Raw genomic sequence first — 109,612 nt, 5'->3', positions numbered from 1 at the left:
TTGGCGCGCTTGGGTTTTGGCTCGGTCATTGGATTTCCTTGGGGTAGGCAGTCTCCTGCCAAATGACCGTTTACACAAAATTAATTACACCCTCTTCAAACCAGCATAGTTCCCCCTGTGAGAGATCCTCTGTGGGAGCGAGCCTGCTCGCGATAGCGGTGGATCAGCTTGCATCAATGTTGAATGTTAAACCGCTATCGCGAGCAGGCTCGCTCCCACAGGGGGATTGCGGTGATTGGGACATAAAAAAAGCCCCGCCTGGGATGACCAGACGGGGCTTTTTAATGGCCTGGGGAATTAGACGAGGGGTTTAGGCTCGTGCTCTTTTTCCTGGGCTTGTTCGTGTTGCTCTACAGCTTCCTGAACGGAGCGCGGCGCTTCTTCGATGACCGATTCGGCAGGCGCCGCTTCGACCACTTCAGCTTCAACCGGAGCAGCAGCGGCAGCTTGTTCGGCTTCCTTCTGCAGACGCTCTTCTTCACGTTTGCGACGACGCACTTCACGTGGATCGTTCGGCGCACGGCCGCTTGGCGTCAGGGCGCTGACGGGGGCGGCTTCAACGGCCGGTTCCGCTACTTCGGCAACCACTGGAGCCGGCGCCTCAACGACTGGAGTTGGTTCGGCAGCCGCCACCACTGGTTCGGAAACCATGGCTTCAGTAACCGGTGCAGGTGCTTCAACAGCGACCGGCTCGGCAACCCAGTTGAACGCGGTTTGTTCTTCACGAACTTCGCGGACAGCTTCGGTCACGGTTTCAGTGACGGTTTCGGCAGCAGGTTCGGCAGCAACCACTGGCTCGGCGACAGGTTCAGCGACGGTCGCAGGCTCGGCGGCAGCTTCAACAACAGGTTGGGCTTCACGAACCGGAGCCACTTCGATTTCCGCAGCGGCAGTCGCTTCGACCGGAGTCGTTGCTTCAACCACTGGCGCTTCAACCGGAGCAGTTTCCTGAACGGCAGCAGTGGCGCGTTCGGCTTGCTCGTGAGCTTGTGCTTCAGCCGGTGCGCTGATCACGGTGCTGGCAACGGCTGCGGTCACAGCCAGGCCGGCGGCCAGATCGGAAGTGCTTGGCGCTTCGTTGCTTTCGCCAGCTTCGTTACCTTCGGATTCTTCCGAACCTTCGATCACGTTGCCGTTGGCATCACGCTGACGCTCGCGGCGGTTGCTGCGACGACGCTGTCCACGGGAGCGGCGGCGTGGACGATCGCCTTCGGCGCCTTCCTGACCGTCTTCCTGCAGTTGCTCTTCGTTGGCTGTCAGCTCTTCTTCAGCGACGGCGGCAGCGGCTTGTTCCGCACGTGGCTGACGTTCTTCACGCGGAGGGCGTGGAGCGCGTTCTTCACGTGGCTGGCGAGCTGGACGCTCTTCAGCAGTAGCGGCAATGGCGGCAGCAGCGGCCGGGGCGGCATCCAGGGGCTCGCGCAGCTCACGAACCGGACGCTCTTCACGCTCGCCACGGGGCTTGCGGTCTTCGCGTGGAGCACGCGGTGCACGTTCTTCACGAGGTGCGCGTGGTGCGCGTTCTTCACGTGGAGCACGTTCTTCGCGGGCAACGGCCGGGGTTTCTTCGCGGGCTTCACGTGGCTCACGTGGTGCGCGCTCTTCACGCGGTGCACGTTCCTCACGAGGCTTGCGTTCTTCATCGCGGCGACCATTACGGTTGCGGCTCTGCTGACGACCATTGCGACGCTCTTCGTTACGGGCCGGGCGCTCGGTGGTCGCTGGTTTTTCAACCACAACCGGAGCCGCTGGCTCTTCCTTGGTCGCGAACAGGCTGACCAGCGACTTCACCAGGCCTTTGAACAGGCTCGGTTCTGGCGCGGCAACCGGTGCAGCCACGGGGGCGGCAGCGACGACTTCGGTCGGAACCGGAGCGTTGGCGCGGGCCGGAGCGGTCTTGACCGCGGCTTCCTGGCGAACCAGGGTGCGGGTCGCGGCAGCTGGCTGGACTTCTTCGACTTCGGCAGCGGCAGCGGCGATTTCGTAGCTGGACTGATTGATGCTGGCTTCCGGGCTGTCATCGCGCAGACGCTGAACTTCGAAGTGCGGCGTTTCGAGGTGATCGTTCGGCAGAATGACGATGCGGGCACGGGTGCGCAGTTCGATCTTGGTGATCGAGTTGCGTTTTTCGTTGAGCAGGAACGCCGCCACCGGGATCGGCACTTGGGCGCGAACTTCGGCGGTGCGGTCTTTCAGGGCTTCTTCTTCGATCAGGCGCAGGATGGCCAGCGACAGCGATTCAACATCACGGATGATGCCGGTGCCGTTGCAACGCGGGCAAACGATGCCGCTGCTTTCGCCCAGGGATGGGCGCAGGCGCTGACGGGACATTTCCAGCAGGCCGAAGCGCGAGATGCGACCGACTTGCACGCGAGCGCGGTCGGCTTCCAGGCATTCGCGGACTTTCTCTTCCACGGCGCGCTGGTTCTTGGCAGGGGTCATGTCGATGAAGTCGATGACGATCAGGCCGCCGATGTCGCGCAAGCGCAACTGACGGGCGATTTCTTCGGCGGCTTCAAGGTTGGTCTGCAGAGCGGTTTCTTCGATGTCGCTGCCTTTGGTGGCGCGCGCCGAGTTGATGTCGATGGACACCAGGGCTTCGGTCGGATCGATAACGATGGAGCCGCCGGAAGGCAGTTCAACGACGCGCTGGAAAGCGGTCTCGATCTGGCTTTCGATCTGGAAACGGTTGAACAGCGGAACGCTGTCTTCGTACAGCTTGATCTTGCTGGCGTACTGCGGCATCACCTGGCGGATGAAGGTCAGGGCTTCGTCCTGGGCTTCAACGCTGTCGATCAGCACTTCGCCGATGTCCTGGCGCAGGTAATCGCGGATGGCGCGGATGATCACGTTGCTTTCCTGGTAGATCAGGAACGGCGCGGAACGATCCAGCGAAGCTTCTTTGATGGCGGTCCAGAGTTGCAGCAGGTAATCGAGGTCCCACTGCATTTCTTCGCTGCTGCGGCCAAGGCCGGCAGTGCGCACGATCAGACCCATGTCGGCCGGGGCAACCAGACCGTTGAGGGCTTCACGCAGTTCGTTGCGCTCTTCACCTTCGATGCGACGGGAAATACCGCCGGCACGCGGGTTGTTCGGCATCAGTACGAGGTAACGACCGGCCAGGCTGATGAAGGTGGTCAGGGCGGCGCCCTTGTTGCCACGTTCTTCTTTTTCGACCTGAACGATGACTTCCTGGCCTTCGCTCAGGACGTCTTTGATATTGACGCGGCCTTCGGGGGCTTTCTTGAAGTATTCGCGGGAGATTTCTTTGAGGGGCAGGAAGCCGTGGCGCTCGGAGCCGAAATCGACAAAGGCAGCCTCAAGGCTTGGTTCGATGCGAGTAATCCGGCCTTTATAGATGTTGGCCTTCTTCTGCTCGCGTGCACCGGATTCGATGTCCAGGTCGTAGAGGCGTTGGCCATCTACCAGTGCAACACGCAACTCTTCGGGTTGAGTTGCGTTAATCAGCATTCTTTTCATGTAGTACCGTCGGTTTCCGGGCTGCCGGAAACGGCGTTCGGCACACACGACTTCTCACGGTCGGTGTCAGGTGCGTCAGGAGTGGTTGGCCACTCCAGTGTCTAGCAAACCCCGACCAATTGGGCCGGTGTCGCGACGTACGCGTCCTGCTTGCTGTGGCTACTTAAGCACTCAGTCAGGAGGAGGAATCAACCAGCGGCTGTGGACGAGATGAAGCGTCTTGATAAAGCCTAGTGCTACACAGTCCAGCGGTTGTGCATCTCCACCCTACACGTATCCCTGATAATTCGGGTGCTGCCGCGCGCAGAATCCGCAGCGGGTTGGCATTTACCGTGAGCTCCGAAGGGGGAGGTCACGCATCATGGCTAATTTAGGCGTTGTTTCCGAAGCGTTCGCCCAGGGTCGTTCGTGGCTGACTGCACTTTGTGAACTGGCCGTGAATATTTGCTCGCAAGGCGAGTTAAAACTCTGCTTTGCGGCATGATTCAGGCCTCATGTCACCTGCGCTCGTTACAGCTGCAAACTCCACCGATACGTAGCGAAAGCCCCGTAGGACGGCCTCGCGTCCTGGTGAATTGCGTTGGTCAGGGCCGGTTTTTGACCGTTGGTCCGCTGTCCAGCCGCTTTTGGCGGCGTTCGCGACTATAGCAGCAATGATTAAGTGCTTCAATTCCATAAAAAATTGTTATCATCCGCGCCATGACGACTACAGCCCCTTCGACCCCAGCCGTACAACTGCTGGAGGTCTCGCCGGAATATGCCGGCCAACGTATTGATAACTTCCTTCTCGCTCGGCTCAAAGGCGTGCCCAAGACCCTGATTTACCGCATTTTGCGTAAAGGCGAAGTGCGAGTGAACAAAGGTCGGATCAAGCCCGAATACAAGCTGCAGGCGGGCGATATCGTGCGCGTGCCGCCGGTTCGTGTGCCTGAGCGTGATGAGCCGGTGCCGTTGGCCCAAGGCCTGCTGCAGTGCCTCGAAGCCTCGATTGTCTTCGAAGACAAGGCGCTGATCGTGATCAACAAGCCTTGCGGTATCGCGGTTCATGGCGGCAGCGGCCTGACTTACGGGGTGATCGAAGCCTTTCGCCAGTTGCGTCCCGATTGCAAGGAGCTCGAACTGGTTCACCGTCTCGACCGTGATACGTCGGGCCTGCTGATGATCGCCAAGAAGCGCAGCATGCTGCGTCACTTGCACACGGCATTGCGCGGCGATGGCGTTGATAAACGCTATATGGCGCTGGTCCGTGGTAACTGGGCGGCCTCGATCAAGCAGGTCCGTGCGTCGCTGGGCAAGAGTAATCTGCGCTCCGGCGAGCGCATGGTCGAGGTCGACGAGGAGGAGGGCAAGGAGTCTGTGACCGTGTTTAAGGTCCTGCGCCGTTTCGGCGACTTTGCCACCCTTATCGAAGCCAAGCCGATCACCGGCCGGACTCACCAGATCCGCGTCCATACCCTGCACGCCGGGCACTGCATCGCTGGCGACACCAAGTATGGCGATGAGGGGTTCAGCAAGGAAATCCGCGATCTCGGTGGCAAGCGCCTGTTTCTCCACGCTTACATGCTGACCGTGCCGCTGCCCGATGGCAGCGAGCTGAAGTTGCAGGCGCCAGTGGATGAAATGTGGGCCAAGACCGTGGAGCGATTGAGTGCGCCACTCTGATTACAAGCTGCTGATTTTCGATTGGGACGGCACGTTGGCCGACTCCATTGGTCGGATTGTCGAGGCGATGCATGTGGCGTCCGAGCGTTCTGGCTTTCCCTTGTGTGATGACTTTGCGGTCAAAGGCATTATCGGCCTGGGTTTGCCAGAGGCGATTCGCACGCTGTATCCCGAGATCGGCGATGCCGAATTGGTAGCGTTTCGTCAGCATTATGCCGATCACTATATCGCCTCAGAGGCTGTGCCTTCGCCGTTGTTTGAAGGTGTAGTCGAGTCGATGGAGGCGTTCCGTGCCGAGGGGTATCATTTGGCTGTGGCGACTGGCAAGGCGCGTCGCGGGCTGGATCGGGTACTGAAATCGCACGGTTGGGAAGATTATTTCGATATCACCCGCGCCGCTGACGAAACTGCGAGCAAGCCGCATCCGCTGATGCTTGAGCAGATTCTCGCCCATTGCGAGGTCCGTCCCGAGCAGGCGCTGATGGTCGGCGATTCTTCGTTCGACTTGCAGATGGCGCGCAACGCCGGCATGGATTCGGTGGCAGTCAGCTACGGCGCGCAATCGATCGAGGCGCTGAAGTTGTTCGAGTCGGCACTGGCCATTGATCGTTTTTCAGAATTGCATGCCTGGCTGAGTCAGCGGGCTTAATAGATTTTTGCTGGGGTAGATGTCATGACCGACGAATGGAAAGCGCCCGCCAAGGCGAGCGCAGAGAGCGGTGACGAAAAAAGCTGGAAGCTGCTGGAAAAGACCTTGCTGGCCAGTGTGACGGAGCAGCGCCGGTCGCGTCGCTGGGGGATTTTCTTCAAGTTGTTGACGTTCGTGTACCTGTTTGTGGCGCTGATCCTGTTCACGCCGCTGATGGACATTGAAAAGAGTGCGACCAGCAGCGCCAACTACACGGCATTGATCGACGTGACGGGCATGATCGCCGACAAAGAGCCGGCCAGTGCCGACAACATCGTCGGCAGTCTGCGTGCGGCCTTCGAGGATGAGAAAGTCAAAGGCGTCATTCTGCGCATCAACAGCCCGGGCGGCAGTCCGGTGCAGTCGGGTTACGTGTATGACGAAATCGTCCGCCTGCGCGGCCTGCACCCGGATACCAAGGTGTATGCGGTGATCTCGGATCTGGGCGCTTCCGGCGCTTACTACATTGCCAGTGCGGCGGATCAGATCTATGCCGACAAGGCGAGCCTGGTAGGTTCCATTGGTGTGACGGCGGCGGGCTACGGCTTTGTCGGCACCATGGAGAAGCTGGGTGTCGAGCGTCGCACCTACAATTCAGGTGAGCACAAATCGTTCCTCGATCCGTTCCAGCCGCAGAAACCTGAGGAAACTCAATTCTGGCAGGGCGTGCTGGATACCACGCACCAGCAGTTCATCAACAGCGTGAAAAAGGGACGTGGCGACCGCCTCAAGGACAAGGAGCATCCTGAGCTGTTCTCTGGTCTGGTCTGGAACGGTGAGCAAGCGCTGCCGCTCGGTCTGATTGATGGCCTGGGTAACGCCAGCTCGGTGGCCCGGGACGTGATTGGTGAGAAAGAGCTGGTGGACTTCACCGTTCAGGAATCGCCGTTCGATCGCTTCTCTAAAAAGCTCGGTGCCAGTGTGGCGGAACAGTTGGCGATGTGGATGGGTTTTCACGGTCCATCGATGCGCTGATCCTGTGGCTGCATAAAAACCGGCCTTCGTGGCCGGTTTTTTGTGCTCAGGGGATTTGCACGCCTTCGGCCAGCAGCATGTCGATCAGGCGAATTAGCGGCAGGCCGATCAGGCTGGTGGCGTCAGGGCCTTCGGTGCTTTGAAACAGGCTCACCCCCAAACCTTCGGCCTTGAAGCTGCCAGCGCAGTCGTAGGGCTGTTCGGCGCGCAGGTAGCGTTCGATGCGTGCCTGATCGAGTGTGCGCATGTGGACGGTGAACGGCACGCAATCAACCTGGAAGTCGCCGGTCTGGCTGTTGAGCAGTGCCAGGCCGGTCAGGAAGGTTACGCTGGCACCGCTGGCCGCCAGCAGTTGTTCGCGGGCCTTTTCGAAAGTGTGGGGTTTGCCGATAATCCGGTCGCCGAGTACCGCGACCTGGTCGGAGCCGATGATCAGATGGGCGGTATGGCTGCCCGCCAGTGCCTGGGCTTTTTCTTTGGCGAGGCGTTTGACCAGTTCGACGGCCGGCTCACCCGCTCTATGACTCTCGTCGATATCCGGCGAGCTGCAGGTGAACGGCAGCTGCAAGCGGGCCAGCAATTCCCGGCGATACACCGAGCTTGAAGCGAGTAATAAAGGCAGCATGCGCAACTCCAAAAGTCAGGCGCGAATTCTAGCGGAGGCCTGCAAGTGACGGACAGGGCTGAATTTCCTTTGACATGGCTGGGGGCATCCCTATAATGCTGCGCCTATGTTGAATGACCCGATTCCACCTCACGTTGACCCGCGCAAATTGGCTGACCGTGGCACCACCCTTCAAGGTGAACTGCTGCTGGCCGATTTGGAGAGACTCTGCGACCCGCTTTCCGATACTGTCGGTACGGTGCAGGCTAAATTCGTTTTTGAACGAGATGAACGTAAATCTGTGGTCATCCACAGCTTTATCGACACCGAAGTCAAAATGGTTTGCCAGCGTTGTCTTGAGCTGGTCACCCTGCCGATCCATAGCGAATGCAGTTATGCTGTGGTGAAGGAGGGTGCGAATACCCAGTCGTTGCCGAAAGGTTATGACGTGCTGGAACTGGGCGAAGATCCTTTGGATCTGCAGTCACTGATCGAGGAGGAGCTTCTGCTCGCCTTGCCCATTGTGCCTGCTCATCATCCGGAAGAATGCCAGCAGCCGGCGGGTCTCGATGAGCCCGAACCGAGCGAGGACGAGGTAACGCGGTCCAACCCGTTCAGTGTATTGGCGCAGTTAAAGCGTGACCCAAACGTTTAGGAGTTAATCAATTATGGCTGTTCAGCAGAACAAAAAATCCCGCTCCGCCCGTGACATGCGCCGTTCGCACGACGCTCTCGAGGCTAGCACCCTGTCTGTAGAAAAAACCACCGGTGAAGTTCACCTGCGTCACCACGTATCGCCAGAAGGCGTATACCGTGGCCGTAAAGTGATCGACAAGGGCGCTGACGAGTAATCACTTGTCCGCTCAAGTCATCGCGATTGACGCAATGGGCGGGGACTTCGGTCCCCGCAGCATTGTTCAGGCCAGCCTCGCTTGCCTGTCTGCTACACCCTCGCTGCACCTGACCCTCGTCGGTCAACCTTCCCTTATTGAAGAATTGCTCTGCGGCCAATCGGCTGTGGATCGCTCGCGCTTGTCGATTGCCCCCGCGTCTGAAGTCATCACCATGGACGAAAAGCCTGCGCAGGCCTTGCGCGGCAAGCCCGACTCGTCGATGCGCGTGGCGCTCGAGTTGTTGCGCGATGGCAAGGCCCAGGCCTGTGTCAGTGCCGGGAATACCGGGGCGCTGATGGCGTTGTCGCGGTTTGTGCTCAAGACTCTGCCAGGTATCGATCGTCCGGCAATGGTGGCGGCGATTCCGACGCAAAAGGGTTATTGCCAGTTACTCGATCTGGGCGCCAATGTCGATTGCAGTGCCGAGCATTTGTTGCAGTTCGCGATCATGGGCTCGGTGGCGGCGGAGGCGCTCGGTATTGTTCGCCCGCGCGTAGCGCTGCTGAATATCGGCACCGAAGACATCAAGGGCAATCAGCAGGTCAAGCTGGCGGCCACCTTGTTGCAGGCCGCTCGCGGTATCAATTACATAGGCTTTGTCGAAGGTGACGGGTTGTACCGTGGCGAGGCGGATGTGGTGGTGTGTGACGGCTTTGTCGGCAACATCCTGCTCAAGTCCAGCGAGGGCCTGGCGACCATGATTGCCGGGCGCATCGAAGCCTTGTTCAGGAAAAACCTCGCGTCGAAAATGGTCGGTGCCCTGGCGTTGCCGCTGATGAGGCGTCTTCAGGCCGAGCTCGCACCTGCGCGCCATAACGGTGCCAGCTTCCTCGGTTTGCAAGGAATTGTGGTGAAAAGTCATGGTTCGGCCGGGGTTCAGGGGTTTCAAAGTGCGATTTCCCGCGCGCTGATCGAGATTCAGGAAAACCTGCCGGAGCGGATACACGGTCGTCTGGAGGATTTGTTGCTTTAGGTGATTTCGTCGGACAATGCTTAAATGTGACCGCTTGGTTCGTTTGGCCATCCAACTGTCAGTTTCTTGCGTCCCCCACTTGGGACATCAATTCTCCGACGACAAGATCATTAGGGGCTTGTTACATGTCTGCTTCCCTCGCATTCGTCTTTCCAGGACAGGGTTCGCAGTCCCTCGGCATGCTGGCCGAGTTGGGCGCGCAACATCCGGTTGTCCTCGAAACATTCAAAGAAGCTTCCGATGCTCTGGGTTACGACCTGTGGGCACTGACCCAGCAAGGGCCGGAAGAGCAGCTCAATCAAACCGATAAAACCCAGCCGGCCATTCTGACCGCCTCGATCGCCTTGTGGCGTCTGTGGTTGGCCGAAGGCGGCGCGCGTCCGGCTTACGTTGCCGGTCACAGCCTGGGTGAGTACAGCGCGCTGGTTGCTGCGGGTAGCCTGACCCTGGGCGACGCGGTCAAACTGGTTGAGCGCCGTGGTCAGTTGATGCAGGAAGCCGTTCCGGCCGGGCAAGGTGGCATGGCCGCCATTCTCGGTCTGGACGATGCTGACGTGCTGGCAGCCTGTGCCGAAGCGGCGCAAGGTGACGTGGTCAGTGCGGTCAACTTCAACTCCCCGGGCCAGGTGGTGATCGCCGGTGCCAAGGCGGCAGTCGAGCGCGCCATCGAAGGCTGCAAGGCCCGTGGTGCCAAACGCGCCATGCCGTTGCCGGTCAGCGTGCCGTCGCATTGTGAACTGATGCGCCCGGCGGCCGAGCGTTTTGCCGAGTCCATCGCTGCAATCGACTGGCAGGCGCCGCAGATTCCTGTGGTACAGAACGTCAGCGCCAATGTGCCGGCCGATCTGGATACACTCAAGCGCGATCTGCTTGAACAGCTCTATAAGCCTGTGCGCTGGGTTGAGTCTGTCCAGGCGCTGGCCGCCAAGGGCGCGACCCAGCTGGTCGAATGCGGTCCTGGCAAAGTGCTTGCAGGCCTGAACAAACGCTGCGCCGAAGGCGTGTCGACATCCAACCTCAATACCCCAGACGCTTTCGCTGCCGCCCGTGCAGCGCTGGCCTGAATCAGGAGAAGCTTGCATGAGTCTGCAAGGTAAAGTTGCACTGGTCACCGGCGCGAGCCGCGGTATCGGCCAGGCCATCGCCCTGGAGCTGGGTCGTCAGGGTGCCATCGTGATTGGCACCGCGACCACCGCTTCCGGCGCCGAGCGCATCGCCGCGACCCTGAAGGAAAACGCTATTCAAGGCACCGGTCTTGAGCTCAATGTCACCAGCGACGAATCCGTAGCTGCAGTACTGGCGAGCATCACTGCACAGTTCGGTGCGCCGGCGATCCTGGTCAACAATGCCGGTATCACCCGCGATAACCTGATGATGCGCATGAAAGACGACGAATGGCATGACGTTGTCGATACCAACCTGAACAGTCTGTTCCGCCTGTCCAAGGGCGTTTTGCGCGGTATGACCAAAGCCCGCTGGGGACGAATTATCAGTATTGGCTCGGTTGTGGGTGCCATGGGCAACGCAGGCCAAGTAAACTACGCTGCCGCCAAGGCCGGTCTGGAAGGTTTCAGCCGCGCACTGGCGCGTGAAGTCGGTTCGCGTTCGATTACGGTAAACTCGGTGGCCCCTGGGTTCATCGACACCGATATGACCCGCGAGCTGCCCGAGGCACAGCGTGAAGCCTTGCAGACGCAGATTCCGCTGGGCCGTCTGGGGCAAGCTCAAGAGATCGCGTCTGTGGTCGCTTTTCTTGCATCCGACGGTGCGGCTTACGTTACTGGGGCTACAATCCCGGTGAACGGCGGGATGTACATGAGTTAAATGTGACGGATTGCTTCAAAAAAATGTCATACGAGCTGTCTAAAATCCGTTATAAAGCTGCAATCTATTTATAGGCAGTGGGCTATCGGGTTTGAGGAGTGAAGCTTTCAGTTGAAAAACTGAAAAGTCTTTCTATACACTTACCCACTGGCCAGCTGCCTGAATTTGTCCATTAGGAGTGAAAACAAGGTATGAGCACCATCGAAGAGCGCGTCAAGAAAATCGTTGCTGAGCAACTGGGCGTTAAAGAAGAAGAAGTGGTCAACACTGCTTCCTTCGTTGAAGACCTGGGTGCCGACTCCCTTGACACCGTTGAGCTGGTGATGGCTCTGGAAGAGGAATTCGAGACCGAAATCCCTGACGAAGAAGCTGAGAAGATCACTACTGTACAAGCCGCAATCGATTACGTTACTAACCACCAGGCTTAATAGCTTGTAATCGTTGCTTGCTGTCATGGAAAAACCGCACTGCCATCACGGCGTGCGGTTTTTTCTTTAGGCATGATGCAAAGTCGTCATCTGAAAAAAAGGAGAGTGCTGTGTCGCGTAGACGCGTCGTAGTCACCGGTATGGGTATGTTGTCGCCACTGGGCACGGATGTGCCGAGCAGTTGGCAGGGCATTCTGGCTGGCCGCAGTGGCATTGGTCTGATCGAACACACCGACCTTTCTGCCTATTCCACCCGTTTTGGCGGTTCGGTAAAGGGCTTCAATGTCGAGGAATACCTGTCGGTCAAGGAAGCTCGCAAGCTCGACCTGTTTATTCAATACGGTCTGGCCGCAGGTTTTCAGGCTGTACGCAACTCCGGTCTGGAAGTCACTGACGCCAACCGTGAGCGTATCGGTGTGGCGATGGGTTCGGGTATTGGCGGTCTGACCAATATCGAAGAAACCAGCCGCACGCTGCATGATACCGGCCCACGACGGATCTCTCCGTTTTTCGTGCCTGGCTCGATCATCAATATGATTTCCGGTTTCCTGTCGATCCACTTGGGTGCACAGGGACCTAACTACGCCATCGCCACTGCGTGTACCACCGGTACGCACTGCATTGGCATGGCAGCCCGCAACATCATGTACGACGAAGCCGACGTGATGATTGCCGGTGGCGCCGAAATGGCCGCGTGCGGGTTGGGCATGGGGGGCTTTGGTGCTTCCCGCGCACTGTCGACCCGCAACGATGAGCCGACCCGTGCCAGCCGTCCCTGGGACAAAGGCCGTGACGGCTTTGTATTGTCCGACGGTGCCGGCGCGCTGGTTCTCGAAGAGCTGGAACATGCCAAGGCGCGTGGCGCGACCATCTATGCCGAGCTGATCGGCTTCGGCACCAGTGGCGACGCTTACCACATGACTTCGCCACCGGCGGACGGTGCGGGAGCTGCACGCTGCATCACCAATGCCCTGCGCGATGCCAAGGTCAACGTTGATCAGGTTCAATACGTCAACGCCCACGGTACCTCGACCTCGGCTGGTGACCTTGCGGAAGCCTGTGCGATCAAGTCGGTGTTTGGCGACCACGCTTACAAGCTCGCGGTCAGTTCGACCAAGTCCATGACCGGTCACTTGCTGGGTGCAGCGGGCGCGGTCGAGGCAATTTTCAGCGTGCTGGCTATCAACAGTCAGGTAGCGCCGCCGACCATCAACCTCGATGAGCCGGACGAAGGCTGCGACCTCGATTTCGTGCCGCATACTGCGCGCAACATGGACATCGATGTGGTGCTGTCCAACTCCTTCGGTTTTGGCGGCACGAACGGCTCACTGGTGTTCCGCCGGTTCGCTGACTGATGGACAGCTGGGTCGACGGTCAGCCGGCTGACACTCTGTCGCTGAAGGATCGTGGCCTGGCTTACGGCGATGGTCTGTTCGAGACCATTGCCGTGCGTGGCGGGCAGCCGCTGTTGCTGGACCGGCATCTGTCGCGTCTGGCGCAAGGCTGTACGCGCCTGGCAATCGCTGTTGATCACGAGATGATCCGCAGCGAACTGTTGGCCTACGCCGCAGCGCTCGATGAGGGTGTGCTCAAGCTCATTCTCACCCGCGGCGACAGCTTGCGCGGTTATGCCCCCGATCCTTCGGCGCAAGCCCGACGCATTCTGCAAGGCAATCCTCCTGCTGCTTATCCGGCTGTTCATGCAGAGCAGGGCGTTCGCCTGTTTCCCTGCGCCACACGACTTTCCAGACAACCCTTGCTCGCCGGGCTCAAACACCTGAACCGTCTTGAACAAGTGATTGCCCGTGCCGAATGGCAGGACACCGAACATGCCGAAGGCTTGATGCTCGATCAGGCCGGTCGCGTGATCGAAGGCGTGTTCAGTAATTTGTTCCTGGTGCGCGATGGGGTGCTGATCACCGCCGATTTAAAACGCTGTGGCGTGGCCGGTGTGATGCGTGCCGAATTAATGTTTCAAGCCGAGTCATTGGGGATTCCCACACAAATCACCGACATCAGCCTCGATCAGCTGCAATGGGCCGATGAGGTCTTTGTCTGCAACAGCGTGTATGGCGTTTGGCCGGTGCGCGCCTATGCTGCTCTGGGCTGGCCGGTTGGGCCGCTCACCCGTAAACTCCAAACCATTGCCCGCGCGCTACTGGATGCTTGATACGTGAGACGTAAATTCTTGCTGCTGCTGGAAACCGGATTGGTTCTGGCGGGGCTGTGTCTGGGCGCTTCTGCCTGGAAAATTCATTCGGCGCTGGAACAACCGCTGAATATCACCCAGGAAGAACTTCTGGAAGTGCCCAAGGGCACGACACCAACCCGCACCTTCTATCGACTCGAAGCCAAAGGCGTCATCAAGGATGCGTTCTGGCTGCGCGTCTACTGGCGTTTCAATCTACCGAAGCAACCGTTGCACAGCGGCGAGTACCGCATGGTTCCGGGCATGACGGTTGAGGGGCTGATCGAGCTGTGGAAACGTGGCGAAATGGTTCAATACAGCCTGACCCTCGTCGAGGGCTGGAATTTCCGTCAGGTTCGCGCAGCCCTGGCCAAAGACGAAAAACTCGGGCAGACCCTCGACGGGTTGAGTGACAGTCAGGTGATGGAAAAGCTCGGGCACCGCGGGATCTTTCCCGAAGGTCGTTTCTTTCCCGACACCTATCGGTTTGTGCGTGGCATGACTGACGTCGATCTGCTGAAAAAAGCCTATGACCGCCTCGACGAAGTCCTCGCCAAAGAATGGGACGGGCGCGCCGCTGACGTGCCGTACACTGAACCCTATCAGGCGCTGATCATGGCCTCGCTGGTGGAAAAGGAAACCGGTGTGCCGCAGGAGCGCGGGAAGATTGCCGGGGTCTTCGTTCGACGCATGGCGATCGGCATGTTGCTGCAGACCGACCCGACGGTGATCTACGGTCTGGGTGATCGCTACAGCGGTAGACTGACCCGCGCCCATCTCCGGGAAGCGACCCCCTATAACACTTACATGATACCGGGCCTGCCGCCGACGCCGATCGCCATGGTCGGTCGCGAAGCCATCCATGCTGCGTTGAACCCGGTTGCCGGCAACAGCCTGTATTTCGTTGCGCGCGGCGATGGCAGCCATGTGTTCTCCGATGATCTGGATGCCCACAACAATGCGGTGCGCGAGTACCAGATCAGGCGTCGTGCCGATTATCGTTCCAGCCCGGCGCCGATCCCTGCATCAGAGATGATGAATGGCGAAACGCTGGATACAGAGGCGCCGATTCCTGCGGCTTCACCGGATTCCGATCCCGAGGCTTTGCCATCCGTGGCACCGCAAGAGCCGGCTCCTGCAGCGACGCCTGAATCGGCTCCTGCACCGACACCTGAAGCGGCGCCTGAACCGGTGCCTGCGCCGACACCTGAATCGGCTCCTGAACCGATGCCGGAACCGACGCTGACGCCTGAGCCTGCACCTGAGCCCGCGCCGGAGGCAGCCGCCCCGCAAGGCCCGCAATAATTCTGACTAAGGACTGCCTGTGACTGGCTTGTTTATTACCCTGGAAGGCCCTGAAGGTGCCGGAAAAAGTACCAATCGCGAGTACCTGGCCGAGCGCCTGCGCGCTGCCGGTATCGAAGTGGTGCTGACTCGCGAGCCGGGCGGTACGCCGTTGGCCGAGCGGATTCGTGAGGTGCTGCTGGCGCCGGCTGACGAAATCATGAACCCTGACACCGAACTGTTGCTGGTATTCGCTGCACGTGCCCAACACCTGGCCGAGGTGATTCGTCCGGCATTGGCCCGTGGCGCGGTGGTCTTGTGTGATCGCTTTACGGATTCGACCTTCGCCTATCAGGGCGGCGGGCGCGGGTTGTCGATGGATCGCATCGCGACCCTGGAGACTTTCGTTCAGGGCGATCTGCGTCCGGACCTGACGCTGATCTTCGACCTGCCGGTGGAAGTGGGCCTGGCCCGTGCCAGCGCTCGCGGTCGACTGGACCGTTTCGAACTCGAAGGCCGAACCTTTTTCAATGCGGTGCGCAGTGCATTTCTCAAGCGCGCTGAAGCGGACCCTGCGCGGTATGTGCTGGTTGATGCGGCCCAGCCGCTGGCGCAGGTTCAACAGTCGCTGGACGTTCTGCTGCCGCGTCTGCTGGAGTTGACACGTGGCTGAAGCCTATCCGTGGCAGGACAGTCTCTGGCAGCAGTTGGCCGGCCGTAAGCAACACGCTCACGCCTACCTGCTGCATGGCCCGGCCGGGATCGGCAAGCGTGCGTTGGCCGAACGGTTAATGGCCAGCCTGCTATGCCAGCGCCCGACCGCGCACGATGCGTGCGGTGAATGCAAATCCTGCCTGTTGCTCAAGGCGGGCAGTCATCCCGACAATTACATCCTGGAGCCGGAGGAAGCCGACAAGGCGATCAAAGTCGATCAGGTGCGCGATCTGGTCAGCTTCGTGGTGCAGACCTCGCAGATGGGCGGCCGCAAAGTGGTGTTGATCGAGCCGGTCGAGTCGATGAACGTCAACGCCGCCAACGCCTTGCTCAAGAGCCTTGAAGAGCCGTCGGGCGATACCGTTTTGCTGTTGGTCAGCCACCAGACCAGTCGTCTGTTGCCGACCATCAAAAGCCGCTGCGTCCAGCAAGCCTGCCCGTTGCCGAGCGAAGCGATGAGCCTTGCGTGGCTGGCCAAAGCCTTGCCGGACTGCGCGGAAGAAGAACGTATCGAACTGCTGACCCTGGCCGCCGGTTCGCCACTGGCAGCCGTCAACTTGCAAGCCCAGGGCGTGCGCGAACAGCGGGCGCAGGTGGTCGACGGGGTGAAGAAGTTGCTCAAGCAGCAACAGTCGCCGACGCAACTGGCCGAAGGCTGGAATGCGATCCCGCTGTTGCTGTTGTTCGACTGGTTTTGTGACTGGTCGAGCCTGATTCTGCGCTATCAATTGACTCAGGATGAAGAAGGCCTGGGACTGGCAGACATGCGCAAGGTGGTTCAGTACCTCGCGCAGAAAACCAGTCAGGACAAAGTCCTCGGTATTCAGGACTGGATCCTCGCCCAGCGCCAGAAAGTGATGAGCAAGGCGAACCTGAATCGGGTGTTGTTGCTCGAAGCGCTGCTGGTGCAATGGGCGTCCTTGCCTACCCAGAAGTGACCGTCTGCGCCTAGACTCTAAGCATCTGCCCCCCCCCATCTGGTCGGAGCCTTCAAGTCCGACCGTCCCACTCATACGATGTAAGTTGCAGCCCTTTTATGCTCGTAGATTCCCATTGTCACCTTGATCGCCTCGACCTCGCCGCCCACGACGGCTCTCTGGATGCTGCACTCGATGCGGCCCGTCAGCGCGGAGTAGGGCACTTTCTGTGCATTGGCGTCAGTGTTGACAACGCCGCCGACGTAAAAGCCCTGGCCGAGCGTTATGACGACGTGGACTGTTCGGTCGGCGTGCATCCGCTGGACGTGCAACCAGGCGCTGCGCCCGCGCTGGATTGGTTGTTGCGCGAGCTTAATCACCCGCGTGTGGTCGCGATTGGTGAAACCGGGCTGGATTATCACTACGAACCGGAAGCGGCCGAGTTGCAACAGGAGTCGTTTCGCCTGCACCTGCAAGCGGCCCGACAGACCGGCAAACCAGTCATCATCCACACCCGTGGTGCCCGCGCCGATACCCTGAGCTTGTTGCGAGAAGCGGCGCTGCCGCAGGCCGGCGTACTGCATTGCTTTACCGAAGACTGGGACATGGCCAAGGCCGCGCTGGACATGGGCTATTACATTTCCTTGTCCGGTATTGTCACTTTCCGCAATGCCGACGCATTGCGCGATGTCGCCAGCAAGGTGCCGGCCGACCGCTTGTTGGTGGAAACCGATTCGCCGTACCTCGCGCCGATCCCTTATCGCGGCAAGCCGAACCTGCCGCAGTACGTGCGTGAAGTAGCGGAGTTTCTGTCAATGTTGCGAGGTGAGTCCTACGAGCGATTTGCCGAGCAGACCACCGAGAACTTCAAGCGGCTTTTCCCGCTGGCGCATGTGAAAGGTTAAATCGCAGGCAAAAAAAACCCGGGTTCTGGGGGGTGAATCCGGGTTAAGACCATTAGGAGTAAAACAATGGCACGCGGTCCGTTGGTACCAATATCGGCGAAACACTTGGGGGAGATGTCTCGCCGACAGTTCAAGTATTGATCACTATTGCGCCTCGTCCAGTTTACCGGCGGCGATTTTTAAACAATTTTGGAATACGGCCGCTTCGGAAGAGTTCTCATCATTGGACCACCCTGCTGGAAATCATCAAGAAACACAGATATGGTCGGATGATCCGTGCATTTTTGCGTAAGTTAGGCATAATACGCGGCTTCGAATTTTGACCCCCAACAGACCTTTTCTTATGCATAAAGAACCTCGTAAGGTCCGTGAGTTTCGTCGCCGCGAGCAAGAAATTCTCGATACCGCGCTCAAGCTGTTCCTCGACCAAGGTGAAGACAGTGTCACCGTCGAGATGATTGCTGATGCCGTAGGTATCGGCAAAGGCACGATCTACAAGCACTTCAAATCCAAGGCGGAAATTTATCTGCGCCTGATGCTCGATTACGAGCGTGATTTGAACGAGCTGTTGCATTCGGCCGATGTCGACAAGGACAAGGAAGCGCTGTCCCGGGCTTACTTCGAATTCCGCATGCGCGATCCACAACGTTATCGTTTGTTCGACCGACTGGAAGAGAAGGTGGTCAAGGGCAATCAAGTGCCGGAGATGGTCGAGGAGCTGCACAAGATCCGCGCCTCCAACTTTGAACGCCTGACCCTGCTGATCAAAGGCCGGATCAGCGAAGGCAAGCTCGAAGACGTGCCGCCTTACTTCCATTACTGCGCATCCTGGGCGCTGGTGCATGGCGCCGTGGCGCTGTATCACTCGCCGTTCTGGAGCAATGTGCTGGAAGATCAGGAAGGCTTCTTCCAGTTCCTGATGGACATCGGCGTGCGCATGGGCAACAAGCGCAAACGCGATAGCGATACCCCGAGCAGCTGAATCATTCAGCTGCCTGATTGCGCCATGATTTAGCTACATGGCGCAGTACCGCAGGAATATACTCAGGCATAGGACTTGCTAAAACTTGAATTCTGGGTCAAGTTTTGCGCGTTCCAGTTTTCCACCGCCGGAGTGATCCATGATCGTTGACCGTCAAGGCAGGCGTTTTCGCAATTTGCGGATCAGTCTGACTTCAGCCTGCAATTATGCTTGTACCTACTGCGTGCCTAACGGCAAGCGGCTGGTGGCTGCGCAGGATGAATTGTCGGCCGAGGCCATGGCGCGCGGCGTGGCGTATTTGATCGAGGCGGCAGGCATCGAACGTTTGCGCATCACCGGTGGCGAGCCGCTGGTCAGCCCCAAACTCGAAGCCTTCATGACCGCCGTCGGCCAGATGGGGCTGCAAGACATCAGCCTGACCACCAATGGTCAATTGCTGGCGAAAAAGCTGCCGTTGCTGGTGGACGCCGGTATCCGTCGTATCAACGTTTCCCTCGACACCCTGGACGCCAGTGCCTTTCGCAGCATCGCGCGCGGCGGCGATCTGGCGACGGTACTCGACGGCATGGATCAGGCCAGCGCAGCGGGCATCAAGATCAAGGTCAACATGGTGCCATTGCGCGGACAGAACCTTGATCAGGTCATGCCGCTGCTCGATTACTGCCTGGAGCGCGACTATGAATTGCGCTTCATCGAGCTGATGCGCATGGGCCACCTGGCCACCGACTCCAATGCTTTCCTGCAACAGTTCGTCAGCCTCCAGCAGTTGCTGAGCCTGATCGGCGAGCGTTATGAATACCTGCAAGCCGATGCGCCAGTAGACGCAACAGCGGTGCGTTATGAAATTCCAGGGATGGGGCATTTCGGCGTGATCGCCAACGAAAGCGTTCCGTTCTGCCGTACATGTTCGCGCTTGCGTCTTTCCTCTACGGGGTGGCTGCATGGCTGCCTGTCGTCGAGCAATCGCCACTATGTCGGCGACTTGCTCGACAAGCCTCGCCATCAAGCGCTTCCAGCCTTGCAGCGCCTATTGGTGAAAGCCTTGGGCGACAAGCAGGAAGTGGCGTTTTCGGGTGGTGCGACGGTCATGAAGATTATTGGCGGCTGACACTCCCTCATCGCGAGCAGGCTCGCTCCCACAAAGATTTGCGCAAAACCTGTGGGAGCGAGCCTGCTCGCGATTGCTATCTATAAGGCAACAACATCCTTGAGCTGGCGCGGAAGCTGCATCCAATGGCCATTCGCCGGTTTTCCGTCACCGGCCTCTGGAGGATAGAATGCGTAGTCTGGTTTTGCTGCTGGCCGTTATGGCGCTGGGTGGCTGCATGAATGTCAGCGACATGGCTGAAGAGACTCGCTACCAGATGAGCGACGTGGGACTGCTGGATCACAGCAACAGCCGTCGTGTGAACAACCTGCGTATTCAGCCGGACTCGTTCATCTACATCGCCCAAGGACCTTTCTCGCCACCGGGCTATCCCTATCCTCGTCCAAACGTGGTGGCCGAAGAGGCCTTCAACGGCTTTATCGAATACTTCCCGATGATACGCCGCGCTAGCGCCCCCGAAGGTCTCGACCGAGCCATGGCTGAAGCCCGCGGCGCCGGTGCCCATTATCTGCTTTATACCCGATTCGCCAATGCTGACGACCGCATCGGCAACATGGATGAGTGGATCGATCAGGAATACGTCGATCGCCTCGGTATCGATAGCGGGGTGATTCAGATCATGTTGATCGAGACCAGCACCCAGTATTTGATTGATACTGCAACCATCAAGAGTCGTGGCGGTTTACTGACGTTCCACGACACCAGCCCAGAAGACCTGATTGGCCCGCCGCTGCAACAATATGCGCGCAGCCTGATCGGGATCAGCAACCAGTAAATTCAAGGAGAACGCCATGAGTGGCCCGCAAAAAGCCAACGACTTGTTGGGGCAAATCCCCAAAACCAAAGGCTTGCCGCCGGTCCACCTGTGGAACCCTGATTTCTGTGGCGACATCGATATGCGCATCGCGTGCGACGGCACCTGGTATTACCTGGGCACGCCGATCGGGCGCAAACCGATGGTCAAACTGTTCTCCACCATCATTCGCCGCGATGGCGATGAATATTTCCTGATCACGCCGGTCGAGAAAGTCGGGATCAAGGTCGACGATGCACCCTTTGTGGCGATCGCCGTGGAGGTGGAAGGCGAGGGCGACGCGCAGCTTCTGCGGTTCACCACTAACGTTGATGAAACTGCCGAGGCAGGCGCAGAACACCTGATCCGCGTGGTGATCGACCCTGTCACCCAAGAGCCGGCACCCTATGTCCATGTGCGCACCAACCTCGAAGCCCTGATCCATCGCAACGTGTTCTACCAATTGGTGGAGCTGGCCGTGACCCGTGAAATAGACGGGCAGCGCTGGCTTGGCGTATGGAGCGGTGGCGAGTTTTTTCCCATCGGTCTAGAACCCTAAACAGCTCAAAAATGTGGGAGCGAGCCTGCTCGCGATGGCGGTATCACAGTCAACACTGATGTTGAATGTTATGGTCTCATCGCGAGCAGGCTCGCTCCCACATTTTTTTATGCCAGTATCGAAAATCAAATTGACAGTCAATCATATGATGATTAGCGTAGGCCTCCATCGCGAACGGCTTTTTGCCGTCCCTGCTTCGAGGTTTTCATGTCCAGCAGTTTTCATGCGTCGACCGTTGACTGGCTGGGTTGCTGGATTGCCGCAGGCCAGGTGAAGCCCGGCGAATCGCTCAAGGTCGAAGCCGATCTGGGCGAGCAACTGGGTGTCAGTCGCACGGTCATCCGCGAAGCCATCAAAACCCTGGTCGCCAAAGGCATGCTCGAAGTCGGGCCGAAAGTCGGCACGCGGGTGCTGCCGGTGCGCCGCTGGAACCTCTTCGATCCCCAAGTCGTCGGCTGGCTGTCCCGCAGTGGGTTGCCGGAAAACTTCGTCGACGATTTGCTCGACCTGCGCCGCACCATCGAACCCATGGCCGTGCGCTGGGCGTGTGAGCGGGCTACGGTCGAGCAAGTGCAAGCCGTGCTTCTGGCCTACAACGCGCTGGAAAGGGCAGTGGAAAGCGGGGTCGATTACAACCGCGCGGACCAGATATTCCACGAATGCATCCTCGCCGCCAGCCACAATCAGTTCATTGAGCAAATGGTCCCGGCCCTTGGCGCGCTGCTAGCGGTGTCGTTCGAAGTCTCCGCCGCCGACCCCGACGAACTGCGACGCACATTGCCTATTCACAAAGACATGGCCGATGCCATCGCCGCGCGCGACGCCGCGCGCGGGGTGTGGGCCTGCATGACCCTGATCGATAACGCGGACCTGGCGATCAAGCGCTTCTACCCGCAAGTCATGGCCGATAAAAAAGCCGGCTAAAAAATGCTCCCACAAAAAAACAACAACAAGGCAGGAGGTTTCATGACGTTGAATGCGCTGACCCAGCACCGTGCGCGGCTTGGTGAAGGTCCATTCTGGGACGTGCCGACGCAGGCGCTGTACTGGGTTGATATCGCCGGCAAACAAGCACTTCGGCTGATCGGCGCCAACGTCCAGATCTGGGAAATGCCGGAACATATCTCCGCATTCATCCCCTGCGAAAGCGGTGATGCGCTGGTCGCTTTGAGCAGTGGCGTCTATTGGCTGGACCTCGAATCACCGGGCCTTGAGCCGCGCCTGACCTTGCTCTGCATTGCTGACCCGCAACCCGGCAATCGCCCTAATGAAGCCCGTTGCGATGCGCAGGGCCGGCTCTGGCTCGGCACCATGCAAAACAATATTGGCGAAAACGGCGAAGACCTGCCTGTCACGCGTCGTTCCGGCGGCCTGTTTCGCATCGACCGTGATGCCCGGGTGACGCCACTGCTTCGCGGGCTGGGGATTCCCAACACATTGCTGTGGAGCAATGACGCGACGACGCTGTTGTTCGCCGACAGCCTGGACGCCACGCTGTACCGGTATTTCATCCACGCCGATGGCAATCTGGACACCGCTTATGTCTGGTTCGGTCCGGATAAGCGTGGCGTTCCCGATGGTTCGGCCATGGACGTCGAAGGCTACGTGTGGAATGCCCGCTGGGACGGCAGCTGCTTGCTTCGGCTGACCCCGGACGGTCATGTTGATCGAATCATTGAGCTGCCCGTCAGCCGTCCCACCAGTTGCGTATTTGGCGGCGAAGACCTGAAAACCCTGTACATCACCAGCGCTGCGAGCCCGCTCAACCATCCACTGGACGGCGCGGTGTTGTCGATTCGAGTGGATGTGGCCGGAATGCCCTGTACTCGTTTTGCTGGTTAGATCCCGAAATATGGGATGCAAAATTATATATTGAGATTATTCGATGGGCGGGTTTATAGTCGGCCATCAGTTACACGCACTCACACTTAAAAAAACAAAACAGGTGAAGTGATGCAGCGATTTTCCAGACAGTCTTTTGACCGGAAATCGAGAGATGCCCGGTTTTTGTCGTGCCTGCAAAAAGGAGTGTTGATTCATGGCTGAATCTCTTTCCTTGCCCCCAGTGGCCGAACCGCCCAAGGGCGAGCGCCTGAAAAACAAAGTGGTGCTGCTGACCGGTGCCGCTCAAGGCATCGGTGAGGCCATTGTTGCGACGTTCGCGGCCCAGCAGGCCAAGCTGATCATCAGCGACATCCAGGCAGAAAGAGTCGAGAAAGTCGCGGCGTATTGGCGCGAGCAAGGCGCCGATGTGGTGGCGATCAAGGCTGACGTATCGCGCCAGCAAGACCTGCACGCCATGGCCAGACTGGCGGTCGACCTTCATGGCCGGATCGATGTATTGGTCAATTGCGCCGGGGTCAATGTGTTCCGCGACCCACTGGAAATGACCGAAGAAGACTGGCATCGCTGCTTCGCCATTGACCTCGACGGCGCCTGGTACGGTTGCAAGGCGGTATTGCCGCAAATGATCGAGCAGGGCATCGGCAGCATTATCAACATTGCTTCGACCCATTCCTCTCACATCATCCCAGGCTGCTTCCCGTACCCGGTGGCCAAGCACGGTTTGCTCGGCCTGACCCGTGCACTCGGCATCGAATACGCGCCGAAGGGCATTCGCGTCAACGCCATCGCGCCGGGCTACATCGAAACCCAATTGAACGTGGATTACTGGAACGGTTTCGCCGACCCGCAAGCCGAGCGTCAGCGCGCCTTTGACTTGCATCCACCGCGCCGTATCGGTCAACCGATTGAAGTGGCCATGACCGCCGTATTCCTGGCCAGCGATGAAGCGCCGTTCATCAATGCCTCGTGCATCACCATCGATGGTGGACGCTCGGTCATGTATCACGACTGAGTAAAACGGGTTTCAGGCGCGGAACTTCGTCTGAAATCCAATCATCATACGATATGACTATTAGACTCATCGTTTGTACCGGCTGCAAATAACGCTCAAAAAAAATAACAAGGAGTCAGCTTATGAATCGTCGTCGTGGGATCCGTTCCCTGTGCTGTGCCGCTTTGGCAGTCACCGCGGTTAGCCTGAGCAGTACGCTGCTGGCGGCCGAGGAAGTGAAAATCGGTTTCCTGGTCAAGCAAGCGGAAGAGCCCTGGTTCCAGACCGAATGGGCATTTGCCGAAAAGGCCGGGAAAGAGAAAGGTTTTACCCTCATCAAAATCGCCGTGCCGGATGGCGAGAAAACCCTCTCGGCCATCGACAGCCTGGCCGCCAACGGTGCCAAGGGTTTCGTGATCTGTCCGCCCGACGTGTCCCTGGGCCCGGCGATCATGGCCAAAGCCAAGTTGAATGGCTTGAAAGTGATCGCCGTCGATGACCGCTTTGTCGATGCCAACGGCAAGTTCATGGAAGACGTTCCGTACCTCGGCATGGCCGCGTTCGAAGTCGGCCAGAAACAAGGCAGCGCCATGGCCACCGAAGCGAAGAAACGTGGCTGGGACTGGAAGGACACCTACGCGGTGATCAACACCTTCAACGAACTCGACACTGGCAAGAAACGCACCGACGGTTCGGTCAAGGCGCTGGAAGACGCCGGCATGCCCAAAGACCACATCCTGTTCTCGGCACTGAAAACCCTCGACGTACCGGGCAGCATGGACGCCACCAACTCCGCGCTGGTGAAACTGCCGGGCTCGGCGAAAAACCTGATCATCGGCGGCATGAACGACAACACCGTGCTCGGCGGCGTGCGCGCCACCGAAAGCGCCGGTTTCGCGGCCGCCAATGTCATCGGGATCGGCATCAATGGCACCGACGCCATCGGCGAACTGAAAAAAGCCAACAGCGGCTTCTTCGGCTCGATGCTGCCTAGCCCTCACATTGAGGGCTATAACACCGCCAGCATGATGTACGAGTGGGTCACCACTGGCACGGAACCGGCGAAATACACCGCCATGGATGAAGTGACGCTGATCACGCGCGAAAACTTCAAGCAGGAACTGGAAAAAATCGGCCTGTGGAACTGAGGCGCGGTTGATTTCAACGGTGGCCGCGGCGACGGAGCCGCCTGACCTGTAAAGAGGTGGTTTTATGCACGCGCAAGTACAGACACACGAACACAGCGTAGGCGGCAGCTTGCGCTTCAACGGGATCGGCAAGACCTTTCCCGGGGTGAAGGCGCTGGACAACATCAGCTTCGTCGCCCATCCGGGGCAGGTTCATGCCTTGATGGGCGAGAACGGCGCCGGCAAATCCACCCTGCTGAAAATCCTCGGCGGCGCTTACACGCCCAGCAGTGGCAGCCTGCAGATCGGCGAGCAGACGATGGCATTCAAATCCACCGCCGACAGCATCGCCAGCCGCGTCGCGGTGATCCATCAGGAGTTGCATCTGGTGCCTGAAATGACCGTGGCGGAGAACCTGTTCCTCGGGCATCTGCCGGCCAGTTTCGGCCTGATCAATCGCGGCGCCTTGCGCCAACAGGCATTGGCTTGCCTCAAAGGCCTGGCCGATGAAATCGACCCGCAAGAGAAAGTCGGGCGCCTGTCTCTCGGTCAGCGGCAACTGGTGGAAATCGCCAAGGCGCTGTCCCGTGGTGCGCATGTGATTGCGTTCGACGAACCGACCAGCAGTCTGTCGGCGCGCGAGATCGACCGCTTGATGGCGATCATCGGACGCCTGCGCGACGAAGGCAAAGTGGTGCTCTACGTCTCCCATCGCATGGAAGAAGTGTTCCGCATCTGCAACGCAGTGACGGTGTTCAAGGATGGTCGTTACGTGCGCACGTTCGAGGACATGAGCGAACTGACCCACGACCAATTGGTGACGTGCATGGTCGGTCGCGACATTCAGGACATCTACGATTACCGCCCCCGCAAGCGTGGCGCGGTGGCGTTGAAAGTCGATGGCCTGCTTGGCCCGGGCTTGCGCGAGCCGGTGAGTTTCGAGGCGCACAAAGGCGAGATTCTGGGGTTGTTCGGACTCGTCGGTGCCGGGCGCACCGAGTTGTTTCGGCTGCTCAGCGGCCTGGAGCGCAACACCGCCGGGCACCTGGAATTGCGCGGCCATGAGCTGAAACTGCGTTCACCTCGCGATGCAATTGCGGCCGGGATTCTGCTGTGCCCCGAGGACCGCAAGAAGGAGGGCATCATTCCGCTCGCCAGTGTCGCCGAGAACATCAACATCAGCGCACGCGGTGCCCACTCCACCTTCGGCTGTCTGTTACGCGGTCTGTGGGAGAAGGGCAACGCCGACAAACATATCAAGTCGCTGAAGGTGAAGACGCCAAGCGCCGAGCAAAAAATCATGTACCTGTCCGGTGGCAATCAGCAGAAGGCCATTCTCGGGCGCTGGCTGTCGATGCCAATGAAAGTCCTGCTGCTGGACGAACCGACCCGCGGCATCGACATCGGGGCCAAGGCCGAGATCTACCAGATCATTCATAACCTGGCCGAAAGCGGCATCGCAGTGGTTGTGGTGTCCAGCGACCTGATGGAAGTGATGGGTATTTCCGACCGCATTCTGGTGCTCTGCGAAGGCGCGATGCGCGGCGAGTTGTCTCGCGCAGAGGCCAATGAATCTAACTTGCTGCAACTGGCTTTGCCGCGCCAACGCGCTGACGGCGTGGCGAACTGAGAGGTGACTATGATGACAACCCAAAACAACGTACTGCCGACCCAGCGCAAACCTCTGGACCTAAGGCGCTTTCTCGATGACTGGGTGATGCTGTTGGCGGCGGTCGGGATCTTCGTGCTGTGCACGTTGCTGATCGACAACTTCCTCTCGCCACTGAACATGCGCGGCCTCGGGTTGGCGATTTCGACGACGGGGATCGCGGCGTGCACCATGTTGTATTGCCTGGCGTCCGGGCACTTTGACCTGTCGGTGGGCTCGGTGATCGCCTGTGCCGGCGTGGTCGCGGCCGTGGTGATGCGCGACACCGACAGTGTGTTCCTCGGCGTGGGTGCTGCGCTGGTGATGGGGCTGATTGTCGGGCTGATCAACGGGATCGTGATTGCCAAGCTGCGGGTCAATGCGTTGATCACCACGCTGGCGACCATGCAGATTGTTCGCGGTCTGGCTTACATCTTCGCCAACGGCAAAGCGGTCGGCGTGTCGCAGGAGCAGTTCTTCGTCTTCGGTAACGGCCAGTTGTTTGGCGTGCCGGTGCCGATCCTGATCACCATCGTCTGCTTCCTGTTTTTCGGCTGGCTGCTGAATTACACCACCTACGGGCGCAACACCATGGCCATCGGTGGCAACCAGGAAGCGGCGTTGCTGGCCGGGGTCAACGTTGACCGGACCAAGATCATCATCTTTGCCGTACATGGCGTGATTGGTGCGCTGGCCGGGGTGATTCTGGCCTCGCGCATGACCTCCGGGCAGCCAATGATTGGCCAAGGGTTTGAGCTGACAGTGATTTCGGCTTGCGTACTGGGCGGGGTGTCGCTGAGTGGCGGGATCGGCATGATTCGGCATGTGATTGCCGGGGTGCTGATTCTGGCGATCATTGAAAATGCGATGAACCTGAAGAACATCGACACGTTTTATCAGTATGTGATTCGCGGTTCGATTCTGTTGCTGGCGGTTGTCATCGACCGCCTGAAACAGCGTTGATACACCGTTAACTGCCCGCGAAGGCTATCTATCTGACGCCTCTATGTTGGATATGCCGACGCCGTTGCCGGCAAGCCGGTCTCGCTCCCACAAGGGATCTGTTTGTGACGCAGAACCACGGTGGGAGCGAGCCTGCTCGCGATGGGGCCAGTAAACTCAAAAATGATCCTGAACTTTACCCCGCGTATTCAGCAATCCAGCTTGCGAGCCGCCTCAACCCCGGCACTGCTGAGTTTGATCGGCAGATTCACCGTGTGCTCGCCAGCCTCATTGCAACTCACATGGCCGTGTTGAATCAGCCCCCGGTCCTGCAGGGTGGCGAGGGTACTGGCCACGACTTTCTCCCCCCGATAATTGTCCAGAACCTCTTTGCCCAAGCCATTCGGGTGGGCGTGCAACAGGCGGATCAGGACTTCTTTTTCCAGGTTTTTATCGTCGTTCATGCTTACCTCTTGATGGTTGTGGAGAGGTCATTCGCGTGGGCGAGCTATTGATTGGCGCCGTCCTCGGGGCCCGAGCCACCGGTGGTGCCGGAGTTGTCAGGTGACTGGGTGTCTGGCATGTTCAGTCTGCCTTGACGGCCGGCGTCATTACCCTGAATCCGTGGGTCAATGCCTGTAGCGGGCGGCAGGCTGCTGTCGACAGCAGTGCCGTCGGTGTTCATGCCGGGTGCGCTCTGGATAGCGGGCGCTTTCGGGCCCTCGACCGGGTTGGTCGGGCCTGTCCCTTCAGCGAGTGTGACGGCGAACGCAGCGCAGGACAGCAGTGAGGTGAGAGCGAGGGCGGTCAGCCTGGACATGAACATGGCATCGTCTCCATTTAATAGAGTCTCTACCTATGTTGGTCCGCTTCCCGTTTGGATTGGTGCCTGATGAATGACGAACGGCTGTCGAACGACGTCAGCCGCCGCCGGTTTCTGGACATAACCTTGTAGCCGCAGGCTGCTACAGGTGATGGTCGATAAATCAGAAGTGATTTCCCATGTGACGGACGCAGCGTGGCAACTTAGTATGGCGTTTTCAACCTTTGACGAAGGCACGTCCCAATGACGATCGAGATCCGCCCGGCGACCCCCAGCGATGCACCGCAAATCCTCGGGTTCATCACTGAACTGGCCGACTACGAACGTGCCCGCCATGAGGTCATCGCCAGCGTCGCCGACATCGAGCGCAGCCTGTTCAGCGAAGGCGCCACCGCCCATGGCCTGATCTGCCTGCGTGACGGCCAGCCGATCGGCTTCGCGGTGTTCTTCTTCAGCTATTCCACCTGGCTCGGCAGCAACTGCCTGTACCTGGAAGACCTCTACATCACCCCCGAACAACGCGGCGGTGGCGCGGGCAAAACCTTGCTGCGCCACCTCGCGAAAATCGCCTGTGCCAATGATTGCGGGCGTTTTGAATGGAGCGTGCTGGACTGGAACAAACCGGCGATCGAGTTCTATAAATCGTTAGGCGCGCAGCCACAGGAAGAGTGGGTGCGGTACCGGATGGATGGGGCGGTGTTGCGCGAGTTTGCCGAGGGCAATTGAGCGTCAGCGACGTTGGTTTACAGATCGCAGCCTTGAGCTGCGATTTTTTTGCTCGTATCCCGATATGTGGGAGAGATATTTATATATTGAGATATTGGCGCTTGCCGGTTTATAGTCCCGCTCACTCACTGCCAATAAACAAAACAGGTGAAGCGATGCTGGCGCAATTGATCGCGCTCGATTGGGGGACAACCTCATTACGTGCTTACAAACTCGCTGCGGATGGCCAGGTGCTCGAACAACGTTCGTTGTCCTCGGGAATCATGCAGCTGCCCAAGACGCCGCGAATCATTAAAGGTCAGGCATGCACTGACGGATTTGAACTGGCCTTCGATGAGGCCTGTGGTGACTGGCTCGATGCGCAGCCGGATTTGCCGGTGATCGCCTGTGGCATGGTCGGCAGCGCCCAGGGCTGGCGTGAAGCGGCCTACCGAGATACACCGGCGAACGTCGCCACGCTCGGAATTTCCCTACAAACAATTCGCAGTCTTCGTGGCGTCGATGTGCACATCGTCCCGGGTGTGATTCAGCGTTCGCCGTTGCCGAATGTCATGCGCGGCGAAGAAACCCAGGTGCTGGGCGTTCTGCAGAATCTTCAGGGCGAGGCGGGCGAGGATCTATTGATCGGCTTGCCGGGCAGTCATTCGAAATGGGTGGAAGTGGCCGACGGCTGCATCGTGCATTTCGATACGTTCATGACCGGCGAAATCTTCGCCGTGCTCAGCGAGCACAGCATTCTGGGACGCACCCAGCAAAAGGGCGCGGCTTTCGATGGCCAGGCCTTTGATCGTGGCGTGCAAGTGGCCGTGTCGGCGGACGGCGAGATCGGCCCGCTGTCGACAGTGTTCAGTGCCCGCAGCCTCGGTCTGACCGGTGATCTGAGCGCCATGGCCCAGACGGATTATTTGTCGGGGTTGTTGATCGGTCATGAGCTGTCAGCGCTGGCGACCGCCCAGCGACGTCGGCGCAATAGCGTGCACCTGCCTTCGATCATCCTCATCGGTAATGCCCAACTCTGTGCCCGCTACAGCCGGGCCCTCGACGCCTGCGGTTTTGCCCGGGTGCTGCTGGCCGAACAAGCCACCGAACGCGGGTTGTGGCAGTTGGCGCTCGCCGCCGGACTGATCACACCGAATCCATCCCGTTAAACCTGACTGGAGGTCTGACATGCTCAAACACGCCTTGGCGCAAAACGGTCTGATCGCGATCCTGCGTGGCTTGCGCCCGCAAGAAGCGGCGGTCATCGGCGAAGTCCTGTACGCCGCCGGATTTCGCGTCATCGAAGTGCCGCTTAATTCCCCTGAGCCGTACGAAAGTATCCGCATCCTGCGCAGCACCTTGCCCGCCGATTGCCTGATCGGCGCCGGCACCGTGCTGACACCGGAACAAGTCGAGCACGTGAAAGCCGCCGGCGGCCAAGTGATCGTCATGCCGCACAGTGATCCCAACGTGTTGCGTGCAGCGAAAGCGGCGGGGTTGTTCCTGTCGCCGGGGGTGGCGACGCCGACGGAAGCCTTTGCGGCATTGGCCGAGGGCGCGGACGTGCTGAAGATGTTTCCTGCCGAGCAAATGGGGCCAGCGGTCGTCAAAGCCTGGCTCGCGGTATTGCCGGCCGGGACCGTTCTGGCGCCGGTCGGCGGCATCACGCCGGACAACATGCAGGTATTTATCGACGCGGGCGTCAAAGGCTTCGGTCTCGGTTCCGGATTGTTCAAACCGGGGATGACCCCAGAGGACGTAGCGGTCAATGCCAAGGCCTACGTGGCTGCCTGGAAAGCCCTTCGCTAAGACTTTTTGGCGCTGTGAGCGCTGCCTCTAATAAGAGAGACAAGAAAATGAAAATCACCAAACTCACCACCTTCATCGTTCCGCCGCGCTGGTGCTTCCTCAAGGTCGAAACCGACGAGGGCGTGACCGGTTGGGGCGAGCCCGTGGTCGAAGGCCGCGCCCACACCGTTGCGGCTGCCGTTGAAGAATTGTCTGACTACCTGATCGGCAAAGACCCACGCAACATCGAAGACATCTGGACCGTGCTCTATCGCGGCGGCTTCTACCGGGGCGGCGCGATCCACATGAGCGCGCTGGCCGGGATCGATCAGGCGCTGTGGGACATCAAGGGCAAGGCGCTGGGCGTGTCAGTCAGTGATTTGCTCGGTGGCCAGGTGCGGGACAAGATCCGTGTGTATTCGTGGATCGGCGGTGACCGGCCAGCAGACACCGCGCGCGCGGCGAAAGAAGCGGTCTCCCGTGGTTTCACTGCAGTTAAAATGAACGGAACCGAAGAACTGCAATTTCTCGACTCTTTCGAAAAAGTCGACCTGGCCCTGGCGAACGTCGCAGCCGTGCGTGATGCGGTCGGGCCGAACGTCGGCATCGGCGTGGATTTCCATGGTCGGGTGCACAAGCCCATGGCCAAGGTGCTGATGAAGGAACTCGATCCGTACAAACTGATGTTCATCGAAGAGCCGGTGCTCAGCGAAAACTATGAAGCGCTGAAAGAACTGGCGCCGCTGACCAGCACCCCGATTGCCCTCGGTGAGCGGCTGTTTTCGCGCTGGGATTTCAAGCGTGTGCTGAGCGAAGGCTATGTCGACATCATCCAGCCGGATGCGTCGCACGCCGGTGGCATCACCGAAACCCGCAAAATCGCCAACATGGCCGAAGCCTACGACGTGGCGCTGGCACTGCATTGCCCGCTGGGCCCGATTGCCCTGGCGGCGTGCCTGCAACTGGACGCGGTTTGCTACAACGCGTTCATCCAGGAACAGAGCCTGGGCATTCACTACAACGAGAGCAATGACCTGCTCGATTACGTGAAAGATCCGCGGGTGTTCGACTACGACAAAGGCTTCGTGAAGATCCCGAATGGCCCGGGCCTGGGTATCGAGATCAACGAGGAATACGTGATCGAACGCGCCGCCGTCGGCCACCGCTGGCGCAACCCGATCTGGCGCCATGCCGATGGCAGTTTTGCTGAGTGGTGAGTGCTCCCTGATCCACCTCAAGGTGATCGTTCCCACGCTCCGCGTGGGAATGCCTCACCGGACGCTCTGCGTCCGCTCTTGGGACGCGGAGCGTCCCTGGCTGCATTCCCACGCGGAGCGTGGGAACGATCACGACCTCAACAAACATAAGAAAAGGCACTCCTCATGCAACCGCAAACCCTCATTGGGCAAGCGTCGTTGGTGACGCCCAGTCGCAAGCGATTTTTCATCATGGTCCTGCTGTTTATCACCGTGGTGATCAACTACCTGGACCGTAGCAACCTGTCCATCGCGGCCCCGGCGCTGACCAGCGAACTGGGCATCGATCCGATCCACGTCGGGCTGATCTTCTCGGCTTTCGGCTGGACCTACGCCGCGATGCAGATCCCCGGCGGCTGGCTGGTGGACCGTGTGCCCCCGCGCATCCTCTACAGTGTCGCCTTGCTGCTGTGGTCGATCGCCACGGTCATGCTCGGTTTCGCCGGCAGCTTCATCGCCCTGTTCGTCTTGCGCATGGCGGTCGGTGCCCTGGAAGCCCCGGCCTACCCAATCAACAGCCGCGTGGTCACCACCTGGTTTCCCGAGCGCGAACGCGCCACGGCCATCGGTTTCTACACCTCCGGACAATTTGTCGGCCTCGCATTCCTGACGCCGGTATTAGCCTGGCTTCAGCACGAATTCGGCTGGCACATGGTGTTCGTCAGCACTGGCGCGGTGGGCATTCTGTGGGCGGTGATCTGGTACGCGGTGTACCGCGAGCCTCGGGATTTCAAAGGCGTCAACGATGCTGAAATCGATCTGATTCGCGAAGGCGGCGGGCTGGTGGATATCCAGGCCGAACAAGCCAAGGTCAAAGCGAAATTTAGCTGGACTGACCTCGGGATTGTCCTGACCAAACGCAAACTGTGGGGCATCTACCTCGGTCAGTTCTGCCTCAACTCGACGCTGTGGTTTTTCCTGACGTGGTTCCCGACCTACCTGGTGAAATATCGCGGCATGGACTTTATCAAGTCCGGCCTGTTGGCATCGCTGCCATTCCTCGCCGCCTTCGTTGGTGTGCTGTGTTCGGGATTCTTCTCCGACTTCCTGATCCGTCGCGGTTACACGGTAGGTTTCGCCCGTAAGCTGCCGATCATTGGTGGCCTGCTGATTTCCACCTCGATCATTGGCGCCAACTTCGTCGAGTCGACGCCGCTGGTGATCGCGTTTCTGGCGCTGGCGTTTTTCGGTAACGGACTGGCATCGATCACCTGGTCGCTGGTTTCAACCTTGGCACCGGCACGTTTGTTGGGGCTGACCGGCGGGGTGTTCAACTTCATTGGCAACCTGTCGGCCATCACCACGCCGATTGTCATCGGTTTCCTGGCGACCGGTGATTCGTTCGCCCCGGCGATTACCTACATCTCGGTTCTGGCATTGATTGGTGCGCTTTCCTACATCTTGCTGGTGGGTAAAGTCGAGCGTATCAAGTTGTAGTCACGGGCATCGGGCGACCATAATGCCGCCCGTTCACTCGCTCAACGGTAAAGGCTGGATATGCAGGAAGACGCCCCAAAAATCGCCAAGGACGCCGCGCCGACCGGCACCCAGACACTGCTTCGTGGTCTGGGTGTGGTTCAGGCCGTGGCCAACGGCGCCCGCGATCTCAAGGAGATCGCCCGGCTGATCGGCACGACGCGCAGCACCACCCATCGTCTGGCCAGTTGCCTGGTGGACGAGCGTTACTTGCGCGTGGTGCCGCAGATCGGCTACCTGTTGGGGCCGAAGCTGATCGAGTTGGGTTTCCAGGCGCGCGAAGAGTTGCCGCTGGTGACTTTGGCCGGGCCGTATCTGGATGAGCTGTCGGCGTTGACCGGCGACACCATTCACCTGGCGATTCGCGAAGGCGACGAGGTGCTGTACCTGCACAAAAATCCGGGGCGCAATGGCCCGGAAATGCGTTCGCGGGTCGGCCATCGTATGCCCTTGGCTCGCACCGGGATCGGCAAGGCGCTGATGCTGGATGACACGCAGGAAGAGTGGCAACGGCTGTACGAAATCAGCTTGCCGGCGGGTGGGAAAAATCTGTTTTGGCCGCAGCACCCGGAGCAATCCTGGGAGCAGTTTCAGCAGCGCATGGTCGAGTATGTGGCGGGCGGTTACGCCTTCGACCTGGAAGATAACGAACCGTCGATCCGTTGCGTGGCGGCGCCGATCCGTGATGCCAGCAGGCGCATTGTTGCTGGCATCAGCATCGCCAGCACCGTGCCGTATATGCCGCTGGAAAAAATGGCCGAGCTGATTCCCCTGATCAAAGGGGTCACGGCTCGGCTGTCGGCGGAGCTTGGTCTGAAGGTTTAAACACAATTCACATTGGTTTTGTGGTTTGGATTGAATAGCGGGCAACAAAAAGGCCCCCGATCGGGAGCCTTGATGTTCAGGCGTTCAACTTACATGTTCGGGTAAGTCGGGCCGCCAGCACCTTCCGGTGTCACCCAGGTGATGTTCTGTGCAGGGTCCTTGATGTCGCAGGTCTTGCAGTGAACGCAGTTCTGGGCGTTGATCTGGAAGCGCTTCTCGCCGTCTTCCATGGTGATCACTTCGTACACGCCGGCCGGGCAGTAGCGCTGGGCAGGCTCATCGTACAGCGGCAGGTTTTTGCTGATCGGGATGCTTGGGTCGGCCAGTTTCAAGTGGCACGGCTGTTCTTCTTCGTGGTTGGTACCGGAGATGAAAACCGAGCTGAGTTTGTCGAAGCTGATCTTGCCGTCCGGTTTCGGGTAGTCGATCTTCTTGCAGTCCGCCGCCAGCTTCAGGCAGGCGTAATCCGGCTTGGTGTCGTGCAAGGTGAACGGCAGTTTGCCGCCGAAGATGTTCTGGTCCAGCCAGTTGAAACCACCGCCGACGATCGCGCCGAACTTGTGAATCGCCGGGCCGAAGTTGCGGCTGGCGAACAGTTCGTCGTAGAGCCAGCTCTTCTTGAACGCGTCGACATAAGTGGTCAGTTCTTCGGTGCCGTCTTTCTCGGCGAACAGCGCCTCGGCCACGGATTCAGCGGCGAGCATGCCGGACTTCATCGCGGTGTGGCTGCCTTTGATCTTGGCGAAGTTCAGGGTGCCGAGGTCGCAACCGATCAGCGCGCCGCCCTTGAAGACCATTTTCGGCAACGAGTTCAGGCCGCCTTTGCAGATGGCGCGAGCGCCGTAGCTGATGCGTTTTCCGCCTTCCAGGTACTGCTTGAGCACCGGGTGGTGCTTGAGGCGCTGGAACTCATCGAACGGCGACAGGTAAGTGTTGCTGTAGGAGAGATCGACGATCAGGCCGACCACCACCTGGTTGTTTTCCAGGTGATAGAGGAAGGAGCCGCCGGTGTTCTCGGTGCCCATGATGTCCAGCGGCCAGCCGGCGGTGTGAACTACCAGGCCTGGCTGATGCTTGGCCGGGTCGATTTCCCAGATTTCTTTCAGGCCGATGCCGTAGTGCTGGGCGTCGGCTTCGCTGTCGAGGTTGAAACGCTTGATCAGCTGCTTGCCGATGTGGCCACGGCAACCTTCGGCGAACAGCGTGTACTTGCCACGCAGTTCCATGCCCGGTGTGTACAGGCCTTCCTTCGGATTGCCTTCGCGATCCACACCCAAGTCGCCCGTGATGATGCCGCGCACCACACCGTTCTCGTCGATCAACGCTTCCTGAGCGGCGAAGCCTGGGTAGATTTCTACGCCCAGGTTCTCGGCCTGCTGGGCCAGCCAGCGGCACAGGTTGCCCAGGGAGATGATGTAGTTACCCTCGTTGTGCATGGTCTTGGGCACAAAGAGGTCAGGGATTTTTTGCGCGCTTTCAGCGTTCTTGAGAACGAAGATGTCATCGCGGGTGACCGGTGTGTTCAGCGGGGCGCCGAGTTCTTTCCAGTCCGGGAACAATTCGTTCAGGGCGCGTGGTTCGAACACGGCACCAGACAGGATGTGAGCACCGACTTCGGAGCCTTTTTCGACCACGCAGACGCTGATTTCCTTACCGGCTTCAGCAGCCTTCTGCTTCAAGCGGCAGGCAGCGGAAAGACCAGCGGGGCCGGCACCGACGATGACGACGTCGAATTCCATGTATTCGCGTTCCACAGGTTATCTCCTACTCAAGGCTCAACAGTTTTTTTTCTAATTGGAGGTTTGGTGTCGCATCCATGAATCCCTGCGCGAGCGCGGATCAGGACAATCGATAGTCCACCTTTCTCTCTGGGTGGCGCATTATATCTACACCACTCTCAGCGTCCAATACAAACGTTTGTTTGAATTGGCTCAAAGCCAGAGAAATCAAAGTCACGCGGCTTACGAACGGCCATTTTAGCGTATTGACCGGAATAGGCGTTCCGGTCAAGATACGGGCGGTTTTGCGCTCGCCGTAGGCACACAGTTGGTTTCAAGAGCACCTCTAAAGACAGGGCGATGGCAGTACAAGGTGATGCGCAGCGCACGTATGGCGCGCAGTTTACACGCCACGATAATGAATGACTCGTCGGTCACCCCTGACGAATGGTCATCATCATTGTGAGCGGTGGTCACTTGACACTTTTGCCAGCGTTTTTAGAGGTGCCCTTGCGCCCGATGAGCATCAACCGCCAGGTTCGCCTAGGCGACTTTCTTTTCACCGGAGAGTAACGAGGAATCCATGAAGGTTCTTGTAGCTGTCAAACGCGTTGTTGATTACAACGTCAAGGTTCGCGTCAAGGCGGACAATTCCGGCGTCGACCTCGCCAACGTCAAGATGTCGATGAACCCGTTCTGCGAAATCGCAGTGGAAGAAGCCGTACGCCTGAAAGAGAAAGGTGTTGCGACTGAAATCGTCGTCGTCTCCGTTGGTCCGTCCACCGCTCAAGAGCAACTGCGCACCGCGCTGGCTCTGGGTGCCGACCGCGCCATCCTCGTCGAATCCGCCGAAGACCTGACTTCCCTGGCCGTTGCCAAACTGTTGAAAGCTGTTGTCGACAAGGAACAGCCTCAGCTGGTGATCCTTGGCAAACAAGCGATCGACAGCGACAACAACCAGACTGGCCAGATGCTCGCTGCATTGAGCGGCTATGGTCAGGGCACGTTCGCGTCCAAAGTTGAAATCAGCGGCGACAGCGTTGCCGTGACTCGCGAAGTCGACGGCGGCGCGCAGACAGTTTCCCTGAAACTGCCGGCCATCGTCACCACCGACCTGCGTTTGAACGAGCCGCGCTACGCGTCCCTGCCAAACATCATGAAAGCCAAGAAGAAGCCTCTCGAAGTGCTGACTCCGGATGCTTTGGGCGTTTCCACCGCCTCCACCAACAAGACCGTGAAAGTCGAAGCGCCTGCTGCACGCAGCGCGGGTATCAAGGTCAAGTCGGTGGCTGAACTGGTCGAGAAACTGAAAAACGAAGCGAAGGTAATCTAATCATGACTATCTTGGTAATCGCTGAGCACGACAACAAGGTTGTGGCTCCTGCCACCCTGAACACCGTTGCTGCTGCCGCCAAAATTGGTGGTGACATCCACGTTCTGGTCGCCGGTCAGGGCGTTGGCGCCGTGGCTGAAGCCGCTGCGAAAATCGCTGGCGTGACGAAAGTGCTGGTGGCCGACAACGCCGCCTACGCTCACCAACTGCCGGAAAACGTCGCTCCTCTGGTTGCAGAGTTGGGCAAGGGCTTCAGCCACATCTTGGCTGCCGCCACTTCCAACGGCAAAAACATCCTGCCACGCGTTGCCGCGCAGCTGGACGTTGACCAGATCTCCGAGATCATCTCGGTCGAAAGCGCTGACACCTTCAAGCGTCCGATCTACGCCGGTAACGCCATCGCTACCGTGCAATCGAACGCTGCCGTGAAAGTGATCACCGTGCGTGCTACCGGTTTCGACCCGGTGGCGGCTGAAGGTGGTTCGGCCGCTGTTGAAGCCGTTGCCGCTGCTCACGACGCGGGCACTTCGAGCTTCGTTGGCGAAGAACTGGCCAAGTCCGATCGTCCGGAACTGACCGCTGCCAAGATCGTCGTTTCCGGCGGTCGTGGCATGCAGAACGGCGATAACTTCAAACACCTGTACGCCCTGGCCGACAAGCTGGGCGCTGCCGTCGGTGCTTCCCGCGCCGCGGTCGACGCAGGTTTTGTACCCAACGACATGCAGGTCGGTCAGACCGGCAAGATCGTTGCACCACAGCTGTACATCGCGGTCGGTATCTCCGGCGCGATCCAGCACCTGGCCGGCATGAAAGACTCCAAAGTGATCGTTGCGATCAACAAGGACGAAGAAGCGCCGATCTTCCAGGTTGCCGATTACGGCCTGGTGGCAGACCTGTTCGAAGCCATTCCCGAGTTCGAGAAGCTGGTTTAATCCAGCGGCCTGACTTATAAAGAGCCCGACCTTTTGGTCGGGCTTTTTTTTGTTCCGGATTTGAGTGGAGAGTGTTGCCATGGATCTGCGTCGCGTGTGCGGCTGGCCATTGCTGCTGGGTTTGACGATGTTGCCGGCGCTGGGCAATGCAGCGGGCAAGTGCGAGCGACTGATCGTGACCGGCAGCCCGGACGCACCTCCGTACCTGTGGCAAGACCCGAAAAATCCTGGAAAACTGATCGGTGCCAGTGCTGATCTGTTGCAGCACGTGGCGGGGGAGTTGGGCATCAAGGTCGAACTGCTTTTTGCCGGCAAACGATCCCAGGCGCTGGACGAAGTGCGCAGCGGGCGCATGGATATGCTGGCCGATGCGCCGTTGACCGTCAGTGAGCTGGAAACCCTGGATTACATTCATCCGCCCCTGTTGGAAAACGACTACCTGGTCTGGACCCGCAAGAATTCCCCATTGATCTACAGCGATGTCCAGGACCTTCACGGTCATCCCGGCGCGGTGTCGGAAAAGTCTCGAATGACTCCGGCATTCGGCACTTTTGCCGATCAGCAATTGACCCTCAACCGGACGCCCAACCTGACCCAGGCTTTTCAGAAATTGCTCCTGGGTGAGGTGGAATTTGTCCTCGCCGGACGCTATTCAGGCACGGCGATCGCGCAGACGCTTAACATGGCCAACGACCTGGTCGCCCACCCGCAACCGATCGACAAGCCCGGTCTGTACCTCGCTGTTTCCCATAACTCCGCCTGCAACGATCCGTGGTTGCGCGGACAGCTGGCCAAAAAGATGACAGAATTGCCCGCCTCAGGACTGACGGACGCCGCGTTGCAACGCAATATCGAGCGTTGGAAAGCGCAACAGCAACAACCAGTCAGTACCCCAAAACAGTAGGGATTTTTAGTGAGTATCCGACCTCTTTTCGCTGCCCTGGCCGTTCTGGCTCTGGCGGGTTGTGCAGCCGATCCGGCGCCAAATGAACAGATTCGCCTGACCGAACAGGCACTCGTACAAGCCAAAGCCGTGGGCGCCACCGCCGATGACATGCCGGAAATGAAACTGGCTGAAGAAAAATTTGCTCGTGTCCAAGGCAACATGGCCGATCAGTCCTACAAGCGTGCGCGCATGCGGGCCGAACAGGCCGAACTGGATGCGCGCCTGGCCGAGGCCAAGGTGCTGACCCTCAAAAGCGAGGAGCAACTGAACGTGCTCAATACCCGCATCACCCGTCTGCGCAAGCAACTGGGAGATGCCCAATGAGCCTCAAGTCCAAAGTCCTCGGCAGCTTGATCCTTGCCGGGTGCGCCAGCTTGTATGGCTGCGCCGGCCAACACAGTGAAGCCGCATTGCAAGAAGCGGGTGCTGACTTCCAGAAGGTCAAGGAAGATTCCAATGTGCTGCGTATCGCGCCCAAAGACGTCATCCGCGCCGGTGAGTCCCTGGCTCGCGCTGATCGCCTGTCCAGCTATTGGGGCAGCGGTTCGGACGTGGTGCATTACGCCTACCTGAGCCAGCGCTACAGCGAAATCGCCCGTGAACACACCAATCAGGTGCTCAACGAAGAACGTGCTGCAAAGCTCGAACTGGAGCGCCAGCGTCTGCAATTGGCACTGCGTGAATCCAAATTGCTCAGCGTTCAGCAGCAGGGCAAGTGGCTTGAAGAACAGATTGTCGCGTTGGCAACCACCCAGACTGACCGGGGGCTGGTGATGACATTGGGCGATGTGCTGTTCGATACGGGTGAAGCCGAGCTGAAAAACTCGGCGAACCGTGTAGTGCTGAAAATTGTTCAGTTCCTGCAGCTCAATCCGAAACGCGTGGTACGGATCGAAGGCTACACCGACAGCACCGGCGGCAAGCACGACAACCTCAAACTGTCCCGTGACCGTGCGCAATCAGTGGCGGATGTGCTGATGGATCTGGGGATCGACGACAAACGCATAAAGGTCGAAGGTTACGGCGATGAATACCCGGTGGACGTGAACGCCTCCGAGCGTGGCCGTGCGCAGAACCGTCGGGTGGAAATTGTGTTCTCCGACGAAAAAGGCCAGCTTGGCGCTGCCCGCTAAGGGCTGCGTCTCTGGAAAACCCGGCCTGCCAGACAGCGCCGGGTTTTTTTACGCCTGCCAATTGCCTGACTCAGGGCAAAAGCAGTACAGATTTTGCTGACACTGCACTGTACGGTCGACTATTGTGGCAACTGTCCCCGTACACTTCTAAACTGTTCCGGTATTGTTTCGCACAAGAATAAAATGCCCGTGAAATCGAGTGCTGCGTCATGACCAATCTCTTGCTCTACCAACGTATTGCTCAACAACTGGCCGAAGACATCCGCCGTGGTGTCTATCAACCGGGGGAGCGCGTACCTTCGGTGCGCAAGATGAGCTCTCAGCTCAACGTCAGCCATGCGACGGTGTTGCAGGCGTATGCGAATCTTGAAGACCAGGGGTTGATCCGGGCGCGGCCGCAATCTGGCTATTACGTTCACCAGACGCCAGCCCTGACCGCGCCGACACCGGACATCGCCCGGGTCGAGCGTCCGGGTCTGGTCACTCGTAGCAGTATCATTCAACAAGTGTTGGTCGAATCCCGCCGCGAAGGTGTTTTTCCGTTGGGCGCCGCAGTGCCCAGCGTCGATTACCTGCCGGTGCGGGCGCTGCATCAGCAATTGGCCAAAGTTACCCGTTTCCATAGCCCGCGGGCGTTCAGCTACATGTTCAGCCCCGGTTTTGAGCCGTTGCGCCGGCAAGTGGCGATCCGCATGCGCGATGCCGGTGTGGTGGTTGATCCGACCGAAGTGGTCATCACCCACGGCTGTGTTGATGCGTTGCAGATGTCCCTGCGTGTATTGACCCGGCCGGGCGACCTGATTGCCGCCGAATCGCCGACGTATTATGGCCTGCTGCAACTGGCAGACTTGCTCGGCCTCAAAGTGATCGAAATTCCGAGCGACCCCGCCACCGGCATGAGCCTCGAAGCCTTGCAACTGGCGGCCAACCAGTGGTCGATCAAGGCGCTGGTGCTGACCACGCGTCTGAGCAATCCGTTGGGTGGGACCATGCCCGAGGAGCGGCAGAAACAATTGCTGCGCCTGGCGTCGGATTTCGATATCCAGATTGTCGAAGACGATATTTACGGCGAACTGATGTTCGAGCAGGGGCGTACCAAATCGCTCAAGGCCTATGACCGGCTGGATCGGGTCATCTATTGTTCAAGTTTCTCCAAAACCCTGTCGCCGGGCGTGCGGATCGGCTGGATGATTGCCGGCAAGTATCAGCAGGAAATTCAGCGCTTGCAGACATTCAGTACCCATTCGGCCTGCAGCGTCACGCAAATGGGCATTGCGGCTTATCTGGAAAACGGCGGTTACGACCGCCACTTACGCTACATCCGTCAGGAATACCGCAAGAACCTCAGCGCCTTCCAGCTGGCCGTTCAGCAATATTTCCCTGAAGGCACACAAATGACCCGACCCACCGGTGGCTTCATTTTGTGGGTCAGTTTGCCGGGGCGGGTCAACACACAGGAATTGCACGTGCGGGCGTTGCAGCAGGGCATCAGTATTGCGCCGGGGCTTATCTTCAGTAACACCGAGCAGTTCAATCACTGCATTCGGTTGAATTGCGGTACACCCTGGAACCGTGAAGCCGAGCGTGCATTGATGACCTTGGGGATGTTGGCCACGCAACTTTGCCAGGAGACGGCTGGCGGCTTCTGAGCCGGTCGTTCACGGCGGTGCTTGTCATGTGGCGTGCAACAGGGGAGCATATGACCCTCTGCCGTTTTTTGCTGTCGGGTTCATGAAACCAATTTTCCCTGCCATCTGCCTGTTTTTTTGCCTGTTGATGACCGTTCACGCTGAAGGTGTGATGGCGCAGACTGGTCAGGAAAAACCGGCGACCAGCGAAACCGCGGACAAACCGGCGCCGGCCAAAAAAGCCGAGCCCGTCAAGATGGTGAAAAAGCGTCCACCCATTGCCTCCAAGTCAAAAGCGGCCAGCGAAGTGGCGAAAACCGAACTCCCGCCCGCCCATCTTGACTTGAGACTGCCCCCGCAAATGGCACAGGAACTGAAACCGGTCGGCACGGTGCCGATGCCCAGCAATGATGCACTGCTGCCACCCATGTTTGGCGACAAGACTGGCAGCAGCCCATTTCAGCTCAACGGTCGGTTGCTCAATAATGAAATGCAGCTGCAGCTGCGCAATGAAGAGCGCCGCGAAGTCGAAGGCGCGGCGCTGGATTTCGAGTTCAAGCGGTAAATTCATCACTGTCCGTGACCCGCTGGCCAGACGCTTTGTCGGAGACTGCTCAGTCACGTTGATTTGAACGGAAAAACCCCGCTTCAGGTAATTTAAAACGACTGTTTTAGCGGTTACTCTGTGCTCCGTCCTTTTACACATCACACCTCATGAGGAGCCCGTCATCATGAAATGCCGTGAAGGCTGTGGCGCCTGTTGCATAGCCCCTTCCATCAGCTCACCGATTCCCGGTATGCCCAATGGCAAAGCCGCTGGCGAACGTTGCGTCCAACTTTCGGTCGATAACCTGTGCCTCATTTTTGGCAGTCCGCAACGCCCGGCAGTGTGCTCGGCCTTTGAAGCTGATATTGAAGTGTGCGGAAGCAGCAGTGACGAAGCGATCAAATTGCTGGGATGGTGGGAGCAAATGACGGCGGCGTGATGTGTTCAACAACGGAACTTCAACAATAAGGAATAAAACCATGGGTTCGCTGCATCGTATCGCTGTGTTGTGTGGATTGACCGCTGTGCTCGCCGCGACGGCCGCCCAGGCTGAAGACTGGAAGGTCGCCAAGAACGAAGACGGCATCAAGATCTCCCTGAGCGAAGTGCCTGGCTCGGACTACAAGTCCTATCAGGGCGTCACGCTGATAAAGACCACTGTTGCCAAACTGCGTGCTTTGCAGGAAGACGTGTCCGGTGCCTGTGCCTGGATTCACGAGTGCAAAATGCAGAAACTGCTCAAGCACGAGGGCGATCAAAGCTGGACCTACACCCAGTTCAATACCCCGTGGCCTGTCACCCCGCGTGATTCGGTGTTGCACATCACCACCATCGAAGGCGCCGATGGCAGCCTGACCCGCAAGCTCGAAGGCGTACCGAAGTACATTCCGGAAGAAAAAGGTTTTGTGCGGGTCTCCAAAGTCGACGGGTTCTGGAAGTTCGTACCCAAGGGTGACCAGGTCGAAGTGACCTATCAGGTGCACACCGAGCCAGGCGGCAGCGTGCCTTCGATGGTCGCCAACAAGTTTGTGGTCGACGCGCCGTTCAATACGTTGAAAACCCTGAAAGAGCGTGCCGAGAAGTAATCGCCCCGTTGTTCTGCAAAGCGCCCCGGATGATTCGGGGCGTTTGCGTTTTCACCAGGGCGCGGCTTTATTGTGTTTCCGGATATGCGTTGCACAAAATTTTCACAATGCCTCCAAGACAATCCGCCCGCATCTGCCTGCCAAACAGTAATCAATGGCAATGAGGCGGGTGATCGTGCAACATTTGCGCACCGCGCAAGCCCCGGGGTCAGGTATTGACCAATAGAGGGCAGGGCGCCGCTGTATTTTTGAAACTTTAACTTCCAATGGGTCCTAAAACGACATGGCAATCCCGGACGCCCTGAATCAGCAGCGAGCTTCTAGTCGCCTGCTGCAACCGACCGTCAAATCGCATCTGGCCTACACGCTGTTATGCGCCTTGATCATGATGGTCATGTTCAGCCTGCTGCGTGTTGCGCTGCTGGTCTACAACCGCTCGATGATCCTCGACACACCGGCTGCGACCTTCCTTGAAGCGTTCGCCAACGGCCTGCGTTTCGACCTGCGTCTGGTGGTCTACCTCTGCGTTCCGCTGGTGCTGGCACTGTTCAGCGCCCGGGCCATGGCGGCTCGTGGGTTCTTCCGCTTCTGGCTGACCCTCACGTCGAGCATCGCGCTGTTCCTTGGTCTGATGGAGATGGACTTCTACCGTGAGTTTCACCAGCGCCTCAACGGCCTGGTCTTTCAGTACGTGAAAGAAGACCCGAAAACCGTGATGAGCATGCTCTGGTACGGTTTCCCGGTGGTTCGCTATCTGCTGGCATGGGCCTTTGGCACATTGATCCTGACCCTTGCGTTCAAGGGCGCGGATCGTGCGACCCGGCCTCGCGGCCCGTTCAGCGGTGGCAGTATCGGCACGCGCCAGATCGCCCCGTGGTATGCCCGCATCGGCGTGTTCGTCGTCTGTCTGCTGATCTGCGTGGTCGCGGCTCGTGGCACCCTGCGTCAAGGCCCACCGTTGCGTTGGGGTGATGTCTACACCACCGACTCGATCTTCGCCAACCAGTTGGGCCTCAACGGCACACTGTCGCTGGTCGAGGCGGCCAAGAGCCGGATGTCCGAGGATCGCGACAACATCTGGAAAGCCAGACTGCCGCAGCCGTTGGCTCAGCAGACCGTGCGTGACCTGTTGGTGATGAAAGACGACAAACTGGTGGATGCCGAAACAGCCGCCGTGCGTCGCGACTACACGCCATCGGCCGACAAGACCCTACCGATCAAGAATGTGGTCGTGATCCTGATGGAAAGCATGGCCGGTCACTCGGTTGGCGCGCTGGGCGGGCCGGGTAACATCACGCCGTACCTCGACAAACTGTCGAAGGAAGGCCTGATGTTCGACCGCTTCTTTTCCAACGGTACCCATACCCACCAGGGCATGTTCGCCACCATGGCCTGCTTCCCGAACCTGCCGGGTTTCGAATACCTGATGCAGACCCCGGAAGGCAGCCACAAACTGTCCGGCCTGCCGCAGTTGCTCAGTGCCCGTGACTTCGATGACGTGTACGTCTACAACGGCGACTTCGCCTGGGATAACCAGTCGGGCTTTTTCAGCAACCAGGGCATGACCAACTTCATCGGTCGTAACGACTACGTGAATCCGGTGTTTTCTGATCCGACCTGGGGCGTATCCGACCAGGACATGTTCGACCGTGGCCTGGTAGAGCTCAAGGCTCGGGAAAACGGCAAGCCGTTCTATGCCTTGCTGCAAACGCTGTCCAACCATACGCCATATGCTTTGCCGACCCCTTTGCCGGTCGAGCGCGTGACTGATCGCGGCAACCTCAATGAACACCTGACCGCCATGCGCTACTCCGACTGGGCGCTGGGTCAGTTCTTCGAGAAGGCGCGTAAAGAGCCGTACTTCAAGGAAACCCTGTTTGTCATCGTGGGTGACCATGGTTTCGGTAACGAGCAACAAATCACCGAAATGGACCTGGGACGTTTCAACGTTCCGATGCTGATGATCGCGCCCGGTATCCAGGAAAAGTTCGGCCAGCGTGACCACACCGTGGGCACTCAGATCGACATCGTGCCGACCATCATGGGCCGTATCGGTGGCGAAGTGCGCCATCAGTGCTGGGGTCGTGACCTGCTCAACCTGCCGGAAGGTGACACTGGTTTTGGCGTGATCAAGCCGTCGGGCAGCGAACAGACTACGGCCATTATCACGGCTGACCAGATTCTGGTGCTGCCGAAAGAAAAGGAAATGGAGCCTAAGGTGTACCGCTACGAACTGGGCGCCAATCCGCGTGCCGAGATCGTTCCTAATGATCCACGCACAGCCGAGTTGAAGCTCAAGCTCGAATCGTTCCTGCAAACAGCGACCAAAAGCCTGATCGACAACACCGCCGGTGTAGTTGATGGCAAGCCGGACTAAGTTTTCGGCACAATAAAAAAGAGGCCCTTTTTCAAGGGCCTCTTTTTTTGTCTGTTAACTCGATATGTCCGTTATATCCGGCCAAGCAACAGCAGGACCAACAGCACCACCAGCACCACACCGATGATACCCGACGGGCCATAACCCCAACTTCTGGAGTGGGGGAAAACCGGCAGACCACCGATCAGCAAGAGGATCAGAATAACGATCAGAATTGTGCCCATGTCTATTTCCTTGTTGAAAGTGTTCTGGAATGACCTGTCATTTAACTGTCAGCTGGAAGGCAAAATTTTCTAGCTGCTTACAAAGTCCGACCGGTGCGCGAGTCGGAAAATTCCATGTTTTTTTAATGTTTTTCGAAGGCATGCTTATTTCATTTAATACAGCGTTAGTTGAGTGACACGCGCCCACGGTTTGCTCGGGCCATTCAGCAATCTGATGGAGCGTGGGTCGGGCAATGTCCTTCGCTACACTCAGCGCATCTTCCCCGGAACCACAAGGCTGTTTGCTATGCAAAATCGCATGATGATCACTGGCGCGGGCTCGGGCCTGGGTCGCGAAATCGCGCTGCGCTGGGCGCGCGAAGGCTGGCAACTGGCATTGTCGGATGTCAGTGAACCCGGCCTGCAGGAAACCCTGAAACTGGTTCGTGAAGCCGGTGGCGATGGTTTTGTTCAGCGGTGCGATGTACGCGATTACAGCCAGCTGACCGCATTCGCCCAGGCCTGCGAAGAAAAGCTGGGCGGCATCGATATTATCGTCAATAACGCCGGTGTTGCTTCCGGTGGCTTCTTCAGTGAACTGTCGCTGGAAGACTGGGACTGGCAGATCGCGATCAACCTGATGGGGGTGGTCAAAGGCTGCAAGGCATTCCTGCCGCTATTGGAAGAAAGCAAAGGCAAGATCATCAACATCGCGTCGATGGCCGCCCTGATGCAAGGCCCGGCCATGAGCAACTACAACGTGGCCAAGGCCGGAGTGGTGGCGTTGTCGGAAAGCCTGTTGATCGAACTGGCACAGCAGGAAGTGAGCGTGCATGTGGTGTGCCCGTCGTTCTTCCAGACCAACTTGCTCGACTCTTTCCGTGGTCCGACCCCGGCGATGAAGGCGCAGGTCGGTAAATTGCTGGAAAGTTCGCCGATCACCGCCACTGACATTGCCGACTACATCTACCAACAGGTGGCCGCCGGCGAGTTCATGATCCTGCCTCACGAACAAGGCCGCATGGCTTGGGCGATCAAACAGAAGAACCCACAACTGCTCTATAACGAAATGACCGTCATGGCTGACAAAATGCGCGCCAAGGCCAAACAAAACGCTGGCTGAACTTGCCCGTAGGCATCAGCGTCGATAGGGTGGCCGCCACGGCCATCCTCACGAGGCATCTGCATGCTCAATTACCTGTGGTTTTTCCTCGCGGCGCTGTTTGAAATCGCCGGTTGTTTCGCGTTCTGGATGTGGTTACGCCAAGGCAAAAGTGTTTTGTGGGTTGTGCCGGCGCTGCTCAGCCTGACCTTGTTCGCATTACTGCTGACCCGAGTCGAAGCCACCTACGCCGGGCGCGCCTATGCCGCCTACGGTGGGATCTACATCATCGCCTCGATCGGTTGGCTGGCGGTGGTCGAGCGAATCCGTCCCTTGAGCTCGGACTGGATCGGCGTGTCGCTGTGTGTGATCGGGGCCAGCGTCATTCTGTTTGGCCCGCGCTTCTCCGCGTCCTGAAGGATCGGTCCTGCATTCAATCGATTTGTCGGACACTTCCGTCAGGGGTGATCATCTAGCCTTGTAGGGCAGGACTGATTTGCCGCCATCGCATTGAAGGCCCGTTAAACGCCGGGCATCTTCAAGGGCCGGCAATCCTCAAGGACCAATACCATGCTTGTACTCAGTCGCGTTGTGGGCGAGGTGATTTCCATCGGTGACAACATTTCAGTGCGTATCCTCGACGTCAGCGGCAACAGTGTGCGCTTTGGCGTTGAAGCGCCGCTGAGCGTGAATGTGCATCGGGCTGAGGTTTATGAGCGCATCCAGGCCAAACTGGCCAAGACCAAGGGTCGCTGAACCGTTCAGTCAAACAGATGCTTGGGCACATCGTGCTTGAGCATCAATTGGCATTGCTCGCTTTCCGGGTCGAAAACGATCAGCGCCTGACCTTTGGTCAATGCCTGGCGGACCCGTAACACACGGGTTTCCAGTGGCGTGTCATCGCCATTGTCCGTACCGTCACGGGTCACGAAATCCTCGATCAGGCGGGTCAGGGTGTCGACTTCAAGTTGGTCGTAGGGAATCAGCATAGGCACCTCGGCTAAACAATGGCGCGATGCTACGGCGAATGATGGGTGGCGGCTAGCCTCGGCCTGTGCGGCCGCTATCACGAGCAGGCTCGCTCGCACAGGGTAATGCGATCAACCTGTGGGAGCGGGCTTGCCCTAATGCCGATCAGTTAAGCCGAACCGCACTTTGTAGCAGCTGGCGCAGCCTGCGTTCGGCTGCGTAGCAGTCGTAAAACATGAGTTTGGGGTCCGCCTGAAACACCGCATCGGCTGATTTCACGACTGCTACGCAGCCGAACGCAGGCTTCGCCAGCTGCTACGGTTCGCGTTAAGGCTTAACTGATCGGCATTAGGGCTTGCCCGCGATGGCAGTTTTTCAGGCGACGAGGATACCTTGATCAGCTATCGGACCGCTGCCCCACCAGACTATCCACCGACGGCACCCGCGTATCACTTTCCATCTGCGTGTCGTGTTCAATCTGATGACTGAACCGGTCCAGAGACCCCTTCGCCGGTTGCGCATCGCTGGCAAACACCGGCGGGCTCAGAATGTAGGCACCCAGCAAACGGCTCAATGCCGCAAGGCTGTCGATATGCGTACGCTCATACCCGTGCGTCGCATCGCAACCAAAGGCGAGCAGGGCGGTACGAATGTCATGGCCGGCAGTGACCGCCGAGTGCGCATCGCTGAAGTAATAACGGAAGAGGTCGCGGCGTACCGGCAATTCGTTGTCGCTGGCCAGGCGCAGCAAATGTCGCGACAAGTGATAGTCATAAGGCCCGCCGGAATCCTGCATCGCCACACTGACTGCGTGTTCGCTGGAATGCTGGCCGGGCGCGACGGGCGCAATGTCGATGCCGACGAATTCGCTGACGTCCCACGGTAACGCCGCAGCCGCGCCGCTGCCCGTTTCCTCGGTAATGGTAAACAGCGGATGGCAGTCGATCATCAACTCTTCGCCACTGTCGACGATGGCTTTCATCGCCGCGAGCAATGCAGCAACGCCGGCCTTGTCGTCCAGATGACGGGCGCTGATGTGTCCGCTTTCGGTGAATTCCGGCAAGGGATCGAAGGCCACGAAATCGCCAACGCTGATCCCCAGCGAGTCGCAGTCGGCACGGGTGGCGCAATAGGCATCCAGGCGCAACTCGATGTGATCCCAGCTGATCGGCATCTCGTCCACAGCAGTGTTGAAGGCGTGCCCGGAAGCCATCAGCGGCAACACGCTGCCGCGAATGACGCCGTTGTCGGTAAACAGGCTGACCCGACTGCCCTCGGCAAAACGACTGGACCAGCAACCGACCGGCGCCAGCGTCAATCGACCGTTATCTTTTATGGCGCGAACCGCCGCACCGATAGTGTCCAGGTGCGCGGAAACCGCGCGGTCGGGGCTGTTTTTCTTGCCTTTGAGGGTTGCACGGATGGTTCCGCGACGGGTCATTTCGAACGGGATGCCCAGCTCTTCAAGGCGTTCGGCGACATACCGCACGATGGTGTCGGTGAACCCGGTCGGGCTGGGAATGGCGAGCATTTCCAGCAGGACTTTTTGCAGGTAGTTGAGATCCGGTTCGGGAATTTTGCTGGTCATGGAAACTCCTGATGAATGAAGAGCTGATCGTTCCCATGCTCTGCGTGGGAATGCAGCCGGGGACGCTCTGCGTCCCAAGGGCGGACGCGGAGCGTCCGGTGAGGCATTCCCACGCAGAGCGTGGGAACGATCAAGAAGGGAACTAGGCAGCCGGCTGACTATGCGGAAACAACAAATCCACAAATCGCTCAGCCGTCGGCTGCGGTTCATGGTTGGCCAGGCCGGCGCGCTCATTGGCCTCGATAAACACATACTCCGGCTGATCGGCAGCGAGCACCATCAAGTCGAGCCCGACCATCGGGATATCCAGCGCCCGCGCTGCACGAACGGCCGCATCCACCAACGTCGGATGCAGAATTGCCGTGACGTCCTCCAAAATCCCGCCCGTATGAAGATTCGCCGTACGTCGTACGAACAAATGCTCGCCCGCCGGCAGAATACTGCTGTAGTCGTAACCCGCCGCATGCAACGTGCGCTGGGTCTCATGATCCAGGGGGATTTTGCTCTCGCCACTGGTCGCCGCTTGCCGTCGCCGGCTCTGGGCTTCGATCAGCGCGCCGATGGAGTGCTGGCCGTCACCGACCACCTCTGCGGGCCGTCGAATCGCCGCCGCCACCACCTCAAACCCGATCACCACAATCCGCAGGTCAAGGCCTTCGTGAAAACTTTCCAGCAGCACTCGACTGTCGAACTGGCGGGCGACTTCGATGGCTTGCTGCACTTCTTCAATCGTCCGCAAATCCACGGCAACGCCATGGCCTTGTTCGCCATCCAGCGGCTTGACCACCACCCGTTCGTGCTCATCGAGAAACGCCAGGTTGTCATCAGCGTTGCCCGCCAATTGTTGCGAAGGCAGGTTCAACCCGGCGGCTTTGAGTACTTTGTGCGTCAGACTTTTGTCCTGACACAAAGTCATACTGATAGCGCTGGTCAGGTCGCTCAACGATTCGCGGCAGCGCACCCGGCGCCCGCCATGGCTGAGCGTGAACAGGCCGGCGTCGGCATCATCCACATGCACATCTATGCCGCGTCGATGGGCTTCCTCGACGATAATCCGTGCATATGGATTAAATTCGGCTTCCGGCCCCGGCCCGAGAAACAGCGGCTGATTGATGCCGTTCTTGCGCTTGATGGCAAAGGTCGAGAGGTTGCGAAAACCGAGTTTGGCGTAAAGGTTTTTCGCCTGCCGGTTGTCGTGTAGAACCGACAAGTCGAGGTAACTCAGCCCACGGCTCATGAAGTGCTCGATCAAGTGGCGCACCAACACTTCGCCCACGCCTGGTCGCGAACAGTGCGGATCGACCGCCAGGCACCACAGGCTGCTGCCGTTTTCCGGGTCGTTGAACGCCTTATGGTGATTGAGGCCCATGACACTGCCGATGATCGCATCGCTGTCTTCGTCCTCCGCCAGCCAGTACACCGGGCCGCCCAGGTGACGCGGGGTCAGCAGACTTGCATCGATTGGCAACATCCCGCGCGTCTGATACAGCTGATTGATTGCGTGCCAGTCCGCATCGCTCTGTGTCCGACGAATGCGAAAGCCGCGAAACACACGGGTGGCCTGACGGTAATCACTGAACCACAACCGCAAGGTGTCGGACGGATCCAGAAACAGTTGCGCCGGTTCCAGCCCCAGGATTTGCTGAGGCGCGGCAACGTACAACGCAATGTCGCGCTCACCCGGCTGCTCATTGAGCAGCTCCTGGGCGAGGCTGGCCGGATCGGGAAAGGTGTGCCCGATCAGTAACCGGCCCCAGCCGCAGTGCACAGCGATCGGCGCGGCACTCAGTTCGCTGCCATCCTCGGCCAGGCGCGCCTGCAAACGCTCATAAGAAGGCGTCTGGCCGCGCAGCAAGCGTTGGCTGTAAGCCGTGGCATGAGGTTTCATCGGTCAGATTCCTTGTTCACTGAGCCACAGGTTCAGGGCCGCCAATTGCCACAATTTGGAGCCGCGCAGCGGAGTCAATTGACCTTGCGGGTCAGTCAGGAGACGGTCGAGCATGGCCGGGTTGAACAGGCCGCGATCCTGAGCGGGATCGAGCAGCAAGTCGCGCACCCAGTTCAACGTATCGCCTTGTAAATGCTTGAGACCGGGTACCGGGAAGTAACCTTTCTTACGGTCGATGACTTCACTCGGAATCACCAGGCGCGCCGCCTCTTTCAAGACCTGTTTGCCGCCGTCGGGCAGTTTGAATTTGCCCGGCACGCGAGCCGACAATTCCACCAGCCGATAGTCGAGAAACGGCGTGCGTGCTTCCAGGCCCCAGGCCATGGTCATGTTGTCGACGCGTTTGACCGGGTCATCCACCAGCATCACCGTACTGTCCAGACGCAGGGCCTTGTCCACCGCCGCGTCGGCGCCGGGCTGTGCGAAATGCTCTTTTACAAAGTCACCGGCTGCGTCATTGGCTGTCAGCCATTTCGGCTGCACGGTGGCGGCGTAATCGTCGTAGCTGCGATCAAAAAATGCATCACGGTAAGCCGTGTAGGGATTGCTTGCGCCCTCGACCTGGGGATACCAGTGATAACCGGCAAATAACTCATCCGCGCCTTGGCCGCTCTGTACCACTTTGCAATGTTTGGCCACTTCGCGGGACAGCAGATAGAAGGCGATGCAGTCATGGCTGACCATCGGCTCGCTCATGGCGCGGAATGCTGCGGGCAGTTGCTCGATGATCTCTTTTTCGTCGATGCGCAATTGATGGTGTTGGGTGCCGTAGTGTTTAGCGATCAAATCCGAATACTGAAATTCATCTCCACGCTCGCCGCCGGCATCCTGAAAACCGATGGAGAAGGTCGACAGGTTTTCCACGCCAACTTCCCGCAACAGCCCGACCAGCAGGCTCGAATCGACACCGCCCGAGAGCAATACACCGACGTCGACCGCCGCACGTTGACGGATCGCTACCGCTTCGCGAGTGCTGTCGAGCACGCGGTCACGCCAGTCTTCGAGGGTCAGGTTCATTTCGTCGGCGTGGGGGCCGTAGGGCAGGGTCCACCAGGTTTTCTGCGTGGTGCTGCCATCGGCTTCGATGCGCATCCAGGTGGCTGGCGGCAACTTTTCAATGCCGGCCAGCAAAGTGCGAGGCGCCGGGACCACGGCGTGGAAGTTCAGGTAATGATTGAGTGCCACCGGGTCGAGCATCGGGTTGATGTCGCCACCCTTGAGCAGCGCCGGCAACGCCGAGGCAAAACGCAGTCGTTGGCCGGTGCGCGACAGATACAGTGGCTTCACGCCGAGTCGGTCGCGGGCGATGAACAAGCACTTGGCGTCACGTTCCCAAATGGCGAACGCGAACATGCCGTTGAGCTTGGGCAGCAACGCTTCGCCCCACGCGTGATAACCCTTGAGCAGCACTTCGGTGTCACCGCCGGAATAGAAGGCATAACCGAGGCTTTCGAGCTCGTCGCGCAGTTCCGGGAAGTTATAGATCGCGCCGTTGAAGGCCAGGGACAAGCCCAATTGATTGTCGATCATCGGCTGCGCCGAGCCGTCCGACAGGTCCATGATTTTCAGGCGCCGATGGCCAAGGGCAATCGGTCCTTGAGCATGAAAACCCCAGGCATCCGGACCGCGAGGGGCCAGGTGATGGGTGATTCGTTCAACGGCCGCGAGGTCCGCCGGTTGATGATCAAAGCGTAACTCGCCAGCTAATCCGCACATAAAGTCCTTACCGGTTTTTCCGTTGGGGAGGGTCAATCGATACCCGGTCAAAACGACGGGTACTCAGAAACTGACCCAGTGGGGCTGTGGGAGTTTTAGATCGATAAGTAATAAGGCCGCACGGTGGGCAAGGCCCGCATACCCGGAATAGCGGGAGCGGTTGCGGTATATATTGCTGCCATACATTGAAAATGCTGCTGCAAAAACGCCTGGATACCCTTGGTTTTCGAGTTATTCAAGCTTCGTTGAACAAGCTACTTTATGGGCTTCTTCTGCTTGCAATAAGGAACATTGCGAATGTCAGACAAGGACTCCCTTACCCCCGCTCCCCGGCCATTTTCGGATACAGACCGGTTATCGGCATTGATCGACATGACTGGCGATCTGGAAAGTGCCGAAACGCTTCAAAAAACCTTGTCAGTGGAGTTGACCGAGGCTGCGCCGGAACAGATTGCTGCTTTTGCCAGTGCGATGCGTGAACTTCACGCCAGTCAGCTCAAAGTTCAGCCAACGCTTGATGCGCTCAAGCCGCTGTATGAGTTCTGTCGCGTTGAACTGACCCAGGCGTTAACGGAGCAGTTTGCTGTGGCATTCGATGTTGAAAAGGACGGTATTGAACTGCCGGGATTCGATTGTGGTTGCCCCGGATCAACAGAGCCTGATGATGTTGCCAAACAGAAAGTGATCGCCAAGCGCAGCCTGTTACTGGCTGCGATGCATAATTTTACCGAGGACGAAACGGCTGACGATGGCTTTCCTCCGGGCGCAATTGTGCGTGTGGTTTCAACGCCGGAAGGTTTACCCAAGTTGACGCCCTCGGCATTTGCCAAAGTGTGCCGCGATCTCGACTTGGGGAAGCGTTATCAAACGCATTTAGAAACAACCTTCAAGCCTGCTGCGGTCAGTGCGGACATCCGCCAACTCAAAATGAGTGCCCTGAAGGTTGATGCCCATGCAGCGTTGTTAAAAGGCCACATTGGCGATTCGGCTTTTCAGATGTTGCAAAGCCTGGAGTCAAACAGCGGCGCGGGCAACGCTTCGGGTATGAAGTCCATCCTCTACGACAACTCCCCGGTTCATGTGCAAGGACTGGAGTTGTTCGGCACCTGTATCTGGGGCGTAGTTATCTTTTCAAAACGCTCGCTAAAGGATCATCCGGTTGGCGGGTGTGTGGTGTACATGCCGAACGAGCCGACCCGGCCGTTATACGAGTACAGCACGTTCGTGCTGTTCGAGCATTATTTGACCCAACACCTGAAAGTCCGCACCTACGCTGATTTTTTTTCCGGTTACATCGATGAGAGCAAAAAAGCCGACTTTTACACCTCGGTCACCCAACAGAAGGCCTCGAACCTGCAGACGCCTCCTATTCCGGCGATGCTGTTCAGTTTCCTTTACCAGAGCCTCGTCACAAAGATGCAGAGTGATGCTTTGGTGCTGGCCGTGCCTACGGCGGAGGTAGACGCCGAAACACGTCGCAAACGCCTGGAGGAATATGAAGAAGCCGGGTTGCTGATCGCCAACATCGCTGGTTTTTTTGTTCCGGTGTTGGGGCAATTGATGATGGGGGTTGCCGTTGGACAGTTGTTGGGCGAGGTCTACGACGGCATTGAAGACTGGCGTCACAATGACAGGGCGGACGCGATGGCCCACCTGCTCAACGTTGCAGAAAACATTGCCATGATGGCGGCGTTTGCGGCCGGCTCCAAAGTGATCGGTTCACTGGTCAAGAGGACTGTCGAGCAGCATCCGGATTTTTTCGGTCGGTTCACCACCATCAACAATGCGGCGGGTAAACCCAGGCTCTGGTTGTCGGACGGGACGCCTTACCGAAAGCCATTGATGACGGATGTGATCGCCGATGGAGAGGGCATCTATCGAGTGAATGAACAGCGATTCATCAAAATCGAAGATGCCCTTTATGAAATTGAATTCGATACGACACTGGCCAAATGGCGAGTCAGGCATCCCTACCGTCTTGCTGCGTTTTCACCCTTTGTCGAACACAACGGCGAGGGAGGCTGGCGCTTTGCTCATGAACAGCCTGAGGAGTGGACCAGCGGCCTCTATGTATTGAAGCGCATTGATCCAGGTCTGGCAGCGTTTGATGAAGGCCGGCTTGAAGCTCTCCGGAAAATCACCGATACCTCAATCAGCCGGTTACATTATTTTGCCGAAGAGAACAGGGGGTTATCAGCCCGGTTCAAGGACAGCGTGGAGCGTTTTCGCATCGAGCAGAAGCTGACTGATTTCATTGCGGACATGGAGAAAGGCGACACACGACGTTCCGAGTATGCCCAGGAGCAGCTGCATACCTTGCCGTCTCTGCGGGGTTGGCCCGCAGACCGTTACATCGAAGTGCTCGATAACGAGGGCAAGATCACCGCGATGTACCCGCCAACGACGTTGGTCCCGGACGAAGAGTTGAGTGTTGAAGTGACCGAGGCGCAGTTAGCCAGGGGCGAGTTGCTGGATACGGTGGTGGCCGGGCTTTATCAGAGTGAGATCGATGCATTGCTGGGCAAGAACGTCGCCAAAGGTTCAGAGAGCGGACTGCTTGCGAAGAAAATCGGAGCAGTGGTAAAGGCTGATCGCAGATCCGTCTTCAAGCACCTGTATCAACGGCATGACCAGAGCGTCGTCAGCGATGTGCAAAAAATACGCAGCGTCTTTTCCGAACTTCCCGCCGGTCTGGCGCAGGAGTTGATCGAAGCCTCTACCAGCACCGAACGCCTGCGCCTGCGAGCAACAGGACGGATTCCCATGGGGCTGGCGCAAAACGTCCGGCAAATGTTGGCCGATATCCGTCTGGACCGGGCCCTGGCCGGGTTTTCGTTACCCGAAATTGCCGATACCGACACGCGGAAGCTGGCCATACCATTGCTTTCCCGTCTGCGCGGCTGGAGCAACGATGTGCGGATTGAGCTCCGTGAAAGTTCTCCCACCGGTACATTGACGGCCAGTGTGGGTAACGAAAACGCGGCACTCAAACGAGTCATCATCAGCACTGCCAATGGACACGAAGCGTTCGGCAGCGACGGTAAGTCGCTGGGCGCCGCTTCGGGGGCCAACAGCCTCTACAGCGCGATCTTGCGCGCGCTCCCCCTGGAAAAACGCACCGCCATGGGCATCGCCGGTATCGGGGATAGCGATGCGTGGCGCTTGCGTGATGACTTGCTGGGCAAGGGTGTTGAGGATAGAGCTATCGCAGAGCGGCTGTTTTCAGGTGCGGCTATCGAAGAGGCGGCTCCGTCCGGCGACTGCCTGCAAGCCGATGAACCTGCACCCGGCTCGCTTCACCCTCGAGCGCTGGTTCGCAAGGTCAGAAAACTCTACCCACTGTTTACCGAAACGCAGGCCCGGACGTTTCTTGATGGGTTGGGCAGTGACCACTTGACGCGGGCGAGGGAGGTCAGAAATCGACAACAGGCGTTGAAAAAGCTACGGAGCGTGCTCAGTACCTGGCGCGCGGATGAGAGCGGTCCAAGGTCGCCGACCGAGAGTCTGAGTGAGCGGCGCCAGAGCCGACTCCAAGTGTCAGACATGATCGAAAAAAGTTGGCGTCGTCTGTTTTTTGTACGCAATGAAAAGGGTATTTCGGTGCCGGGTTTGAATCTGAACGAGATGCGCGTTGGCAAGCTCCCGATATTGCCCCCTGAGCTGACGTTCGATCACGTGAAGTACCTGTCGCTCAAGAACATGGAGCTGGATAACGATGTGGCGTATTTCCTCAAGGCGTTCAAAAACCTGGAATCCCTGGAACTGGACACCAACAAGCTGACCCTGCTGCCGGAAGTACTTTCGCTGATGCCCAGGCTCAAACACCTCAGCCTGGCGAACAACGATCTGCAATTGACCGAGCAGACCTTGAAGAAGTTGAACGGCATGCGAGCCCTTGAAAGCCTCAAACTGAACGCTAACCGTCGGCTCAGTGCAACGCTGGATGTCGGCCGGTTGTTTGATTTGCGTTATCTGTCATTGCGGGACACTCGCGCGACTGAAATGCCGAAAAATCTGGCACGCCTACCCAATCTGGACCGGGTTGATCTGCGCGACAATGAGATCAAGGAGTTACCGGACTGGCTGTTTGGCAGCACCCGCCGGTTCAGCGAAACGCTCAACCTGCGGCATAACCCTCTTTCGGAGAACAGTCAGACCCTGCTCGAGCAATATCGCGAACGGGTCGGTGTTGGCATGGGATACCTGGAAGACGATATTGCCCGCTTGAACGAGCAACAGGCACGGGAACGCTGGTTGCCGGATGAGTGGGCCTCGACTGCGCGGACTGCAACATGGACGGCATTCAAGGACGACTCTGCATCTGATGGTCTGTTTCGATTACTGGCCGAGCTGGGGGACACCGCCGATGCCGAATATGTGCGCGAGGACATGACCCGACGAGTCTGGAGCGTACTGGACGCAGCCCAGAGCAATACCTCGTTGCGCGAGCAGGTGTTCGAACTGGCGGCCAACCCGATCAATTGCACGGATGCGGCGGCACTGAATTTCAGCCATCTGGAAGTGGCGACGGAAGTGGACAAGGTGATCAATCCGATCGGGAATGTGCGTTCTACGGCGGCGGGTTTGTTGACGCTGGGGCGCGGTCTGTTTCGGCTTGAGGAACTGGAGATGATCGCTCAAAGCCACATCAAGCGGGACCCCAAGGCTGATCCGCTGGAAGTCAGCCTCGCCTATCGAACCGGGCTGGCCACCACACTGGATTTGCCGGGGCAGCCCACACATATGCGCTATGCCTCTTTGAGCGGTGTGATACAGGCGGATCTCGACAAGGCGGAGGGCAAGATAAAAAGCGCCGAGTTGTCACCGCAATTTAAGAGGTTTCTGATTCGCCAACCGTTTTGGACGGATTACCTGAGTCGCCATTACCCTGGGCGATTCGCCTCCATCAGCGCGACGTATCCGCCAAAGTTGCAAGCGGTATTCGATAAGGCCGAGAGCCTGAAGACTGCCGACTATCTCAGTCAGGTCTCGGTGATCAAAACCGAAAAGGAAACCGCGGAGAACGCCGTTTTCGAGCGCTTGACTGAGGACGTCATGAAAATGGTGGAACTGGGCACTTGCTCTTTGGCGGACAGTTGAGCGGATTCATTTACCCCGGATCAAACGTCGCAAGGCAAATCGGTTTGGATGACAGGCTTCGGCCACTGCTCTGGGCACAGGCAGTGGTTCGACATCCAGCCACGCAGCCAGCAACTCGCCCGACAGCGGCGCGGTGATCAGCCCTCGTGAACCATGGCCGCTGTTGACGTACAAACCGTCCAGCCATGGGCAAGGGATGTCCGGGGTTTGCCGGGCATCCTTGCTCAGGGCGATGTAGGCGTCGGCGAAAGCCTGGCTATCGGCCATGGGGCCGACAATCGGCAAGTAATCAGGGCTGGTGCAGCGAAAGGCCGCGCGACCTTCAAGTGCTTCAGGTTGCAAGGTGTCTGCGCCAAGCCGAGCAACCAGGTCCTGCGAAATTTCTTCAAGCATGTGCAGGTTGCCGGCATGTTCGGCTGCCGTTGGCGTCAGGTCATCGTTGTTGAAATCGAAACTGGCGCCCAGCGTGTGTTCACCCAAGCGTGCCGGGGCGACATAACCTTCGGCGCAGACGACGGTGCTCAGGCTTTGGCTCTCAGGTGTCTGTTGCAGGCGAGTAATTTGCCCGCGAATCCGTTTGAGCGGAAGCTCGCTGCTATATGGGAAGCGCTTGATCTCGGCTGCGCCGGCGAGCACCACGACGGGAGCGTCAGCCAATAATGATGCGCCATCCCAGGCTTGCCAGTGCCCGTCGACACGGCGCAGTTCCAGCACATCGCGATGGGTAAGAATCTGGATATTCGGATGCTTCGCTTGCCAGTGGCACAGGGCGGGCGGATGCACCCAACCACCTTCGGGGTAAAACAGACCGCCCGAGTGCAGCGCGATACCGGCGCGTATCTCGGCGTTTTCTCGATCCAGGACGTGCAGCAGGTCCTCGGGGAACGCCGCCGCCAACTGCGCCTGACGCTCCGCTTCCTTGGCATTGAAGGCAAGTTGCAAGACCCCGCAACCGTCCCAGTCGACACCGCGCTGCAAATGTTCGAGCAAGCGCCGCGTGTATCCAAAACCGCTGACGATCAACTGAGACAATGCGGTGCCATGGGCCGAAAGCTTGAGGTACAAAACACCTTGTGGATTGCCCGAGGCTTCTTGCGCCAGCGCGTCATGGCGCTCCAGCAAACTGACCTGCCAGCCCCGTGTGGCGAGGCTGGCGGCCGTGGCGCATCCGGCCAGACCGGCACCAATTACCAAGGCTCGACGTTCGCCATTCGATGGTCTCGGTCGAGCAAACCAGGGTTTTGCAGCAACTAGTGCCTCGGGGTCTTCGGGCCAGCCAAGGAACACACCCCGCAGGATTTCCCACTTGTGGCCAATGCCCGGTGTGCGCTTCATCTTGAAGCCTGCCGCGTTCAGCAGCCGGCGCACCCAACCGGTGCTGGTGAATGTGCTGATGGTCGAGCCAGGCGCTGCCAGCCGTGCCAGCTCGGCAAACAGTTCGGCGGTCCACATGTCGGGGTTTTTCGCCGGGGCGAAACCATCGAGAAACCAGGCGTCAACCTGCGCGTCCAGTTGCGGCAACTGCTCCAGCGCATCGCCAATCAGCAAGGTCAGTATCACGCGGCCGTTGTCCAGGACCAGTCGCTGGAAGCCTTGATGGATCGCCACGTACTGCGCGAGCAATGGATCGGCGAACTGTTTGAGTTCTGGCCATAACGCCAGCGCCCGTTGCAGATCGGGCAAACTCAGCGGGTATTTTTCAACGCTGACAAAGTGCAGTCGCGCACCCGGCACCGCATGCTGTTCAAACAATTGCCAGGCGCACAGGAAATTCAATCCGGTACCAAAACCGGTCTCGCCAATGACCAGTCGACCACCGTCCGGCAACGCAGCAAAGCGTTCACGCAAACCGTTCTGCTCAAGGAACACATAGCGGGTTTCTTCAAGGCCCGACTTGTCCGAAAAATACACGTCGTCGAACACCCGCGAATAGGGGCGACCCTGGTCGTCCCAGTCGAGTTGGGCGTGAGGCAGTACAGGTTTCATGGCAGGCTCGGCAACGGCAAGGTCGCCATTCTAGCCCCCTCGCCACAAAAGCCCACACTGTGGGGAATTTCTCTGCGTGCTATCGGCCCAATCCGCTAGTCTTGATCAATCTGGAAAGGGAGCCGTCCAATGTTTGAATCCGCTGAAATCGGTCACGCCATCGACAAAGAAACCTATGACGCCGAGGTGCCGGCGCTGCGCGAAGCGTTGCTTGAAGCGCAGTTCGAACTTCAGCAGCAAAAGCGTTTCCCGGTGATCATTCTGATCAATGGCATCGAAGGCGCCGGCAAGGGCGAGACGGTCAAGTTGCTCAATGAATGGATGGACCCGCGTCTGATCGAGGTCCGTACCTTCGACCAGCAGACGGATGAGGAACTGGCGCGACCTCCGGCCTGGCGTTATTGGCGGATGCTGCCGGCCGCGGGTCGCATGGGGATTTTCTTCGGTAACTGGTACAGCCAGATGCTGCAAGGCCGGGTTCATGGCCTGTTCAAAGACGCCGTGATGGATCAGGCGATCAACCAGTCCGAGCGTTTTGAAAAGATGCTGTGCGATGAAGGCGCGCTGATTTTCAAGTTCTGGTTCCACCTTTCCAAAAAACAGATGAAGGGGCGACTCAAGGCCCTGGCCGACGATCCGCTGCACAGCTGGCGCATCAGTCCGCTGGACTGGCAACAATCCGAGACCTACGACAAATTCGTGAAATACGGCGAGCGTGTGTTGCGCCGTACCAGTCGTGACTACGCGCCGTGGCATGTGATTGAAGGGTTGGACGCCAATTACCGCAGCCTGGCGGTGGGCAAGATCCTGCTGGAAGGTCTGCAAACTGCGCTGAAACGCCCCGATGTCCATCCCGACAAGGTCAATGCCGCGCCTCTGCCGATCCATATCGATCAGTTCAACCTGCTCGACAGTCTCGACTTGAACCTGCGCCTGGACAAGGACGATTACGAAGAACAACTGATTACCGAACAGGCGCGATTCTCGGGCCTGATGCGCGACAAACGCATGCGTCAGCATGCTTTGATAGCGGTGTTCGAAGGCAACGATGCGGCGGGCAAGGGCGGGGCGATCCGGCGGGTCGCGGCGGCGCTCGATCCGCGCCAGTACAGTATCGTGCCGATTGCCGCGCCGACCGAAGAGGAGCGGGCGCAGCCGTATCTATGGCGGTTCTGGCGCCACCTTCCGGCCAAGGGAAAATTCACCGTTTTTGATCGCTCCTGGTACGGGCGGGTACTGGTGGAGCGCGTCGAAGGCTTCTGCCCGCCGACGGACTGGCTGCGGGCTTACAGCGAGATCAACGACTTCGAAGAACAGATTTCCGATTCGGGTGTCATCGTGGTCAAGTTCTGGATGGCCATCGATAAGCAAACACAACTGGAGCGTTTCCAGGCCCGGGAAGAAATTCCCTTCAAGCGTTTCAAGATTACCGAAGACGATTGGCGCAATCGCGACAAGTGGGACGCTTACCGCGCGGCTGTGGTTGACATGGTCGATCGCACCAGCACTGAAATCTCATCCTGGACGCTGGTTGAGGCCAATGACAAGCGCTGGGCGCGGGTCAAAGTCCTGCGCACGATCAATCGGGCGCTGGAAACCGCGTTTGAAAAGTCCGACAAGAAGGCCAGAAATCACAAGAACTGAGTCGATGGTTACGCATACGCGGGATGAATGATTGTCGCGGTTGGTTATGAGGTGGACTTATGCTCGATCCACTCTCAACCGATAACAACAATGAGGTATGCCATGCGTGAAGTGGTGATCGTCGACAGCGTGCGGACCGGCCTGGCCAAATCCTTTCGCGGCAAGTTCAATCAGACCCGGCCAGATGATATGGCTGCGCATTGTGTCGACTCTTTGTTGGCACGTAATGGCATCGACCCGGCCAGCGTCGAGGACTGCATCGTCGGTGCGGGCTCCAACGAAGGCGCACAGGGCTATAACATCGGTCGAAATGTCGCCGTGTTGTCGCGCTTGGGTATCGGCGCCGCCGGCATGACCCTGAACCGCTTTTGCTCCTCGGGCTTGCAGGCGATTGCCATCGCCGCCAACCAGATTGCTTCGGGGTGCAGCGACATCATCGTTGCCGGTGGCGTCGAGTCCATCAGCCTGACGATGAAAAGCGTCAATACCGATAACCTGATCAACCCGCTGCTGAAGGAACAGGTGCCGGGCATCTACTTCCCGATGGGCCAGACCGCCGAAATCGTCGCGCGTCGTTACAACGTCAGCCGTGAAGCGCAAGACCTGTACGCCCTGCAAAGTCAGCAGCGCACCGCTCAGGCTCAGGCCGCCGGGTTGTTCGATGATGAAATCGTGCCGATGGCGGTTAAATACCGGGTTGAAGACAAGACCACCGGGCAGATTCAAATCCTCGATGGCATCGTCGATCGCGACGACTGCAACCGCCCGGACACCACGCTGGAAAGTCTGGCGGGCTTGAAACCGGTATTCGCCGAAGACGGTTCGGTCACGGCAGGCAACTCTTCACAGCTGTCCGATGGGGCGTCGATGACGCTGGTGATGAGCCTGGAAAAAGCGCTGGAGCTGGGATTGAAGCCCAAGGCGTTCTTCCGTGGTTTCACGGTCGCCGGGTGCGAGCCGGATGAGATGGGCATCGGGCCGGTGTTCTCGGTGCCGAAGCTGCTCAAGGCCAAGGGGTTGCAGATTGCCGACATTGATCTGTGGGAACTCAACGAAGCGTTTGCCTCGCAGTGCCTGTACAGCCGCAACCGGCTGGAGATCGATAACGAGAAGTACAACGTCAATGGTGGTTCGATCTCCATCGGGCACCCATTCGGCATGACCGGTTCACGTCAGGTCGGGCATCTCGTGCGGGAATTGCAGCGGCGCAATCTGCGTTACGGCATCGTCACCATGTGCGTGGGTGGCGGGATGGGCGCGACGGGGTTGTTTGAGGCTGTGCGTTAAGCCTTGAATAGTTGAGTTGTCTGATTAATCGCTTTCGCGAGCAGGCTCGCTCCCACAGTTGATCGCATTCCAATGTGGGAGCGAGCCTGCTCGCGAAGGCAGCGCCTCGGTTAATCGGCGGGCACATAAAATCCGCATCCGCTCGATATACACCCGAATCTCCCGCTCCGCCGTCTGCGGACGATCAAACGATGCTGCGACCTGCACAGTTTCATTCGCGCCTGCTCGCCAACTGTCCCTGTGTGCCAGACGCCTCTGCGCCTAGAATGACGCTTCTTGCCATCTGGCTGTTGGGGTTCGCATGCACATTTCATCCGGTCGCTGGGTCTACGGTCTGTTTCTGGCCTTGCTGACTGCGCTGTTGTGGGGAATCCTGCCGATCAAACTCAAGCAAGTGCTGCTGGTGATGGACCCGGTGACCGTCACCTGGTTTCGCCTGATCGTGTCCGGTGGGTGCCTGTTTGTGTATCTGGCGGCGACCCGGCGTTTGCCGAGTCGCAAAGTCCTCGGCCCGCGGGGTGGCTGGCTGGTGTTGATGGCGGTGCTCGGTCTGGTCGGCAACTACGTGCTGTACTTGATGGGCTTGAATCTGCTCAGCGCCGGGACCGCACAATTGGTGGTGCAGATGGGCCCGATCATGTTGCTGATCGCCAGTCTGTTTGTGTTCAAGGAACGTTTCAGCGTGGGGCAGGGGATTGGCCTGTTGGTGCTGCTGATCGGGTTCGCACTGTTCTTCAATCAGCGCCTGGCCGAGCTGCTCACTTCGCTGACCGATTACACCACCGGCGTGCTGTTGGTGTTGCTGGCGTCCACGGTCTGGACCTTCTACGCCTTGGGGCAGAAGCAATTGCTGACGGTGTGGAATTCGCTGCAGGTCATGATGGTGATCTACCTGTTCTGCGCGTTGCTGCTGACACCGTGGGTGCATCCACTTGAGGCGTTGCAACTGAGCCCGCTGCAAGGCTGGTTGCTGCTGGCATGCTGCATGAATACGCTGATCGCCTATGGCGCGTTTGCCGAAGCGCTGGCCCACTGGGAAGCGTCGCGGGTGAGTGCGACGCTGGCGATCACGCCGTTGGTGACTTTCGGCGCGGTGGCCGTGGCCGCGTGGCTGTGGCCGGACTTCGTGCATGCCGAAACGATCAACGGTTTGGGTTATGGCGGGGCGGTGCTGGTGGTGTTGGGGTCGGCGTTGGTGGCGTTAGGGCCTTCACTCATTGCAGGGCTCAAGGCACGCCGGGTTCGGATGGCAGCAGGTTAACCTGCGTTATCGTTCTTCGCGAGCAAGCCCAGTCCCACATTCAACCGTATTCCCCTAAAAGGACTCGGTGAAATGTGGGAGCGGGCTTGCTCGCGAAGACTGACTGTCAGGCGCTACAAATCTCAGCCCTTGGCCCCAGCCTCCAGCATATTCTCCGGCCGCACCCAGGCATCAAACTCTTCATCCGTCAGATACCCCAGCTGCAACGCCGCCTCCCGCAACGTCAGGCCTTCGGCGTAAGCCTTCTTGGCAATCTCCGCCGATTTGTCATAGCCGATGTGCGGGTTCAGCGCTGTCACCAGCATCAACCCCCGCTCCAGATGCTCAGCCATTTTTTCTGCATCCGGTTCCAGACCGGCAATGCAGTGCTGCTGGAAGTTGCTGCAACCATCCCCCAGCAGGCGGATCGATTGCAGCAGGTTGTGAATAATCACCGGTTTGAACACGTTCAATTGCAGATGCCCCTGACTTGCCGCGAACCCAATGGCGACGTCATTGCCCAGGACCTGACACGCCAGCATCGACAGCGCCTCGCACTGCGTCGGATTGACCTTGCCCGGCATGATCGAGCTGCCCGGTTCATTGGCTGGCAATTTCACCTCGGCGAAACCGGCCCGGGGACCGGAGCCCAGCACGCGCAGGTCGTTGGCGATTTTCATCAGGGTTACCGCCAGGGTCTTCAGCGCGCCGGAAAGTGTCGTCAACGGTTCATGACCGGCCAGTGCGGCGAATTTGTTCGGCGCGGTGACGAAGGGCAGACCGGAGAGGGCGGCCAGTTCGGCAGCAATGGCTTCGCCGAAACCGTGAGGCGAATTCAGGCCCGTGCCGACGGCGGTGCCGCCCTGGGCCAGTTCACACACGTCAGGCAGCGCGCTGCGGATCGCCCGCTCGGCGTAATGCAGTTGCGCGACGAACGCCGAGACTTCCTGGCCGAAGGTGATCGGCGTAGCGTCCATCATGTGCGTTCGACCGGTCTTGACCAGTTTCATGTGGCGCGCCGCCAGCTCGGCCAACCCGCCCGACAGTTCACTGATGGCCGGCAGCAAATGTTGCTGTACCGCTTGGGCTGCAGCGATGTGCATGGCGGTGGGGAAGCAGTCGTTGGAGCTCTGCGAGCGGTTGACGTGATCGTTAGGGTGCACGGGCAACTTGCCGCCGCGCGGGTTGCCAGCCAGCTCGTTGGCGCGACCGGCGATCACTTCGTTGACGTTCATGTTGCTTTGGGTGCCGCTGCCGGTCTGCCAGACCACCAGCGGGAACTGGTCGTCGTGGTCGCCATCGAGCACTTCGTCGGCGGCCTGTTCGATCAACCGGGCGATGTCGGCGGGTATGTCGCCATTACGGTCATTGACCCGTGCCGCGGCTTTCTTGATCAGCGCCAGGGCATGCAGCACCGCCAGCGGCATTTTTTCGTTGCCGATAGCGAAGTTGATCAGCGAGCGTTGCGTCTGAGCGCCCCAGTAGGCTTCATCCGGGACTTCCACCTGGCCAAGGCTGTCGGTTTCGATACGGCTCATCGTGCACACTCCTGTAGGTCTGATAGCGCAGTTTAGGCGCTGATCGGCAGCTGTGGTTCCATCTGACTGGTTTTTGCCCCTTCAACCCCTCTAATTCAGGGCCGACAAGGCTTGGGGTTGAGCGACACACTTTTTTAGGCGCAGAATGGACGCCCTTGGGGTTTTACCTCGCCTGCTAGAAAAGGAAACTCGATGACTCGTCTTCGTGCCATCTGTACCGCGGTTGCACTGGTCTGCGCCAGCGGCCCAGTTTTTGCCGATACCGCCAGCCACAACGCCAGTGCCGAAGCTTTCCTGACCCTGGCGCACGCTGACAAATTGGGCACTCCGGTGTACATGCAAGTGCAGCAAATGTTCGCTCAGCGCTTTGCACAGACCAAAGCGCCTGAATCGAAAAAAGCCGTGCTGGAAACGTATCAGGCCAAAGCCAATACCGCGCTGGACCAAGCCATTGGCTGGAACAAGCTGAAGCCGGAAATGGTCAAGCTTTACACCTCCAACTTCAGTGAGTCCGAGCTCAAAGACCTGGTTGCGTTCTACCAGTCGCCACTGGGCAAGAAAGTCCTGGAAAAAATGCCACAGCTGACTCAGCAATCGGCCCAGATGACTCAAGCCAAGCTGGAAAGCGCGGTGCCTGTGGTCAACAAGCTGCTGGCTGACATGACGGCCGAGCTGGAGCCTAAAGGCGCCGCTCCAGCCAAGAAAAAGCCTTAAGCGGAGTTCGGTATGACCATGCAACAACGCATTGAATCGACGCTGGGCCTGTTACAGCCGCAGCATCTGCAAGTGCTGGATGAAAGCCACATGCACAGTCGTGGGTTGCAGACCCACTTCAAGGCCGTGGTGGTCAGCCAGCAGTTCGAAGGGCTGAACCGGGTCAAGCGTCATCAAAAGGTCTACGGCACGCTCGGCGAGCTGATGGGCGAGTTTCACGCGTTGGCGCTGCATACCTACACGCCTGAGGAATGGGCACAGATCGACGCGGCCCCGGCCTCACCGACCTGTGCGGGCGGAGAGAGGCAGTAAAAGCAGCTACAAGCTGCAAGCTGCAAGTTTGGGGGGCTACCTTGAGCTTGTAGCTCGAAGCTTGCCGCTTAAAGCTGCTCCTTTGCTACAATCCGCAACGCGCCGCTCACCCGGCGCGTTTTTTTTCGCATCCGGTTCACCCCTTACGAGGGTAGCCACCTGGAGAATCACCCATGACACAACAGATTGTCGTGGCGGCACTGTATAAGTTCGTCACCCTGGAAGATTACGTCGCCCTGCGCGAGCCACTGCTGCAAGCAATGGTCGACAACGGCATCAAAGGCACGCTGCTGATCGCCGAAGAAGGCATCAACGGCACCGTGTCCGGCAGTCGCGAAGGTATTGACGGGCTGATGGCGTGGCTCAAGAACGACCCACGCATGGACGACATCGATCACAAAGAGTCGTACTGCGACGATCAGCCGTTCTATCGCACCAAGGTCAAGCTCAAGAAAGAAATCGTCACCCTCGGCGTTGAAGGCGTGGACCCGAACAAAAAGGTCGGCACTTACGTTGATCCTCAGGATTGGAATGCGCTGATCAGCGATCCTGAAGTGCTGTTGATTGATACCCGTAACGATTACGAAGTTTCGATCGGTACCTTCGAAGGCGCCATCGACCCGAAAACCACCAGTTTTCGCGAGTTTCCCGAGTACATCAAAGCCAACTTCGACCCGGCCGTACACAAGAAAGTCGCGATGTTCTGCACCGGTGGCATCCGCTGCGAGAAAGCGTCGAGCTACATGCTCAGCGAAGGCTTCGATGAGGTCTATCACCTCAAGGGTGGCATTCTGAAGTACCTCGAAGAGGTGCCGCAGGAAGAAACCAAATGGCAGGGCGACTGCTTTGTGTTCGATAACCGCGTGACCGTACGTCATGACCTCAGTGAAGGTGACTACGATCAATGTCATGCCTGCCGTACACCGATCAGCATCGAAGACCGCGCCTCCGAGCATTACGTGGCAGGCATTAGCTGCCCGCATTGCTGGGATACGCTGAGCGAGAAGACCCGCCGCAGTGCCATTGATCGGCAGAAGCAGATTGAACTGGCCAAGGCTCGCAACTTGCCTCACCCGATCGGTTACAACTACAAGCAAACCCCTTCCGAGGCTTGAATCATGTCTGCACGCCGCCTGCTCTATGTGATGGACCCGATGTGTTCCTGGTGCTGGGGCTTTGCGCCAGTGGCAAACGCCTTGGTCGAGCAGGCGCACGCGGCGGGCGTAGAGGTGCATCTGATCGTCGGTGGTTTGCGCACCGGCAGTGGAGCGGCGCTGGAACCGACCACCCGCCGCTATATTCTGGAGCATTGGCAGGCGGTCACTGAGGCCACCGGCCAATCGTTCAAAACCGAAGGCGCTCTGCCCGACGGCTTTGTCTACGACACCGAGCCTGCGTGCCGGGCGCTGGTGACTGCGCGTAGCCTGGCGCCGGATTGTGCATGGAAACTCCTGGGCCTGATTCAGCACGCGTTCTATGTCGAGGGTCGCGACGTCACCCACGCCAGCGTGCTGGTGGAACTGGCCGAGCAGGCCGGTCTGCCGCGCATCGAATTCGCCGCGGCATTCGACCGTGCAGATATGCACACCGCCACGGCGGCTGATTTCACTTGGGTCCAGGACCTGGGCATCGCCGGTTTCCCTACGTTGCTGGCTGAGCGCAATGGTCAATTGGCGTTGCTGACCAATGGTTATCAGCCCCTGAGTGAACTGTCCCCGTTGCTCGGCCGCTGGCTGGAGCGCGCTGCCTGTGCATGATGTACCCGATGACGCCCCGGCTCCCAAGCATGTCGATCGATTGAGCTGGGCTGAAATCCGCCGACTGGCCCTGCACCATAAAAAATCCCTGTGGATCGCCAATGGCGTCGCCGTGCTGGCTACCTTGTGCAGTGTGCCAATTCCCTTGCTGCTGCCGTTGTTGGTGGACGAAGTGTTGTTGGGGCACGGCGACACCGCGCTGAAGGTCATGAACCAGGTGCTGCCCGAAGGCTGGCAGAAAGCGGCGGGCTACATAGGCCTGATGTTGCTCGTAACCTTGTTGCTGCGCTGCGGTGCCCTGTTGTTCAACGTGGTGCAGGCAAAATTGTTCGCGGCACTGGCCAAGGACATTGTCTATCGAATTCGCACCCGGCTGATCGAGCGGCTCAAGCGCATTTCCCTTGGCGAATACGAAAGTCTGGGCAGCGGCACGGTGACCACGCACATGGTTACTGACCTGGATACGCTGGACAAATTCGTCGGTGAAACCCTCAGTCGTTTCCTTGTGGCGATGCTGACCCTGGTCGGCACCGCGAGCATTCTGATCTGGATGCACTGGAAGCTGGCGCTGCTGATCATGTTGTTCAATCCGTTGGTGATTTACGCCACGGTGCTGCTGGGCAAGCGAGTCAAACACCTGAAGAAACTCGAGAACGACAGCACCTCGCGCTTCACCCAGGCACTGACCGAAACCCTCGACGCGATCCAGGAAGTCCGCGCTGGCAACCGTCAGGGATTTTTCCTCGGTCGCCTTGGCCTGCGGGCCCGGGAAGTGCGCGACTACGCGGTCAACTCGCAATGGAAAACCGATGCCTCGAACCGGGCAAGCGGTTTGCTGTTCCAGTTTGGCATCGATATTTTTCGCGCGGCGGCCATGCTTACCGTGCTGTTCTCCGACCTGTCCATTGGCCAGATGCTGGCGGTATTCAGCTACCTGTGGTTCATGATTGGCCCGGTGGAACAACTGCTCAATTTGCAATACGCCTATTACGCCGCCAGCGGTGCGTTGTCGCGGATCAACGAACTGCTGGCCCGGGCCGATGAACCTCAATACCCCGGTGGCGTCGACCCGTTTCAGGGCCGTGATACCGTGGGCATTGAAGTCCAGGGCCTGAGTTTCGGTTACGGCGATGAGTTGGTGCTGAACAAGATGGACCTGTCCATCGCTCCGGGTGAAAAAGTCGCGATTGTCGGCGCCAGCGGAGGCGGCAAGAGTACGTTGGTGCAGTTGTTGCTGGGCTTGTACACGCCACAGGCCGGGACTATTCGCTTCGGCGGCTCGACCCAACAGGAGATCGGCCTGGAAACCGTGCGTGAAAATGTCGCCGTGGTCTTGCAACATCCTGCGTTGTTCAACGACACCATCCGGGCCAACCTGACGATGGGCCGAGTGCGCAGCGACGAAGCCTGCTGGCAAGCACTGGAGATTGCGCAGCTGCACCACACGGTTCGAGCGCTGCCTGACGGCCTCGATAGCATCGTCGGACGTTCCGGTGTGCGTTTGTCCGGTGGCCAGCGCCAACGCCTGGCCATTGCGCGGATGGTCCTGGCCGAACCCAAAGTGGTGATTCTCGACGAGGCCACCTCGGCGCTGGACGCCGCCACCGAATACAATCTGCACCAAGCGCTGGCGCGGTTCCTCAGCCACCGCACCACGTTGATCATTGCGCACCGCTTGTCAGCGGTGAAGCAGGCCGACCGGGTGCTGGTGTTCGATGGCGGACAGATAGCCGAGGATGGCGACCACCAGCAATTGATCGCAGAGGGTGGTTTGTACGCCAAGCTGTATGGGCACTTGCAACAGCTATAACGCCGGATGCAGTTCAGCACGTCATTATCAGCGCAGGTACAGATGTTGACAGTTTGCTTGCCCGGATCGGGATCGCACCCTAGTCTAACGGTAGCGATCACATTGGGATGATGATCTGGCAGTGCTAAAAAGGGACCTCATGAATCAAACCCGGACTCTCGGAACACCACGGTTGTTGGGCATTGTCTGGCCATTTATTGCCGTCGTACTGTTTCAGGCCCTGTTGGGCGGCGTGAGCCTTTACGTTCTGTCGGCGGTGCGCGGCTATGTTGCCGGTGAAAGCCTGTGGTCGAAGGGGCAAAAAGACGCCATCTATTACCTCAACCTCTACGCTGACAGTCGCGACGAGGCGATATTCCTCAAATACCAGAACGCCATTGCCATACCCCAGGGTGGTCATGAGTTGCGTCTGGCGCTGGATCACCAGCCACCTGAAATCGATGCCGCGCGAGTGGCGATTCTCAAGGGGGGCAACCACCCTGACGACGTTTCCAGTCTGATCTGGCTCTACCTCAACTTCCGGCATTTCTCTTACCTCGAAAAAGCCATCGACCGCTGGACGGTGGGTGACGCCTACCTGCAGCAACTCGATGATGTTGCGCAGCAGATGCACCAACGCGTTGCCGACAGAAAGGTCACACCCGCTGATATCTGGCGCTGGAAAGACCAGATACTCGCCATCAACGATGCAGTGACGCCAGCCGCCAAAGCGTTCAGTGATGCATTGGGCGAAGGCTCGCGCTTGATCCTCCGGTTCCTGCTGGTGACCAACCTCGCCACGGCGCTGGGCTTGATTGCGCTTGCGTTGCTGCGTACGCACAAGTTGCTCAAGCAGCGCCATGAATTCGCCGAAGCGCTGCAACTGGAGAAAGACCGGGCGCAGATCACGTTGCAGTCCATTGGCGACGGCGTGATTACCACGGATGTCGAAGGTGCTATCACCTACATGAATCCCGCCGCCGAGGCGCTGACCCACTGGAAAGGCGAACAGGCGACGGGTCTGCCGCTGGCTGCGCTGTTCAATCTACTGGATGAAAACGCTCAGGCTGACGGGTTCACGTTGATCGAGCATATTCTGAGCGGTCAGCTCAGCGGTGGCAGCGAACATTCCAAACTGATTCAACGTCTGGATGGCAGCACGGTTTCGGTAACGCTGGTGGGTTCGCCGATTCGCAATGCGGGCAAGGTCAGTGGCACCGTGCTGGTGTTGCATGACATGACGCAGGAGCGCCAATACATTGCCAATCTCTCCTGGCAGGCGACTCATGACGCCTTGACCGGGCTCGCCAACCGCCGCGAGTTCGAGTTTCGACTGGAGCAGGCACTGCACAACCTGACGCGTCATACCGGGCGCCATGCCCTGATGTTTCTCGATCTGGATCAATTCAAACTGGTCAATGACACGTGCGGTCACGCGGCGGGCGATGAACTGCTGCGGCATATCTGTGCGTTGTTGCAATCCGGTTTGCGCGAAGGTGACACCCTGGCTCGGCTGGGTGGCGATGAGTTCGGCATCCTGCTGGAAAACTGCGCCCCAGACGCTGCGGAGAAGATTGCCGAAAGTTTGCGCCTTACCGTACAAAACCTGCACTTCGTCTGGAAGGGTCGACCCTTTGTCACCACGGTGAGCATCGGGCTGGTGCATGTCGCGCACCCTCCTACGACGCTGGAAGCATCACTGCGCGCCGCTGATATGGCGTGCTACATGGCCAAGGAAAAAGGGCGCAATCGAGTTCAGGTCTATCACGCCGACGACTCGGAACTGTCATTGCGTTTTGGCGAGATGGCCTGGGTGCAGCGCCTGCATATAGCGCTGGAAGAGAATCGCTTTTGCCTGTACTCCCAGCAAATCGCGCCATTGGGGCATACAGAGCGCGGCGGCGGGCATATCGAAATCCTGTTGCGTCTGCATGACGAAGCTGGCCGCATGATCTTGCCGGACAGTTTTATTCCAGCTGCGGAGCGTTATGGATTAATGACCGCACTTGATCGTTGGGTGGTGGAGAACGTCTTCAAGATCATTGCCCAATGCAGGGCCGAAGAGCGCAAAGGCCCATTAGCGATGTGTGCGATTAATCTGTCAGGCACAACTATCGGAGATGAGGCGTTTCTGGACTTCCTGCGTGAACAATTTGTTAACTATTCAATTCCACCTGAAATGATTTGTTTTGAAATCACAGAAACCAGTGCAATTTCAAATTTGGGCAGCGCAATTAGATTTATCAATGAACTCAAAGGTTTAGGTTGCCACTTTTCGTTAGATGATTTTTGCGCCGGAATGTCCTCGTTCGCTTACTTGAAACATTTGCCTGTAGACTTCCTGAAGATCGACGGGAGTTTCGTAAAGGATATGTTGGACGACCCGATTAACCGCGCCATGGTCGAAGTAATTAACCACATCGGGCATGTCATGGGTAAGCGCACGATTGCCGAGTTTGTAGAGTCACCCCAGATTGAGCAGGCACTGCTTGAAATCGGGGTCGATTTCGCTCAAGGGTATGTCATTGAACGCCCGAATCCGTTTACCTGCGATAGTTTGCAAAGTCGTCCTGCCAGGCCTCAGCCTTTGTTATTCAAGGCACCTGGCACGTTCCGTTGAAATCTCTCGCTGATCCGAACAATCACAATCAAAAGGAGCTCGACAGTGATCGACACATTCCACCGAACCGGACCCCTCATGGAAGCGGCAAGCTATCCCGCCTGGGCTCAACAGCTCATCAAGGATTGCAGCGAGAGCAAGCGCCGGGTTGTTGAACACGAACTGTATCAGCGCATGCGAGACAACAAGCTCAGCGCCAAGACCATGCGCCAGTACCTTATTGGTGGCTGGCCGGTTGTAGAGCAGTTCGCGTTATACATGGCACAAAACCTGACCAAAACCCGCTTTGCCCGCCATCCCGGTGAAGACATGGCGCGGCGTTGGCTGATGCGCAATATTCGTGTGGAATTGAACCATGCCGATTATTGGGTGCATTGGAGTCGGGCCCACGGTGTCAGCCTGGAAGACCTGCAAGCACAGCAGGTTGCCCCTGAACTTCACGCCTTGAGCCATTGGTGCTGGCACACCAGTTCGGCCGATTCGTTGATCGTGGCCATCGCTGCGACCAACTACGCCATTGAAGGCGCGACCGGTGAGTGGTCGGCCCTGGTCTGCTCCAGTGGCGTCTACGCCGCGGCATTCCCGGAGGAAGATCGCAAACGGGCCATGAAGTGGTTGAAGATGCATGCCCAGTACGACGATGCTCATCCATGGGAAGCGCTGGAAATCATCTGTACCCTGGCGGGCATGAACCCGAGCAAATCCCTGCAAGTGGAACTGCGACAGGCGGTGTGCAAGAGCTATGACTACATGCACCTGTTTCTGGAGCGTTGCATGCAACTGGAGCATTCGGAAAAGGCGCCTGTGACGCGTGAGCGCCTGGCCTTGGCTGAAAGCTGATCCATAGGCAATACAAACCAAAACGTGGGAGCGAGCAGGCTCGCTCCCACAGTGGTTTCTAGTGTTGCCTAGGGCTCAACCCGCCATTGCCAGCCGGTTGCGTCCCTCGCGCTTGGCGACATACAGCGCACTGTCGGCCCGCCGCACCAAGCTTTCGGCAGATTCGCCAGGCAGGAGGGTCGAGCATCCGAGGCTGACGGTCAGCTCTATTGCATTGCCTTCGGCTTGGTAATCCTCGACCTGAGCCGCCATGCGCAGGCGCTCGCCGACCATGGCCGCGGCGTCCCGGGTGGTGTTGGACAGCAGGATCAGGAACTCTTCGCCGCCAAACCGGAACACCATGTCGACATTGCGCAACTGGTTTTTGATCGCGGTGGCGACAGCCTTGAGCACCTCATCGCCCGCATTGTGGCCGTAACTGTCGTTGACGTTTTTGAAGTGATCGATGTCCAGCATCAGCAACGACAAAGGCATCAAGTGGCGTCGCGACATCTCGATTTCCCGTTCCAGGGTCTGATCCATGGCAATGCGGTTCCCGGTATCGGTCAGCGGGTCGCGCAACGCGCTTTGGGTCGCGGCTCGGTAAAGAAGGGCATTTCGCATCGGGAAGAGCAGTGCGGACAACAACGACTCCAGATTGCCTTGATCCTGCTCGCTGAATCGCTGATTGCGCCGGAACACCAGTTCGCCGAGCTGTTCGCCTTCATGGCTGAGGCTATAACTGACCGAATGATGGCCGCGCTGGCCAAACTCCAGGCGCAAGTCACTCTCCTGATGCTGATAGTTCAAGGCATCCAGTGGCACCAATTGCTGAACTTCGCGGAAGAAAAGCCCGAGAATGCGTTGTGGCTCAAGACTGGTTTGCAGCTGCTGACCCAGTTGCTGGCGCAATTGCGCAAGACTGACAGGCCGCTCCAGAAGGGGAGGCAGCTGAGCAAATCCCAGGCGTTGCAACTTGGCACTGTCGAAGTCAATTGCGTTGGACTGGGAAGGTAATTTCATATGGCGTAAGCCCCTAAGCGGTAAAGCTGTCTTACAAGCTGGGTGAGAGCGGCTTTGGGCTACGCGTCATACTGGTCCATCAGTCCCGTAGACATATGCCGCAAGTTTAGTCCGCTTTGCCGAAGGTCAATAATCTATCGACTCAGGCGTGCACCCGTTGCTTTCATACTGCTGTCTGAGAAGCTTTAGAGCGAAAGTCGTGCCATTCGGTTCAGTCTTATAAAAACCTATATGAATCATTAGGTTGGATGCTATGGCAAGGGTGGGAGATGAAATGGGTGACGGTTGTTTGACTCATAAGGGGGCATGGTAATGGCGCGCTTTGTGTGCCACGCCGGGAAGTCGGCACGGCACTAAGCGACGCACGGTGTTACTGGGCGTTGAACGCCTGGCCATTAATGCCGGTACTATCCGGGCCCATCAGGTACAGATAGACCGGCATGATTTCTTCCGGAGTCGGGTTGTCGAGCGGATTTTCCCCCGGGTAAGCCTGGGCCCGCATGCTGGTGCGGGTGGCGTCCGGGTTGATGCTGTTGGAGCGGACCGGGGCCACGGTGTCCACTTCGTCTGCCAGGGTTTGCATCAGGCCTTCGGTGGCAAACTTGGACACACCATAAGCGCCCCAATAGGCACGCCCCTTGCGGCCGACGCTACTGGAGGTAAACACCACCGAGGCATCCTGCGACAGCTTTAGCAGAGGCAGCAGGGTGCTGGTGAGCATGAACATGGCGTTCACGTTGACGTGCATGACGCGCATGAAGTTTTCGCCGGACAGCTGTTCGACCGGCGTGCGCGGACCGATGATCGACGCGTTATGCAGCAAGCCGTCGAGATGGCCGAATTCGGTCTCGATCATGGCGGCCAGTTCGTCGTACTGGTGGGGCAGGGCGGTTTCCAGGTTGAACGGGATCACCGCCGGCTGTGGGTGCCCGGCTGCTTCGATTTCGTCATAAACCTGAGTCAGGTTGGCTTCGGTCTTGCCCAGCAGCAAGACGGTGGCGCCATGGGCTGCGTAGGTTTTCGCAGCCGCCGCGCCGATGCCGCGACCAGCACCGGTGACCAGAATGACCCGGTCCTTGAGCAGTTCAGGGCGAGCGGAATAATCAAACATAAAAAACCCTCAACAAAAACAGTAAAGAGAGCGCGACACGACCATTCGCGAGCAAGTCCGTCAGGCCCGGATGCGGTCTGTAGCAGCTGGCGAAGCCTGCGTTCGGCTGCGCAGCAGTCGCAAATACTGCGAGCATGGACAAGCTGAAACACCGGGTCGTCTGATTTCACGACTGCTTCGCAGCCGAACGCAGCCTACGGCAGCTGCTACAAGGAATGCATAGTTGCTGGCATTCCTGACTCGCTCACAGAATCGGTTCTCAGCAACCACACAAAGCGCTATCAAGCACCTTGCGCAGTTCCAGCGGATGATCCACCACCACGTCCGCGCCCCAGTGTCGCGGGTTGTCGTCGGGGTGAATGTAGCCGTAGGTCACCGCAGCTGTCTTGGTGCCGGCATCACGCCCCGACTCGATATCGCGCAGGTCATCGCCGACAAACAGCACGCTGGCCGGGTCCAGGTCGAGCATTTTGCACGCCAGAATCAGTGGTTCCGGATCAGGCTTGCTGTTCTTTACGTGATCGGGACAGATCAGGAGTGCGGAACGCTCGGCCAGCCCCAGTTGCTGCATGATCGGCTCGGCGAAACGCAGTGGCTTGTTGGTGACCACGCCCCAGATCAGGTTGGCCTTCTCGATGTCGGCCAGCAGTTCGCCCATGCCATCGAAGAGTTTGCTGTGCACCGCACACCCGGCCAGATAGCGCTCCAGGAACTCCAGTCGCAGTTCCTCAAAGCCCGGTGATTCCGGGTCGATCGAAAAGGTCACGGCGACCATCGCCTTGGCGCCGCCGGAGATCTCGTCACGAATGTGCTGGTCATTCATGGGCGGCATGCCACGATCAGCGCGCATCGCCTGGCAGATGGCAATAAAGTCCGGCGCGGTGTCGAGCAGCGTGCCGTCCATGTCAAAAAGGACTGCTCTGATACGCATCGGCTTACTCCTCTCGCAGGGTCTGGATCATGTAGTTGACGTCCACATCGGCCGCCAGTTTGTAGTGCTTGGTCAACGGGTTGTAGGTCAGGCCGATGATGTCCTTGACGGTCAGGCCCGCCATGCGACTCCAGGCGCCAAGCTCGGATGGGCGGATGAATTTCTTGAAATCGTGCGTGCCGCGCGGCAGCAGTTTCATGATGTATTCAGCGCCGACAATGGCGAACAGGTAAGCCTTCGGGTTGCGGTTGATGGTGGAGAAGAACACCTGGCCGCCGGGCTTGACCATGCGGAAGCAGGCGCGGATGACCGAAGACGGATCGGGTACGTGCTCAAGCATTTCCAGGCACGTGACGACGTCGAATTGCTCGGGCATTTCCTCGGCGAGACCTTCGGCCGTGATCTGTCGGTATTCGACGTTCACGCCCGACTCCAGTTGGTGCAACTGCGCGACCGCGAGCGGCGCTTCACCCATGTCGATACCCATGACGGTGGCGCCGCGCTGGGCCATGGCCTCGCTGAGAATCCCGCCGCCGCAACCGACGTCCAGCACCTTCTTGCCGGCCAGATTGACGCGTTCGTCAATCCAGTTGACCCGCAGCGGATTGATGTCGTGAAGTGGCTTGAACTCGCTTTCACGGTCCCACCAGCGATGGGCCAGGGCTTCGAATTTGGCGATCTCGGCGTAGTCGACGTTGCTCATGGTTCAGTCCTCTAAAACTTGAAAAATCCTGTTGCCCCGGTGTTGGGTCCGGGGATCTTACGAATCGGTGCGGCCACTTATACGTTGGCCCCACGCCTTGGCGGTGGCGCATAACTGCTCTTCATCCAGGCGGGTCAGGCGCCGGTCGTCGAGCAGTTGCTTGCCGGCGACCCACAGGTGTTTCACACAATCGCGACCGGTGGCGTAGATCAGTTGCGAAACCGGGTCATAGACCGGTTGCTGCGCCAGACCGGACAGGTCAAACGCCACTATATCGGCCGCCTTGCCAACTTCCAGCGAACCCGTTTCAGCCTCGATCCCCAAGGCGCGGGCGCCATTGAGTGTGGCCATGCGCAAGGCGCGATGGGCATCCAGCGCGGTGGCCGAGCCGGCGACGGCCTTGGCCAACAACGCAGCGGTACGGGTTTCGCTTAGCAGGTCGAGGTCGTTGTTGCTGGCGGCACCATCAGTGCCGACGGCGACGTTGACGCCCGCCTGCCACAACCGCTCGACCGGGCAAAAACCGCAGGCCAGCTTCAGGTTGGATTCCGGGCAATGAATCACATTGGTGTTGCTTTCTACCAGCGTCACCAGGTCTTCATCGCTGATTTGGGTCATGTGAACGGCCTGGAAGCGCGGCCCGAGCAAGCCCAGGCGGGCAAGGCGGGCCAGCGGGCGTTCACCGCGCTGCTCGACCGATTGCTGCACTTCGAAAGCGGTTTCATGGACGTGCATGTGGATCGAGGCATCCAGCTCTTCGGCGATCACGCGGATTTTCTCCAGGTTTTCGTCGCCCACGGTGTACGGCGCATGGGGGCCAAAGGTGATTTTGATGCGCTCGTGATGCTTGAGGTCGCCAAACAATTCCACGCCCTGACGAATGGCGTCGTCCGCCGTGCTGGCGCCCGGGATCGGGAAGTCGAGGATCGGAATCGCAATTTGTGCGCGAATACCGCTGTTATGTACGCGCTCGCTGGCAACCTTCGGGAAGAAATACATGTCAGAGAAGCAGGTGATGCCGCCTTTGATCTGTTCGGCGATAGCCAGGTCCGTGCCATCTCGTACGAAGGCTTCATCGACCCACTTGGCTTCTGCCGGCCAAATGTGGTTTTCCAGCCAGGACATGAGTGGAAGGTCATCGGCGAGGCCACGAAACAGCGTCATGGCCGCGTGCCCGTGAGCGTTGATCAGCCCGGGGCTGAGCAGCATGTCCGGCAACTCACGGACTTCAGTTGCGTTAAGCTTCAGCGCAATCGAGCGTGGGCCGATAAATACGATGCGTCCGTCACGGATGCCCAGGCCATGCTCTTTGAGGACAACGCCAGCGGGTTCGACGGGTACCAGCCAGGTCGGCAGCAACAACAAGTCGAGCGCAGCGGCAGTGTTCGGCATCGAGGATCGGTTCCAGTGCTTTTGTAAAGGATGGCGAAGTATACCCGAGCGTCTTGGCGGGGTGATCGCTATAATCGGCGGCTTTTGTGCTTGAGTGCGGGGTGAGGGATGCGCGATCGACTGTTGGCTGCGGAGAAAGTGAAGGCCATCGATTGGCGTGATGGCACCCTCTACCTGCTGGATCAGCGGATTTTACCTTTCGAAGAAACCTGGATTGCCTACACCAGTGCAGCCGGTGTGGCCGAGGCCATCCGTTCGATGGTGGTGCGCGGTGCGCCAGCGATCGGCATCAGTGCGGCGTATGCCATGGTGCTATCGGCCCGCGCCCGAATTGCCGAGGGCGGTGACTGGCAGGCCGCGTGGGAAGAGGATTACGCGTTACTGGCCGATTCCCGTCCTACGGCAGTGAATCTGTTCTGGGCCTTGAGTCGCATGCGTGACCGCCTGGACCGTCTTAAGGAAGCCGCAGACCCTCTGGCAGCGCTGGAGGCGGAAGCCATTGCCATTCATGAAAGTGATCGCGAAGCCAACCTGACCATGGCCCAATTGGGTGTGGACCTGATCCGCAAGCACCAGGGCAACGCCCAGGCGATCCTGACCCACTGCAACACCGGCGCGCTGGCCACTGGCGGCTTCGGTACCGCGCTGGGGGTAATTCGCGGGGCCTTTATCGAAGGCATGGTCGAGCGCGTTTACGCCAACGAAACCCGACCATGGCTGCAAGGTTCGCGTTTGACCGCATGGGAACTGGCCAATGAAGGCATTCCCGTGACCGTAAATGTCGACTCCGCTGCCGCGCACATCATGAAAGTCAAAGGCGTGACCTGGGTGATCGTCGGCGCTGACCGGATCACCGCCAATGGCGACGTGGCGAACAAGATCGGCACCTATCAGCTGGCGGTCAACGCCATGCATCATGGCGTGCGCTTCATGGTGGTGGCGCCGAGTTCTACCATCGACCTGAACATGGCCAGTGGCGACGAAATTCCTATCGAAGAGCGCGACGGCCGCGAGTTGTTGGAGATTGGTGGCAAGCGGCTCGGGGCGGATATTGGTGCGTTCAATCCGGTGTTCGATGTAACGCCAGCGGACCTGATCGACGTGATCGTCACCGAAAAAGGCATCGTCGAACGGCCGGACACCGCGAAAATGGCGCAGTTGATGTGCCGCAAGCGTCTGCATTGAGGGCGCCGGCGCCTTGTGAATCGCCATCGCCAGCAGGCTGGCTCCCACAGGCTATGGGATCGACAACGATCTTGTGGGAGCCAGCCTGCTGGCGATAAGGCCCTCAAAGTCAATAAATAAGCGTAATTCAGTCGCGAATTCTTCATTCGGAGCGGCTCTGAGCCCCTCTCGTCCCCGTTAAGCCTGTCACCGGTCAACTAACTATGCTCCATGCGCGTCTGGGGGATAGGTGCGTGGCGGCTCTTGTGATAACATCCGGCGTTTTCCGAGGCAGCCCCATGGGGTTGTCTTTACTGCGCAAATCCATGGTTCTTCTTGTTGATTTGTCGTAAGTCGGTGTATGGCACTCAGCCTGCAGCGGCGAGCTTCGTTCGTCCCATATGGATGTGACGAAGTTTCACCAGAAAAAGGAATCGAGCTTCTCATGGGCGAACTGGCCAAAGAAATCCTCCCGGTCAATATCGAAGACGAGCTGAAGCAGTCCTACCTCGACTACGCAATGAGCGTAATTGTCGGGCGGGCCCTGCCGGATGCGCGCGATGGCTTGAAGCCCGTGCACCGGCGTGTGCTGTTCGCGATGAGCGAGCTGGGCAACGACTTCAACAAGCCGTACAAGAAATCTGCCCGTGTTGTCGGTGACGTCATCGGTAAGTATCACCCGCACGGTGATACCGCGGTGTACGACACCATCGTCCGCATGGCGCAGCCGTTCTCGCTGCGTTACCTGCTGGTCGACGGTCAAGGCAACTTCGGTTCGGTGGACGGCGACAACGCCGCGGCGATGCGATACACCGAAGTGCGCATGACCAAGCTGGCGCACGAGTTGCTGGCCGACCTGCACAAGGAAACCGTGGACTGGGTGCCGAACTACGACGGCACTGAAATGATCCCGGCGGTCATGCCGACCCGTATTCCCAATCTGCTCGTCAACGGCTCCAGCGGTATCGCCGTGGGCATGGCGACCAACATTCCGCCGCACAACCTCGGTGAAGTCATCGACGGTTGCCTGGCCCTCATCGACAACCCAGAGTTGACCATCGATGAGCTGATGCAATACATCCCCGGTCCGGACTTCCCGACTGCCGCGATCATCAACGGTCGCGCCGGCATCATCGAAGCCTACCGCACCGGTCGTGGCCGCATTTACATGCGCGCCCGCTCGACGATCGAAGACATCGACAAGGTCGGTGGCCGTCAGCAGATCGTCATTACCGAACTCCCTTACCAGCTCAACAAGGCCCGTCTGATCGAGAAGATCGCCGAGCTGGTCAAAGAGAAGAAGCTGGAAGGCATCACCGAGCTGCGCGACGAGTCCGACAAGGACGGTATGCGCGTCGTGATCGAACTGCGTCGCGGCGAAGTGCCTGAGGTGATCCTCAACAACCTCTACGCCCAGACTCAGCTGCAAGCCGTGTTCGGCATCAACATCGTTGCGCTGATCGATGGCCGTCCACGGATCCTCAACCTCAAGGACCTGCTGGAAGCTTTCGTTCGTCACCGTCGCGAAGTCGTTACCCGCCGTACCGTGTTCGAGCTGCGTAAAGCTCGTGAACGTGGTCACATTCTCGAAGGTCAAGCGGTTGCCCTGTCGAACATCGACCCGGTCATCGCCCTGATCAAGGCCTCGCCAACGCCGTCGGAAGCCAAGGAAGCGCTGATCAGCACGGCCTGGGAATCCTCCGCCGTGGTGGCCATGGTCGAGCGCGCCGGTGCCGATTCTTGCCGTCCAGAGACCCTGGACCCGCAATACGGCCTGCGCGACGGCAAGTACTTCCTGTCGCCAGAACAGGCGCAAGCCATTCTAGAACTGCGTCTGCACCGTCTGACCGGTCTGGAACACGAAAAACTGCTGGCCGAGTATCAAGAGATCCTCAACCAGATCGGCGAGCTGATCCGCATCCTCAGCAGCGCCACGCGCCTGATGGAAGTGATCCGCGAAGAGCTGGAAGTGATCCGCGCCGAGTACGGCGACGTGCGCCGTACCGAGATCCTCGATGCCCGTCTCGACCTGACCCTGGGTGACATGATCCCGGAAGAAGAGCGCGTCGTGACCATTTCCCACGGTGGCTATGCCAAGACCCAGCCTTTGGCTGCGTACCAGGCTCAGCGTCGTGGCGGTAAAGGCAAATCCGCGACCGGCGTCAAGGATGAGGACTACATCGCTCACCTGCTGGTTGCCAACAGCCACACCACGCTGCTGCTGTTCTCCAGCAAAGGCAAAGTGTACTGGCTCAAAACCTACGAAATTCCGGAAGCCTCCCGCGCTGCCCGTGGTCGTCCGCTGGTCAACCTGCTGCCGCTGGACAGTGATGAATACATCACCACCATGCTGCCGGTCGAGGAATACACCGAAGGTCACTTCATCTTCATGGCGACTGCCAAAGGCACCGTGAAGAAGACCCCGCTGGAATCCTTCAGCCGTCAACGCAGCGTTGGTTTGATCGCGCTGGAGCTGGACGAAGGTGACGTACTGATTTCTGCCGCCATTACCGATGGCGAGCGTGAAGTCATGCTGTTCTCCGACGGCGGCAAGGTCACTCGCTTCAAGGAAACCGACGTTCGCGCCATGGGCCGTACCGCTCGCGGTGTTCGCGGCATGCGTCTGCCAGAAGGGCAGAAGCTGATTTCCATGCTGATCCCTGAAGAAGGCAGCCAGATCCTCACCGCTTCGGCGCGTGGTTTCGGCAAGCGCACGGCGATCACCGAGTTCCCTGAGTACAAGCGTGGCGGTCAGGGCGTTATCGCCATGGTCAGCAACGACCGTAATGGCCGTCTGGTCGGCGCGGTCCAGGTGCTCGATGGCGAAGAAATCATGCTGATTTCCGACCAGGGCACTTTGGTTCGTACCCGTGTCGACGAAGTGTCCAGCCTGGGTCGTAACACCCAGGGCGTGACCCTGATCAAGCTGGCCAGCGACGAAACGCTGGTCGGTCTGGAGCGGGTTCAGGAGCCGTCGGAAGTCGAAGGTGAAGAGCTGGAAGGTGAAGAGGGTGCAGAGTTCGTTGGTGAGGTCGTGATCGACGACGTTGTTGACGATCAGCAACTCGATGCCGCCGCTGACGAAGAGCCACAAGAGTAAGCGTACAAACAGGGGGCGGATGAGAATTCGCCCCCTTGTTATTTGTCCGTAATGAAAAATCGACACCTCCGGAGATCCCTTGTGGGAGCCAGCCTGCTGGCGATGCAGGCGGCTCGGTGCATTAGATGTATCGCGGTGATGCAATCGCGAGCAGGCTCGCTCCCACAAAAACCGGTTTCAGAAGGGGCCCGGTGTCGGCTGACAATGCGATTTATTGCGTGATACCACCAGATCAGAGCGAGATTGGATGTGAGCAAGAGAGCCTATAACTTCTGTGCCGGTCCTGCGGCACTTCCCGAAGCTGTCCTGCAGCGCGCCCAGGGTGAACTCCTTGATTGGCACGGCAAGGGCCTGTCAGTCATGGAAATGAGCCATCGCAGTGATGAGTTCGTGTCCATCGCCACCAAGGCCGAGCAGGATCTGCGTGATCTGCTGAATATCCCTTCGAACTATAAAGTGCTGTTTCTGCAAGGTGGCGCCAGCCAGCAATTTGCTCAGATTCCTCTGAACCTGTTGCCGGAAAACGGCACCGCCGACTATATCGACACCGGTATCTGGTCGCAGAAAGCCATCGAAGAAGCTTCGCGCTACGGCAACGTGAATGTCGCCGGGACCGCCAAGCCTTACGACTATTTCGCTATTCCCGGTCAGAACGAATGGAACCTGTCGAAAGACGCGGCCTACGTTCACTACGCGCCGAACGAAACCATCGGCGGTCTGGAGTTCCAGTGGATCCCCGAAACCGGTGACGTACCGCTGGTGGCTGACATGTCTTCGGACATTCTGTCGCGCCCGATCGATGTTTCGCGCTTTGGCATGATCTACGCCGGCGCCCAGAAAAACATCGGCCCGAGCGGCATCGTGGTCAACATCGTTCGCGAAGACCTGCTGGGTCACGCCCGTTCCCTGTGCCCGACCATGCTCAATTACAAGGTCGCGGCCGATAACGGCTCGATGTACAACACCCCGCCGACCCTGGCCTGGTACTTGTCCGGTCTGGTGTTCGAGTGGCTGAAAGAGCAGGGTGGTGTTGAAGCAATCGGCAAGCTCAATGAAGTGAAGCAGCGCACGCTGTACGACTTCATCGACGCCAGCGGCTTGTACAGCAATCCGATCAACAAATCGGACCGCTCGTGGATGAACGTGCCGTTCCGTCTGGCCGATGACCGTCTGGACAAGCCGTTTTTGGCCGGTGCCGACGCGCGTGGCCTGTTGAACCTCAAGGGTCACCGTTCCGTGGGCGGCATGCGCGCCTCCATCTATAACGCCGTCGACATCGTTGCGGTCAACGCGCTGATTTCGTACATGGCAGAGTTCGAGAAGGAACACGGCTAATGTCTGAGCAAGAACTAAAGGCACTGCGCCTGCGCATTGATGCCCTGGACGAGAAAGTCCTGGAGCTGATCAGTGAGCGCGCACGCTGCGCCCAGGAAGTTGCGCGAGTAAAGATGGCCTCGCTGGCCGAAGGCGAAGTGCCGGTGTTCTATCGTCCTGAGCGCGAAGCTCAGGTGCTCAAGCGTGTGATGGAACGTAATAAAGGGCCGCTGGGTAACGAAGAGATGGCGCGGTTGTTCCGCGAAATCATGTCCTCGTGCCTGGCGCTCGAGCAGCCGCTGAAAGTGGCTTACCTCGGCCCTGAAGGCACCTTCACCCAGGCGGCGGCCATGAAACACTTCGGCCACGCGGTGATCAGCAAGCCGATGGCGGCGATCGATGAAGTGTTCCGCGAAGTGGCGGCCGGTGCGGTGAACTTTGGCGTGGTCCCGGTGGAAAACTCCACCGAAGGCGCCGTCAACCACACCCTCGACAGCTTCCTTGAACACGACATGGTCATCTGTGGTGAAGTCGAGTTGCGGATTCACCACCACCTGTTGGTCGGTGAAAACACCAAGACTGACAGCATCAGCCGCATCTATTCCCATGCCCAGTCGCTGGCCCAATGCCGCAAGTGGCTGGACGCCCATTACCCGAATGTCGAGCGCGTGGCGGTGTCCAGCAACGCTGAAGCGGCCAAGCGGGTAAAAGGTGAGTGGAACTCGGCGGCCATTGCCGGCGACATGGCTGCAGGCCTGTACGGGCTGACCCGACTGGCCGAAAAAATCGAGGATCGTCCGGATAACTCCACGCGATTCCTGATGATCGGCAGTCAGGAAGTGCCGCCGACCGGCGATGACAAGACCTCGATCATTGTTTCCATGAGCAACAAGCCCGGTGCGCTACATGAATTGCTGGTGCCGTTCCATGACAACGGTATCGACCTGACGCGCATCGAAACGCGTCCGTCGCGCAGCGGTAAATGGACCTACGTGTTCTTCATCGACTTCGTCGGCCACCATCGCGATCCGTTGATCAAAGGTGTGCTGGAAAAGATCAGTCAGGAAGCAGTGGCACTCAAAGTGCTGGGTTCCTACCCGAAAGCAGTTCTCTAAGGGGTAGCAAATGAGTGATGACTTCCTCGCTCTGGCACAGCCGGGCGTGCAACAACTTTCACCGTACGTCCCGGGCAAACCTGTGGACGAACTGGCGCGCGAACTGGATCTTGATCCGGCAAGCATCGTCAAACTGGCCAGCAATGAAAACCCGTTAGGCGCAAGTCCCAAAGCGCTGACAGCGATTCAGGATGCGCTGGCCGAGCTGACCCGGTACCCGGACGGCAACGGTTTTGCACTCAAGACCCTGTTGGCCGAACAGTGCCGCGTCGAGCTGAATCAAGTGACGCTGGGCAACGGCTCCAACGACATTCTGGAGCTGGTCGCGCGTGCCTATCTGGCGCCGGGCCTCAATGCCGTGTTCAGCGAACACGCATTTGCGGTCTATCCGATTGTGACCCAGGCCGTGGGTGCCCAGGCCAAAGTGATTCCGGCCAAAGACTGGGGGCATGACCTGTCGGCCATGCTGGCGGCGATCGATGCCGACACTCGTGTGGTCTTTATCGCCAACCCGAACAACCCGACCGGGACCTGGTTCGATGCCGAGGCACTGGACGAATTCCTCCAGGATGTTCCCGCGCATGTGCTGGTGGTGCTGGACGAGGCCTACATCGAATACGCCGAGGGCAGTGATTTGCCGGACGGTCTGGACTATCTGGCGGCTTATCCGAACCTGCTGGTTTCACGCACGTTCTCCAAGGCTTACGGTCTGGCGGCGTTGCGGGTCGGTTATGGCTTGTCCACCGCCGTGGTCGCCGACGTACTGAACCGTGTGCGTCAGCCGTTCAACGTCAACAGTCTGGCCTTGGCCGCTGCCTGCGCTGCGCTGCAAGACACCGATTACCTGGCTGAAAGCCGTCGCTTGAATGAGTCCGGCATGTTGCAACTGGAAGCCGGTTTCCGTGAGTTGGGCTTGAGCTGGATTCCGTCTAAAGGCAACTTCATCTGCGTTGATCTCGGTCGCGTGGCAGCGCCGGTATTTCAAGGCCTGTTGCGCGAAGGCGTGATCGTGCGTCCGGTGGCCAACTACGGCATGCCGAACCACCTGCGCATCACCATCGGTTTGCCGGCGGAAAACAGCCGCTTCCTTGAGGCGCTGACCAAGGTCCTGGCTCGTGGGTGATGTCACTGCACTGCAATCTGCTGCACCTATGATCGGTCGCCTGGTGGTGGTTGGTCTGGGATTGATCGGTGGTTCGTTTGCCAAGGGCTTGCGTGAAAGTGGCCTGTGCCGCGAAGTGGTCGGGGTCGATCTCGATCCGCAGTCACGCAAGCTGGCGGTCGAGTTGGGCGTGGTGGATCGCTGCGAAGAAGACCTGGCGTTAGCTTGTCAGGGTGCTGATGTGATTCAGCTGGCCGTGCCGATCCTTGCCATGGAAAAAATGCTGGCGCACCTCGCAGCAATGGAGCTGGGTTCGGCCATTTTGACCGATGTGGGTAGCGCCAAAGGCAACGTCGTCCGTGCGGCAACCGCAGCCTTTGGCTGCATGCCGTCGCGTTTCGTGCCGGGGCATCCCATTGCCGGCTCCGAGCAGAGCGGGGTGGAAGCCTCCAATGCCGAGCTGTTCCGTCGCCATAAAGTGATTCTGACGCCGCTGGATCAAACCGATCCGGCCGCGTTGGCAGTGGTCGACCGTTTGTGGCGCGAATTGGGCGCCGATGTCGAGCACATGGAGGTCGAGCGCCACGATGAAGTGTTGGCGGCGACCAGCCATTTGCCGCACCTGTTGGCGTTCGGTTTGGTCGATTCGCTGGCCAAGCGCAATGAAAACCTTGAGATCTTCCGTTACGCTGCGGGCGGTTTCCGCGATTTCACAAGAATCGCGGGAAGCGACCCGGTCATGTGGCACGACATCTTCCTCGCCAACCGCGAAGCTGTTCTGCGCACACTTGATACATTTCGCAGCGATCTCGACGCCTTGCGCGACGCGGTCGATGCAGGGGATGGGCACCAATTGTTGGGCGTGTTCACACGCGCCCGGGTTGCCCGCGAGCATTTCAGTAAAATCCTGGCCCGCCGGGCCTATGTGGACGCTATGAACTCCAACGACCTGATTTTCCTGGCACAACCTGGTGGCCGCCTGACTGGGCGGATTCGTGTACCGGGCGATAAATCGATTTCCCACCGTTCGATCATGCTTGGCTCTCTGGCCGAGGGCGTCACCGAAGTCGAAGGCTTCCTTGAGGGCGAAGACGCTCTGGCGACCCTGCAAGCCTTCCGGGACATGGGCGTTGTAATCGAAGGTCCGCACCATGGTCGCGTGACCATTCACGGCGTTGGCCTGCATGGCCTGAAGCCGGCGCCGGGCCCAATCTATCTGGGCAACTCCGGCACCTCGATGCGTCTGCTGTCTGGTCTTTTGGCTGCTCAGAACTTCGACAGCACCCTGACTGGTGATGCCTCGCTGTCCAAGCGTCCGATGAATCGCGTCGCCAACCCGCTGCGTGAAATGGGCGCTGTGATCGAGACCGCTGCTGAAGGTCGTCCACCGATGACCATTCGTGGCGGCAACAAGCTCAAAGGTCTGACCTACACCATGCCAATGGCCAGTGCCCAGGTTAAATCCTGCCTGCTGCTGGCGGGTCTGTACGCTGAAGGCAAGACCACCGTTACCGAGCCTGCCCCGACGCGCGACCACACCGAGCGCATGTTGCAAGGTTTTGGCTATCCGGTCAGCGTCAATGGCGCGACCGCATCGGTCGAATCCGGGCACAAGCTGACCGCGACCCACATTGAAGTGCCGGGCGATATCTCGTCGTCCGCGTTCTTCCTCGTAGCCGCATCGATCGCCGAAGGTTCGGAGCTGGTGCTGGAACATGTCGGCATCAATCCGACCCGTACCGGCGTGATCGACATCCTGCGTCTGATGGGTGGCGATATCACTCTGGAAAACCAGCGTGAAGTCGGCGGCGAACCTGTTGCGGACCTGCGCGTACGTGCAGCTAAACTCAAAGGTATCGAGATTCCCGAGGCGCTGGTTCCGCTGGCCATCGACGAATTCCCGGTGCTGTTCGTGGCTGCGGCCTGTGCCGAAGGGCGCACTGTCCTGCGTGGTGCTGAAGAGCTGCGGGTCAAAGAGTCCGACCGGATTCAGGTCATGGCTGATGGCTTGCTGGCGCTCGGTGTCAAATGCGAACCGACCCCGGACGGCATCATCATCGACGGCGGCCTGATCGGTGGCGGCGAAGTGCATGGTCACGGCGATCACCGGATTGCCATGGCATTCAGCGTTGCATCGTTGCGCGCGACTGCACCGATCCGCATCCATGATTGCGCCAACGTTGCGACATCGTTCCCGAACTTCCTCGCGCTGTGCGCGCAGGTTGGTATCCGGGTAGCTGAAGAGGCTCAGTCGTGATCAACAAGTCGCCAGTCATTACCATTGATGGCCCGAGCGGTTCCGGTAAAGGCACGATCGCCGGGATACTGGCGAAGCGTCTGGGCTGGAACCTGCTGGATTCCGGTGCGCTGTACCGTTTGCTGGCGTTCGCCGCGCACAATCATGGTGTTGATCTGACCAATGAAGAGTTGCTGAAAAAACTGGCCGCTCATCTGGACGTGCAGTTTATCGCTGCGACGGACGGTCAACTGCAGCGAATCATTCTCGAAGGCGATGAAGTCAGCGATGTGATTCGTACGGAAAGTGTCGGTGCCGGTGCATCCCAGGTCGCAGCGCTGCCCGCGGTACGCGAGGCGCTGCTGCAGCGCCAGCGTGCTTTCCAGGAAATGCCGGGGTTGGTCGCCGATGGCCGAGATATGGGCACGGTGGTTTTTCCGGACGCGCCTTTGAAGATTTTCCTCACTGCCAGTGCCGAGGAGCGTGCGCGCCGTCGATACTTGCAGTTGAAGGGCAAAGACGATGGTGTTAGTCTGTCGAGTCTGCTAGATGAGATACGTGTCCGCGATGAGCGTGACACCCAGCGAGCGGTAGCCCCGCTCAAACCGGCGGCTGACGCCATACAGCTGGATTCCACGGAATTATCCATCGATCAGGTGCTGGAACGCATCATGAGCGAGATCGCCATTCGCGATATCGCCGGGTGACCAAGAAGGCCGCAGGGGACCAGTCATAGTCCTGCGGTGGCTTCTTTTAAATGAAACTAACCCATACCGTCTGGGGTGTGGAGATGGGCGTAGTCTTCGCCCTCATCAACAGGAATTAAAATGAGCGAAAGCTTTGCGGAACTCTTTGAAGAAAGCCTAAAAACCCTGAACCTTCAGGCAGGCTCCATCATCACCGGTGTTATCGTTGATATCGATTACCAGGCTCGCTGGGTAACCGTTCACGCTGGCCTGAAGTCTGAAGCACTCATCCCGCTTGAGCAGTTCTACAACGACGCTGGCGAACTGAACATCAACGTCGGTGACGAAGTTCACGTTGCTCTGGACTCGGTTGAAGACGGCTTTGGTGAAACCAAGCTGTCCCGTGAAAAAGCCAAGCGCGCTGAATGCTGGATTGTTCTGGAAGCAGCCTTCGCAGCCGAAGAAGTGGTCAAGGGCGTTATCAACGGTAAGGTTAAAGGCGGCTTCACTGTCGACGTTAACGGCATCCGTGCGTTCCTGCCAGGTTCTCTGGTTGACGTCCGTCCTGTGCGCGATACTACGCACCTGGAAGGCAAAGAGCTGGAATTCAAGGTCATCAAACTCGACCAGAAACGCAACAACGTTGTCGTTTCCCGTCGCAGCGTCCTCGAAGCCGAGAACTCCGCCGAGCGTGAAGCTCTGCTGGAATCCCTGCAGGAAGGTCAGCAAGTCAAAGGTATCGTCAAAAACCTCACCGATTACGGCGCATTCGTCGATCTGGGTGGCGTCGATGGCCTGCTGCACATTACCGACATGGCTTGGAAGCGTATCAAGCATCCTTCCGAAATCGTCAACGTTGGCGACGAGATCGATGTCAAGGTTCTGAAGTACGATCGCGAGCGCAATCGTGTTTCCCTGGGCCTGAAGCAACTGGGCGAAGATCCATGGGTTGCTATCAAAGCCCGTTACCCAGAAAGCACTCGCGTTACCGCTCGTGTAACCAACCTGACCGACTACGGCTGCTTCGCTGAGCTGGAAGAAGGTGTTGAAGGTCTGGTACACGTTTCCGAAATGGACTGGACCAACAAGAACATCCACCCTTCGAAAGTCGTACAAGTCGGCGACGAAGTGGAAGTTATGGTTCTGGACATCGACGAAGAGCGTCGTCGTATCTCCCTCGGCATCAAGCAGTGCAAATCTAACCCATGGGAAGATTTCTCTGGCCAGTTCAACAAGGGCGATAAAATCTCCGGCACCATCAAGTCGATCACCGATTTCGGTATCTTCATTGGTCTGGACGGCGGCATCGACGGTCTGGTTCACCTGTCCGACATCTCCTGGAACGAAGTGGGCGAAGAAGCCGTTCGCCGCTTCAAGAAAGGCGACGAGCTGGACACCGTTATCCTGTCGGTTGACCCAGAGCGCGAGCGTATCTCCCTGGGTATCAAGCAACTGGAAAGCGATCCGTTCTCCGAGTACGTTCAAGAGAACGACAAAGGCGCAATCGTTAAAGGCATCGTGAAAGAAGTTGACGCTAAAGGCGCCATCATCACTCTGGCCGACGATATCGAAGCGACTCTGAAAGCCTCCGAAATCAGCCGTGACCGCGTTGAAGACGCGCGCAACGTTCTGAAAGAAGGCCAGGAAGTAGAAGCCAAGATCATCAGCGTTGATCGTAAGAGCCGCGTCATTCAGCTGTCGATCAAATCGAAAGACGATGCTGAAGAGAAAGAAGCTATCCAGAGCCTGAAAACTGCTCCGGAAGGCGAATCTACTGATACCACCATGGCGGCACTGCTGCGCCAGGCAATGGCCAAACAGAACTAAGTTCTGCTTGATCATTAAAAAGGGCGACTTCGGTCGCCCTTTTTTGCACCTGCGATTTGGTGGGTTCAGCGTCGCTACCCGGCTGCATTGGATGCTAGTGAAACCAACATGCTCGATAAGCTGTCTCTTTCTTTAGTCGGATCAATCGTTTATTTGCAGCTAACCTGTAGCCTGAAAAGAGCGATAGTTGGGTAGGGCGCCAGGTATAGGGAGGTGAATGAACAAGCTCATTGTCGCAATAGCAGTGCTGACATTGGCAGGTTGCGCTACTGGTGCCAAGACGCACGTCGTGCACGGGGTCAGTGGAATCGAGATAGATTGTTCGGGGTTGGGTTCCGGGTGGGAGAAATGTCGCAAGCGCGCAGAAAGGGAGTGTAAGGCGGCGGGGTATAAGGTCCTGGCAAGGTCTGATGATGCAAAAGAGGAGGATGTATTCCCGTTTGACATCAATCCCGCGGGATACCTGACTCGAACCATGCTGGTGGTCTGTAGATGAGGTTGATCTTTGTTGAAGCTCTTTGCGATTGGTTGACTCGACCTGGTAAATATATGTCAAAACTCAGGCTGTTCAAATTCTTCCGGGCATGCTAAAACCTTTGAAGCAATTTTCCTAGCTGCTTGAAAAAGAAGGGAAAAATATGACGAAGTCGGAGTTGATCGAACGAATTGTCACCCATCAAGGGCTGCTCTCATCCAAGGATGTGGAGCTGGCTATCAAGACCATGCTTGAGCAAATGTCCCAATGTTTGGCTACCGGGGATAGGATTGAGATTCGTGGGTTTGGTAGTTTTTCGTTGCACTATCGCGCGCCCCGGGTTGGGCGTAATCCGAAGACTGGGCAGTCAGTTAGTCTGGATGGGAAGTTTGTTCCTCATTTCAAGCCGGGGAAAGAGCTTAGGGATCGGGTGAATGAGGATGAGGAGGAGGAGGTTTGACGTCCGTAGCACTTCAAGGATCCGTTTATGCGTAACTTCAAGCGCGTACTGCTCGCTGTATTCGTTTTATTGCTGGTTCTGGCAGTCCTTGCTTTTATCCTCGAAAATCAGCAGTCAGTTTCCCTTCTATTTTTGGGGTGGGTGGCGCCACAGCTGCCAGTATCAGTGCTCTTGGTGCTAGCGCTATTGGTTGGCATGATAATCGGACCGATTCTAGGTTGGGTTTTGGGACGTGCGTCCAGATCTACGCACAAGAGCGTTTTCTGACAGCAATAAATGCATGGCGCGCATCGAATTTGTATCGCGGCTTGTCTATATCCAATAGTAAAACCTTCATTAAGCTGTAAAATACTGCTCTTGTCCGATAGTGGCATATGCCCACATCGGTTTAGGCTGACTCTGTCAGAAGCTTCAGCAAGCTTGATGGCTTTTGCATTCATGGATTAGACAGTGCTCGGTTGGCGGCCCTGTCAGTTGCTCAAGGGTATGGTTTCGCGTGAAAATTCTAGTAACCGGCGGCGCCGGCTTTATCGGCTCGGCAGTCATTCGTCACATCATCTCCAGCACTGCCGACTCGGTCATTAATGTCGATAAGCTTACTTACGCCGGTAACCTTGAGTCGTTGGCCGAAGTTAGCCAGAACTCGCGTTACGTATTCGAGCGTGTCGACATCTGCGATCGTGATCAGATCGACCGCGTCATGCGTGAACATCAACCAGATGCCATCATGCACCTGGCGGCAGAGTCTCACGTTGATCGCTCGATTACTGGTCCGTCTGAATTCATTCAGACCAACATCATCGGTACTTATACCTTGTTGGAAGCAGCGCGCCACTATTGGGCCGCACTGGATGATGCGCGTAAAGCCAACTTCCGCTTCCACCACATCTCGACTGACGAAGTTTACGGAGACCTCGAAGGTCCGGAAGACCTCTTCACCGAGACCACGCCTTATCAGCCAAGCTCGCCTTACTCCGCCAGTAAGGCCAGTTCCGATCACCTGGTTCGCGCCTGGAGCCGTACCTACGGCCTGCCAACTCTGGTGACCAACTGCTCGAACAACTATGGTCCTTGCCACTTCCCTGAGAAGTTGATCCCGCTGATCATCCTCAATGCGCTGGAAGGCAAGCCGCTGCCGGTCTATGGCAAAGGCAATCAGGTTCGTGACTGGCTGTACGTCGAAGATCACGCCCGCGCCCTGTACAAAGTCGTCACCGAAGGCGTTATTGGTGAGACTTACAACATTGGCGGCCATAACGAAAAGCAAAACATCGAAGTCGTGCATACTCTGTGCGCGTTGCTCGACGAACTGCGTCCAGATTCCGCCCATCGTCCGCATGCAAGCCTGATCACTTACGTTCAGGATCGCCCAGGCCATGACCAGCGTTATGCGATCGACGCCAGCAAAATCCAGCGTGAGCTGGGCTGGACGCCGGAAGAAACTTTCGAGACCGGTATCCGCAAAACGGTTGAGTGGTATTTGAACAACACTGAATGGGTAGCTCACGTGAAGAGCGGCAGCTACCAACAGTGGATCGACCAGAACTATGCGGATCGTTCGAGCAAGGCATGAAAATCCTCCTGCTTGGAAAGAACGGCCAAGTCGGCTGGGAGCTGCAACGCTCACTTGCACCTTTGGGTGAGTTGATTGCACTGGATCGCCATACCGTTGATGGATTATGTGGCGATCTGTCCGATTTGGAGGCTTTGCGCGCCACGATCCGTCAGGTCAAGCCTGACGTCATCGTCAATGCTGCTGCCTATACCGCCGTCGATAAAGCGGAATCCGAGACTGAATTGGCCGACCGTGTTAACGGTCTGGCCAGTCAGGTCATGGCTGAGGAGGTTGCTGCTTTATGCGGCTGTCTGATCCATTATTCGACCGACTACGTCTTCAGCGGTCAAGGTTCGCAGCCATGGCATGAGACAGACGCAGTCGCTCCGGTGAACCACTACGGCGCCAGTAAGCTGGCCGGCGAACAGGCGATTTCAGAGTCTGGTTGCAAGCACCTAATCTTTCGCACCAGTTGGGTTTACGGCGCTCGTGGTAACAACTTCGCCAAGACCATGCTGCGTCTGGCCAAGGATCGCGAGACGCTGAGCGTAATCGCGGACCAGATCGGTGCGCCGACAGGTGCCGATCTGATCGCTGATGTTACTGCGCTGGCCATCCAGCAAGTCATGCAGCGCCCGGAGCTGGCAGGTCTGTATCATTTGGCCGCCGCTGGCGAAGTATCCTGGCATAGTTATGCAAGCCACGTGATCGGTTTTGCTCAGGCCAATGGCGAGCAACTCGCAGTGACGACAATCAACCCGATTGAAACCACCGCGTACCCAACACCTGCACGCCGTCCCCTGAATTCGCGTTTGAATACTCAGAAGCTGCGTGACAATTTTTCTCTACACTTGCCGGATTGGCAAAGTGGTGTAACCCGAATGCTTAGGGAAGTTCTGAACAAATGACCACGACAAATCGCAAAGGCATCATCCTCGCTGGCGGTTCGGGCACGCGCCTGCACCCGTTGACCCTTGGTGTGTCCAAGCAGATGTTGCCGATCTACGACAAGCCGATGATCTTTTATCCGCTGTCGGTCCTGATGCTGGCGGGTATGCGAGAGATCCTGATCATCTCCACGCCTGAAGATCTGCCGTCGTTTCGCAAGCTGTTGGGTGACGGCAGTCTGTACGGCATCAAGCTGACTTATGCCGTACAGCCGAGCCCGGACGGACTGGCTCAAGCATTCATCATCGGCGAAGAATTCATCGGTAAAGATCCTTGCTGCCTGATTCTGGGGGACAACATCTTTTATGGTCAGCACTTCTCGGACAACTTGCGTTCAGCAACCAATCAGCAAGCTGGCGCAACAGTGTTCGGGTATCATGTCTCCGACCCTGAGCGTTTTGGCGTGGTTGAATTCGATGCTACTGGTCGTGCGCTCAGCATCGAAGAGAAACCGCTGGAACCTAAGTCCAACTACGCCGTTACCGGCCTGTATTTCTACGATAACGATGTTGTCGAGATCGCCAAGAACATCAAGCCGTCCGAGCGCGGCGAGCTTGAAATCACCGATGTGAACCGTGCATATCTTGAGCGTAAAACTCTCAGCGTCGAAATGCTTGGCCGTGGCTTCGCCTGGCTCGATACTGGTACTCATGACTCGCTGCTTGAGGCTAGTCACTTCGTGCATACGATCGAACAGCGTCAAGGTTTGAAAGTAGCCTGTTTGGAAGAAATTGCCTATCACAACTGTTGGATCACTGCCGAGCAGTTGGGCGCTCAAGCCGATGCTCTGAAGAAGACTGGCTATGGTCAGTACCTGCAGAAGCTGCTGGACTCGCCTTCTCACTGATTTGAAAGAACCTACTTTTGAGCAGAAGCGTTTAATCAGTGTAAGCAGGAATGGCATGCCAGTAAAACATCCCAAGGTTGCGGTTTTGCTGGCTGCCTACAATGGTATGCAGTGGATCGAGGAGCAACTCGATTCGATTCTTTGCCAATCATTCGTCGATTTAACAATATACATCAGTATTGATCCGTCTACAGACGCCACAGCGGCATTGTGTGCAGCTTACGCGGCTGAGCATCCATGCGTGTTTGTTCTACCTGCAGTGGGGGCTTTCGGTGGCGCATCTCGTAACTTCTTTCGTTTGATACGCGACATTGATGTCGAGGCGTATGACTATATAGCCTTCGCCGATCAAGACGACGTGTGGTACGCCGACAAGTTGCAACGTGCGACGACTATGTTGTTGTCAGATTCTGCAGACGCCTACTCTAGTAATGTTACTGCCTTCTGGCCGACCGGCAGAGTTTTGATGCTGGACAAGGCTCAGCCTCAGGTTGCTTGGGATTTTCTTTTTGAGGCCGCGGGTCCAGGGTGCACTTATGTGATGAGTCGCAATCTGGCCGTTTCATTGAAAAAGTCAATGCTGTTAAATTGGACGAAGTTACAAGAGGTCAGTTTGCATGACTGGTACTGCTACGCTTTTGCACGCAGTCATGGATTCAAGTGGATTATCGATCCAGAGCCCTCCATGCAATATCGTCAGCATGAGCATAATCAGGTGGGTGCCAATACTGGATTGAACCCGTTGATTTCTCGTTATCAGACCATTCATGATGGTTGGTGGTTCTCACAGGTCCAACTCATTGCCAATTTGGTAGGTTTGAGTGGCGATCCATTTGTTAGTCGGTGGTTGCGTCTAGGTAGTCGCGAGCTATTCAGACTCTCACTTAGTGCTTGGAGTTGCCGGCGGCGCTTTAGAGATAAAATATTTTTCTTCTGTATATGTTGTGCGACGGCAGTGATAGGGAAAAAACCCACATGAAGCTTCGCGAGTATTGGTAACAGGTGCGACAGGCTTTCTCGGTGAGGCTGTGGTTTATCGGATGTTAGTGGGTAAAATATTTACGCCGATAGCAGCGGTCCGTGGTCAGACAAGGTTAAGTGGCTTATGCCCTGTAATGTTGTTCAGCTTGGACGGCTCCTCGGTGATGCCACTGCTCACAAATGTTCAAGTAGTCATCCATTGTGCTGCTAGGGTGCATGTGACGGCAGCGTCGTCAACAGATGCGCTCGCGGAATTTCGAAGGGTCAACGTTGATGGGTCAATATTGCTTGCCAGAAAAGCGGCGCAAGCTGGGGTTAAGCGATTCATTTTTATCAGCTCGATCAACGTCAATGGTGAAAGCACGGCTCCGGGTTATCCTTTCACCGGGCTAAGCGAACCAGCCCCAGTCGACATATGTGGTATTTCAAAATGGGAAGCCGAACAGGCTCTTAATCAGATCAGTATGGATACGGGAATGGAGGTCGTTATAATTTGACCGCCACTTGTGTATGGGCCTGGGGTCAAAACCAACTTTCTTAGCATGATGAGGTGGCTGGACAAGGGTATCCCACTCCCATTGGGTCCAGTTCATAACCAGCGAAGCCTGGTCGCACTCGGAAATCTTGTGGACCTTATAGTGACGTATATTGATCATCCGAATGCTCCAGGTGGCACCTTTTTGGTCAGTGATGGTGAATATTTATCCACTACCAGCCTGCTGCAAAATTTGTCCGTTGCCATGGGCAAACGTGCGCGTTTGTTGCCTGTCCCAGTGCCGCTATTGAAGTTGACAGCAGCGATCTTTGGACGAAAGAACCTTGCTCAGAGCATATGTGACTCCTTGCAGGTAGATAGCAGTATGACGCGGGAGCGTCTTGGCTGGTTGCCACCAATAAGTATGCAAAAAGCTTTTCGCCAGACTGTTGATTTTTACCGGCGCAAACAACCTAAATGATTTTTTGGTGGCTACTTTTAGCGGTGTTTACAGTCTCTTGGGGGCTGACTTTTATCTTGATTCGATATGCTTTGGCTAGAAGCCTGGTAGATATTCCGAACGAGCGAAGTTCGCAAAGTGTCCCAACTCCTCGCGGTGGCGGCATCGCCATTGTAGTTACTTTTACATCCGTCCTCCCGTTTTTGGCGATGCAGATCTACTGAGCCTGTCCATGTTGACCGGGCTTCTCTGTTCAGGTGTGTTAGTTGCGATTATTGGTTTTGCTGATGATCATGGGCATATCGCCGCGAGGTGGCGCCTTTTAGGGCATTTTATTTCCGCAGCCTGGGCGCTTTACTGGGTTGATGGTCTTGCACCTGTTGAACTCTTCGGTTTTTCCGTGGATCTTGGCTGGGCTGGTGCTGTTCTAGCGCTGATATATCCGGTGTGGATGCTTAATCTCTATAACTTTATGGATGGCATTGATGGCTTGGCTAGCGGCGAAGCGATCTGTGCCTGCGTCGCGATGAGCCTTGTTTATTGGGTTCGCGGGGATGTCGAGTTGATCTCTGGCCCCTTAGCGCTGGCTGCCGCGACTATGGGATTTCTATTTTGGAATTCTCCTCCTGCCAAGGTTTTTATGGGTGACGCGGGTAGTGGTTTTCTAGGCATTATATTGGGGGGGCTAGTGCTTCAAGCCGCCGCAGTTTCTCCAGCGCTACTTTGGAGTTGGTTGGTAATGCTGGGGGTGTTTATCGCTGATGCGACTATGACGTTGCTGAGGCGGTTGGTTCGGGGGATAAAGTGTATGAGGCGCACCGGACGCATGCCTATCAGCACGCTACTCAATACTTTAAGGGACATCTGGTTGTTACATTGGGTGTCGTGGGTATAAATATTTTCTGGCTATTACCCATCGCTTTACTGGTTGGGCATGGAAATCTCGAAGGTGTGTGTGGAGTTATCGTGCCTTACGCTCCGCTGCTTCTACTAGCCAGGAAGTTTAGGGCTGGTGTTTCTTCAAAATAACGATTGGCTAGATTTTTAGATTTTATTAAGGACGGTCGCGATGAGCAGGCTGATGTTGCCCTTCAATGTCTGGCGATAAGCGCCACTTTTGCCCATCAGTCGCAAACGTGGAATAAAACTGCTTTTTCGTGCTTGTTCAAAATTTCGAAGTCGCTGTTGATTTTCATCTGTCAAGTAGTCCTTGATTGAGTTAAGAGCGATTAAATTCAACGTGCTCCATTCGCTGAATCTGCCGGAGAGCATTTTCCGAATCCGTAAAATCTGATTTTTAAGATCGGCATTGGCTCCGATCAGATTCCCTTCGTGCTGGCGGTAACTGAGGGTTGGAACCGGGTCATAGATGACTTTCCCGCCACATCCGCTAACTAGCAGGTAGGCAAGCCAGTCGTGAGCAACTACTGGGGTATTGTCCGCAAGGCGCAGTATCAATTTTCTTGAAGCATTATTAATCAGCATCGTATTCGCGCCAGCAATGCTCTGAACCAATGCATTCTGGAAGCTTGTCGGTTTTTTGAATAGTGGGGAGTGTCCAATTTTTTTCTTTTTTGAGTTCACCAAGAGTGTTCTTGAGCAATACAGTGAGGGGGTGTTTTTCGAAAGGGTGGCGAGTTGCGTAATACTTCTTTCCAGTTTATTTTCGAACCAAATATCATCTTGATCACTGAATGCAAAGTAATCTGCCGAGATTGCCGGATTTCTGACCAGGGAAAAAAAATTCTTGGCAAAGCCTTGCTTTGGTCCCTGAAAGATGGAAAGGCGGCCATTTCCCAGTTTAAATTGATACTCGTTGAGAATCTGCAATGTTTCATCGCTAGATCCATCGTCGGATGCATAAATTGACCAGTTTTGATGGGTTTGTCTGACAAAGGAATCGAGTTGCTCGCGCAGAAATCTGGCTCCGTTGTAGGTACAGATGAGTATTGCAACTTTGCTGTTGTGGGGGAGGGCGTCAGTCGCTGAGGATAGGTCAGGTGATTGGATGGAAGGGGGGGAGGCGATTTTCATGGGGCAATCTCAAACAAGCCGATGCAGTGGCAAAAATACAGTTGGTTTTAGCCTGTAGTGCGTCTGTCAGTTCGTCATGCCCGGCAGAGCAATCTTTTTTTGAACGGGCTCCGAGGAGGTGATAAATTTTAACAGTATCAGCTCGCAATTGACGAGTAGTCATCTTGCTAGTTGTTGACTGAGTCGGCCGGTAGACGTGTCTGGCATCTCAACGAGCTGATAATGTGTCTAGTCATGTGGAGCCGAGAAATAGTCGGGTATTTGAGCGGTTAGATGGATAAATTATGGTCAACCCTATAGACGACACCTCGTCGAGCAGATTCTCACTGGTATGGTAAAGGTGGGGCTGCGCAGTGGTTGGCCTTCATCGTGCGTCTTGGCGTAGACGACATGTACAATTCGACCAGGGTCCATTTGTGGCTCTTTGCTAGCATTGCAGGTGTCGTAATTTTTCTCTTTTTTCGATTTGATACACGTAATTTTGGTGATGATGCATTTTTTGCGGTAATCAAATGGATGAGCTTTGGCCAAATACCATTGCCCCCCCCCCCGACGGTGCTGAGCTTCAGAGTTCTTTTTGGGAGGGGCGACGACCCGGTGCAAAAGTCGAAAAAGTGAAACCGTACCCCAGGTCCGTGGGCTTCAAATAACTTATCAATGGCCCGGCTGCGTGGGACGTGCTGGACATAAGATGGTCGTGTTTAACCCCGTGCTTTTGTCTTCCTCAACGAGACCCGCAACCGCGTGAAGCTATTGTATTCGGAACGCTACGGGTATTTACTTTGGCTCAAACACCTATAGTCAGAGCGATTCAAAGCATCGCCAAATATCAGCTACGAGACAATTGTCCTGACCGTTCAGGAATATCAGCTGGATGCTCGACGGCTTCGACCTCTGACATAACCGTCCCCATCAGGTTTAGACGCCGCTTTCGCGGCCAGATACCTTTTAATCCAGGGGCTTGATTTCGTTGCCCGAGTCCTCTTTGGCGATCCTGAGTTACCTGCTGCTTGCGACAGAGCAGCTCGGTCGCCAAGGCAAAGATCAACTCACGTGTACAAGACGCCAAGGCGATGATGGCACCGCAGGTCGAGGAGCCGTTTTAGCGGGCACTGGATTACCCTGGCGGATGCCTACATTCGTGCGCCTGTCAATGGAGCGCGACTGCTTAGCGTGCCCACAATCGGAGAAGCAAAATCAGCAATCCTCCCAATGTCAATTTTCAATTGGAAGGGTGGGACGGTTTTCATTCTGCACCGACAGATACACCTCGTTCTGTTATATTTGGAAGGTTAATTCCTAACCATAGGGCTGTTGGATTGAACGATACTACTCTTTCTGCAACCTGCATCGAAAAGCGTGGATCCACAGCTTATGAAATCGTTGACTTTGAGCCCTTGCCTTGATCTATGTACAAGCTCGCCCATGATCGCATGCCATCAGTTACACAGATTTCCATGAATTTCGTCTGAGTAGTCAGCGAGTTTAAGCCAATAAAATTTTGCGAAACCGGGAGTTTTTCCATGAAGGCCAGCCGCCTCTCAATCCCCGAGGTCATCCTGTTTGAACCTAAGATTTTTGGGGACGACCGTGGTTTTTTCTTAGAGAGTTTCAACCAGAAAATTTTCGATGAGTTGGTCGGATACGCAGTACATTTTGTTCAAGACAACCACTCTCGTTCGTCCACTGGCGTATTAAGAGGTCTGCACTATCAGATTGATAACCCACAAGGAAAATTAGTAAGGGTTACATCGGGAAGCGTCTTAGACGTTGCGGTTGACATGCGTAAATCGTCTCCAACTTTTGGGAAATGGGTCAGTGCTCTGCTGACTGCAGAAAATCATAATCAGTTATGGATTCCAGAAGGATTTGCTCATGGGTTCTTTGTTTTGTCTGAGTTTGCTGATTTTATGTACAAAACAACTGACTACTACTCCCCTGGATTTGAACGAAGTGTGAAGTGGGACGACCCGGACTTGGCAATTGATTGGAGGCTCAGCGACATAATGGCTGTGCGCCCGACATTATCGGCTAAAGACCTGTCAGCCCCTTCATTTCAAGACGCAGAGAAATTTTCATGAATCCGCATGCCCTGAATTCAACATCGCCCATCAATTTACTACACCGACTCCAGCAGCATTGGCAGCTTATTGTTCAGATGACCAAGCGTGATGTGGTAGGGCGCTACAAGGGTTCAGTCATGGGGTTATTGTGGTCATTCCTCAATCCCCTATTTATGCTGATAGTGTACACCTTCGTTTTTTCGGTTGTGTTTAAAGCCAGATGGGCAGGCGATGGCGAAGAAACTAGAAGTGAGTTCGCCGTGGTTCTATTTACAGGGATGATTGTCCATAGTCTGTTTGCTGAAGTGATTAATAAAGCACCAACAATAATATTGAACAACGCCAGCTATGTAAAGCGCGTCGTATTTCCGCTGGAGGTCCTACCTATAATAACTGCGGGGGGGGCGTTGTTTCATACATTTATTAGCCTGTTAGTACTGATTGGGGCGATTTTTTTTGCCGGAGGTCAGCTTCATCTCACAATTTTTTTGATTCCAGTTGTTATATTCCCTCTGCTGGTATTTACTTTGGGTTTGGCTTGGTTTTTTTCTTCGTTGGGAGTTTATCTTCGAGATGTAGGGCAAACAGTGGGGATTTTTACGACTATTATGCTTTTTTTGTCTCCTGTATTTTTTCCAGTATCTGCACTTCCTGATTATATGCAGCCCTATATGATATTTAATCCGTTAACCTTTATAATTGAGCAATCGAGGGCGGTCTTAATTCTCGGGCAGCTTCCAGACTGGGAAGGGTTAGGAATATATATGGTGATTGCTTTGATAGTTGCGTGGCTCGGATTTGCCTGGTTTCAGAAAACCCGCAGAGGATTTGCCGATGTCCTCTGAAAAAATCGCAATCTCCGTCCGGTCTGTCAGTAAGTGCTACAGGACTTATGCAAATCCGAGAGATCGCTTGAAGCAAGCGTTCATTCCACGAGTTCAACGTTTGGTCGGCGTGCCACCCTCGAAGTATGGGCAGGAGTATTGGGCATTAAATGACATTAACTTTGATATATATAAGGGTGAGACTGTTGGGATTGTAGGTCGCAATGGTTCTGGAAAATCTACGCTACTCCAAATGATTTGCGGCACATTGACCCCGACTCTAGGTGAAATTCAGACAAATGGGCGTGTCGGAGCGTTACTCGAGTTAGGTTCTGGATTCAATCCTGAATTTACAGGACGTGAGAACGTTTATTTAAATGGGGCTGTTCTAGGTTTAAGCCGGAGCGAAGTTGATGCCCGTTTTGATAGCATTGCAGCTTTCGCTGACATCGGAAGATTTTTAGATCAACCGGTAAAGAACTATTCAAGTGGAATGGGGGTTAGACTTGCGTTTGCAGTGCAAGCCCAGATAGATCCTGACATTCTAATTGTGGATGAGGCATTGGCGGTAGGCGATGCGCGCTTCCAAGCGAAGTGCTTTGAGCGACTTAGGCAACTGAAAGAAAACGGAACCAGCATATTGCTCGTCACGCATTCAGGTGAGCAAGTTGTTACTCACTGCTCTCGCGCGTTATTGTTGGATGCTAGTGTACTAAAAATGGTCGGCGAACCACGTAAAGTGGTTAATCACTATATGGATCTGTTGTTCGGTCGCGAGAAGAAAACCAGTACAGAAAACGGGATTAATGATCCCGTCGAAGACTCGGCTGAAGATGACGAAAATATTTTCACTAGTAGTAAGGACGCAGATCTTTATCACACCAGGGCCCATTACAATTCAAACGAGTATCGTTGGGGGGATGGTGCGGCCACGATTATTGATTTTGATATTAGGAGTAATGGCAAGCGATACAGTTCTGCGAGCGAATCATTATCCGTTATTACAATCGACCTCTCCATTAAATTCAACAAGCTTATAGTTTCTCCGATTCTTGGTTTTACTTTAAAAACTAAAGAAGGGGTTACTATATTCGGGTCTAACTCTGCTCTTCTAGATTGTTCTGGCTTTGAAGAAAAAGGGGAAGAAGGGTCCGTGATCTCCGCAAGGCTAAAGTTTGATAATTATCTAGCCGGCGGAGACTACTTTATCTCCATAGGTGTAGCATCAAAAAACGGTGAGGAAGTAGTGCCCCATGATCGTAGATATGACTCTATCCATTTAATAGTGACTCCTACAAATCATCTTTTTGGACTCGTAGACCTTAAGCTATCTATGGATGTAGAACAGGTGACCACTTATGTTTCATCTTGAAGAATATGGTTACAGCTATAATGGTTGTAATAAGTTTTGGATGCGATCCGATTTTTCGGGAATTGCCTATAATGATGGTGATGCATCGGAGCAGAAGCTTGCGCAGATTATAAGAGATACGGATGATGTATCTATTTTTTCCGTAGACCTCCGCCGCCAATGTACTGAGTGGGCGATCCATTATCATTTAAGCTCTCAGCGCGGGAATATACTCCGTCCGTTTGAACACCTTTTGCAAGGCACTGTGCTAGAAATTGGTGCAGGTTGTGGTGCGATCACTAGATATTTGGGAGAGTCCGGCGGCCAAATCTTATCGCTGGAGGGGAGTCCCAGACGAGCTAGTATCGCGGCGAGCCGAACGCGCGATTTGAAAAATGTTACAGTCCTTGCGGAGCGTTTTGATGATTTCGAGTATCATGAACAGTTCGACGCGATAACACTAATCGGTGTGCTCGAATATGCGAGTATGTTTAGCGATGGTGAGTCCCCCGCGCTCAATATGCTGACAAAAATTAAAAAAATGTTAAAGCCTGACGGGCACCTTTTCATCGCTATAGAAAATCAGCTTGGATTAAAATATTTTGCTGGTGCACCTGAAGACCATATCGGGGAAGCGATGTATGGCATTGAGGGTCGCTATCAGGAAACTGGTCCCGCTACTTTTGGCAGACAGGAGTTAGAGCAGCTTATAAATAATGCAGGGTACGAAGGCGTTGAATTTCTGGCACCGTTTCCCGATTATAAAATGCCTCGTTCGATACTTACTGAGCAGGGTTGCCAGTCGGGAAGCTTCGATGGCAGCGCGTTCGCTTGGCAAAGTGTAAAAGCGGACCCACAATTACCAAAGTCTATAAATTTCAATTTAGGCTTGGCATGGCCAGTGATTTTTAGAAACGGCTTAGGGATGGAGTTATCTAACTCCTTTCTAGTTGTAGCTAGTCTAAGTCCCAATCATGTTGTAGACGAAAATTCGTTAGCATTCCACTACAGTACCGAGCGCGCAACCACCTACTGCAAAGAAACAAAATTTCATAAAGTGGGTGAGGGAAATATAGCTGTTGAGTATCGGCTTTTTGCTGGTGATGCTGCTCTCTCAACCTCGCAATATCAGCTCAACTTGCGTTCTCCTGAAAAGTATTATCATGGTCACGTATTAAGTCAGCCATTTATTGAGCTGCTATCCTCTAAAAATTGGAAAATCCAAAACGTAGCGGACTATCTAAATGTATATTTGAAGCACCTGTCAAATATCTTGATGGCGTTGGGTCACGATCTTGACCTCACACTTCGTATCGACTCGAAAATCCCTGGGGATTTTATTGACGCTGTACCACAAAATATTATTATCGATGAACTTGGCAAGCCAAATTTTATCGATATGGAGTGGCGTTCGTTGGAAGATGTTCATCTTGGACATCTAATTTTCCGTAGCTTACTCCTGCTGTTGAACCAAACATCCAATCTTCAGGCCTCTAGGGAAAATCCCGCGCTCACTCGCAAAGATTTTTTCGTTACCCTTTACTCCCTGTTGGGTATGCCGGTAACTGATGAAGATTTAGATAGATTCAACGCGAGCGAAGTAAACTTTCAAGAAGCAGTAACCGGGTTACCGTCGGAATCACTAATCGACTGGTTTCCTCACCATCCGCTGGTTACAACCAACCTCTCCGCAAGCATTTTTTATGCGTTCAATGGCGAAGGTTTTTCAGAAGATCATGCAATACATCAACCTATGCAGGTTGGCAGACAGAAAATCATTTTCCCATTATCAGTTGAGTCTGAATCTGTTTTGACGATCCGATGTGATCCTGTAGATCAATCGAAGTGGTTCAATCTCTACGAACTCACTATTCGCGACAGTTTTGGATCTGTTATATGGACTGATGTTAGCGATAACAACGATGCGATCAAGTCAGGACTTTTAGAGGTTTCGACCGGCGAGCAAGGTATTCTCTATTACGCCTATAATAGTGATCCGCAATATATTATCCCTGAGTTGAATATTCAAGCCTCCACAGAATTGTATATTACTCTGGATGTTGAGATACTCGACGGTCAGCAAGCCATCCACGAAGTTTTGCGACTAGGTGAATCTTTTTCACAGTTACATCAACAGGTTAAGCTAAGTAATGCAGAAAGCCACAACCTAAGTAAACAGGTTGAATTTGTTAAGCAAGAAAATATATCTTATCGAGAAACTCTAATTGAGTTACAGAATTCGATAAGTTCGCTAACAAGTGCGATAGAGCTTTCAAACGTCAATCTCGATCTTCGTGACTCTGAAGTTCGCTCTTTGCGCGAAAGCACAGATGCGTATCGGGCGGAAGCGATTGTTTTAAGTAATACTGTTGCTTCACAATTTGATCAGATTACTGATTTGCTGACAACAATATCTATTAAGAGTACTGCTATCTCGGATTTGAGCGCTATTGTTTGTGCTAAAGATCAAGCTGTCGAGCATTTAAATGATTTATTGTCTGGGTGCAGTACCCAGCAGTCTGAATTAACGGAAGTTATTTTAGAGCGCGACCATGAGATATCCAAGCTTCAATCAGCTATAACTGAACTGCTCAACTCTAATAGTTGGGCGCTTACTAGTCCGCTGAGAAATATAAAACGCGTTCAAGGAAATATGCGTAACATGACAAATATGAAAAATTCTTTGGGTCGCTTTGCAAAGCGCGCTTATGATAATTTACCTTTTAGTCAAAGAAATAAGCTACGGGTGAAGTCTGGCCTGTTCACAATCATGTCACCTCTGCTTAAGCAAACAAATAGCTACAAGGCTTGGGCAAGAAATCACGCCAATGACACACCAACCGTCGTTATTTCAGAAGAGTTTCAAGCGTCGAGCGCTGAACCTGGATCGACGGGTGGCGATGTAGCTGCGCGTTATATTCAAAACATGATGAATATACCTGGTCCAGCTGATCAGGATTATTGTGCGATTTCAGAGGCCCCGATCGATCATTCGACGCTACGCGCCCGAGCAATCGCATATTACCTACCGCAATTTCATCCAACACCCGAAAATGATGAGTGGTGGGGCAAGGGCTTCACTGAGTGGACTAATGTTTCCAAAGCTGTCCCTCAGTTCATCGGCCATTACCAACCTCATCTACCGGGAGAGTTGGGATTTTATGACCTGAGGCTTGTTGAGGTCATGGAACGACAAGCTGAGCTTGCCAAACTGTATGGAGTGGAAGGCTTTTGCTTCCATTATTATTGGTTCGGGGGCAAGCGAATACTTGAGCGGCCGCTGGAGCAGCTTGTTAAGTCCAATATTGATATGCCATTTTGCATCTGCTGGGCAAATGAAAATTGGACCCGTCGTTGGGATGGTCTGGATAATGAAGTTCTCTTGGCACAAAATTATGGTGCAGTAGATGACCTTGCGTTTATAAAATCTTTAGAGCCATTACTGAAAGACAAACGCTATATACGCGTTGATGGCCAGCCTTTAATCATTTTATACCGGCCTTCACTATTACCTGATGCCGCCGCGACATTAGTAAGATGGCGTGAATACTGTCGTGAAGTCGGTATCGGTGAGTTATTTTTGTGTATGGTTCAGTTTGATAAATTGGATCCGCGTGAATATGGGTTTGATGCTGCTGTAGAATTTCCTCCTCATAAAGTAGCTGCAAATCTACCTTGTATAAATGACAGCTTGGAAATTGCCAATGCTAATTATGCAGGCTATGTTGTTGACTATCAGGATGTGGTGGATCGCGCCTCGGTAGAACCTGTATCGGAATTTCCACTCATCCGGGGCGTCTTCCCGTCATGGGATAATGACGCGCGGAAGCCTGGGCGCGGATATACCGTGGCAAATTCGACTCCGGCGAAATATAGAACTTGGCTACGTTCGTCGATAGAATATGCACGTGCGAACCCAGTCAAAGGTGAAAGCCTAGTATTCATCAACGCTTGGAATGAGTGGGCAGAGGGTGCGCACCTGGAACCAGATCGCCGTTATGGCTATGCGTATCTAGAAGCTACAAAACAAGCACTAAAAACGCCACCCTCAGTGTTGCCGAGCCCCTTGGCTAGCAAAATTTGTGTAGTTGTACACGCGTTTTACCCAGAGTTGCTTGCTGAAATCTTTGATTATCTTAAGCAATGGTCAACGCCTTATCGCTTGGTTATCACCACTACTCCAGACAAATCTGAAGCCGTTCAAGTAGAACTGGATAAGCATTCGATGACGGCAGACGTTTTGACGCACGAAAATCGTGGCCGCGATATTCTCCCGTTCATCAAAGCGCTGCAGACGGCTGTCAAAGACGAACCACTGATATTAAAGCTACACACCAAAAAATCTATGCACAGGGAAGATGGCGACACATGGCGCAAAGATTTGTTGAGCAAATTGCTGGCGCCTGAAAAAGCCAGCAAGGTATTTGCCGCATTTGCTGAACATAATGATTTGGGACTGATTGCTCCAGAGGGCCATATCCTGTCGATGAGCACCTACTGGGGGTCAAACGCTAATACTGTCCATAGACTCACCAAAAAAATGGGCGGTGATGTTTTCCTTCCGGAATCTACTTTATTTGCTGCAGGATCCATGTTCTATGTCCGTAGTACGGCGATTCAACCCATAATCGATCTCGGCCTTCGAAATGTTGATTTTGAAGAAGAGGCTGGCCAAGTCGACGGCACTCTAGCCCATGCAATAGAACGGTGTTTCAGCGTCGCGACTTGGCTATCAGGCTACTATCTCGCTTCGAGCGAGCATCCGGAGGTCGTAGCATATCGCTCCGCGGAAACGTATGCCTATGCACGACCGAGCATCTAGGAAAACTTCGAAACAAATTGTGTAAAAGCCTAGCAATCTGCATGGTGCTCAAAAAAATGCTCCTTATCGAAAGATACGGAGCATTTGTATGCGATCCATAAACCCCACCTTCTAAGAAGTGGGCTTTATGTTTACCGTGGCATCTCTGGCGAGCAGTTCCATGGCAGCAAGGCTTCGTA

At 56.9% G+C, this 109,612-nt stretch carries 95 protein-coding genes and 1 pseudogene; 78 read left to right on the top strand and 18 right to left on the bottom strand.

Going from position 1 to position 109,612, the window contains the following annotated elements; genetic code table 11:
* Positions 1 to 297: 297 nt before the first annotated feature.
* On the bottom strand, positions 298 to 3,480 hold the full coding sequence (gene rne, locus J2Y56_RS20480; protein ID WP_310352273.1) for a ribonuclease E: 3,183 nt from the start codon (positions 3,478 to 3,480) through the stop codon (positions 298 to 300).
* Between the two features lie 699 nt (positions 3,481 to 4,179).
* Here rne and rluC point away from each other — a divergent pair.
* Genes rluC through sppA form a run of 3 tightly spaced genes read left to right on the top strand, consistent with a single transcriptional unit; the run spans position 4,180 to position 6,805 of the window.
* Positions 4,180 to 5,142, top strand: coding sequence for a 23S rRNA pseudouridine(955/2504/2580) synthase RluC (rluC, locus tag J2Y56_RS20475; protein ID WP_310352270.1), 963 nt, complete (start codon positions 4,180 to 4,182; stop codon positions 5,140 to 5,142).
* Positions 5,129 to 5,791: an HAD-IA family hydrolase gene (locus tag J2Y56_RS20470; RefSeq protein ID WP_310352269.1), complete on the top strand. Its 663-nt coding sequence runs from the start codon at positions 5,129 to 5,131 to the stop codon at positions 5,789 to 5,791. Before rluC ends, J2Y56_RS20470 begins: the two co-directional genes overlap by 14 nt.
* A 24-nt stretch (positions 5,792 to 5,815) precedes the next feature.
* A complete protein-coding gene (gene sppA, locus J2Y56_RS20465; RefSeq protein WP_007945736.1) occupies positions 5,816 to 6,805 on the top strand; it encodes a signal peptide peptidase SppA in 990 nt (329 codons plus the stop codon).
* Between the two features lie 46 nt (positions 6,806 to 6,851).
* Here sppA and J2Y56_RS20460 read toward each other — a convergent pair whose 3' ends face one another.
* Complete coding sequence (locus J2Y56_RS20460) at positions 6,852 to 7,430, bottom strand: nucleoside triphosphate pyrophosphatase (RefSeq protein ID WP_007945735.1); 579 nt, start codon at positions 7,428 to 7,430, stop codon at positions 6,852 to 6,854.
* Between the two features lie 106 nt (positions 7,431 to 7,536).
* Between J2Y56_RS20460 and J2Y56_RS20455 the strand changes: the two genes are divergently transcribed.
* From J2Y56_RS20455 to araH, 22 genes are all read left to right on the top strand, one after another.
* On the top strand, positions 7,537 to 8,064 hold the full coding sequence (locus tag J2Y56_RS20455; RefSeq protein WP_004371317.1) for a YceD family protein: 528 nt from the start codon (positions 7,537 to 7,539) through the stop codon (positions 8,062 to 8,064).
* Between the two features lie 13 nt (positions 8,065 to 8,077).
* Positions 8,078 to 8,260 (top strand): 50S ribosomal protein L32, encoded by a 183-nt coding sequence (gene rpmF / locus J2Y56_RS20450; protein WP_003179396.1) that lies wholly within the window; start codon positions 8,078 to 8,080, stop codon positions 8,258 to 8,260.
* A gap of 4 nt (positions 8,261 to 8,264) precedes the next feature.
* Positions 8,265 to 9,275 (top strand): phosphate acyltransferase PlsX, encoded by a 1,011-nt coding sequence (gene plsX, locus J2Y56_RS20445; RefSeq protein WP_310352266.1) that lies wholly within the window; start codon positions 8,265 to 8,267, stop codon positions 9,273 to 9,275.
* 125 nt (positions 9,276 to 9,400) lie between these two features.
* Positions 9,401 to 10,339 (top strand): ACP S-malonyltransferase, encoded by a 939-nt coding sequence (gene fabD / locus J2Y56_RS20440; protein WP_310352264.1) that lies wholly within the window; start codon positions 9,401 to 9,403, stop codon positions 10,337 to 10,339.
* Positions 10,340 to 10,355: 16 nt separating this feature from the next.
* On the top strand, positions 10,356 to 11,099 hold the full coding sequence (gene fabG / locus J2Y56_RS20435) for a 3-oxoacyl-ACP reductase FabG (RefSeq protein WP_007945731.1): 744 nt from the start codon (positions 10,356 to 10,358) through the stop codon (positions 11,097 to 11,099).
* Positions 11,100 to 11,290: 191 nt separating this feature from the next.
* Positions 11,291 to 11,527 carry an acyl carrier protein gene (gene acpP, locus J2Y56_RS20430; RefSeq protein ID WP_003442511.1) on the top strand — a complete coding sequence of 79 codons (237 nt, stop codon included), beginning with the start codon at positions 11,291 to 11,293 and terminating at the stop codon, positions 11,525 to 11,527.
* 110 nt (positions 11,528 to 11,637) lie between these two features.
* Positions 11,638 to 12,882: a beta-ketoacyl-ACP synthase II gene (gene fabF / locus J2Y56_RS20425; protein WP_007945728.1), complete on the top strand. Its 1,245-nt coding sequence runs from the start codon at positions 11,638 to 11,640 to the stop codon at positions 12,880 to 12,882.
* On the top strand, positions 12,882 to 13,697 hold the full coding sequence (pabC, locus tag J2Y56_RS20420) for an aminodeoxychorismate lyase (protein WP_007945727.1): 816 nt from the start codon (positions 12,882 to 12,884) through the stop codon (positions 13,695 to 13,697). The genes fabF and pabC overlap by 1 nt, the downstream gene beginning before the upstream one ends.
* Positions 13,698 to 13,700: 3 nt before the next feature.
* Entirely contained in the window at positions 13,701 to 15,020 is a 1,320-nt protein-coding gene (gene mltG / locus J2Y56_RS20415; protein ID WP_310352261.1) for an endolytic transglycosylase MltG, read from the top strand.
* A 19-nt stretch (positions 15,021 to 15,039) separates the two neighbouring features.
* The gene (tmk, locus tag J2Y56_RS20410) at positions 15,040 to 15,672 is read left to right on the top strand and encodes a dTMP kinase (protein ID WP_310352258.1); all 633 of its coding nucleotides are present in this window, start codon (positions 15,040 to 15,042) and stop codon (positions 15,670 to 15,672) included.
* Positions 15,665 to 16,651 (top strand): DNA polymerase III subunit delta', encoded by a 987-nt coding sequence (locus J2Y56_RS20405; RefSeq protein WP_310333852.1) that lies wholly within the window; start codon positions 15,665 to 15,667, stop codon positions 16,649 to 16,651. The genes tmk and J2Y56_RS20405 overlap by 8 nt, the downstream gene beginning before the upstream one ends.
* Positions 16,652 to 16,749: 98 nt before the next feature.
* Positions 16,750 to 17,535 carry a TatD family hydrolase gene (locus J2Y56_RS20400; RefSeq protein WP_007945723.1) on the top strand — a complete coding sequence of 262 codons (786 nt, stop codon included), beginning with the start codon at positions 16,750 to 16,752 and terminating at the stop codon, positions 17,533 to 17,535.
* 343 nt (positions 17,536 to 17,878) lie between these two features.
* Positions 17,879 to 18,517 (top strand): TetR/AcrR family transcriptional regulator, encoded by a 639-nt coding sequence (locus tag J2Y56_RS20395; protein WP_007945721.1) that lies wholly within the window; start codon positions 17,879 to 17,881, stop codon positions 18,515 to 18,517.
* A 139-nt stretch (positions 18,518 to 18,656) separates the two neighbouring features.
* Entirely contained in the window at positions 18,657 to 19,625 is a 969-nt protein-coding gene (locus J2Y56_RS20390; protein ID WP_310352253.1) for a radical SAM protein, read from the top strand.
* A gap of 169 nt (positions 19,626 to 19,794) precedes the next feature.
* Positions 19,795 to 20,400: a DUF4823 domain-containing protein gene (locus J2Y56_RS20385; protein ID WP_007945717.1), complete on the top strand. Its 606-nt coding sequence runs from the start codon at positions 19,795 to 19,797 to the stop codon at positions 20,398 to 20,400.
* Positions 20,401 to 20,416: 16 nt separating this feature from the next.
* A complete protein-coding gene (locus J2Y56_RS20380; RefSeq protein ID WP_310352250.1) occupies positions 20,417 to 20,977 on the top strand; it encodes a DUF1285 domain-containing protein in 561 nt (186 codons plus the stop codon).
* A 207-nt stretch (positions 20,978 to 21,184) separates the two neighbouring features.
* Entirely contained in the window at positions 21,185 to 21,901 is a 717-nt protein-coding gene (locus J2Y56_RS20375; protein ID WP_007945715.1) for a FadR/GntR family transcriptional regulator, read from the top strand.
* Positions 21,902 to 21,943: 42 nt separating this feature from the next.
* The gene (locus tag J2Y56_RS20370) at positions 21,944 to 22,819 is read left to right on the top strand and encodes an SMP-30/gluconolactonase/LRE family protein (protein ID WP_007945714.1); all 876 of its coding nucleotides are present in this window, start codon (positions 21,944 to 21,946) and stop codon (positions 22,817 to 22,819) included.
* A 196-nt stretch (positions 22,820 to 23,015) separates the two neighbouring features.
* Positions 23,016 to 23,834 (top strand): SDR family oxidoreductase, encoded by an 819-nt coding sequence (locus J2Y56_RS20365; protein WP_007945713.1) that lies wholly within the window; start codon positions 23,016 to 23,018, stop codon positions 23,832 to 23,834.
* A gap of 122 nt (positions 23,835 to 23,956) precedes the next feature.
* Positions 23,957 to 24,961 carry a substrate-binding domain-containing protein gene (locus tag J2Y56_RS20360; protein ID WP_007945711.1) on the top strand — a complete coding sequence of 335 codons (1,005 nt, stop codon included), beginning with the start codon at positions 23,957 to 23,959 and terminating at the stop codon, positions 24,959 to 24,961.
* Positions 24,962 to 25,025: 64 nt separating this feature from the next.
* A complete protein-coding gene (gene araG, locus J2Y56_RS20355) occupies positions 25,026 to 26,570 on the top strand; it encodes an L-arabinose ABC transporter ATP-binding protein AraG (RefSeq protein WP_007945710.1) in 1,545 nt (514 codons plus the stop codon).
* Between the two features lie 12 nt (positions 26,571 to 26,582).
* On the top strand, positions 26,583 to 27,551 hold the full coding sequence (gene araH / locus J2Y56_RS20350; protein WP_033049225.1) for an L-arabinose ABC transporter permease AraH: 969 nt from the start codon (positions 26,583 to 26,585) through the stop codon (positions 27,549 to 27,551).
* A 188-nt stretch (positions 27,552 to 27,739) separates the two neighbouring features.
* On the opposite strand, the gene J2Y56_RS20345 is transcribed toward araH, so the two are convergent.
* Positions 27,740 to 27,994: a hypothetical protein gene (locus J2Y56_RS20345; protein WP_007945704.1), complete on the bottom strand. Its 255-nt coding sequence runs from the start codon at positions 27,992 to 27,994 to the stop codon at positions 27,740 to 27,742.
* A 44-nt stretch (positions 27,995 to 28,038) separates the two neighbouring features.
* Positions 28,039 to 28,356: a hypothetical protein gene (locus J2Y56_RS20340; protein ID WP_310352245.1), complete on the bottom strand. Its 318-nt coding sequence runs from the start codon at positions 28,354 to 28,356 to the stop codon at positions 28,039 to 28,041.
* 240 nt (positions 28,357 to 28,596) lie between these two features.
* Here J2Y56_RS20340 and J2Y56_RS20335 point away from each other — a divergent pair, with 240 nt between their 5' ends.
* From J2Y56_RS20335 to J2Y56_RS20310, 6 genes are all read left to right on the top strand, one after another.
* A complete protein-coding gene (locus J2Y56_RS20335) occupies positions 28,597 to 29,079 on the top strand; it encodes a GNAT family N-acetyltransferase (RefSeq protein ID WP_150780608.1) in 483 nt (160 codons plus the stop codon).
* Positions 29,080 to 29,234: 155 nt separating this feature from the next.
* Positions 29,235 to 30,227 carry a 2-dehydro-3-deoxygalactonokinase gene (locus tag J2Y56_RS20330; protein WP_310352243.1) on the top strand — a complete coding sequence of 331 codons (993 nt, stop codon included), beginning with the start codon at positions 29,235 to 29,237 and terminating at the stop codon, positions 30,225 to 30,227.
* A 19-nt stretch (positions 30,228 to 30,246) separates the two neighbouring features.
* The gene (locus J2Y56_RS20325; protein WP_007945698.1) at positions 30,247 to 30,867 is read left to right on the top strand and encodes a 2-dehydro-3-deoxy-6-phosphogalactonate aldolase; all 621 of its coding nucleotides are present in this window, start codon (positions 30,247 to 30,249) and stop codon (positions 30,865 to 30,867) included.
* 47 nt (positions 30,868 to 30,914) lie between these two features.
* Positions 30,915 to 32,063: a galactonate dehydratase gene (gene dgoD, locus J2Y56_RS20320; protein WP_007903915.1), complete on the top strand. Its 1,149-nt coding sequence runs from the start codon at positions 30,915 to 30,917 to the stop codon at positions 32,061 to 32,063.
* Positions 32,064 to 32,228: 165 nt separating this feature from the next.
* Complete coding sequence (locus J2Y56_RS20315) at positions 32,229 to 33,539, top strand: MFS transporter (RefSeq protein WP_310333838.1); 1,311 nt, start codon at positions 32,229 to 32,231, stop codon at positions 33,537 to 33,539.
* A gap of 60 nt (positions 33,540 to 33,599) precedes the next feature.
* Positions 33,600 to 34,403: an IclR family transcriptional regulator gene (locus J2Y56_RS20310; protein ID WP_150780612.1), complete on the top strand. Its 804-nt coding sequence runs from the start codon at positions 33,600 to 33,602 to the stop codon at positions 34,401 to 34,403.
* A gap of 89 nt (positions 34,404 to 34,492) precedes the next feature.
* On the opposite strand, the gene J2Y56_RS20305 is transcribed toward J2Y56_RS20310, so the two are convergent.
* Entirely contained in the window at positions 34,493 to 36,157 is a 1,665-nt protein-coding gene (locus J2Y56_RS20305) for an electron transfer flavoprotein-ubiquinone oxidoreductase (protein WP_310352240.1), read from the bottom strand.
* Positions 36,158 to 36,704: 547 nt separating this feature from the next.
* On the opposite strand from J2Y56_RS20305, the gene J2Y56_RS20300 reads away from it, so the two are divergent.
* The 10 genes from J2Y56_RS20300 to J2Y56_RS20255 all read left to right on the top strand — a co-directional run bounded on the left by J2Y56_RS20300 (position 36,705) and on the right by J2Y56_RS20255 (position 46,102).
* Positions 36,705 to 37,454, top strand: coding sequence for an electron transfer flavoprotein subunit beta/FixA family protein (locus J2Y56_RS20300; RefSeq protein ID WP_007945693.1), 750 nt, complete (start codon positions 36,705 to 36,707; stop codon positions 37,452 to 37,454).
* A gap of 2 nt (positions 37,455 to 37,456) precedes the next feature.
* A complete protein-coding gene (locus J2Y56_RS20295; protein WP_007945692.1) occupies positions 37,457 to 38,386 on the top strand; it encodes an electron transfer flavoprotein subunit alpha/FixB family protein in 930 nt (309 codons plus the stop codon).
* 79 nt (positions 38,387 to 38,465) lie between these two features.
* Positions 38,466 to 39,290 carry an ABC transporter substrate-binding protein gene (locus J2Y56_RS20290; RefSeq protein WP_007945691.1) on the top strand — a complete coding sequence of 275 codons (825 nt, stop codon included), beginning with the start codon at positions 38,466 to 38,468 and terminating at the stop codon, positions 39,288 to 39,290.
* Positions 39,291 to 39,299: 9 nt separating this feature from the next.
* Positions 39,300 to 39,656: a DUF4398 domain-containing protein gene (locus J2Y56_RS20285; protein ID WP_007945686.1), complete on the top strand. Its 357-nt coding sequence runs from the start codon at positions 39,300 to 39,302 to the stop codon at positions 39,654 to 39,656.
* Positions 39,653 to 40,465 carry an OmpA family protein gene (locus tag J2Y56_RS20280; protein ID WP_007945685.1) on the top strand — a complete coding sequence of 271 codons (813 nt, stop codon included), beginning with the start codon at positions 39,653 to 39,655 and terminating at the stop codon, positions 40,463 to 40,465. Before J2Y56_RS20285 ends, J2Y56_RS20280 begins: the two co-directional genes overlap by 4 nt.
* Before the next feature lie 209 nt (positions 40,466 to 40,674).
* Entirely contained in the window at positions 40,675 to 42,114 is a 1,440-nt protein-coding gene (locus tag J2Y56_RS20275; RefSeq protein ID WP_310333835.1) for a PLP-dependent aminotransferase family protein, read from the top strand.
* A gap of 82 nt (positions 42,115 to 42,196) precedes the next feature.
* Entirely contained in the window at positions 42,197 to 42,658 is a 462-nt protein-coding gene (locus J2Y56_RS20270) for a hypothetical protein (protein WP_007945776.1), read from the top strand.
* Positions 42,659 to 42,824: 166 nt separating this feature from the next.
* Positions 42,825 to 43,079, top strand: a complete 255-nt coding sequence (locus tag J2Y56_RS20265; RefSeq protein WP_007945777.1) for a YkgJ family cysteine cluster protein — start codon at positions 42,825 to 42,827, stop codon at positions 43,077 to 43,079.
* A gap of 40 nt (positions 43,080 to 43,119) precedes the next feature.
* Positions 43,120 to 43,725 carry an START domain-containing protein gene (locus J2Y56_RS20260; RefSeq protein ID WP_310352237.1) on the top strand — a complete coding sequence of 202 codons (606 nt, stop codon included), beginning with the start codon at positions 43,120 to 43,122 and terminating at the stop codon, positions 43,723 to 43,725.
* A 283-nt stretch (positions 43,726 to 44,008) separates the two neighbouring features.
* Positions 44,009 to 46,102, top strand: a complete 2,094-nt coding sequence (locus J2Y56_RS20255; protein ID WP_007945779.1) for an LTA synthase family protein — start codon at positions 44,009 to 44,011, stop codon at positions 46,100 to 46,102.
* 71 nt (positions 46,103 to 46,173) lie between these two features.
* Here J2Y56_RS20255 and J2Y56_RS20250 read toward each other — a convergent pair whose 3' ends face one another.
* A complete protein-coding gene (locus tag J2Y56_RS20250) occupies positions 46,174 to 46,332 on the bottom strand; it encodes a DUF3309 family protein (RefSeq protein ID WP_177323429.1) in 159 nt (52 codons plus the stop codon).
* Positions 46,333 to 46,612: 280 nt separating this feature from the next.
* Here J2Y56_RS20250 and J2Y56_RS20245 point away from each other — a divergent pair, with 280 nt between their 5' ends.
* The 3 genes from J2Y56_RS20245 (at position 46,613) to csrA (ending at position 48,163) form a co-directional block, all read left to right on the top strand.
* Positions 46,613 to 47,428, top strand: coding sequence for an SDR family oxidoreductase (locus J2Y56_RS20245; RefSeq protein WP_007945782.1), 816 nt, complete (start codon positions 46,613 to 46,615; stop codon positions 47,426 to 47,428).
* 63 nt (positions 47,429 to 47,491) lie between these two features.
* Positions 47,492 to 47,824 (top strand): YnfA family protein, encoded by a 333-nt coding sequence (locus J2Y56_RS20240; RefSeq protein ID WP_310333827.1) that lies wholly within the window; start codon positions 47,492 to 47,494, stop codon positions 47,822 to 47,824.
* A gap of 153 nt (positions 47,825 to 47,977) precedes the next feature.
* A complete protein-coding gene (csrA, locus tag J2Y56_RS20235) occupies positions 47,978 to 48,163 on the top strand; it encodes a carbon storage regulator CsrA (RefSeq protein ID WP_007945784.1) in 186 nt (61 codons plus the stop codon).
* Between the two features lie 5 nt (positions 48,164 to 48,168).
* Here csrA and J2Y56_RS20230 read toward each other — a convergent pair whose 3' ends face one another.
* From J2Y56_RS20230 to J2Y56_RS20215, 4 genes are all read right to left on the bottom strand, one after another.
* Positions 48,169 to 48,396, bottom strand: coding sequence for a YheU family protein (locus tag J2Y56_RS20230; protein ID WP_007945785.1), 228 nt, complete (start codon positions 48,394 to 48,396; stop codon positions 48,169 to 48,171).
* 377 nt (positions 48,397 to 48,773) lie between these two features.
* The gene (locus J2Y56_RS20225; protein WP_007945786.1) at positions 48,774 to 49,964 is read right to left on the bottom strand and encodes an osmoprotectant NAGGN system M42 family peptidase; all 1,191 of its coding nucleotides are present in this window, start codon (positions 49,962 to 49,964) and stop codon (positions 48,774 to 48,776) included.
* A gap of 142 nt (positions 49,965 to 50,106) precedes the next feature.
* A complete protein-coding gene (ngg, locus tag J2Y56_RS20220) occupies positions 50,107 to 51,852 on the bottom strand; it encodes an N-acetylglutaminylglutamine synthetase (RefSeq protein ID WP_007945787.1) in 1,746 nt (581 codons plus the stop codon).
* Positions 51,853 to 51,855: 3 nt separating this feature from the next.
* Entirely contained in the window at positions 51,856 to 53,628 is a 1,773-nt protein-coding gene (locus tag J2Y56_RS20215; protein ID WP_310352234.1) for an N-acetylglutaminylglutamine amidotransferase, read from the bottom strand.
* 297 nt (positions 53,629 to 53,925) lie between these two features.
* On the opposite strand from J2Y56_RS20215, the gene J2Y56_RS20210 reads away from it, so the two are divergent.
* Positions 53,926 to 58,728, top strand: a complete 4,803-nt coding sequence (locus J2Y56_RS20210; RefSeq protein WP_310352232.1) for an NEL-type E3 ubiquitin ligase domain-containing protein — start codon at positions 53,926 to 53,928, stop codon at positions 58,726 to 58,728.
* A 6-nt stretch (positions 58,729 to 58,734) separates the two neighbouring features.
* On the opposite strand, the gene mnmC is transcribed toward J2Y56_RS20210, so the two are convergent.
* Complete coding sequence (gene mnmC, locus J2Y56_RS20205) at positions 58,735 to 60,714, bottom strand: bifunctional tRNA (5-methylaminomethyl-2-thiouridine)(34)-methyltransferase MnmD/FAD-dependent 5-carboxymethylaminomethyl-2-thiouridine(34) oxidoreductase MnmC (protein WP_310352231.1); 1,980 nt, start codon at positions 60,712 to 60,714, stop codon at positions 58,735 to 58,737.
* Positions 60,715 to 60,843: 129 nt separating this feature from the next.
* On the opposite strand from mnmC, the gene pap reads away from it, so the two are divergent.
* The 3 genes from pap to J2Y56_RS20190 all read left to right on the top strand — a co-directional run bounded on the left by pap (position 60,844) and on the right by J2Y56_RS20190 (position 64,906).
* Entirely contained in the window at positions 60,844 to 62,358 is a 1,515-nt protein-coding gene (pap, locus tag J2Y56_RS20200) for a polyphosphate:AMP phosphotransferase (protein WP_007945794.1), read from the top strand.
* A gap of 102 nt (positions 62,359 to 62,460) precedes the next feature.
* Positions 62,461 to 63,645, top strand: coding sequence for a thiolase family protein (locus J2Y56_RS20195; RefSeq protein ID WP_310352228.1), 1,185 nt, complete (start codon positions 62,461 to 62,463; stop codon positions 63,643 to 63,645).
* A 301-nt stretch (positions 63,646 to 63,946) separates the two neighbouring features.
* On the top strand, positions 63,947 to 64,906 hold the full coding sequence (locus tag J2Y56_RS20190; RefSeq protein ID WP_310333813.1) for a DMT family transporter: 960 nt from the start codon (positions 63,947 to 63,949) through the stop codon (positions 64,904 to 64,906).
* Between the two features lie 122 nt (positions 64,907 to 65,028).
* Here the strand turns inward: J2Y56_RS20190 and J2Y56_RS20185 are convergent, their stop codons facing one another.
* Positions 65,029 to 66,423: a class II fumarate hydratase gene (locus tag J2Y56_RS20185; RefSeq protein WP_310352226.1), complete on the bottom strand. Its 1,395-nt coding sequence runs from the start codon at positions 66,421 to 66,423 to the stop codon at positions 65,029 to 65,031.
* Between the two features lie 192 nt (positions 66,424 to 66,615).
* Here J2Y56_RS20185 and J2Y56_RS20180 point away from each other — a divergent pair, with 192 nt between their 5' ends.
* From J2Y56_RS20180 to J2Y56_RS20150, 7 genes are all read left to right on the top strand, one after another.
* Positions 66,616 to 67,137, top strand: coding sequence for a DUF2059 domain-containing protein (locus J2Y56_RS20180; protein WP_007945799.1), 522 nt, complete (start codon positions 66,616 to 66,618; stop codon positions 67,135 to 67,137).
* A 12-nt stretch (positions 67,138 to 67,149) separates the two neighbouring features.
* Entirely contained in the window at positions 67,150 to 67,449 is a 300-nt protein-coding gene (locus tag J2Y56_RS20175) for a BolA family transcriptional regulator (protein WP_007945800.1), read from the top strand.
* Positions 67,450 to 67,622: 173 nt separating this feature from the next.
* Positions 67,623 to 68,564: a rhodanese-related sulfurtransferase gene (locus J2Y56_RS20170; protein ID WP_007945801.1), complete on the top strand. Its 942-nt coding sequence runs from the start codon at positions 67,623 to 67,625 to the stop codon at positions 68,562 to 68,564.
* Between the two features lie 39 nt (positions 68,565 to 68,603).
* Entirely contained in the window at positions 68,604 to 69,206 is a 603-nt protein-coding gene (locus J2Y56_RS20165; protein ID WP_177323430.1) for a DsbA family protein, read from the top strand.
* Positions 69,199 to 71,016 (top strand): ABC transporter ATP-binding protein, encoded by a 1,818-nt coding sequence (locus tag J2Y56_RS20160; RefSeq protein WP_310352224.1) that lies wholly within the window; start codon positions 69,199 to 69,201, stop codon positions 71,014 to 71,016. The genes J2Y56_RS20165 and J2Y56_RS20160 overlap by 8 nt, the downstream gene beginning before the upstream one ends.
* Before the next feature lie 139 nt (positions 71,017 to 71,155).
* Positions 71,156 to 73,615 carry an EAL domain-containing protein gene (locus J2Y56_RS20155; protein WP_150780633.1) on the top strand — a complete coding sequence of 820 codons (2,460 nt, stop codon included), beginning with the start codon at positions 71,156 to 71,158 and terminating at the stop codon, positions 73,613 to 73,615.
* Positions 73,616 to 73,693: 78 nt separating this feature from the next.
* Positions 73,694 to 74,455, top strand: coding sequence for a TenA family transcriptional regulator (locus tag J2Y56_RS20150; protein WP_405046872.1), 762 nt, complete (start codon positions 73,694 to 73,696; stop codon positions 74,453 to 74,455).
* A 75-nt stretch (positions 74,456 to 74,530) separates the two neighbouring features.
* Here J2Y56_RS20150 and J2Y56_RS20145 read toward each other — a convergent pair whose 3' ends face one another.
* The 5 genes from J2Y56_RS20145 to J2Y56_RS20125 form a co-directional block, all read right to left on the bottom strand.
* Positions 74,531 to 75,457: a GGDEF domain-containing protein gene (locus J2Y56_RS20145; protein WP_007945806.1), complete on the bottom strand. Its 927-nt coding sequence runs from the start codon at positions 75,455 to 75,457 to the stop codon at positions 74,531 to 74,533.
* Positions 75,458 to 75,827: 370 nt separating this feature from the next.
* Positions 75,828 to 76,568, bottom strand: coding sequence for a YciK family oxidoreductase (locus J2Y56_RS20140; protein WP_310352220.1), 741 nt, complete (start codon positions 76,566 to 76,568; stop codon positions 75,828 to 75,830).
* A gap of 259 nt (positions 76,569 to 76,827) precedes the next feature.
* Positions 76,828 to 77,499: an N-acetylmuramic acid 6-phosphate phosphatase MupP gene (gene mupP / locus J2Y56_RS20135; RefSeq protein ID WP_007945808.1), complete on the bottom strand. Its 672-nt coding sequence runs from the start codon at positions 77,497 to 77,499 to the stop codon at positions 76,828 to 76,830.
* 4 nt (positions 77,500 to 77,503) lie between these two features.
* Positions 77,504 to 78,202, bottom strand: coding sequence for a bifunctional 2-polyprenyl-6-hydroxyphenol methylase/3-demethylubiquinol 3-O-methyltransferase UbiG (ubiG, locus tag J2Y56_RS20130; protein ID WP_007945809.1), 699 nt, complete (start codon positions 78,200 to 78,202; stop codon positions 77,504 to 77,506).
* Between the two features lie 57 nt (positions 78,203 to 78,259).
* Positions 78,260 to 79,594 (bottom strand): TRZ/ATZ family hydrolase, encoded by a 1,335-nt coding sequence (locus tag J2Y56_RS20125; RefSeq protein ID WP_310352218.1) that lies wholly within the window; start codon positions 79,592 to 79,594, stop codon positions 78,260 to 78,262.
* Between the two features lie 108 nt (positions 79,595 to 79,702).
* Between J2Y56_RS20125 and mtnA the strand changes: the two genes are divergently transcribed.
* From mtnA to J2Y56_RS20035, 18 genes and pseudogenes are all read left to right on the top strand, one after another.
* Positions 79,703 to 80,779, top strand: coding sequence for an S-methyl-5-thioribose-1-phosphate isomerase (gene mtnA / locus J2Y56_RS20120; RefSeq protein WP_007945811.1), 1,077 nt, complete (start codon positions 79,703 to 79,705; stop codon positions 80,777 to 80,779).
* A gap of 424 nt (positions 80,780 to 81,203) precedes the next feature.
* The gene (gene gyrA / locus J2Y56_RS20115; protein WP_007945812.1) at positions 81,204 to 83,858 is read left to right on the top strand and encodes a DNA gyrase subunit A; all 2,655 of its coding nucleotides are present in this window, start codon (positions 81,204 to 81,206) and stop codon (positions 83,856 to 83,858) included.
* 249 nt (positions 83,859 to 84,107) lie between these two features.
* On the top strand, positions 84,108 to 85,193 hold the full coding sequence (serC, locus tag J2Y56_RS20110) for a 3-phosphoserine/phosphohydroxythreonine transaminase (protein ID WP_310352217.1): 1,086 nt from the start codon (positions 84,108 to 84,110) through the stop codon (positions 85,191 to 85,193).
* Positions 85,193 to 86,287 carry a prephenate dehydratase gene (gene pheA, locus J2Y56_RS20105; RefSeq protein ID WP_033055815.1) on the top strand — a complete coding sequence of 365 codons (1,095 nt, stop codon included), beginning with the start codon at positions 85,193 to 85,195 and terminating at the stop codon, positions 86,285 to 86,287. The genes serC and pheA overlap by 1 nt, the downstream gene beginning before the upstream one ends.
* Positions 86,288 to 86,297: 10 nt before the next feature.
* Entirely contained in the window at positions 86,298 to 87,410 is a 1,113-nt protein-coding gene (hisC, locus tag J2Y56_RS20100) for a histidinol-phosphate transaminase (protein WP_310352216.1), read from the top strand.
* A gap of 28 nt (positions 87,411 to 87,438) precedes the next feature.
* Positions 87,439 to 89,646 (top strand): bifunctional prephenate dehydrogenase/3-phosphoshikimate 1-carboxyvinyltransferase, encoded by a 2,208-nt coding sequence (locus tag J2Y56_RS20095; RefSeq protein ID WP_310352275.1) that lies wholly within the window; start codon positions 87,439 to 87,441, stop codon positions 89,644 to 89,646.
* A complete protein-coding gene (cmk, locus tag J2Y56_RS20090; protein WP_150780642.1) occupies positions 89,643 to 90,332 on the top strand; it encodes a (d)CMP kinase in 690 nt (229 codons plus the stop codon). The genes J2Y56_RS20095 and cmk overlap by 4 nt, the downstream gene beginning before the upstream one ends.
* Positions 90,333 to 90,452: 120 nt before the next feature.
* Positions 90,453 to 92,138 carry a 30S ribosomal protein S1 gene (gene rpsA, locus J2Y56_RS20085; protein ID WP_007945819.1) on the top strand — a complete coding sequence of 562 codons (1,686 nt, stop codon included), beginning with the start codon at positions 90,453 to 90,455 and terminating at the stop codon, positions 92,136 to 92,138.
* Between the two features lie 217 nt (positions 92,139 to 92,355).
* Positions 92,356 to 92,634 carry a hypothetical protein gene (locus tag J2Y56_RS20080; protein WP_310352213.1) on the top strand — a complete coding sequence of 93 codons (279 nt, stop codon included), beginning with the start codon at positions 92,356 to 92,358 and terminating at the stop codon, positions 92,632 to 92,634.
* 142 nt (positions 92,635 to 92,776) lie between these two features.
* Positions 92,777 to 93,073 carry an integration host factor subunit beta gene (gene ihfB, locus J2Y56_RS20075; protein ID WP_045060270.1) on the top strand — a complete coding sequence of 99 codons (297 nt, stop codon included), beginning with the start codon at positions 92,777 to 92,779 and terminating at the stop codon, positions 93,071 to 93,073.
* Between the two features lie 27 nt (positions 93,074 to 93,100).
* Positions 93,101 to 93,340, top strand: a complete 240-nt coding sequence (locus tag J2Y56_RS20070) for a lipopolysaccharide assembly protein LapA domain-containing protein (RefSeq protein WP_310352211.1) — start codon at positions 93,101 to 93,103, stop codon at positions 93,338 to 93,340.
* Between the two features lie 229 nt (positions 93,341 to 93,569).
* Positions 93,570 to 94,646 carry a dTDP-glucose 4,6-dehydratase gene (gene rfbB, locus J2Y56_RS20065; protein ID WP_310352210.1) on the top strand — a complete coding sequence of 359 codons (1,077 nt, stop codon included), beginning with the start codon at positions 93,570 to 93,572 and terminating at the stop codon, positions 94,644 to 94,646.
* A complete protein-coding gene (rfbD, locus tag J2Y56_RS20060; RefSeq protein WP_310352208.1) occupies positions 94,643 to 95,536 on the top strand; it encodes a dTDP-4-dehydrorhamnose reductase in 894 nt (297 codons plus the stop codon). The genes rfbB and rfbD overlap by 4 nt, the downstream gene beginning before the upstream one ends.
* The gene (rfbA, locus tag J2Y56_RS20055; RefSeq protein WP_310352207.1) at positions 95,533 to 96,423 is read left to right on the top strand and encodes a glucose-1-phosphate thymidylyltransferase RfbA; all 891 of its coding nucleotides are present in this window, start codon (positions 95,533 to 95,535) and stop codon (positions 96,421 to 96,423) included. Before rfbD ends, rfbA begins: the two co-directional genes overlap by 4 nt.
* 55 nt (positions 96,424 to 96,478) lie before the next feature.
* A complete protein-coding gene (locus J2Y56_RS20050; protein ID WP_310352205.1) occupies positions 96,479 to 97,402 on the top strand; it encodes a glycosyltransferase in 924 nt (307 codons plus the stop codon).
* A 13-nt stretch (positions 97,403 to 97,415) separates the two neighbouring features.
* Complete coding sequence (locus tag J2Y56_RS20045; protein WP_310352204.1) at positions 97,416 to 97,901, top strand: NAD-dependent epimerase/dehydratase family protein; 486 nt, start codon at positions 97,416 to 97,418, stop codon at positions 97,899 to 97,901.
* 141 nt (positions 97,902 to 98,042) lie between these two features.
* Entirely contained in the window at positions 98,043 to 98,360 is a 318-nt protein-coding gene (locus J2Y56_RS20040; RefSeq protein WP_310352202.1) for a UDP-glucose 4-epimerase, read from the top strand.
* Positions 98,357 to 99,368 (top strand): annotated as a pseudogene (locus tag J2Y56_RS20035) (MraY family glycosyltransferase). Before J2Y56_RS20040 ends, J2Y56_RS20035 begins: the two are co-directional and overlap by 4 nt.
* Positions 99,369 to 99,383: 15 nt before the next feature.
* Here J2Y56_RS20035 and J2Y56_RS20030 read toward each other — a convergent pair.
* Entirely contained in the window at positions 99,384 to 100,373 is a 990-nt protein-coding gene (locus J2Y56_RS20030) for a glycosyltransferase family 2 protein (protein WP_310352201.1), read from the bottom strand.
* Between the two features lie 744 nt (positions 100,374 to 101,117).
* Here J2Y56_RS20030 and J2Y56_RS28530 point away from each other — a divergent pair.
* From J2Y56_RS28530 to J2Y56_RS20010, 5 genes are all read left to right on the top strand, one after another.
* Complete coding sequence (locus tag J2Y56_RS28530) at positions 101,118 to 101,174, top strand: hypothetical protein (RefSeq protein WP_405046873.1); 57 nt, start codon at positions 101,118 to 101,120, stop codon at positions 101,172 to 101,174.
* 722 nt (positions 101,175 to 101,896) lie between these two features.
* Positions 101,897 to 102,454, top strand: coding sequence for a dTDP-4-dehydrorhamnose 3,5-epimerase (gene rfbC, locus J2Y56_RS20025; RefSeq protein ID WP_310352198.1), 558 nt, complete (start codon positions 101,897 to 101,899; stop codon positions 102,452 to 102,454).
* A complete protein-coding gene (locus J2Y56_RS20020) occupies positions 102,451 to 103,281 on the top strand; it encodes an ABC transporter permease (RefSeq protein ID WP_310352195.1) in 831 nt (276 codons plus the stop codon). Before rfbC ends, J2Y56_RS20020 begins: the two co-directional genes overlap by 4 nt.
* Positions 103,271 to 104,632, top strand: a complete 1,362-nt coding sequence (locus J2Y56_RS20015; RefSeq protein WP_310352193.1) for an ABC transporter ATP-binding protein — start codon at positions 103,271 to 103,273, stop codon at positions 104,630 to 104,632. Before J2Y56_RS20020 ends, J2Y56_RS20015 begins: the two co-directional genes overlap by 11 nt.
* A complete protein-coding gene (locus tag J2Y56_RS20010) occupies positions 104,619 to 109,433 on the top strand; it encodes a glycoside hydrolase family 99-like domain-containing protein (protein ID WP_310352191.1) in 4,815 nt (1,604 codons plus the stop codon). The genes J2Y56_RS20015 and J2Y56_RS20010 overlap by 14 nt, the downstream gene beginning before the upstream one ends.
* Positions 109,434 to 109,612 lie beyond the last annotated feature (179 nt).

The sequence above is a fragment of the Pseudomonas sp. BE134 genome, from assembly GCF_031456105.1.
In the GTDB taxonomy this organism is placed as follows: domain Bacteria; phylum Pseudomonadota; class Gammaproteobacteria; order Pseudomonadales; family Pseudomonadaceae; genus Aquipseudomonas.
Note: the sequence above shows the minus strand (reverse complement) of the source record. Positions and strands in the feature narration are given on the sequence as shown.

Bases quoted from the DNA above. Each gene is read 5' to 3' on its own strand.
- J2Y56_RS20310 (WP_150780612.1), top strand. From the start codon at position 33,600: ATGCAGGAAGACGCCCCAAAAATCGCCAAGGACGCCGCGCCGACCGGC.
- acpP (WP_003442511.1), top strand. From the start codon at position 11,291: ATGAGCACCATCGAAGAGCGCGTCAAGAAAATCGTTGCTGAGCAACTG.
- J2Y56_RS20360 (WP_007945711.1), top strand. From the start codon at position 23,957: ATGAATCGTCGTCGTGGGATCCGTTCCCTGTGCTGTGCCGCTTTGGCA.
- J2Y56_RS20210 (WP_310352232.1), top strand. From the start codon at position 53,926: ATGTCAGACAAGGACTCCCTTACCCCCGCTCCCCGGCCATTTTCGGAT.
- J2Y56_RS20345 (WP_007945704.1), bottom strand. From the start codon at position 27,994: ATGAACGACGATAAAAACCTGGAAAAAGAAGTCCTGATCCGCCTGTTG.
- ngg (WP_007945787.1), bottom strand. From the start codon at position 51,852: ATGAAACCTCATGCCACGGCTTACAGCCAACGCTTGCTGCGCGGCCAG.
- J2Y56_RS20280 (WP_007945685.1), top strand. From the start codon at position 39,653: ATGAGCCTCAAGTCCAAAGTCCTCGGCAGCTTGATCCTTGCCGGGTGC.
- fabG (WP_007945731.1), top strand. From the start codon at position 10,356: ATGAGTCTGCAAGGTAAAGTTGCACTGGTCACCGGCGCGAGCCGCGGT.
- csrA (WP_007945784.1), top strand. From the start codon at position 47,978: ATGCTTGTACTCAGTCGCGTTGTGGGCGAGGTGATTTCCATCGGTGAC.
- J2Y56_RS20365 (WP_007945713.1), top strand. From the start codon at position 23,016: ATGGCTGAATCTCTTTCCTTGCCCCCAGTGGCCGAACCGCCCAAGGGC.
- J2Y56_RS20245 (WP_007945782.1), top strand. From the start codon at position 46,613: ATGCAAAATCGCATGATGATCACTGGCGCGGGCTCGGGCCTGGGTCGC.
- J2Y56_RS20275 (WP_310333835.1), top strand. From the start codon at position 40,675: ATGACCAATCTCTTGCTCTACCAACGTATTGCTCAACAACTGGCCGAA.
- J2Y56_RS20030 (WP_310352201.1), bottom strand. From the start codon at position 100,373: ATGAAAATCGCCTCCCCCCCTTCCATCCAATCACCTGACCTATCCTCA.
- fabD (WP_310352264.1), top strand. From the start codon at position 9,401: ATGTCTGCTTCCCTCGCATTCGTCTTTCCAGGACAGGGTTCGCAGTCC.
- pap (WP_007945794.1), top strand. From the start codon at position 60,844: ATGTTTGAATCCGCTGAAATCGGTCACGCCATCGACAAAGAAACCTAT.
- mupP (WP_007945808.1), bottom strand. From the start codon at position 77,499: ATGCGTATCAGAGCAGTCCTTTTTGACATGGACGGCACGCTGCTCGAC.
- J2Y56_RS20145 (WP_007945806.1), bottom strand. From the start codon at position 75,457: ATGAAATTACCTTCCCAGTCCAACGCAATTGACTTCGACAGTGCCAAG.
- J2Y56_RS20190 (WP_310333813.1), top strand. From the start codon at position 63,947: ATGCACATTTCATCCGGTCGCTGGGTCTACGGTCTGTTTCTGGCCTTG.
- J2Y56_RS20095 (WP_310352275.1), top strand. From the start codon at position 87,439: ATGATCGGTCGCCTGGTGGTGGTTGGTCTGGGATTGATCGGTGGTTCG.
- J2Y56_RS20460 (WP_007945735.1), bottom strand. From the start codon at position 7,430: ATGCTGCCTTTATTACTCGCTTCAAGCTCGGTGTATCGCCGGGAATTG.
- J2Y56_RS20050 (WP_310352205.1), top strand. From the start codon at position 96,479: ATGCCAGTAAAACATCCCAAGGTTGCGGTTTTGCTGGCTGCCTACAAT.
- J2Y56_RS20370 (WP_007945714.1), top strand. From the start codon at position 21,944: ATGACGTTGAATGCGCTGACCCAGCACCGTGCGCGGCTTGGTGAAGGT.
- J2Y56_RS20400 (WP_007945723.1), top strand. From the start codon at position 16,750: ATGCTCGTAGATTCCCATTGTCACCTTGATCGCCTCGACCTCGCCGCC.
- rpmF (WP_003179396.1), top strand. From the start codon at position 8,078: ATGGCTGTTCAGCAGAACAAAAAATCCCGCTCCGCCCGTGACATGCGC.
- J2Y56_RS20290 (WP_007945691.1), top strand. From the start codon at position 38,466: ATGGATCTGCGTCGCGTGTGCGGCTGGCCATTGCTGCTGGGTTTGACG.
- mtnA (WP_007945811.1), top strand. From the start codon at position 79,703: ATGCGCGATCGACTGTTGGCTGCGGAGAAAGTGAAGGCCATCGATTGG.
- mnmC (WP_310352231.1), bottom strand. From the start codon at position 60,714: ATGAAACCTGTACTGCCTCACGCCCAACTCGACTGGGACGACCAGGGT.
- dgoD (WP_007903915.1), top strand. From the start codon at position 30,915: ATGAAAATCACCAAACTCACCACCTTCATCGTTCCGCCGCGCTGGTGC.
- rne (WP_310352273.1), bottom strand. From the start codon at position 3,480: ATGAAAAGAATGCTGATTAACGCAACTCAACCCGAAGAGTTGCGTGTT.
- J2Y56_RS20270 (WP_007945776.1), top strand. From the start codon at position 42,197: ATGAAACCAATTTTCCCTGCCATCTGCCTGTTTTTTTGCCTGTTGATG.
- J2Y56_RS20385 (WP_007945717.1), top strand. From the start codon at position 19,795: ATGCGTAGTCTGGTTTTGCTGCTGGCCGTTATGGCGCTGGGTGGCTGC.
- J2Y56_RS20330 (WP_310352243.1), top strand. From the start codon at position 29,235: ATGCTGGCGCAATTGATCGCGCTCGATTGGGGGACAACCTCATTACGT.
- rluC (WP_310352270.1), top strand. From the start codon at position 4,180: ATGACGACTACAGCCCCTTCGACCCCAGCCGTACAACTGCTGGAGGTC.
- araH (WP_033049225.1), top strand. From the start codon at position 26,583: ATGACAACCCAAAACAACGTACTGCCGACCCAGCGCAAACCTCTGGAC.
- J2Y56_RS20010 (WP_310352191.1), top strand. From the start codon at position 104,619: ATGTTTCATCTTGAAGAATATGGTTACAGCTATAATGGTTGTAATAAG.
- J2Y56_RS20340 (WP_310352245.1), bottom strand. From the start codon at position 28,356: ATGTTCATGTCCAGGCTGACCGCCCTCGCTCTCACCTCACTGCTGTCC.
- J2Y56_RS20140 (WP_310352220.1), bottom strand. From the start codon at position 76,568: ATGTTTGATTATTCCGCTCGCCCTGAACTGCTCAAGGACCGGGTCATT.
- rfbA (WP_310352207.1), top strand. From the start codon at position 95,533: ATGACCACGACAAATCGCAAAGGCATCATCCTCGCTGGCGGTTCGGGC.
- ihfB (WP_045060270.1), top strand. From the start codon at position 92,777: ATGACGAAGTCGGAGTTGATCGAACGAATTGTCACCCATCAAGGGCTG.
- gyrA (WP_007945812.1), top strand. From the start codon at position 81,204: ATGGGCGAACTGGCCAAAGAAATCCTCCCGGTCAATATCGAAGACGAG.
- J2Y56_RS20390 (WP_310352253.1), top strand. From the start codon at position 18,657: ATGATCGTTGACCGTCAAGGCAGGCGTTTTCGCAATTTGCGGATCAGT.
- J2Y56_RS20325 (WP_007945698.1), top strand. From the start codon at position 30,247: ATGCTCAAACACGCCTTGGCGCAAAACGGTCTGATCGCGATCCTGCGT.
- J2Y56_RS20180 (WP_007945799.1), top strand. From the start codon at position 66,616: ATGACTCGTCTTCGTGCCATCTGTACCGCGGTTGCACTGGTCTGCGCC.
- J2Y56_RS20375 (WP_007945715.1), top strand. From the start codon at position 21,185: ATGTCCAGCAGTTTTCATGCGTCGACCGTTGACTGGCTGGGTTGCTGG.
- J2Y56_RS20395 (WP_007945721.1), top strand. From the start codon at position 17,879: ATGCATAAAGAACCTCGTAAGGTCCGTGAGTTTCGTCGCCGCGAGCAA.
- J2Y56_RS20315 (WP_310333838.1), top strand. From the start codon at position 32,229: ATGCAACCGCAAACCCTCATTGGGCAAGCGTCGTTGGTGACGCCCAGT.
- J2Y56_RS20125 (WP_310352218.1), bottom strand. From the start codon at position 79,594: ATGCCGAACACTGCCGCTGCGCTCGACTTGTTGTTGCTGCCGACCTGG.
- J2Y56_RS20170 (WP_007945801.1), top strand. From the start codon at position 67,623: ATGACACAACAGATTGTCGTGGCGGCACTGTATAAGTTCGTCACCCTG.
- araG (WP_007945710.1), top strand. From the start codon at position 25,026: ATGCACGCGCAAGTACAGACACACGAACACAGCGTAGGCGGCAGCTTG.
- J2Y56_RS20335 (WP_150780608.1), top strand. From the start codon at position 28,597: ATGACGATCGAGATCCGCCCGGCGACCCCCAGCGATGCACCGCAAATC.
- J2Y56_RS20295 (WP_007945692.1), top strand. From the start codon at position 37,457: ATGACTATCTTGGTAATCGCTGAGCACGACAACAAGGTTGTGGCTCCT.
- J2Y56_RS20300 (WP_007945693.1), top strand. From the start codon at position 36,705: ATGAAGGTTCTTGTAGCTGTCAAACGCGTTGTTGATTACAACGTCAAG.
- rfbD (WP_310352208.1), top strand. From the start codon at position 94,643: ATGAAAATCCTCCTGCTTGGAAAGAACGGCCAAGTCGGCTGGGAGCTG.
- rfbC (WP_310352198.1), top strand. From the start codon at position 101,897: ATGAAGGCCAGCCGCCTCTCAATCCCCGAGGTCATCCTGTTTGAACCT.
- J2Y56_RS20230 (WP_007945785.1), bottom strand. From the start codon at position 48,396: ATGCTGATTCCCTACGACCAACTTGAAGTCGACACCCTGACCCGCCTG.
- J2Y56_RS20455 (WP_004371317.1), top strand. From the start codon at position 7,537: ATGTTGAATGACCCGATTCCACCTCACGTTGACCCGCGCAAATTGGCT.
- J2Y56_RS20225 (WP_007945786.1), bottom strand. From the start codon at position 49,964: ATGACCAGCAAAATTCCCGAACCGGATCTCAACTACCTGCAAAAAGTC.
- J2Y56_RS20165 (WP_177323430.1), top strand. From the start codon at position 68,604: ATGTGTTCCTGGTGCTGGGGCTTTGCGCCAGTGGCAAACGCCTTGGTC.
- J2Y56_RS20240 (WP_310333827.1), top strand. From the start codon at position 47,492: ATGCTCAATTACCTGTGGTTTTTCCTCGCGGCGCTGTTTGAAATCGCC.
- J2Y56_RS20195 (WP_310352228.1), top strand. From the start codon at position 62,461: ATGCGTGAAGTGGTGATCGTCGACAGCGTGCGGACCGGCCTGGCCAAA.
- ubiG (WP_007945809.1), bottom strand. From the start codon at position 78,202: ATGAGCAACGTCGACTACGCCGAGATCGCCAAATTCGAAGCCCTGGCC.
- J2Y56_RS20015 (WP_310352193.1), top strand. From the start codon at position 103,271: ATGTCCTCTGAAAAAATCGCAATCTCCGTCCGGTCTGTCAGTAAGTGC.
- J2Y56_RS20175 (WP_007945800.1), top strand. From the start codon at position 67,150: ATGACCATGCAACAACGCATTGAATCGACGCTGGGCCTGTTACAGCCG.
- hisC (WP_310352216.1), top strand. From the start codon at position 86,298: ATGAGTGATGACTTCCTCGCTCTGGCACAGCCGGGCGTGCAACAACTT.
- J2Y56_RS20265 (WP_007945777.1), top strand. From the start codon at position 42,825: ATGAAATGCCGTGAAGGCTGTGGCGCCTGTTGCATAGCCCCTTCCATC.
- J2Y56_RS20380 (WP_310352250.1), top strand. From the start codon at position 20,417: ATGAGTGGCCCGCAAAAAGCCAACGACTTGTTGGGGCAAATCCCCAAA.
- J2Y56_RS20070 (WP_310352211.1), top strand. From the start codon at position 93,101: ATGCGTAACTTCAAGCGCGTACTGCTCGCTGTATTCGTTTTATTGCTG.
- J2Y56_RS20255 (WP_007945779.1), top strand. From the start codon at position 44,009: ATGGCAATCCCGGACGCCCTGAATCAGCAGCGAGCTTCTAGTCGCCTG.
- J2Y56_RS20155 (WP_150780633.1), top strand. From the start codon at position 71,156: ATGAATCAAACCCGGACTCTCGGAACACCACGGTTGTTGGGCATTGTC.
- J2Y56_RS20150 (WP_405046872.1), top strand. From the start codon at position 73,694: ATGGAAGCGGCAAGCTATCCCGCCTGGGCTCAACAGCTCATCAAGGAT.
- J2Y56_RS20215 (WP_310352234.1), bottom strand. From the start codon at position 53,628: ATGTGCGGATTAGCTGGCGAGTTACGCTTTGATCATCAACCGGCGGAC.
- J2Y56_RS20185 (WP_310352226.1), bottom strand. From the start codon at position 66,423: ATGAGCCGTATCGAAACCGACAGCCTTGGCCAGGTGGAAGTCCCGGAT.
- J2Y56_RS20260 (WP_310352237.1), top strand. From the start codon at position 43,120: ATGGGTTCGCTGCATCGTATCGCTGTGTTGTGTGGATTGACCGCTGTG.
- pabC (WP_007945727.1), top strand. From the start codon at position 12,882: ATGGACAGCTGGGTCGACGGTCAGCCGGCTGACACTCTGTCGCTGAAG.
- J2Y56_RS20020 (WP_310352195.1), top strand. From the start codon at position 102,451: ATGAATCCGCATGCCCTGAATTCAACATCGCCCATCAATTTACTACAC.
- pheA (WP_033055815.1), top strand. From the start codon at position 85,193: ATGTCTGAGCAAGAACTAAAGGCACTGCGCCTGCGCATTGATGCCCTG.
- sppA (WP_007945736.1), top strand. From the start codon at position 5,816: ATGACCGACGAATGGAAAGCGCCCGCCAAGGCGAGCGCAGAGAGCGGT.
- J2Y56_RS20080 (WP_310352213.1), top strand. From the start codon at position 92,356: ATGAACAAGCTCATTGTCGCAATAGCAGTGCTGACATTGGCAGGTTGC.
- rpsA (WP_007945819.1), top strand. From the start codon at position 90,453: ATGAGCGAAAGCTTTGCGGAACTCTTTGAAGAAAGCCTAAAAACCCTG.